At 65.2% G+C, this 108,514-nt stretch carries 125 protein-coding genes, 4 tRNA genes and 7 pseudogenes (1 of these 136 cut by a window edge); 62 read left to right on the plus strand and 74 right to left on the minus strand.

Features of this window, described 5'->3' with window-relative positions; all coding sequences use genetic code 11:
• Window positions 1–206 carry the 3' portion of an alkylphosphonate utilization protein gene (locus Sa4125_RS12390; protein WP_224007776.1) on the plus strand. The gene continues 13 nt to the left of window position 1, outside the view, so only the last 206 of its 219 coding nucleotides appear in the window; its start codon lies off the left edge, out of view; it ends in the stop codon at window positions 204–206.
• Between the two features lie 67 nt (window positions 207–273).
• Here the strand turns inward: Sa4125_RS12390 and Sa4125_RS12395 are convergent, their stop codons facing one another.
• Both Sa4125_RS12395 and Sa4125_RS24310 read right to left on the minus strand, forming a co-directional pair.
• The gene (locus Sa4125_RS12395) at window positions 274–498 is read right to left on the minus strand and encodes a hypothetical protein (RefSeq protein ID WP_224008201.1); all 225 of its coding nucleotides are present in this window, start codon (window positions 496–498) and stop codon (window positions 274–276) included.
• A gap of 21 nt (window positions 499–519) precedes the next feature.
• A pseudogene (locus Sa4125_RS24310) lies at window positions 520–1,224 on the minus strand (DUF2934 domain-containing protein); the annotation flags it as partial.
• Here Sa4125_RS24310 and Sa4125_RS12405 point away from each other — a divergent pair.
• Together Sa4125_RS12405 and Sa4125_RS12410 are read left to right on the plus strand one after the other, a co-directional pair.
• Entirely contained in the window at window positions 1,118–1,531 is a 414-nt protein-coding gene (locus Sa4125_RS12405; RefSeq protein WP_223998378.1) for a hypothetical protein, read from the plus strand. The pseudogene Sa4125_RS24310 and the gene Sa4125_RS12405 sit on opposite strands and share 107 nt — an antisense overlap.
• Window positions 1,532–1,884: 353 nt before the next feature.
• Complete coding sequence (locus tag Sa4125_RS12410; RefSeq protein WP_223998379.1) at window positions 1,885–2,184, plus strand: hypothetical protein; 300 nt, start codon at window positions 1,885–1,887, stop codon at window positions 2,182–2,184.
• A gap of 268 nt (window positions 2,185–2,452) precedes the next feature.
• Here Sa4125_RS12410 and Sa4125_RS12415 read toward each other — a convergent pair whose 3' ends face one another.
• Complete coding sequence (locus tag Sa4125_RS12415; RefSeq protein ID WP_223998380.1) at window positions 2,453–2,797, minus strand: hypothetical protein; 345 nt, start codon at window positions 2,795–2,797, stop codon at window positions 2,453–2,455.
• Window positions 2,798–3,239: 442 nt separating this feature from the next.
• Window positions 3,240–3,336 (minus strand) — tRNA-Arg (locus Sa4125_RS12420).
• Window positions 3,337–3,782: 446 nt separating this feature from the next.
• Between Sa4125_RS12420 and Sa4125_RS12425 the strand changes: the two genes are divergently transcribed.
• Window positions 3,783–4,313, plus strand: coding sequence for a hypothetical protein (locus tag Sa4125_RS12425; protein ID WP_223998381.1), 531 nt, complete (start codon window positions 3,783–3,785; stop codon window positions 4,311–4,313).
• A gap of 59 nt (window positions 4,314–4,372) precedes the next feature.
• Here the strand turns inward: Sa4125_RS12425 and Sa4125_RS12430 are convergent, their stop codons facing one another.
• Genes Sa4125_RS12430 through Sa4125_RS12450 form a run of 5 tightly spaced genes read right to left on the minus strand, consistent with a single transcriptional unit; the run spans window position 4,373 to window position 6,462 of the window.
• Window positions 4,373–4,672, minus strand: a complete 300-nt coding sequence (locus Sa4125_RS12430; protein ID WP_223998382.1) for a hypothetical protein — start codon at window positions 4,670–4,672, stop codon at window positions 4,373–4,375.
• Complete coding sequence (locus Sa4125_RS12435) at window positions 4,657–5,163, minus strand: hypothetical protein (protein WP_223998383.1); 507 nt, start codon at window positions 5,161–5,163, stop codon at window positions 4,657–4,659. The genes Sa4125_RS12430 and Sa4125_RS12435 overlap by 16 nt, the downstream gene beginning before the upstream one ends.
• A 2-nt stretch (window positions 5,164–5,165) precedes the next feature.
• The gene (locus Sa4125_RS12440; RefSeq protein ID WP_223998384.1) at window positions 5,166–5,360 is read right to left on the minus strand and encodes a hypothetical protein; all 195 of its coding nucleotides are present in this window, start codon (window positions 5,358–5,360) and stop codon (window positions 5,166–5,168) included.
• A gap of 1 nt (window position 5,361) precedes the next feature.
• The gene (locus Sa4125_RS12445) at window positions 5,362–5,685 is read right to left on the minus strand and encodes a hypothetical protein (RefSeq protein ID WP_223998385.1); all 324 of its coding nucleotides are present in this window, start codon (window positions 5,683–5,685) and stop codon (window positions 5,362–5,364) included.
• Between the two features lie 45 nt (window positions 5,686–5,730).
• A complete protein-coding gene (locus Sa4125_RS12450; RefSeq protein WP_223998386.1) occupies window positions 5,731–6,462 on the minus strand; it encodes an N-acetylmuramoyl-L-alanine amidase in 732 nt (243 codons plus the stop codon).
• 353 nt (window positions 6,463–6,815) lie between these two features.
• Here Sa4125_RS12450 and Sa4125_RS12455 point away from each other — a divergent pair, with 353 nt between their 5' ends.
• The 3 genes and pseudogenes from Sa4125_RS12455 to Sa4125_RS12465 all read left to right on the plus strand — a co-directional run.
• Window positions 6,816–7,001 (plus strand): LysM domain-containing protein, encoded by a 186-nt coding sequence (locus tag Sa4125_RS12455; RefSeq protein WP_223998387.1) that lies wholly within the window; start codon window positions 6,816–6,818, stop codon window positions 6,999–7,001.
• A 189-nt stretch (window positions 7,002–7,190) separates the two neighbouring features.
• Window positions 7,191–8,243 (plus strand): acyltransferase, encoded by a 1,053-nt coding sequence (locus tag Sa4125_RS12460; RefSeq protein ID WP_223998388.1) that lies wholly within the window; start codon window positions 7,191–7,193, stop codon window positions 8,241–8,243.
• Between the two features lie 200 nt (window positions 8,244–8,443).
• Window positions 8,444–9,325: pseudogene (locus Sa4125_RS12465) on the plus strand (IS256 family transposase); the annotation flags it as partial.
• A gap of 40 nt (window positions 9,326–9,365) precedes the next feature.
• Here the strand turns inward: Sa4125_RS12465 and Sa4125_RS12470 are convergent.
• Entirely contained in the window at window positions 9,366–10,649 is a 1,284-nt protein-coding gene (locus Sa4125_RS12470) for an IS66 family transposase (RefSeq protein WP_223998294.1), read from the minus strand.
• Window positions 10,650–10,705: 56 nt separating this feature from the next.
• Here Sa4125_RS12470 and Sa4125_RS12475 point away from each other — a divergent pair.
• Window positions 10,706–11,026 (plus strand): annotated as a pseudogene (locus Sa4125_RS12475) (transposase); the annotation flags it as partial.
• Between the two features lie 240 nt (window positions 11,027–11,266).
• Here Sa4125_RS12475 and Sa4125_RS12480 read toward each other — a convergent pair.
• The 32 genes from Sa4125_RS12480 to Sa4125_RS12635 form a co-directional block, all read right to left on the minus strand.
• Entirely contained in the window at window positions 11,267–13,324 is a 2,058-nt protein-coding gene (locus tag Sa4125_RS12480; RefSeq protein WP_223998389.1) for a hypothetical protein, read from the minus strand.
• Between the two features lie 97 nt (window positions 13,325–13,421).
• Complete coding sequence (locus Sa4125_RS12485) at window positions 13,422–13,706, minus strand: hypothetical protein (protein ID WP_223998390.1); 285 nt, start codon at window positions 13,704–13,706, stop codon at window positions 13,422–13,424.
• Between the two features lie 46 nt (window positions 13,707–13,752).
• On the minus strand, window positions 13,753–14,442 hold the full coding sequence (locus Sa4125_RS12490) for a hypothetical protein (RefSeq protein WP_223998391.1): 690 nt from the start codon (window positions 14,440–14,442) through the stop codon (window positions 13,753–13,755).
• A gap of 14 nt (window positions 14,443–14,456) precedes the next feature.
• Window positions 14,457–16,052 carry a DUF2793 domain-containing protein gene (locus Sa4125_RS12495; RefSeq protein ID WP_223998392.1) on the minus strand — a complete coding sequence of 532 codons (1,596 nt, stop codon included), beginning with the start codon at window positions 16,050–16,052 and terminating at the stop codon, window positions 14,457–14,459.
• Between the two features lie 30 nt (window positions 16,053–16,082).
• Window positions 16,083–16,406, minus strand: coding sequence for a hypothetical protein (locus tag Sa4125_RS12500; RefSeq protein ID WP_223998393.1), 324 nt, complete (start codon window positions 16,404–16,406; stop codon window positions 16,083–16,085).
• 57 nt (window positions 16,407–16,463) lie between these two features.
• Window positions 16,464–17,672, minus strand: coding sequence for an IS256 family transposase (locus Sa4125_RS12505; protein WP_223998301.1), 1,209 nt, complete (start codon window positions 17,670–17,672; stop codon window positions 16,464–16,466).
• Between the two features lie 109 nt (window positions 17,673–17,781).
• Window positions 17,782–18,180: a YmfQ family protein gene (locus Sa4125_RS12510; protein ID WP_223998394.1), complete on the minus strand. Its 399-nt coding sequence runs from the start codon at window positions 18,178–18,180 to the stop codon at window positions 17,782–17,784.
• An 11-nt stretch (window positions 18,181–18,191) separates the two neighbouring features.
• Window positions 18,192–19,274, minus strand: coding sequence for a baseplate J/gp47 family protein (locus Sa4125_RS12515; RefSeq protein ID WP_223998395.1), 1,083 nt, complete (start codon window positions 19,272–19,274; stop codon window positions 18,192–18,194).
• Entirely contained in the window at window positions 19,275–19,796 is a 522-nt protein-coding gene (locus Sa4125_RS12520; RefSeq protein WP_223998396.1) for a phage GP46 family protein, read from the minus strand. It abuts the gene before it with no gap.
• Complete coding sequence (locus tag Sa4125_RS12525) at window positions 19,793–20,284, minus strand: phage baseplate assembly protein (RefSeq protein WP_223998397.1); 492 nt, start codon at window positions 20,282–20,284, stop codon at window positions 19,793–19,795. The genes Sa4125_RS12520 and Sa4125_RS12525 overlap by 4 nt, the downstream gene beginning before the upstream one ends.
• A 12-nt stretch (window positions 20,285–20,296) precedes the next feature.
• Entirely contained in the window at window positions 20,297–21,352 is a 1,056-nt protein-coding gene (locus Sa4125_RS12530; RefSeq protein WP_223998398.1) for a hypothetical protein, read from the minus strand.
• 1 nt (window position 21,353) lies between these two features.
• A complete protein-coding gene (locus Sa4125_RS12535; RefSeq protein WP_223998399.1) occupies window positions 21,354–21,935 on the minus strand; it encodes a hypothetical protein in 582 nt (193 codons plus the stop codon).
• A complete protein-coding gene (locus Sa4125_RS12540) occupies window positions 21,935–22,396 on the minus strand; it encodes a DNA circularization N-terminal domain-containing protein (protein WP_223998400.1) in 462 nt (153 codons plus the stop codon). Before Sa4125_RS12540 ends, Sa4125_RS12535 begins: the two co-directional genes overlap by 1 nt.
• A gap of 3 nt (window positions 22,397–22,399) precedes the next feature.
• Window positions 22,400–25,120 carry a phage tail tape measure protein gene (locus Sa4125_RS12545; protein ID WP_223998401.1) on the minus strand — a complete coding sequence of 907 codons (2,721 nt, stop codon included), beginning with the start codon at window positions 25,118–25,120 and terminating at the stop codon, window positions 22,400–22,402.
• 116 nt (window positions 25,121–25,236) lie between these two features.
• A complete protein-coding gene (locus Sa4125_RS12550; protein WP_223998402.1) occupies window positions 25,237–25,584 on the minus strand; it encodes a hypothetical protein in 348 nt (115 codons plus the stop codon).
• Complete coding sequence (locus Sa4125_RS12555; RefSeq protein ID WP_223998403.1) at window positions 25,584–25,955, minus strand: hypothetical protein; 372 nt, start codon at window positions 25,953–25,955, stop codon at window positions 25,584–25,586. Before Sa4125_RS12555 ends, Sa4125_RS12550 begins: the two co-directional genes overlap by 1 nt.
• Window positions 25,956–25,967: 12 nt before the next feature.
• Window positions 25,968–27,482, minus strand: coding sequence for a phage tail sheath subtilisin-like domain-containing protein (locus Sa4125_RS12560; protein ID WP_223998404.1), 1,515 nt, complete (start codon window positions 27,480–27,482; stop codon window positions 25,968–25,970).
• Window positions 27,483–27,758: a hypothetical protein gene (locus tag Sa4125_RS12565; protein ID WP_223998405.1), complete on the minus strand. Its 276-nt coding sequence runs from the start codon at window positions 27,756–27,758 to the stop codon at window positions 27,483–27,485. It lies immediately after the preceding gene.
• 26 nt (window positions 27,759–27,784) lie between these two features.
• Window positions 27,785–28,501, minus strand: coding sequence for a hypothetical protein (locus Sa4125_RS12570; protein ID WP_223998406.1), 717 nt, complete (start codon window positions 28,499–28,501; stop codon window positions 27,785–27,787).
• A 12-nt stretch (window positions 28,502–28,513) separates the two neighbouring features.
• A complete protein-coding gene (locus tag Sa4125_RS12575; protein WP_223998407.1) occupies window positions 28,514–28,912 on the minus strand; it encodes a hypothetical protein in 399 nt (132 codons plus the stop codon).
• 13 nt (window positions 28,913–28,925) lie between these two features.
• The gene (locus Sa4125_RS12580; RefSeq protein WP_223998408.1) at window positions 28,926–29,090 is read right to left on the minus strand and encodes a hypothetical protein; all 165 of its coding nucleotides are present in this window, start codon (window positions 29,088–29,090) and stop codon (window positions 28,926–28,928) included.
• Window position 29,091: 1 nt separating this feature from the next.
• Entirely contained in the window at window positions 29,092–30,117 is a 1,026-nt protein-coding gene (locus tag Sa4125_RS12585; protein WP_223998409.1) for a major capsid protein, read from the minus strand.
• A 14-nt stretch (window positions 30,118–30,131) separates the two neighbouring features.
• Window positions 30,132–30,758 carry a head decoration protein gene (locus Sa4125_RS12590; protein WP_223998410.1) on the minus strand — a complete coding sequence of 209 codons (627 nt, stop codon included), beginning with the start codon at window positions 30,756–30,758 and terminating at the stop codon, window positions 30,132–30,134.
• Between the two features lie 13 nt (window positions 30,759–30,771).
• On the minus strand, window positions 30,772–31,818 hold the full coding sequence (locus Sa4125_RS12595; RefSeq protein ID WP_223998411.1) for a head maturation protease, ClpP-related: 1,047 nt from the start codon (window positions 31,816–31,818) through the stop codon (window positions 30,772–30,774).
• 10 nt (window positions 31,819–31,828) lie between these two features.
• On the minus strand, window positions 31,829–32,128 hold the full coding sequence (locus tag Sa4125_RS12600; RefSeq protein WP_223998412.1) for a hypothetical protein: 300 nt from the start codon (window positions 32,126–32,128) through the stop codon (window positions 31,829–31,831).
• Window positions 32,125–33,774 (minus strand): phage portal protein, encoded by a 1,650-nt coding sequence (locus Sa4125_RS12605; RefSeq protein WP_223998413.1) that lies wholly within the window; start codon window positions 33,772–33,774, stop codon window positions 32,125–32,127. Before Sa4125_RS12605 ends, Sa4125_RS12600 begins: the two co-directional genes overlap by 4 nt.
• A 9-nt stretch (window positions 33,775–33,783) precedes the next feature.
• Window positions 33,784–35,802, minus strand: coding sequence for a terminase gpA endonuclease subunit (locus Sa4125_RS12610; RefSeq protein ID WP_223998414.1), 2,019 nt, complete (start codon window positions 35,800–35,802; stop codon window positions 33,784–33,786).
• Window positions 35,799–36,392 (minus strand): hypothetical protein, encoded by a 594-nt coding sequence (locus Sa4125_RS12615; protein ID WP_223998415.1) that lies wholly within the window; start codon window positions 36,390–36,392, stop codon window positions 35,799–35,801. The genes Sa4125_RS12610 and Sa4125_RS12615 overlap by 4 nt, the downstream gene beginning before the upstream one ends.
• Before the next feature lie 229 nt (window positions 36,393–36,621).
• The gene (locus Sa4125_RS12620; RefSeq protein WP_223998416.1) at window positions 36,622–37,155 is read right to left on the minus strand and encodes a hypothetical protein; all 534 of its coding nucleotides are present in this window, start codon (window positions 37,153–37,155) and stop codon (window positions 36,622–36,624) included.
• A gap of 335 nt (window positions 37,156–37,490) precedes the next feature.
• Complete coding sequence (locus Sa4125_RS12625) at window positions 37,491–38,399, minus strand: hypothetical protein (RefSeq protein WP_223998417.1); 909 nt, start codon at window positions 38,397–38,399, stop codon at window positions 37,491–37,493.
• Between the two features lie 297 nt (window positions 38,400–38,696).
• Window positions 38,697–40,490 carry a DNA primase family protein gene (locus tag Sa4125_RS12630; RefSeq protein ID WP_223998418.1) on the minus strand — a complete coding sequence of 598 codons (1,794 nt, stop codon included), beginning with the start codon at window positions 40,488–40,490 and terminating at the stop codon, window positions 38,697–38,699.
• Window positions 40,491–40,493: 3 nt separating this feature from the next.
• Window positions 40,494–41,753, minus strand: coding sequence for a hypothetical protein (locus Sa4125_RS12635; RefSeq protein ID WP_223998419.1), 1,260 nt, complete (start codon window positions 41,751–41,753; stop codon window positions 40,494–40,496).
• A gap of 59 nt (window positions 41,754–41,812) precedes the next feature.
• Here Sa4125_RS12635 and Sa4125_RS12640 point away from each other — a divergent pair, with 59 nt between their 5' ends.
• Both Sa4125_RS12640 and Sa4125_RS12645 read left to right on the plus strand, forming a co-directional pair.
• Entirely contained in the window at window positions 41,813–42,472 is a 660-nt protein-coding gene (locus Sa4125_RS12640; RefSeq protein WP_223998420.1) for a hypothetical protein, read from the plus strand.
• Between the two features lie 47 nt (window positions 42,473–42,519).
• Entirely contained in the window at window positions 42,520–43,803 is a 1,284-nt protein-coding gene (locus Sa4125_RS12645) for an IS66 family transposase (RefSeq protein ID WP_223998294.1), read from the plus strand.
• Window positions 43,804–44,730: 927 nt separating this feature from the next.
• Here Sa4125_RS12645 and Sa4125_RS24210 read toward each other — a convergent pair.
• From Sa4125_RS24210 to Sa4125_RS12665, 4 genes and pseudogenes are all read right to left on the minus strand, one after another.
• Window positions 44,731–44,991: pseudogene (locus Sa4125_RS24210) on the minus strand (helix-turn-helix domain-containing protein); the annotation flags it as partial.
• Entirely contained in the window at window positions 44,988–45,581 is a 594-nt protein-coding gene (locus tag Sa4125_RS12655; RefSeq protein ID WP_223998421.1) for an MT-A70 family methyltransferase, read from the minus strand. The gene Sa4125_RS12655 and the pseudogene Sa4125_RS24210, both read right to left, overlap by 4 nt.
• Window positions 45,578–45,787, minus strand: coding sequence for a hypothetical protein (locus Sa4125_RS12660; protein WP_223998422.1), 210 nt, complete (start codon window positions 45,785–45,787; stop codon window positions 45,578–45,580). The genes Sa4125_RS12655 and Sa4125_RS12660 overlap by 4 nt, the downstream gene beginning before the upstream one ends.
• Window positions 45,788–45,824: 37 nt before the next feature.
• A complete protein-coding gene (locus Sa4125_RS12665) occupies window positions 45,825–46,286 on the minus strand; it encodes a hypothetical protein (protein ID WP_223998423.1) in 462 nt (153 codons plus the stop codon).
• A 242-nt stretch (window positions 46,287–46,528) separates the two neighbouring features.
• Between Sa4125_RS12665 and Sa4125_RS12670 the strand changes: the two genes are divergently transcribed.
• Genes Sa4125_RS12670 through Sa4125_RS12680 form a run of 3 tightly spaced genes read left to right on the plus strand, consistent with a single transcriptional unit; the run spans window position 46,529 to window position 48,826 of the window.
• A complete protein-coding gene (locus Sa4125_RS12670; protein ID WP_223998424.1) occupies window positions 46,529–46,849 on the plus strand; it encodes a hypothetical protein in 321 nt (106 codons plus the stop codon).
• A gap of 47 nt (window positions 46,850–46,896) precedes the next feature.
• The gene (locus Sa4125_RS12675; RefSeq protein ID WP_223998301.1) at window positions 46,897–48,105 is read left to right on the plus strand and encodes an IS256 family transposase; all 1,209 of its coding nucleotides are present in this window, start codon (window positions 46,897–46,899) and stop codon (window positions 48,103–48,105) included.
• A 37-nt stretch (window positions 48,106–48,142) separates the two neighbouring features.
• The gene (locus Sa4125_RS12680; protein WP_223998425.1) at window positions 48,143–48,826 is read left to right on the plus strand and encodes a WYL domain-containing protein; all 684 of its coding nucleotides are present in this window, start codon (window positions 48,143–48,145) and stop codon (window positions 48,824–48,826) included.
• A 29-nt stretch (window positions 48,827–48,855) separates the two neighbouring features.
• Here Sa4125_RS12680 and Sa4125_RS12685 read toward each other — a convergent pair whose 3' ends face one another.
• Window positions 48,856–49,053: a YdaS family helix-turn-helix protein gene (locus Sa4125_RS12685; RefSeq protein WP_223998426.1), complete on the minus strand. Its 198-nt coding sequence runs from the start codon at window positions 49,051–49,053 to the stop codon at window positions 48,856–48,858.
• A 100-nt stretch (window positions 49,054–49,153) separates the two neighbouring features.
• On the opposite strand from Sa4125_RS12685, the gene Sa4125_RS12690 reads away from it, so the two are divergent.
• From Sa4125_RS12690 to Sa4125_RS12780, 19 genes and pseudogenes are all read left to right on the plus strand, one after another.
• Entirely contained in the window at window positions 49,154–49,834 is a 681-nt protein-coding gene (locus Sa4125_RS12690) for a helix-turn-helix transcriptional regulator (protein ID WP_223998427.1), read from the plus strand.
• A 424-nt stretch (window positions 49,835–50,258) separates the two neighbouring features.
• Window positions 50,259–50,615 carry a hypothetical protein gene (locus tag Sa4125_RS12695; protein ID WP_223998428.1) on the plus strand — a complete coding sequence of 119 codons (357 nt, stop codon included), beginning with the start codon at window positions 50,259–50,261 and terminating at the stop codon, window positions 50,613–50,615.
• Window positions 50,612–51,268 carry a hypothetical protein gene (locus Sa4125_RS12700; RefSeq protein WP_223998429.1) on the plus strand — a complete coding sequence of 219 codons (657 nt, stop codon included), beginning with the start codon at window positions 50,612–50,614 and terminating at the stop codon, window positions 51,266–51,268. Before Sa4125_RS12695 ends, Sa4125_RS12700 begins: the two co-directional genes overlap by 4 nt.
• Window positions 51,265–51,483: a hypothetical protein gene (locus Sa4125_RS12705; RefSeq protein WP_223998430.1), complete on the plus strand. Its 219-nt coding sequence runs from the start codon at window positions 51,265–51,267 to the stop codon at window positions 51,481–51,483. The genes Sa4125_RS12700 and Sa4125_RS12705 overlap by 4 nt, the downstream gene beginning before the upstream one ends.
• Window positions 51,480–51,731 (plus strand): hypothetical protein, encoded by a 252-nt coding sequence (locus tag Sa4125_RS12710; protein ID WP_223998431.1) that lies wholly within the window; start codon window positions 51,480–51,482, stop codon window positions 51,729–51,731. Before Sa4125_RS12705 ends, Sa4125_RS12710 begins: the two co-directional genes overlap by 4 nt.
• Complete coding sequence (locus Sa4125_RS12715) at window positions 51,731–52,288, plus strand: hypothetical protein (RefSeq protein ID WP_223998432.1); 558 nt, start codon at window positions 51,731–51,733, stop codon at window positions 52,286–52,288. Before Sa4125_RS12710 ends, Sa4125_RS12715 begins: the two co-directional genes overlap by 1 nt.
• Window positions 52,288–52,908, plus strand: coding sequence for a hypothetical protein (locus Sa4125_RS12720; RefSeq protein WP_223998433.1), 621 nt, complete (start codon window positions 52,288–52,290; stop codon window positions 52,906–52,908). Before Sa4125_RS12715 ends, Sa4125_RS12720 begins: the two co-directional genes overlap by 1 nt.
• On the plus strand, window positions 52,905–53,573 hold the full coding sequence (locus Sa4125_RS12725) for a hypothetical protein (protein ID WP_223998434.1): 669 nt from the start codon (window positions 52,905–52,907) through the stop codon (window positions 53,571–53,573). The genes Sa4125_RS12720 and Sa4125_RS12725 overlap by 4 nt, the downstream gene beginning before the upstream one ends.
• A 26-nt stretch (window positions 53,574–53,599) precedes the next feature.
• The gene (locus Sa4125_RS12730; RefSeq protein ID WP_223998435.1) at window positions 53,600–54,481 is read left to right on the plus strand and encodes a ParB N-terminal domain-containing protein; all 882 of its coding nucleotides are present in this window, start codon (window positions 53,600–53,602) and stop codon (window positions 54,479–54,481) included.
• A pseudogene (locus tag Sa4125_RS12735) lies at window positions 54,481–54,723 on the plus strand (DUF2312 domain-containing protein); the annotation flags it as partial. The gene Sa4125_RS12730 and the pseudogene Sa4125_RS12735, both read left to right, overlap by 1 nt.
• Window positions 54,724–55,061: 338 nt before the next feature.
• Entirely contained in the window at window positions 55,062–55,361 is a 300-nt protein-coding gene (locus Sa4125_RS12740) for a hypothetical protein (RefSeq protein WP_223998436.1), read from the plus strand.
• On the plus strand, window positions 55,358–56,497 hold the full coding sequence (gene dnaN / locus Sa4125_RS12745; RefSeq protein WP_223998437.1) for a DNA polymerase III subunit beta: 1,140 nt from the start codon (window positions 55,358–55,360) through the stop codon (window positions 56,495–56,497). Before Sa4125_RS12740 ends, dnaN begins: the two co-directional genes overlap by 4 nt.
• Window positions 56,498–56,499: 2 nt before the next feature.
• Window positions 56,500–56,679, plus strand: a complete 180-nt coding sequence (locus tag Sa4125_RS12750; protein WP_223998438.1) for a hypothetical protein — start codon at window positions 56,500–56,502, stop codon at window positions 56,677–56,679.
• Window positions 56,676–56,978 carry a hypothetical protein gene (locus tag Sa4125_RS12755; RefSeq protein ID WP_223998439.1) on the plus strand — a complete coding sequence of 101 codons (303 nt, stop codon included), beginning with the start codon at window positions 56,676–56,678 and terminating at the stop codon, window positions 56,976–56,978. Before Sa4125_RS12750 ends, Sa4125_RS12755 begins: the two co-directional genes overlap by 4 nt.
• Window positions 56,975–57,346, plus strand: coding sequence for a DUF4326 domain-containing protein (locus tag Sa4125_RS12760; RefSeq protein ID WP_223998440.1), 372 nt, complete (start codon window positions 56,975–56,977; stop codon window positions 57,344–57,346). The genes Sa4125_RS12755 and Sa4125_RS12760 overlap by 4 nt, the downstream gene beginning before the upstream one ends.
• A complete protein-coding gene (locus Sa4125_RS12765; RefSeq protein WP_223998441.1) occupies window positions 57,339–58,301 on the plus strand; it encodes a phage Gp37/Gp68 family protein in 963 nt (320 codons plus the stop codon). Before Sa4125_RS12760 ends, Sa4125_RS12765 begins: the two co-directional genes overlap by 8 nt.
• Window positions 58,298–58,780 carry a hypothetical protein gene (locus Sa4125_RS12770; RefSeq protein ID WP_223998442.1) on the plus strand — a complete coding sequence of 161 codons (483 nt, stop codon included), beginning with the start codon at window positions 58,298–58,300 and terminating at the stop codon, window positions 58,778–58,780. Before Sa4125_RS12765 ends, Sa4125_RS12770 begins: the two co-directional genes overlap by 4 nt.
• A complete protein-coding gene (locus Sa4125_RS12775) occupies window positions 58,773–59,060 on the plus strand; it encodes a hypothetical protein (RefSeq protein ID WP_223998443.1) in 288 nt (95 codons plus the stop codon). The genes Sa4125_RS12770 and Sa4125_RS12775 overlap by 8 nt, the downstream gene beginning before the upstream one ends.
• Window positions 59,061–59,336: 276 nt before the next feature.
• On the plus strand, window positions 59,337–60,491 hold the full coding sequence (locus Sa4125_RS12780) for a hypothetical protein (RefSeq protein WP_223998444.1): 1,155 nt from the start codon (window positions 59,337–59,339) through the stop codon (window positions 60,489–60,491).
• On the opposite strand, the gene Sa4125_RS12785 is transcribed toward Sa4125_RS12780, so the two are convergent.
• Both Sa4125_RS12785 and Sa4125_RS12790 read right to left on the minus strand, forming a co-directional pair.
• Window positions 60,488–60,820 (minus strand): hypothetical protein, encoded by a 333-nt coding sequence (locus tag Sa4125_RS12785; protein ID WP_223998445.1) that lies wholly within the window; start codon window positions 60,818–60,820, stop codon window positions 60,488–60,490. The genes Sa4125_RS12780 and Sa4125_RS12785 overlap by 4 nt on opposite strands.
• A gap of 90 nt (window positions 60,821–60,910) precedes the next feature.
• On the minus strand, window positions 60,911–61,852 hold the full coding sequence (locus Sa4125_RS12790; protein WP_223998446.1) for an IS5 family transposase: 942 nt from the start codon (window positions 61,850–61,852) through the stop codon (window positions 60,911–60,913).
• A gap of 69 nt (window positions 61,853–61,921) precedes the next feature.
• Between Sa4125_RS12790 and Sa4125_RS12795 the strand changes: the two are divergent.
• Window positions 61,922–62,026: pseudogene (locus tag Sa4125_RS12795) on the plus strand (IS5/IS1182 family transposase); the annotation flags it as partial.
• Between the two features lie 39 nt (window positions 62,027–62,065).
• Here the strand turns inward: Sa4125_RS12795 and Sa4125_RS12800 are convergent.
• Window positions 62,066–63,157, minus strand: coding sequence for a calcium-binding protein (locus Sa4125_RS12800; RefSeq protein WP_267461328.1), 1,092 nt, complete (start codon window positions 63,155–63,157; stop codon window positions 62,066–62,068).
• Window positions 63,158–63,572: 415 nt separating this feature from the next.
• Between Sa4125_RS12800 and Sa4125_RS12805 the strand changes: the two genes are divergently transcribed.
• A complete protein-coding gene (locus Sa4125_RS12805) occupies window positions 63,573–64,514 on the plus strand; it encodes an IS5 family transposase (protein WP_223998448.1) in 942 nt (313 codons plus the stop codon).
• Between the two features lie 180 nt (window positions 64,515–64,694).
• Here the strand turns inward: Sa4125_RS12805 and Sa4125_RS12810 are convergent.
• The 5 genes and pseudogenes from Sa4125_RS12810 to Sa4125_RS12830 all read right to left on the minus strand — a co-directional run bounded on the left by Sa4125_RS12810 (window position 64,695) and on the right by Sa4125_RS12830 (window position 67,078).
• A pseudogene (locus Sa4125_RS12810) lies at window positions 64,695–65,738 on the minus strand (IS630 family transposase).
• A gap of 31 nt (window positions 65,739–65,769) precedes the next feature.
• Window positions 65,770–66,321 carry a hypothetical protein gene (locus Sa4125_RS12815; RefSeq protein ID WP_223998449.1) on the minus strand — a complete coding sequence of 184 codons (552 nt, stop codon included), beginning with the start codon at window positions 66,319–66,321 and terminating at the stop codon, window positions 65,770–65,772.
• 135 nt (window positions 66,322–66,456) lie between these two features.
• Window positions 66,457–66,532 (minus strand) — tRNA-Arg (locus Sa4125_RS12820).
• Between the two features lie 116 nt (window positions 66,533–66,648).
• Window positions 66,649–66,954: an ETC complex I subunit gene (locus Sa4125_RS12825; protein ID WP_223998450.1), complete on the minus strand. Its 306-nt coding sequence runs from the start codon at window positions 66,952–66,954 to the stop codon at window positions 66,649–66,651.
• A 47-nt stretch (window positions 66,955–67,001) separates the two neighbouring features.
• Window positions 67,002–67,078: transfer RNA gene (locus tag Sa4125_RS12830), tRNA-Pro, on the minus strand.
• Between the two features lie 257 nt (window positions 67,079–67,335).
• Here Sa4125_RS12830 and msrA point away from each other — a divergent pair.
• The 3 genes from msrA to Sa4125_RS12845 all read left to right on the plus strand — a co-directional run bounded on the left by msrA (window position 67,336) and on the right by Sa4125_RS12845 (window position 68,831).
• Window positions 67,336–67,845, plus strand: a complete 510-nt coding sequence (gene msrA, locus Sa4125_RS12835; RefSeq protein WP_223998451.1) for a peptide-methionine (S)-S-oxide reductase MsrA — start codon at window positions 67,336–67,338, stop codon at window positions 67,843–67,845.
• Window positions 67,846–67,971: 126 nt separating this feature from the next.
• Window positions 67,972–68,151 (plus strand): hypothetical protein, encoded by a 180-nt coding sequence (locus tag Sa4125_RS12840; RefSeq protein ID WP_223998452.1) that lies wholly within the window; start codon window positions 67,972–67,974, stop codon window positions 68,149–68,151.
• A 425-nt stretch (window positions 68,152–68,576) separates the two neighbouring features.
• Window positions 68,577–68,831, plus strand: a complete 255-nt coding sequence (locus Sa4125_RS12845; RefSeq protein WP_223998453.1) for a hypothetical protein — start codon at window positions 68,577–68,579, stop codon at window positions 68,829–68,831.
• Between the two features lie 75 nt (window positions 68,832–68,906).
• Here Sa4125_RS12845 and Sa4125_RS12850 read toward each other — a convergent pair whose 3' ends face one another.
• Together Sa4125_RS12850 and Sa4125_RS12855 are read right to left on the minus strand one after the other, a co-directional pair.
• Window positions 68,907–69,386 carry a DUF192 domain-containing protein gene (locus Sa4125_RS12850; RefSeq protein WP_224007779.1) on the minus strand — a complete coding sequence of 160 codons (480 nt, stop codon included), beginning with the start codon at window positions 69,384–69,386 and terminating at the stop codon, window positions 68,907–68,909.
• The gene (locus Sa4125_RS12855) at window positions 69,386–69,946 is read right to left on the minus strand and encodes a cold-shock protein (RefSeq protein WP_223998454.1); all 561 of its coding nucleotides are present in this window, start codon (window positions 69,944–69,946) and stop codon (window positions 69,386–69,388) included. The genes Sa4125_RS12850 and Sa4125_RS12855 overlap by 1 nt, the downstream gene beginning before the upstream one ends.
• 502 nt (window positions 69,947–70,448) lie before the next feature.
• On the opposite strand from Sa4125_RS12855, the gene Sa4125_RS12860 reads away from it, so the two are divergent.
• The 4 genes from Sa4125_RS12860 to Sa4125_RS12875 all read left to right on the plus strand — a co-directional run bounded on the left by Sa4125_RS12860 (window position 70,449) and on the right by Sa4125_RS12875 (window position 73,715).
• Window positions 70,449–70,889, plus strand: coding sequence for a VOC family protein (locus Sa4125_RS12860; RefSeq protein WP_223998455.1), 441 nt, complete (start codon window positions 70,449–70,451; stop codon window positions 70,887–70,889).
• A 402-nt stretch (window positions 70,890–71,291) separates the two neighbouring features.
• Window positions 71,292–72,212: a D-Ala-D-Ala carboxypeptidase family metallohydrolase gene (locus Sa4125_RS12865; RefSeq protein WP_223998456.1), complete on the plus strand. Its 921-nt coding sequence runs from the start codon at window positions 71,292–71,294 to the stop codon at window positions 72,210–72,212.
• Window positions 72,213–72,546: 334 nt separating this feature from the next.
• Window positions 72,547–72,621 (plus strand) — tRNA-Glu (locus Sa4125_RS12870).
• A gap of 242 nt (window positions 72,622–72,863) precedes the next feature.
• Window positions 72,864–73,715 (plus strand): hypothetical protein, encoded by an 852-nt coding sequence (locus Sa4125_RS12875; RefSeq protein WP_223998457.1) that lies wholly within the window; start codon window positions 72,864–72,866, stop codon window positions 73,713–73,715.
• A 109-nt stretch (window positions 73,716–73,824) separates the two neighbouring features.
• On the opposite strand, the gene greA is transcribed toward Sa4125_RS12875, so the two are convergent.
• The 6 genes from greA to Sa4125_RS12905 all read right to left on the minus strand — a co-directional run bounded on the left by greA (window position 73,825) and on the right by Sa4125_RS12905 (window position 80,659).
• The gene (gene greA / locus Sa4125_RS12880; RefSeq protein ID WP_223998458.1) at window positions 73,825–74,301 is read right to left on the minus strand and encodes a transcription elongation factor GreA; all 477 of its coding nucleotides are present in this window, start codon (window positions 74,299–74,301) and stop codon (window positions 73,825–73,827) included.
• Window positions 74,302–74,422: 121 nt separating this feature from the next.
• A complete protein-coding gene (gene recJ / locus Sa4125_RS12885; RefSeq protein ID WP_223998459.1) occupies window positions 74,423–76,213 on the minus strand; it encodes a single-stranded-DNA-specific exonuclease RecJ in 1,791 nt (596 codons plus the stop codon).
• An 85-nt stretch (window positions 76,214–76,298) separates the two neighbouring features.
• On the minus strand, window positions 76,299–77,288 hold the full coding sequence (gene glpX / locus Sa4125_RS12890) for a class II fructose-bisphosphatase (protein ID WP_223998460.1): 990 nt from the start codon (window positions 77,286–77,288) through the stop codon (window positions 76,299–76,301).
• A gap of 205 nt (window positions 77,289–77,493) precedes the next feature.
• Complete coding sequence (locus Sa4125_RS12895; protein WP_223998461.1) at window positions 77,494–78,798, minus strand: homoserine dehydrogenase; 1,305 nt, start codon at window positions 78,796–78,798, stop codon at window positions 77,494–77,496.
• Between the two features lie 125 nt (window positions 78,799–78,923).
• A complete protein-coding gene (locus Sa4125_RS12900) occupies window positions 78,924–80,144 on the minus strand; it encodes an LL-diaminopimelate aminotransferase (RefSeq protein WP_223998462.1) in 1,221 nt (406 codons plus the stop codon).
• A 116-nt stretch (window positions 80,145–80,260) separates the two neighbouring features.
• Window positions 80,261–80,659 (minus strand): hypothetical protein, encoded by a 399-nt coding sequence (locus tag Sa4125_RS12905; protein WP_223998463.1) that lies wholly within the window; start codon window positions 80,657–80,659, stop codon window positions 80,261–80,263.
• A gap of 181 nt (window positions 80,660–80,840) precedes the next feature.
• On the opposite strand from Sa4125_RS12905, the gene phaC reads away from it, so the two are divergent.
• The 3 genes from phaC to radC all read left to right on the plus strand — a co-directional run bounded on the left by phaC (window position 80,841) and on the right by radC (window position 84,535).
• Window positions 80,841–82,709 carry a class I poly(R)-hydroxyalkanoic acid synthase gene (gene phaC / locus Sa4125_RS12910; protein ID WP_223998464.1) on the plus strand — a complete coding sequence of 623 codons (1,869 nt, stop codon included), beginning with the start codon at window positions 80,841–80,843 and terminating at the stop codon, window positions 82,707–82,709.
• A 169-nt stretch (window positions 82,710–82,878) separates the two neighbouring features.
• Entirely contained in the window at window positions 82,879–83,730 is an 852-nt protein-coding gene (map, locus tag Sa4125_RS12915; RefSeq protein WP_223998465.1) for a type I methionyl aminopeptidase, read from the plus strand.
• A gap of 4 nt (window positions 83,731–83,734) precedes the next feature.
• Window positions 83,735–84,535, plus strand: coding sequence for a DNA repair protein RadC (radC, locus tag Sa4125_RS12920; protein WP_345944271.1), 801 nt, complete (start codon window positions 83,735–83,737; stop codon window positions 84,533–84,535).
• A 76-nt stretch (window positions 84,536–84,611) separates the two neighbouring features.
• On the opposite strand, the gene Sa4125_RS12925 is transcribed toward radC, so the two are convergent.
• Both Sa4125_RS12925 and Sa4125_RS12930 read right to left on the minus strand, forming a co-directional pair.
• Complete coding sequence (locus Sa4125_RS12925; RefSeq protein WP_223998466.1) at window positions 84,612–84,893, minus strand: usg protein; 282 nt, start codon at window positions 84,891–84,893, stop codon at window positions 84,612–84,614.
• 215 nt (window positions 84,894–85,108) lie between these two features.
• The gene (locus Sa4125_RS12930) at window positions 85,109–85,828 is read right to left on the minus strand and encodes an SDR family oxidoreductase (protein WP_223998467.1); all 720 of its coding nucleotides are present in this window, start codon (window positions 85,826–85,828) and stop codon (window positions 85,109–85,111) included.
• Between the two features lie 237 nt (window positions 85,829–86,065).
• Here Sa4125_RS12930 and Sa4125_RS12935 point away from each other — a divergent pair, with 237 nt between their 5' ends.
• Window positions 86,066–87,004 (plus strand): bifunctional helix-turn-helix transcriptional regulator/GNAT family N-acetyltransferase, encoded by a 939-nt coding sequence (locus Sa4125_RS12935; protein ID WP_223998468.1) that lies wholly within the window; start codon window positions 86,066–86,068, stop codon window positions 87,002–87,004.
• A 52-nt stretch (window positions 87,005–87,056) separates the two neighbouring features.
• On the opposite strand, the gene Sa4125_RS12940 is transcribed toward Sa4125_RS12935, so the two are convergent.
• From Sa4125_RS12940 to Sa4125_RS12965, 6 genes are all read right to left on the minus strand, one after another.
• Entirely contained in the window at window positions 87,057–88,691 is a 1,635-nt protein-coding gene (locus Sa4125_RS12940; protein ID WP_223998469.1) for a molybdopterin-binding/glycosyltransferase family 2 protein, read from the minus strand.
• Window positions 88,688–89,386: an XdhC family protein gene (locus Sa4125_RS12945; protein WP_223998470.1), complete on the minus strand. Its 699-nt coding sequence runs from the start codon at window positions 89,384–89,386 to the stop codon at window positions 88,688–88,690. Before Sa4125_RS12945 ends, Sa4125_RS12940 begins: the two co-directional genes overlap by 4 nt.
• On the minus strand, window positions 89,386–89,730 hold the full coding sequence (locus Sa4125_RS12950) for an XdhC family protein (protein WP_223998471.1): 345 nt from the start codon (window positions 89,728–89,730) through the stop codon (window positions 89,386–89,388). The genes Sa4125_RS12945 and Sa4125_RS12950 overlap by 1 nt, the downstream gene beginning before the upstream one ends.
• 94 nt (window positions 89,731–89,824) lie before the next feature.
• Complete coding sequence (locus Sa4125_RS12955; protein ID WP_223998472.1) at window positions 89,825–91,075, minus strand: VWA domain-containing protein; 1,251 nt, start codon at window positions 91,073–91,075, stop codon at window positions 89,825–89,827.
• Window positions 91,072–92,007 (minus strand): MoxR family ATPase, encoded by a 936-nt coding sequence (locus tag Sa4125_RS12960; protein WP_223998473.1) that lies wholly within the window; start codon window positions 92,005–92,007, stop codon window positions 91,072–91,074. The genes Sa4125_RS12955 and Sa4125_RS12960 overlap by 4 nt, the downstream gene beginning before the upstream one ends.
• 92 nt (window positions 92,008–92,099) lie before the next feature.
• Window positions 92,100–92,588 carry a flavin reductase family protein gene (locus tag Sa4125_RS12965; RefSeq protein ID WP_224007785.1) on the minus strand — a complete coding sequence of 163 codons (489 nt, stop codon included), beginning with the start codon at window positions 92,586–92,588 and terminating at the stop codon, window positions 92,100–92,102.
• Window positions 92,589–92,826: 238 nt separating this feature from the next.
• Between Sa4125_RS12965 and Sa4125_RS12970 the strand changes: the two genes are divergently transcribed.
• From Sa4125_RS12970 to purB, 4 genes are all read left to right on the plus strand, one after another.
• Entirely contained in the window at window positions 92,827–93,918 is a 1,092-nt protein-coding gene (locus Sa4125_RS12970) for an ABC transporter substrate-binding protein (RefSeq protein ID WP_223998474.1), read from the plus strand.
• A 4-nt stretch (window positions 93,919–93,922) separates the two neighbouring features.
• Window positions 93,923–94,924, plus strand: a complete 1,002-nt coding sequence (locus Sa4125_RS12975) for a P1 family peptidase (RefSeq protein ID WP_223998475.1) — start codon at window positions 93,923–93,925, stop codon at window positions 94,922–94,924.
• 56 nt (window positions 94,925–94,980) lie between these two features.
• On the plus strand, window positions 94,981–95,709 hold the full coding sequence (locus Sa4125_RS12980) for a DUF2259 domain-containing protein (RefSeq protein WP_223998476.1): 729 nt from the start codon (window positions 94,981–94,983) through the stop codon (window positions 95,707–95,709).
• 110 nt (window positions 95,710–95,819) lie between these two features.
• Window positions 95,820–97,127, plus strand: a complete 1,308-nt coding sequence (gene purB, locus Sa4125_RS12985) for an adenylosuccinate lyase (RefSeq protein ID WP_223998477.1) — start codon at window positions 95,820–95,822, stop codon at window positions 97,125–97,127.
• A 96-nt stretch (window positions 97,128–97,223) separates the two neighbouring features.
• Here the strand turns inward: purB and Sa4125_RS12990 are convergent, their stop codons facing one another.
• Window positions 97,224–98,003 (minus strand): endonuclease/exonuclease/phosphatase family protein, encoded by a 780-nt coding sequence (locus Sa4125_RS12990; protein ID WP_223998478.1) that lies wholly within the window; start codon window positions 98,001–98,003, stop codon window positions 97,224–97,226.
• A gap of 57 nt (window positions 98,004–98,060) precedes the next feature.
• Here Sa4125_RS12990 and Sa4125_RS12995 point away from each other — a divergent pair, with 57 nt between their 5' ends.
• From Sa4125_RS12995 to Sa4125_RS13005, 3 genes are read left to right on the plus strand one after another with little or no spacing between them, the layout of a single operon-like run.
• On the plus strand, window positions 98,061–98,282 hold the full coding sequence (locus Sa4125_RS12995) for a hypothetical protein (protein WP_223998479.1): 222 nt from the start codon (window positions 98,061–98,063) through the stop codon (window positions 98,280–98,282).
• A complete protein-coding gene (gene cls, locus Sa4125_RS13000; RefSeq protein ID WP_223998480.1) occupies window positions 98,273–99,709 on the plus strand; it encodes a cardiolipin synthase in 1,437 nt (478 codons plus the stop codon). The genes Sa4125_RS12995 and cls overlap by 10 nt, the downstream gene beginning before the upstream one ends.
• Window positions 99,710–99,759: 50 nt before the next feature.
• Window positions 99,760–100,320 carry an alpha/beta hydrolase gene (locus tag Sa4125_RS13005; protein ID WP_223998481.1) on the plus strand — a complete coding sequence of 187 codons (561 nt, stop codon included), beginning with the start codon at window positions 99,760–99,762 and terminating at the stop codon, window positions 100,318–100,320.
• Window positions 100,321–100,429: 109 nt separating this feature from the next.
• Here the strand turns inward: Sa4125_RS13005 and Sa4125_RS13010 are convergent, their stop codons facing one another.
• Both Sa4125_RS13010 and Sa4125_RS13015 read right to left on the minus strand, forming a co-directional pair.
• Entirely contained in the window at window positions 100,430–101,200 is a 771-nt protein-coding gene (locus tag Sa4125_RS13010; RefSeq protein ID WP_223998482.1) for an aldolase/citrate lyase family protein, read from the minus strand.
• 45 nt (window positions 101,201–101,245) lie between these two features.
• Window positions 101,246–101,563 carry a DUF1476 domain-containing protein gene (locus Sa4125_RS13015; RefSeq protein ID WP_223998483.1) on the minus strand — a complete coding sequence of 106 codons (318 nt, stop codon included), beginning with the start codon at window positions 101,561–101,563 and terminating at the stop codon, window positions 101,246–101,248.
• Window positions 101,564–101,837: 274 nt separating this feature from the next.
• On the opposite strand from Sa4125_RS13015, the gene purC reads away from it, so the two are divergent.
• From purC to grxD, 10 genes are all read left to right on the plus strand, one after another.
• Window positions 101,838–102,602: a phosphoribosylaminoimidazolesuccinocarboxamide synthase gene (gene purC / locus Sa4125_RS13020; protein ID WP_188850602.1), complete on the plus strand. Its 765-nt coding sequence runs from the start codon at window positions 101,838–101,840 to the stop codon at window positions 102,600–102,602.
• Between the two features lie 127 nt (window positions 102,603–102,729).
• A complete protein-coding gene (gene purS / locus Sa4125_RS13025) occupies window positions 102,730–102,972 on the plus strand; it encodes a phosphoribosylformylglycinamidine synthase subunit PurS (RefSeq protein WP_223998484.1) in 243 nt (80 codons plus the stop codon).
• A gap of 19 nt (window positions 102,973–102,991) precedes the next feature.
• Window positions 102,992–103,249: a hypothetical protein gene (locus Sa4125_RS13030; RefSeq protein ID WP_223998485.1), complete on the plus strand. Its 258-nt coding sequence runs from the start codon at window positions 102,992–102,994 to the stop codon at window positions 103,247–103,249.
• 111 nt (window positions 103,250–103,360) lie between these two features.
• Entirely contained in the window at window positions 103,361–104,041 is a 681-nt protein-coding gene (purQ, locus tag Sa4125_RS13035; protein WP_223998486.1) for a phosphoribosylformylglycinamidine synthase subunit PurQ, read from the plus strand.
• Window positions 104,038–104,460 carry a hypothetical protein gene (locus Sa4125_RS13040; protein ID WP_223998487.1) on the plus strand — a complete coding sequence of 141 codons (423 nt, stop codon included), beginning with the start codon at window positions 104,038–104,040 and terminating at the stop codon, window positions 104,458–104,460. Before purQ ends, Sa4125_RS13040 begins: the two co-directional genes overlap by 4 nt.
• Window positions 104,453–104,890: a hypothetical protein gene (locus tag Sa4125_RS13045; RefSeq protein WP_223998488.1), complete on the plus strand. Its 438-nt coding sequence runs from the start codon at window positions 104,453–104,455 to the stop codon at window positions 104,888–104,890. The genes Sa4125_RS13040 and Sa4125_RS13045 overlap by 8 nt, the downstream gene beginning before the upstream one ends.
• 96 nt (window positions 104,891–104,986) lie before the next feature.
• Window positions 104,987–107,209: a phosphoribosylformylglycinamidine synthase subunit PurL gene (purL, locus tag Sa4125_RS13050; RefSeq protein ID WP_223998489.1), complete on the plus strand. Its 2,223-nt coding sequence runs from the start codon at window positions 104,987–104,989 to the stop codon at window positions 107,207–107,209.
• Between the two features lie 152 nt (window positions 107,210–107,361).
• The gene (locus Sa4125_RS13055; protein WP_223998490.1) at window positions 107,362–107,595 is read left to right on the plus strand and encodes a BolA family transcriptional regulator; all 234 of its coding nucleotides are present in this window, start codon (window positions 107,362–107,364) and stop codon (window positions 107,593–107,595) included.
• Between the two features lie 32 nt (window positions 107,596–107,627).
• On the plus strand, window positions 107,628–107,975 hold the full coding sequence (locus tag Sa4125_RS13060; protein ID WP_223998491.1) for a hypothetical protein: 348 nt from the start codon (window positions 107,628–107,630) through the stop codon (window positions 107,973–107,975).
• Window positions 107,976–108,066: 91 nt separating this feature from the next.
• The gene (gene grxD, locus Sa4125_RS13065) at window positions 108,067–108,414 is read left to right on the plus strand and encodes a Grx4 family monothiol glutaredoxin (RefSeq protein ID WP_223998492.1); all 348 of its coding nucleotides are present in this window, start codon (window positions 108,067–108,069) and stop codon (window positions 108,412–108,414) included.
• Window positions 108,415–108,514 lie beyond the last annotated feature (100 nt).

Consider the following 108,514-nt stretch of genomic DNA (forward strand, 5'->3'; position numbering starts at 1 on the left):
GGGATTCCAACGGCACCATCCTCAACGACGGCGATCAGGTCACCGTCATCAAGGATCTGAAAGTAAAGGGCACTTCGCTGACGCTGAAACGTGGCACGCTGATCAAGAATATTCGGCTTACCGGTGATGCCGAAACGATCGAGTGCAACGCCGACAAGGTAAAAGGGCTGGTGTTGCGCACCGAGTTTCTGAAAAAGGCCGGATGAGCGAAGGCCGGCTGACGCGGACATCAGTCGGCCTCGATCTCGTCGGGCCTCTGCCTCAGCGATGCTTTCAGACCGAGGACCGCGGGACGGCGGCGGCGTTCGGCGGGGGAAGTGGCTCCATCAAGCTGCCCCGACGCGAGCGATCGAAGGATGAACGTGCCTTCAGGTCCGCGGCTTCCTGCCCGAAAAGCTCGATCGAGAATTCCGAGGGCTCGTAAAGCGCCCGGCGAAGGCGATCGATCTCGGTGTCCCGTGGTGTTTGCGACGGACCGTAAACGCTAACGGTCTGCATGGCGCACTCCGCGGCCAGTTCGCGCGCCGCCTCCGCCCAATGCTCATGCTCGCGACCATGTGGCCGCCCCTCCCGCTCCCAGATCTGATGAGCGCGAACCCGCATCATTTCTGCATCGTCAATTTTTGGCACTGCACCCTCCTGTCGAACCCCACATTCCATCTGACCTCGTCGCCCCGTGAGACGGCCAACACGCTGGTGCGGCGGCTCCCGGGTTCGGTTTTCGGCAAGCAGACGGAACATCTCCCGGGAGCAACTCGGCAGCGACAACTCGGTTGCGGGGTCGCCAGCCATGACCGGAAAAAGGGTCCGGGAATCAGGTAGATGGAGGACGACTGCGAGGGCAGTCCGGTTTCCGTCGACGAACTTTCCAACAGGACTTCCGCGCGCAATCTCCGCGCCAGCGTCGCATCCTATGCTGGGGGCTCGAATGATAGGGCCGGGCCGCCCGACATGGCATGTGGGTCCACCCGGCTGAGGAGAACGGCATGATCTCTTGTCTTGTGAGAAAGCGCTGGCAGTCCGGCACTCTGGCAGAGCGTTCGTGGTCTCGCCTGTTCCGTGCCACGGCCAAAAGCCTTGATGAAACAGGCGCGCCCTTTCCGGCGAGGGAGCGGTGATGAGGCGGCTGATCCTCACGCTGGTCTGCACCCTCTTGCCGGCGTCCGCATGGGCCATGATGCCGGCATGCCATCCCTTCGACCGGGCGCCCTGGGTCACCTGCATTTACGACGGGACCAGCGGATGGGAAGCCGGAGTGCCATGGCGCCTGGCCGACTTCGAGCCACCGCATTTCAAAGCGGCGGAAGCCGGCTGTCGCGCCGAGCAGATCCAGGGCGTGCGGGCGCGCGACGGGCTGCGTGCTCTCATGTCGCGCGGCTACACCATCATCGACACGGCGCGCCGCGACAAGGCACAGGTACGGCTTGTCCGCCTCAGGCTGCTCGATGGCCGCGATGCCGGTATCGAACTGCTCAGCCAGGGACTGGTGCAGGCTCTGCCGAACACGGGCAATCGCTGGTGCGGCAAATAGGGTGAGCCCGGCCGTCGTCCGGTAATAGGACCGGGCCCCCTGATCGGATTCCCGCCCCGATACCGGAGTGGCGGCCATCGTCAAACGACCTTCGACCGCAATCAATGCTTCCACGCGGCCACGGGACACCTCCAGTACCCTCAGACGAGATCGGCCACCTGAAGTCCTGCTCCGGCCCGCCCTCAGTCGCCACGCCGTTCTTCGGCCGGCACAGGCAGTGGACGACGGTCCATCGCGAAGCGTACAGGCTTGCCACACACCCGTCGGCGGCGCCGAGCGCCTCGTCGGCACAAAACCTAATGCATCCCTGGAGGCCCCTGGCGGACCTCGGGAGCGCACAGCGGAGATTTGCGATGTCATCGAACGAGACCGCTCTGAAATTCATGGCCGGCGCCATCATGAAACTGCAGGCGCAGGCCGAAGCGCAGGACATGCTGCTGCAGGCTCTCTATGCCGAGCGCGCCCTGCAGCGCGGCACGTTTCCGGCAGAGGCCGAGGAGGAAGTGCTCGCTCTGGCAACCTCGATCGAGCGCGCGCCCCGCAGCGGCTACGAAGGCGAGGAACGCCATCTCGCCGACGTCCAGGGTGCCATCCGCCGCTTTGCCGACAGCCTGCGCGTCCGCCTGGAGGAAGAGCGCATGCCCTCGGCGTGAGGTGACGCGGAGGCTGACGGGCGTTGCGCAGCCACCAAACCAGTTGCCCCCGATGCCCGCGCGATCGCTCTGATGGCCCGGGGGCGATCAACGAGAAACTCTGCGCCCGAACCTGGACGTCACCACCCATCGACAGTCACTGGTGACGTGACGACCCAGGAGCGCCACCAGACCTTTCGGACGGCCCCATCTGGGTCACCCCTAAAATGAACGGCAGGTCACCTGAGGTGACCTGCCGGACACCCAGTTACGCGTTGGCGAAATCTACTTAGAACTCGATCTCAAGCCCATTTTCACAGAAATCGAACTTGGCAGGTTCCGATTCGCTGCCGTCTGCATAGGCTGCCTTCACCCACTGAGCGCAGCTCTCGCTGTTTGTGCTTTGATCCCATACGAGATTTACAGTTGATCCCGGCTTGATTCCGCTACCGATATCAAAATAGCCCCATTCTCTCTTGTTTTCAGAAACGAATACCTCGGTGATAGCCGATGAGGTTGTGTTGGTTGCTGTGAAAGAAAACTCTGCGGCCTGGGCGGCTGTGACGATCATCCCGCTCGCCGCCATACCGAAACAAACTGCAAAAAACCGCGTGCAGACTTTCATGAAATTCATCTTACTGGCTCCGGAGAATGGGATTTCGACGGAAAACTTTCTTGCATTGTCGGTAGGGAAAGTCGACGGGAATCTTTCGCTCAAGTGATTTAAGCATGAATGGCAGATTGGGCCATAGTTAACGCGCGCCTGCACACGCAATATCTACTCGGCGTATCGGAAGCCCTCCGGGAGCGATCGAGTCTGGCGTTTCAAACGGCTTCCCGAGACCGCCCGCAGCGTTGGGTCTCGGATTGCCGCGCCGAATACTGCGAAAAGCCGGATTCCGACATTTCGCCGAGCTCTCTGGCCGACATGACGACCATTGGCCCAAACGATCTCATCCCGCCTGCCGACGACAGAACGGGAAGGGATCAGGGCGGGCGCTCACACCCCCGCACCGGGTACAGGGTGCGGCGGAGAACCCGAAGTCCCCTGCCAGTCCAGTGTTTCATGTTGGTATTGGTGACCCCGGCTGGATTCGAACCAGCGACCATCGGCTTAGAAGGCCGTCCGGAACTGCAGCGATAGCAGTGGCCGATCCAACTTTCAGCAGCGCCCCAGGCCCGTCATAGAGCACCAAAGTTGGAACGGCCCGCGATAGACGCCCCTGCCCTTCCGTGGCACCAGTTTGCAATGCCCTTCGATCCCGCCACCGGCTACCGAACCATAAGCACCCTCGGCGATCTTCAAGACGTCGGGGACAACCTCTCGTTCTGGTGCATGCGCTGCGGGCGCGACTTGGATCTCGACCTCGCCAGAGCGGTCGAGCTATGGGGCCGGGATCGGTGCTACATCGACCAGAAGTGGAATGTGAAATGCAGCCGGTGCAACAGCCGCGACATCGGCCTGATCGTCAGGCCTGGCGCATACAGGACCAAAAGTGGGCATAGCTTCCTGCGATCTGCCAGCCCATCTTGCAGAGCATCACGCGGCCGCCACGGTTCCGCCTCATTGACGCAATGGCGGCTTATTGCTTGATAAGACCCACATGAGGGGGACCACCATGAAGTACATCGCCGCCGTAGTTTTCTGCATTTCCGCTTTATCCGGATGCCAGTCCGTCCAGCATCAGACCGCCAGCGGACGCCCTGAGGCATCCATTGCCGCTCCCGCCGACCAGGTGAAGACCGCTTTCGTGGGATCGATGACGAATTATGGCTACCAACTGACGCGCGACAGCCAGTTCCAGATTGTCATGGAGCGTCAGTCGGACAACGCAATGGCAAACGTTCTGCTGGGTAGCAACTACGATCCCACTGTGGAGGCTCGGGTCACTGCGACTTTCCTCGATATGGGCGCACAGACACGTGTAACAGCCGACATGGGCATTGTGAGAAACGGGGGTTCCGCTTTTGAAGCAGTGACACCGATGAACAATAACGTCGACTCCCTTGGAGTACAGAATCTCCTGGATGAGATTAAGACCGGATTGGAAAGCCGCAAGTCGGTCGGTCAAGTTGTCTCGGAAGCGTCGACTCGCACGATCGGTGCCCGAGCCCAGGCTGTCAAAGCCACCCAATCGCCCCAGAGCTGAAACGCAAAAAGCCGCCGCCACCCGGTGAAGGGCGACGGCGGCTGGATGGCGGCAGGTATCTACCGCCGCATTAGAAGGTCGATGCGATCGTGGACGAGCTGCAGCTGAGCGTCGATCTGATCGACCTTGCGCCCGATGCCGGTGATCAGCGCCATCTCCTCGTCGGCAAGATGAACCTTAGCGGCGACGAGCAGCGGATGCTCCGGAATATCGCGGGCGTCATAGGCGATCGGTCCCGGCGGCGGGGATGAGCGCATGAACACCTGGGCGAGGAAGGCTAGGAGCGGCGTGAAAAACACCGTACCGAGTGCGGTGATCGCAAGGGGATTGTTCAGCAAAGCAATCAACCATTCCGGCACGGCGTCTCTCGCTTGCGGAGGATGTCGATGCTCGATCGAACGACACCCGCCGATTCGAGCACGACCCAGAAAAAGTAGCCGAGCGCGAGCAGCTTCAGCCCCATTTGAGCGAAGATCAGACAATGCAGGGTCTGGTAGGCGATCCCGCAGACGCCGGCAGACCAGCGCAGCCGGGGGCTCCTTTGCCATTTGCCGTTGATGACGGTCCCCGCGATCCGCGCGGCGCCTATCGCGACCGCCACAAGTCCCCAGAGGAGCGGATGGTCCGACATCGGGAAGGTCGCGTAATAGACCGCGTCCATGCCCTCGGCGAAGATGATCGTCAGGCCGCGAACGACCACCCATGTACCGATGACGATCTCCACCAGCCGCCACCCGTCGCCATAGAGATACTGCTCCCAGAGGGCGACGAGCGATGCCTTGATCGTGTGGTGGCGGGTCCGCACGTCGGGATAGACGGGAGACGCCCGGCGGTCCGTCACGGCCGACACCGTCAGGATGCCGTGTTGCGTGGGGCGAAGTAGACCGTGGCGAACCCGATCGCGGCATAGATCGCATTCGCCGCCAGGATGCCCCACCATGGCATGGAGGAGACCTGTTCGGGGGTCATGACCAGCGCGCCGCCCGTGCCCGTCACCATGCCGGCAACAGCGCCGGCGATGCCTTTGGAAATGCTCTTGACGTCCATGTCAGATCTCCTCTTTCGCGTCGGCATAGGCCGCACTGATGATTTCAAAGGCGCCGACGATCGTGCCCAGCGCCGCCGCGGTGTCCGTGATGGGGCGATCGGAGCAGATGCCGACGATGACGGCATGAGCCGTTGCCTCGGCCTTGCGGATCTCGGCCGAGACCTCGAGCTGGCGAGCGGCGACGAGAAAGGCGACGTGGGTCGCCGGCTCGATGCTGCAGATCCTGTCGATCCGGTCAGCAGCGCCCGCCACGGCGGTGTCTGTCTGGCAACCGGCAAGCGCCAGCAGCCCGGCGGCCGAAAGGGCCGCAAGCATGGTTTTCATGGGATGTGCTCCTGGAGGGTTCCGGCGTTCCCGGCCGGTTCGGGATCAGGTCAGCGAGACGTACCGGGCACTCACCCAGCCGAGATGGCCGCCGGGCGTGCGCGCGCGATACCAGCCGTCGTCGCTGTCGACGATGGCGATGGCCGTGCCGCGCGGCAGGCCGCCGATGATCTCGCCATCGGGCGCCCGCCGGAAGTTGAGCCATCCGGCCGTCGTCGCGCCGCGCAGCTCCATATCGCCAGGCGCGCCGGTCTCCGCCGCCGCGGGCTCCTCAATGGCCCGCACCGCGCCGCCGGCCATCGCGATCCCCACCGCCATGCGTAGCCTGTCGCCGATTGTGCAGGCGCCGACGATGTCGGGGTCGAAGGCGAGCCGCGTGAAATCCCACTTGCCGCGCTGCCTGTTCCCGAGATTGGCCTGCACTTCGGCATGGCTCAGCACCGTCGTCGGCGTGGGCTCGATGCCGTAGCGCCGGCAGAGATCGGCGACGACCTCAATCAGCGTCTCCCACTGTGTCGCCGTCATCGGGGCGACACCGGCCCGGAAGGGGTTCTCGATGGCGCCGACCATGCAGGCCAGCGCCACGCCGATAGACCCGGTGTTGGTCCCCAGCGTGTGCGCCGCGTAGTTGCCCCGGATCGGCGCCTCGTTCGCTTTGATCGACAGATCCCCGCGGACGAGATTGCCGTCGTCCTCGATGATCAGGTGGTAGTGCTGGCGGTCGACGCTTGATGCCTCGTGCCGCCCGGCCGACCAATGGCAGATGACGCGCGCCATCTTCGCCGCCGGCATCCATGATGCGGGGATCGTCATGCCTTTTCTCCTATGGCTCAAGAAAAAGGCCCGCCGGGTTAAGGGCAAGCCGCTGTCATGGTTAAGGTTTTGGATAATGTTCAGTGACAAGTATTGATCACCAGCACGACATCCTCTCGTGCTGAAGCAGGTGCGCATGCGAGCGGCGCTACTCCCCCGAGCAGCGCCGCCTTTGCCTGTGGCGCGGATGCGGGAGGCCCCACAAACTCCCCCTCAAGGCAGGCGGGGCTTCGGTAGGAAGGCCGCGGGAGCGATACTAGAAACGCGTGAGCTTGACTGCTAACGCACGGAAAGCAGCTCTCTTCCGAAGGACCCGGATGCGCAGCTACACCGTCAGCGGCGAAGAATCACTCGCTGAAATCGCAAAGCGCGAGCTCGGCCATGAAAGCTATTGGCTTCGCCTGTACGCGTGGAATGCAGCGGCAGTGCCCAAGAATATTGCGTCGAAAGATCGCGTAGCAGCAGGAGTCGTTCTTATGCTGCCGAACACGCCCTTTGCTTGATCGATTAGGGATGGGTGGATCGCCCCACCCGCGCATAGGGTGGGGATACAGGCTGGGGCAGGACCGCAGGCAGGGCGTGTCCGCCAAAGCTGACATTTACCAAGACGCGGACGGCCTCAATTCCCCCTTTACTTTTCGGAATGCTTCAGGCTGTTAAGGGCAGTCATTTTGCCGGAGGCAGAAGTGCAAGTGAGAGAATTTACAGTTAACAACGATCAGACAGATCTCGTCGCCCTCTACTCGCAAAGGCTAGCCGCCGCGCGCCTCATCCTCATTATCATGGTCGTCTACGTTCATGTCCCTTTAATTCTACCTGCTTTGACGGACGCTTGGAGTCCTTCGATCTTGGAGCCGGCATTCATCGCCAATAAAACGGCACTCCGATTTGCGGTCTCAGTACTAACTATTATGTCGGGTTTTATTTTATTTGCAAAATATTCGGATAGGCATCCGATCTCTACGCTTAAGAAGAAAATAAAGACGCTCGCCGTCCCATTTTTTCTGTGGAATATTCCATTAGTTGTCGCACTTTATGTTGCTCAGGCTATGCAGTTAACTAGCGGTCGGCGGCTTGATCTAGTAAATGCCGATCTGATAGGGTGGCTGGATGCAACAATAGCACTTTCCACTAGGCCGGTTAATTATCCTCTTTACTTTTTGCGGGATCTTTTTGTTATCAATTGTCTAGCAATTATTCTATCAAAATTCATTCGGAAATTCACTGTTGTTGCCCTTATCGGATCATTTGTCATCGCAGAATATGATTTTGACGGTATTTTAGTTCTGCGGTCGTCTATGCTTCCTGCCTTTGTCATCGGTGCCGCCCTGGCAATTTGGCGAATTGATCTCCGTTCGACTGATAAGTTGCTGCCTGTGATCGCACCGCTTTTCCTGCTTTCATGCCTCCTACAATACTATTACCCGTCATCCGGTGGCAGCATTTACGTGGCCGCTCTTGGAGCCATGACGATTTGGCAGACCACCGGCTTCTTAGAAAGGACGGGAAGAATTACCGGGATCGCCAATGCAGCGAAGTTCGCCTTCCCGATCTATCTAATGCACGGGGTGATCCTTGTCGTCGCCTTGTCTCTAGGAGTTTCGGTTACGCCGACTGTCTACGGACTGCTGCTTTGGCTACTTTTGCCCGCCGCAATTGCAGTCACATGCTGTCTAGTATTCGTCGTCATGAGACAATTGGTACCATCCGCTGTCCAGATTGCTACAGGCGGCCGCGGCGCATAATCCTCGGCAGGCGCGTACCGTTATTCAACGTACCGTGGGAACCGCTTCCATGTATCGCTTATTGAATGCTCTTTTGCAGCGTCAGCGGTAGTGTCCGCGCTGGTGGTGGAAACTCGGATCTCAGATGGTGCGACGGAGGTGGCCACCGGATTGGCCGGCTAAGGTGGAGTTGCGAGACTTCAACCTGACCGGAGCACCCGATGACCGAGGACAGATTACCGCTTGCCGAGCTTCTGGCAAAAGCCGGAGACGGCGATTTCCTGAGGACGATAGCCGAGAGCGTGATGCAGCTTCTCATGGAGGCCGACGTGGAGGGCATGATCGGCGCCGGGCGCCATGAACGCACCCTGGAACGGGCGACCTATCGCAACGGCTACCGGGACCGCTCGTTCGATACCCGGCTTGGCTCCTTGCAGCTTCGCATCCCCAAGCTTCGACAAGGCAGCTACTTTCCGCCGTTCCTGGAACCGAGAAAGCTCTCGGAGAAGGCGCTTGTCGCGGTCATCCAGGAGGCCTGGATCAGCGGCGTGTCCACGCGTCGCGTCGACGATCTGGTGCAGGCCATGGGACTGTCGGGGATCGGCAAGAGCACGGTGTCGAAGCTGTGCAAAGATATCGACGACCGCGTCGGCGGCTTTCTCGATCGCCCGCTCACCGGCGACTGGCCCTATCTCTGGCTCGACGCGACCTACCTGAAGCAGCGCGAAGGCGGCCGTATCGTCTCGGTGGCGGCAATAATCGCTGTCGCCGTCAACACCGACGGCAAGCGCGAGATCGTCGGCCTTCACATCGGGCCCTCGGAAGCGGAGACCTTCTGGTCGACCTTCCTCAAGAGCCTCGTGCGCCGCGGCCTTTCCGGCGTGAAGCTCGTGATATCGGATGCCCATGAAGGGCTGAAGGCCGCCATCCGCCGGGTGTTCAGCGCCTCCTGGCAGCGCTGCCGCGTCCACTGGATGCGCAACGCCCTGTCCTATGTCCCGAAGGCGCAGCAAAGCATGGCGGCTGCGGCCCTGCGCCAGGCCTTCATCCAACCCGATCGCGCCGGCGCGGCCCAGGCGCTGCGCCACGTCGCCGACCAGCTCCGGGGAAAGGTAATTACCCACCCCCGCATTCCGTAGAATGTCAGGCGCCTACCGTCTCGAGAATTGTGTTGAAGACGTTGCCCCCTTGGCGCAGCCGGGCGGTATCGACGACGGTTCGGATGTCAGCTTCGCCTTCGGCGGCCCACATGGATCGATAGCCGTTGGTGACCTTGCGCTGGATCACGGCCGGTCGCAGGGCGCGCTCGCAGCCGTTGTTGGTGGCCTCGACCATCCCGGTCCAGAGAGTGAAGGTCAGGAGCTGGTCGCGCGCTCGCCTGAACTTGTGCTGGACCACTCGAGCGAAAGGGCAGGAGGTCGGTGCGGCGAGGATCTCGGAAAGACTTCGCTCCAGTGCACGGCGCTTGGCGACGATGGTCGATGCGGCGAAGGTCGTGATGCCGCTGGCCAAAGCGAAAGCCTTGGACAGCCAGATCCGCAGCCGCGACGGCAGCAGATCCTCGCCCGCCTGTTCGGCGTAGGCGACGTCGCGGGCCAGATGAGCCAGACAGGTCTGATGGGCGTCGGCATGTCCCTGCTGGGCAGAGTAGCGATCGGAACACCAGACCTTTGGCCGGTGCCCGTCCATCAGGGTCCTGACCACGATGGCACCACGGGTCGGAGCGGCACGATGGACGACTGCGTCATCGCAGCGAAACACCCATTGGAAGGCGTTGCTGCCTTCGATGCGAACGCCGGTCTCGTCCGAGGCCACCACCTTGGAGCGGCGCAGGGCGGCAATGGCGAGATCGCGGTCGGCGACGAAGGTGCCCTGCGCCCGGCGCAGCATGTTCATCAGCCCGCCCTGGCTGATCTGCAAGCCGAAGAGATCGGCCAGAGCTTTCTGAAGCCGTTCATAGGACAGGGCCTGGAAGGTCTTAAGATAGGTCGCCACCGCATGCAGCCGCGGCCCGAACGGCGTCCCCCTTGCCGCATCGGGCAATCCCGCTGAGACAAGCGTGCCGCAGGAAGGACAACAAACCGAAAGCCGGCGATGACGCGTCACGAACGGCTTGATCTCCGGCAGATCGACCGTCTCGTACGTGCCGCCGATCTCCGCGGGAAGGCTATCGGCCAGGGCTGCCTGGCAGCAGGAGCATTGCTCGGGACGGTGATCGACGAGCCGATCGAAATCCTCACCCATCGCTCGGCTGTGGCCTTCGTGACCGGGCTTGGCGCCGCCAGGTCTTGCCTGCTCACGGCGCTCCTTGCGGTCACTAGACGGAGGCTTCGAGGATGTGCGTGACGTCTTCTCCGGACGCTGAATCTTCAGCACCAGATCGATCAACTCTTCCTTCGTCAGACGCTGCAAATCACCGCGATCCATCCGTCCATGGATTCAGGGAATTCGGCCCGTGACAAGGGGGTGGGTAATTACGGGGAAAGTGTCCCAAGCTCGGCAGCTTCATCGACGACAGCGAGACCGACGTGCTGGCGCATCTGGACTTTCCCGGTCAGCATCGGACCCGGATCCATTCGACCAATTCCCTGGAGCGCCTGAACAAGGAGGTGAAGCGGCGCGCCGATGTCGTCGGCATCTTCCCGAACGAGGGCTCCATCATCCGCCTCATCGGCGCCGTCCTCCTCGAGGCCAACGACGAATGGCAGACGCAAAACCGCTACATGCAGACCGAACCCATGGCCGAACTCATGTCCAACAGCACCAAGCCCGAAACCGTACGTATTTCCACCGCAGCCGCCTGAAACCGAGCCGCTTCAGTTACACCCCAATTTCCACCACGTTGACGGACACGACCAGCGTCAGCGGCCCGAAGATGAAACTCATTGGCACAAGTGGTCGGCGCTGCTCCCGGTGACCTTGCGCGATGGAACGCTCTACACGGGCAGCTCATGCAACGGTCAGCTTTGGCGGCGGCGAACGGAGACGGGATATGAGTATTCTGCCGATGAGGGCTCTTTCGACGAATGGGCTGACACGCAGATTTAGGCCGCCTGCGCTGCCAGCCGTGCAATCAGAGCGTCGCGCTGTACCGTCGTGACGACGCTGCCCGTGATGAGGTTCCACGTCTTGCGTCGCCCGATGAAGCCGTTGCCAGTCGCCGCCATCCGAAGGCCTGTCGCGGTCCACGAGGGCTTGGAATACGACACGTTGACTGTCGCAATGCCGTCGCGATAGAGCGTCAGGGTCGTCCCGTTGTAGTAGAGGACATAGGCGTGAGGCACGTTGAGCGCCGCGTCCGTTGGCTCCGTCCCGATGACGCTTGCCCCGACGAGCTGCACTCGCGAGGTGCCGGAGGCGAACCGTGCTTGCAGGCCGCCAGTGCCGAGGAACTGCCAGAGGATCTTCAGCGACGCCGAAGTGGACGCCTGGAACGGCGTGTCGATCCAGGCGATGATAAACGGCGCCGAGGCGGTGTTGAGCGCCCCGTACAGCGCCGCATCTGCCGCCTCCAGATAGGTCACCCCAGAGAAGCGGAGACCGCGCTGTCCCTGCGCTTCGCCGAGCACGAACTGCGGCTGTTTGGCGGGAAGTGCCGTGCCCCCCGTGGCGTTGACCATGTGATAAGCGTTGGCGCTTTTGTCCTTGGCCTTGTGGACGATCTCGAAGTCCTTGGCGGGGATCGTGCCCGCGTCGTCGGAGAACAAGGTGTCCATGTCATCGAAGTCGAAGGCCGCAACGATCCCGGTCATTGTCGATGGCGAGGTCTGCCCTGCCTTTTCGACATCGGCCGCGCCAATCGCATCAATGCGAGCCTTGAGTGCCGCACGAGCAGCGACGGCCCCGGCGTCCACGGTATCCGGCAGCGACGCGACGCCCAGATAAAGGCGGTTCTTCTGGGCCGCAGACACGAACGGCTCGGCTGCGGCAATCTTCCGCTGGGCGTAGTGATCCGGCTTCACGCCGGTATGGATCGCGTTATAGGCATCAAGCAGGGCGATACGGTAGAGTTCGCCGCCTAGCGTTGCCGGGTGAACACCATCCTGCGGTGTCATTCCGCCGGTAAGCTGCTTCCAGAAATCCCACGACAGGAGAGATGGCCCGTATCCATCGAAGGCCGGTGCATCAAGGACCGTGTTCCAGCCTCGCCCAGACAGTTTGTTGCTCGGGTTGAATGCGCCCATGTTGAATGGTCGCATCCCGTTGGCCTGATTGGCGATCGAGACCGAAGGCCCGTCGACCACGTGCTCCTGCAAAATGCCAGTCGCGCCGCCGGCATCGTAGTTGAGGTTGCTCACAAAGGTCGGGCCGACGTAAATCATCTGCCGCGAATTGGCAGCGGCCCATGCGTCGACCGCGGCGACATCGGCAATGATGGCGTCCCGCTGCCCCTGCGTCCGCGCCACCCATGTCTGCGTCCCGCCGAGGAAGTAGTTCGGGCCGTGATCCATGATGACGCGGGCGATGTAGGGGCGCGGCTGAACGAGCTTCACAAGCTGTTCCGTCAGCATGTTTGCCGTCAGCGCACCGGAGCGAGCCATGGCGACGAAGATCGGATCGCGCGTCGGATAGCGGGCCTGTGCGTCCGTGCGAAGCTGGCCTGCCTGGGTGTTGCTGATCGTGATAGACATGCCGACCACGGCGTGAATGTCGTTTCGCAGCGGGTCGGTCTGAAGCTGGTTGATCTGGAAGCCGAAGAAGTGCGTGGCCGTCGTCGCGTAGCGCAGACGGTACTTCGCCGCCGCCGAAGCGGGGATGTCGATAAGCTGATCGATGTTGTCGGCCGACTGCGTCTGCATCGGCACGAAGGAGATCGGCGCATACGTGCCGCCTCCGTCCGTGCTCTTGTCCATGGTGAGCGTGCGGGCCGTCGCGGCGCCCGACGTCGTGGTCAGATAGAGGACCGCGCCAGGGGCGACGATCTCCGGCAGGTCCAAAATGAACTCGCCCGTCCCATTCGCGGCGACGCTGAAGGTCGGCAGAACATTCGCCGCGTTCGCGCCCATCAGGGCGGCCAGATTGTTCGCATCGCTCGTCGTGCCCGTTACGGTCGCGAAAGTGGGTTGAACCCGCCAGTCAGTGACAGGCATCACGTCCGGCACGGCCCCACCCTGTCCAAGAGCGAGTGTGAACGGCCCGAGGGATAGCCCTGCATTCCCCGGTCCTATCCGCAGGCCGCCCATAACGATCCCCATGCCCTCAGCCCTTGGTCACGGCGAGGACGGCGTCGCCCGGATTTGCCAGTACGCGGGCATAGACTTTCTCGGTGGTGATGTCCGTCAGCGCCATGGAGTCGCGCCCGGCCCCGGACTGCAGCACGTGACCGGATTCGAATGAGTTTGTCGGAACGGTCGCAGCAAGGGCGATCCGCACTCCTGCGACGCTGAGAAGCTGCAACGTGATGTTTGCCGCCCCTTCAGCGACCAGTGTCCAGCCAACGGCGGCTCCAGGGATCAGAACGTTTGGTTGCGTGACATAAGCCATCAGTAATGTCTCCATAAGCGTACTCGTGCTGGCCGACTTGACGACCCTATGCCGGCCAGCCCTCGTCGGTACCGATGGCCGCCACGGCCTCCTCGTTCTCGGCTGCGTCGAGCTGATCCTTGAGGCTCCAAGCATAAGCGATCACCTGGGAGCGCCAGATGCCCATCGCGACCATTGCCGAGGCGACGACGCTCGCCGATGCGGTGAAGGTCTCGTCTGCAGCGTCGCGGATGCCGATCGGATCGGCGCCTTGGCCAGAGGTGATCATGGCATCTGCGACGCCCTTCAGACCCAGCCAGTTGATCGCGTCTTCTGCCCCGCGTTGATCCAGCGTGCGTATGCCCGCCGTGGACCCGAAGTTGTGCCGATAGCCGCCAGCGATGATCGTGTCACGCCGGGCGTTTATCGCTTCCCGCTTGTCAGCTTTCGCGCGATCGAGCGGTGCCAGGCACAACCATGTGCCGTTGGCAGCGCGGACCAGCGGGTCGTGCCAGCCGCATTCAACTGGCTGGCGCCCATCTCCTGGCGATGCGTGCCGGAACCCCGACGAGTCGACATGAATCGTTTCGAGGGTCTCGACGTCGATTACGGCCCCTTCAACGACTCGGGCACGCGCGAGGATCTCTTCGGCAGACATCCCATGAGCCCAGTCTGGAGCGGGGACCGAGATATCGACATGGGCATCCGCGTCGAGAAGTGCTGCGACAACTGTCTCGTCCTGAATGACAAGGCGCATCAATCTGATCTCCTTCAAATGTGGCAGCCGACGCGGAATGTCGGATTGGTTGTCAGTCGCGAGAAATTGCCGACATAGACGTTGATCCCATACCTGTTCACGTCAGTGCTGAAGACGCGGAGGTCACTGGCACCCGCTGCCCCATAGGTGGACTGCACGCCTTCGGGGATGGCGTAGGCATAAGGTGTCATCGCCAGATTGAGCGGCAACGTCGCTGAACCGGAAAAGGAGTCGGGCCCGCCGGTGACAGGAACGGTGAGAACCGTGTTGAAGTTGATGACGCCGCGGTTCACGAGACGGGTCAGAGTGACCGCACCGCCACCACTCACAACCACCCGAGCGGCGAGCATGTTGTCGTGGTTTCCATCGAGAGCGGCGTTATCTTCCGGAAAAAGGCTCGGGTTGTAGGTGGTGTCCGCCACGTTGCGCGCCATCCACCGGCCCAAAGGCCAAGTGCCCGCAGGAGCGTTTGCAGAGCCTGGCGGATACCACCGGATATGGTGGGTGAAGCCAGACGCGACAGTGAAGGTCAGGGCTCCGGCACCGTGGAGGTTGAGGTATTCCTGAAGGTTGAACTTCAAGAGGCCGCGCCAGGTGAACTCAACTGTTGGAAGTATGGTGACCGTATTCGCCCCTGTTGCGAAGTCGAAAACACCGTCGATCCGATTGACGTGCGGAAACAGCAACGAAAACGACGCTCGCTGCTGAAATGCAGCCTTTAGAGATCGATCGTCAATGAGCTCGACCCATGGGCTGTGGGCGCCAGCATTATCGGTCGTCGCAAACAAAAGAGGTTTGCCGGAAGCAACAGCTGCTGGCAGCGCGAGGCGGAAAAACGCGTTTGGTGAACCTTGATCCTGCGCGTTGTGCACGAAGAACTCGGAGCCGTCGCCGGTAACCTGTGCAGGCGCGTTGCTCCCCAGACCAGTCAACCGCCGCGGCGCATACCCTGGCCTGACGTTGGCTAAGTCGCCCCAATTGTTGGCGGTGGCTATCCCCTGCGGCCCGCGCAGAGGCTTGATGACGCGCCCGAGGTGCAGGGGCACGACAGGGCGACTTGCGCTGGTCAGAGCATCGACATCGGACCCCGCCGCCAGGATGACGAAACCGTAGTTGCTTTCAGACGCGAAGGCCTGCTGCCAGGCGCCAGCAACTTTTCGATAAGGGATAGACTGATCGTTGGCCCATATGATCGAATTGTCCTGCGCACCCTGAAATATCCACCCGGCTGCCGTGTATTCAGCGATCTGCCCTGCCTTCCCCGCCCAGGCGCCGGTCGCGCCGTTCGCAACGACGTACATCGCCCCTGCGGACGGGGTTGCCGGTGGGGTTGCCACCTGAAACGACTCTACGACAGTATTGGGAATGCGCGTCAGGCCGACGATCGTGCGGCCGCGATTGACGAGCATCGAGCGGATCGCCTGCCACACCTGTGTCAGGTCGGCCGCTGATGGCGTCAACCCGGCTTGCGCAATCAGGTATTCGAGTTCGCGCTGTGGGTCCTCGATAGCCGCTGCCGGCACTTTCGAGCCAGCTACCGCTCCAGGCGTATTGCGGTCGACATAGGGCGCGTCCGGGTCGGTGGACCCGAACGGGGCTTGATATTCCATGATGGCTCCTTGGATCAGTCGTCGTCAGAATTAGTCGTCGTTGTAGACGAACTCCGGCCTGGTCCATCCGGGCGCGATGTCGGCAAAGAGGCATTCCAGCCCGTCGGCATCGAAGATTTCAAAGAGCGGATCGGCGCCGCACTCGCTTTCCCCGCAGATGAAGTAGTCGACGCCCAGGTCGTAGACGTGGACGACCCAGAACACTTCCTGCAGCTTGTCGCCGGTGGTGTGCTCGCCGCCGCATTCCGAAAAGCCGCACTCGAAGACAACCGGCTCCTCGATTTCGATCCGGTATCCCGCCTGTCGCGCGAGCCGGACGAAATCCTGCGGCGTGATGGTTGCGACCGACCGCACCTTGGGGTCGTGTCCGTCAACGTGGTGGAAATTGAGTGTAGCTGAAGCGGCTCCGTTTCAGGCGACTTCGGTGGAAATCTGTTCGGGTTTTGCAGTGTTGCCCATGGCCATGAGGTCGGCCATGGGTTCGGTCTGCATGTAGCGGTTCTGGATCTGCCATTCGTCGTTGGCCTCGAGAAGGACGGCGCCGATGAGCCGGATGATGGATCCCTCGTTCGGGAAGATTCCGACGACGTCGGCACGCCGCTTCACCTCCTTGTTCAGGCGCTCCAGGGAATTCGTCGAATGGATCCGGGTCCGGTGCTGACTGGGAAAATCCATGTGCGCCAGCACGTCGGTCTCGCTGTTGTCGATGAAGGCCCCGAGCTTTGGACACTTTCCCCGAAGCTGGTCGGCGACGTGGCGCAGCGCCTGGCTGGCGCTAGCACGATCGGGCTGGGCGAAGGCTTGGCGCAGCGCGGCCGCCGCCATGCTCTGCTGCGCCTTCGGGACATACGACAGGGCGTTGCGCATCCAATGCACCCGGCAGCGCTGCCAGGAGGCGCTGAACACCCGGCGAATGGCGGCTTTCAGCCCTTCGTGAGCATCCGAGATCACGAGCTTCACGCCGGACAGGCCGCGGCGCACGAGGCTCTTGAGGAAGCTCGACCAAAACGTCTCCGCTTCCGAGGGGCCGATGTGAAGGCCGACGATCTCGCGCTTGCCGTCCGTGTTCACGGCCACGGCGATTATGGCGGCGACCGAAACGATGCGTCCACCCTCGCGCTGCTTCAGGTAGGTCGCATCCAGCCAGAGGTAGGGCCAGTCGCCAGTGAGAGGACGGTCGAGGAAGCCGCCGACGCGTTCGTCGATGTCTTTGCACAGCTTCGATACGGTGCTCTTGCCGATCCCCGACAGCCCCATGGCCTGTACCAGATCGTCGACCCGCCGGGTGGAAACGCCGCTGATCCAAGCTTCCTGAATGACGGCAACCAAGGCCTTCTCCGAGAGCTTTCTCGGCTCCAGGAACGGCGGGAAGTAGCTGCCCTGCCGAAGCTTGGGTATCCGAAGCTGCAACGAGCCGAGCCGCGTGTCGAGCGAGCGGTCGCGGTAGCCATTGCGATAAGTCGCCCGTTCCTGCGTCCGTTCGTGGCGCCCGGCGCCGATCATGCCTTCAACGTCGACCTCCATAAGGAGCTGCATCACGCTCTCGGCTATCGTTCTCAGGAAATCGCCGTCCCCGGCTTTCGCAAAAAGCTCGGCAAGCGGTAGTCTGTCCTCGGTCATCGGGTTCTCCGGTCAGGTTGAAGTCTCGCAACTCCACCTTAGCCGCCCTATCCGGTGACCGCCTCAGCCACACCTTTCAATGTCGGAATTTCCACCACGAGCGCGGACACTACCGCACCTTGGTAATAAGCGCGGCCCGCCGCTCGGAAAGACTGTCCCCGAACGCGGAGCAGGCGTCCGGCAGTCCGAAGTCGCGCTCCCAGTCTGTCAAGCTGTCTACCAGCGTCGTCGCCCGCGCCTCGTAGGTCAACGCGAAAAGCCGGGTGTACAGGTTAGTGTAGGGCGAGAGCAGGGTGCGCATGAGCCCGGCCAGCGTCGTGGTCGTGCTGGCAGCAACGCCGTCCGGCGTCCCCCAAGCCGCTCCCCGCGGAAGCATGGCCAGGCCGCCGGGGAGGAGATCCTCGACGCTTGGGTCGGACAGCGCGTCGCCCGGCGCCGGCGGCGTCAGCTCGTCTGGCTCCAGCTCCGGCGCATAGACCGTTCGCGTGTTGAGGCCGGGATCACGCATAGAGCCCCTCCTCAGACATAGGTGACGGTGCCAAGGACCGGGATCTGCCCGCCCGTGAAGGAAACATCCGCCTCCGGCGCGACCAGCGTGTGCCGCTCCTCTCCCGTCGCGGTCGAGATCGCTTCGGAGATCCATGACCGGGAGAGGATGAAGGGGTCGGCCGAGATGCCCGGCCGCGCCCGCGCGAGAAACGTCGCCCGCAGTCCCGCCTCGATCGCTGCCCGCACCGCCGGCGTATCGACGGCCAGCCCGGAGATCGTCACCGGCACCGCCACGGGTGCCGGGGCAATCACCGTCACGCCGTCGGCCCGGATCATCCGCCGAGCGTCGATCGCCGCCTGCACCGCCGCCACGTCGCCCGACGTCGGAATGAGGTTCGTGCGACCGGCAAACAGTACATAGACGGCGATGGTCCCGATGCCGCCGATGAAGGAATAGGCCCACGCCGCCACAACTCCTGGCACTTCCAGCGCAAACCGCTCGTAGTCCGGCAACGCCCCGCCCTGCGGCGGCCGCGCCTTGCGCTCGAGCGTCCGGGCCCGAAGGCTTTCGATGCCCTCGATATCGGCGCCGCCACCGAGCCCGCCCGCAGCCACGAGTGCCTCGTCGTTGAGACGCGGATAGAGCGAAGGATCTGCCAGAATGAGGACGGCCCCGGCATCCCGGTTGGTCACTGCCCCTGTCGCCTCCGCCAGCACGCTCGCCGTGTAGTTCCCGCTGATGTCGACGACAAAGCCCGTGGAGGTCAGGTAGCTGGTCCCGCCGGATAGAAAGCGGATACCGGCGGGATAGGTCCCGCCCGCAGCGCCGGTGCCGGTGATTGCCCCCACGGACGCGGCCGCCGCCTTCTGGTAGATCCGATAGTCCGCCGCGTGCATGCGGATATGACCGATGTCGTCGGCCGTCGCGACAAAGAGCTGCCGGTAGACCCACTCGAACCGCAGTTCGTATTCGCGCGACAGAAGCGCCAGCACCTTGGCAATGACATAGAGGACGTTCTGCCGGATCGAGGCGTCGGTGCCGCGCAGGTATTGCCGGAAGGCGCCGCGGATGGACGTGGAAATTTCGGCGAGGGTCCGGGTCTGATAGGCCATTTACCGCGCTCCGGATTGGTCCCAGAGCACCGCAAACCGGCCCTGGTAAATGGCTGTGCCCGCGCGCCCATAGAGCGCAATGGCGAGGTCGAGCCGGTTCGCCGGACGATCAGCCGTGGCAGTGATGTCGATCCGCACCGCGACGCCTTGGTCGATCAGCGTCTGCAGCGCCTCTCGCGCAAAATCCTCGGCCATGAGCTCGATGCCCTCGCTGAGGGCCGAGCGGCGCAGCTGCCACAGCCTCGATCCTAGCGGCACTTCGCCAGGCTGCAGGTCAAAGCCGTCGCCGGGCCACCCCTTGTTGGTGTCGCCGTCGCGCAGCTCGGTCGCCTCGACGCGAATGTCGGTTTGCAGGCAGATGATCACGGCGGTGGCGATGGCGGCCCGAGAGACGAGCCCGCCTGGATTGACCGGATCACTGAGCGGCGAGATCGCGATGTCGCCGGTCTGCGACAGCGTATCCCAGATGAGGTCGGGCGAAAGCAGTGGCTCGCCGGTTTCGCCAAGAGGGACAATCCTCATAGCATCAGCACCTTGGTAGCGAGGTTTCCGACCTCGGCATGCCCCGCCGTGTCCAGCGTTCCCTGTGCCGACGCCGGACGAGACGCGGCGTCGCCGCCAAGCTTGACCAGGCCGTCGAGGACGATCAGCGGCGCCTGCAGACGGATCTCGGTGGCGTGGACGATCCGAAGCTTTGCCGCTACGACCGAGACGATGTTGCCGAGGTGGTCGTAGATCGCCGTCCCGCCCGCCGTCAGGTAATCACCCTTTGGCCGCAGCCCCGGGTTCTCGCCGCCGAGCACATAGGCCGCGTCGCGGTTTGCTCTGGACTGCATCAGGACGCCGATGCCACCCTTCACCGGATGCGAGGCAAAGCCGTGCGGCTCCGGCCGATGGACCTCGGCAAAGCCATCGGCGCCATAGCCCTTCCCGTCTACGAACTGCTGCCCCTTCCTATGCGCGACTGTGCCGTCGAGCTCGAACCGCGTCAGGCCGCTATCGGATGCCATGCTGTTCTCCGGTCAAAGCGTGTCGCGGAAGGTCGGGGTCGGCACCGCCGGGGCGCCCCAGCCTTTGGCGCTTTTGCCACGGGGATTCTCGCCGCCGAGCGCGCGAGGGTCCTTGCAGGTCAGCACCGCCTCGGTGCCGCCCTCGGAGTCCTGTCGAAGCGTCACGCTCGCGATGATCATGTCCTGCTCGATGCCGAGCCAGTCGTCGCGGACCTCAATGAGGAAGTTCGGGGCGAACAGCTTTCCGCCCGCATCTCGCCAGCCCGGCACCGTAACTGAGCATTCCTTGGCCGCTCCGGCGGAGCGTTTGGCCTCCCATGCCGCCCGCTTCTTCATCCGGTCGGACGTCGCCTCGCCCTCATGGATCCGGATCAGCGGTCGCTTGCGCGTCGCCGTGCCCTTGGCCTCGGCTTCGGGCCTGAGGACGGCCGACGTCGTGCCATCCGAGGACTGGCCACGGACCTTGACCTCGGAGAAGTTCCCGCGGCCCGATAGCGTCCCACTCGCCGACTTGATGTTCAGCCCCCGCACCAACGCACCGGCATGTCGGCCCTCGGGCTTGTCTGTGAGCTTCAGCTTTCCCTTCGGCGTGTCGTAGATGAGCACGCCCTGCGCCCGTGCGTCGGTTTCCAACGTCTCGAAGAGCGTCTCGCCAGGCCGGACCTTGTGGAGCCGCTTCTTAAGGGTCTTCGCATCGCATTCGATCCCGATGCCCACCGTGTCGAACTCCTCGGCGATCTCCTTGAGGTCGCAGTCCTTCTTGAGACCCGTCGGGTGGTCGATTGAAGCCTCGGTAGCGTCGATCGTCCTCGACACGACCGTGACGGTGTAGGAACGGGTCTCCTCGTCGTGGCTGCCCTTCACGTCGCGGCTGTAACCGGTCAGCGTGACCTCCCCCGAGACCGTGACAATGGCATCCTCGTCTTCCTCGCAAGGCACGCCGGGACCGTTGTAGGCCACGTCGAAGCTTGCCTCTCGAACGGCATCGGTCGCCTGCATCGTCAGCGTGCAGGAGACGTGCGAGAGCACCCTCCCCCCGACGGTCAGCACCACGGTTTCCAGCGCCATGTCAGCTGGCCAGCGCTTCGAGCACGATCGGCATCACCATGGACGTGCCCGTGCGATTGCGCTGCACGAGCTCCCGCCCCCGGTCTGGATCGCCGTAGAGATCCCAGGCCAGGAGCGACGAGGGCAGCGAGACGCCCGTCTCGACCCGCACCAGCGGCGACCGTGTCGCAGCGATGGCCGAGATCTCCGTCGCTGCCTGGCCGACAAGGCGAACGACGAAGGCCAGAACGTCCGGGCCCGCCTCTGTCCCGGCCGCGCCATACACGGGCTCCGCCGCAGCTGAGAGCGCAGCGCGCCCGGCCTGTGCATCCTGACGGGAGGGATAGTCCACCCGCACGGCCGCAAAGCACCGGGCGACCAGGGCGCCAATCGCCTCGGTGGCCGTCAGTCCGGACAGCCCGTCGAGCGCCAGGATCAATCCTTCCGGATCGTCCGCCGCCTCGCCGAGCACCCGGCACGCCGTCAGGCAGGACATCGCCGCCTCTGCACCCGTCAGACCGACACCCACCGCCAGGCCACGCGCCGAAGCGAGATCGTCCGCGTCGAGTACGAAGCGGTCGACGAGATTGACCAGCCAGATCATCAGAACGCTCCGGCAAGGGCGGCGCCGACGGCGCCAAGTGCATTAGCCATGGTCCCGCGCATTGCGCCCAGCGCCGACGCGGCTGCGCCACCGGGACCGCCGGCTGTGACGAAGGCGAGGTCGTAGGTGATCACGCCGTTCTTGTTCTTTCGCCGATTGCGCCGGCACCCCTCGCAGTAGACGAGCTGCGACGGGTCCATCGGTAGCCGCAGCACCGCCGGACCGTCGGTTGCGCAGGCTCGCTCGAGCGCCAGTCCCTCGATGTCGGCAAGATCGCTAGCGACATAGGCCGAGACCGTGAAGCGCGTGGCGCGCCGGCCCATGTCCTCGACGACAGGCACGTTGCCGCCTGAGATCTCGTGCACAGCCACCCTGCGGCCGACTTCCGGACCGTCCTCGTCGACCCAGAAGCGCACGCCACGAAAGGAGGCTCGCCGGAAGGCCGAAGACCAGTCGCGCATCGCTTACCCCCCTGCCTTGCCTGCGTCCGGCATAGTCGTCGCCGGCGCGCGGTTGGCCGCCGGTAGTGCCGCCGGCATGCGCGGTGCCGCCGGGACTTTCACATTGGCGTTGAACGCCTGCGCCATGGCCGCGCCTGCAGCGGCCGCATGGCTCGTCAACCCCGCGCCGGCTGCCGCTGCGAGGGCTTGGCCCGCCTGTTGTCCCTGTGTCGGCAGCTGCGCCCCGCTCTGGTCGATCGCCGCCTGCGCATCCCGTCCGCCCTGGGCGACCGTCTCGCCGCTCTGCGCGATCGACTGCGCCCCGGCCTCCATCGCCTGGCGCAATGCGTCCGGGTCGACCTCGTCGGTGACGTCCTGTCCGGTGGTGCCAGGCTGGAAGGACTGCCCCTCGGAATTGAGCAATCCGCCGTACTGCTGGCGCATTGCCGCCATTGACGCCATGTCCGCCTCGCGGGCGCTAACGACCGGAGCGGTCAGTCCCCAATTCGGCGCGATCGGGCTCGGTGCGGGCATCAGTTCAGCGATGTTGTCGACGAGAACCGGCATCGGACTCGGCATTCCCGCAGTGACAGGCTCGGGGAAAGGCTGCACTGTCGCAACCGGCGTGTCGGAATAGGCGCCGGTGCCGAAGTCGGCGGGGCGATCACTTGATTTGAGGGTCGGAAGCGGCGCGGGCTCTTGCACCCGCAACACCATTGTGTCCGGCAGTGGCGCGGGCGTGACCACTTGCTGCGGAGGCAGCAAAGCGACTTTCGCTGCGCGGGGTTTCTCCTGGCTCTGGGAAAACACTTCCGGATCCGACCCGCGCAGCGCCCGAAGCGCATGAAGCGATGCAGCTTCCGCTTCCCGCGCCCCTATTACGGGTGCCGTCACCGGGGTCCGAGCCAATGGCGTGGCAACAGGCGCGGCGCGCGGCTCGACGAGTGTAGTCGGCATGAGTGCGTCGACGTTGTCGACAATGACCGGCACCGGGCCGGTCAACTCGGATCGAAGCGCCGAAGCACCGTCCTCGGGTGCCCGCGACGGAGCATCGGGCTCCGGGCGCCAGTGGGGTGTTGGAATTGCCTCTGTCTTGTGGCCGAGGTCGCCCTCCGGCTGCGCGAACGTTGGCACGACGGGATTGTAGCGGATGGGCGGGTAGACGATCCGGCCCGGCATCTGATCCGGGCTGTCTGTCGCCCCCGCGAGAAACTTTGTCAGGCCGGGGAAAAGCCCGCCATCCATCGCGCCTTTGTTCAGTCGGCCCGTCTCCGGATTAACGGTGGCTCCAATGACATCGGCAGCGGCCTGCTTGTTGCCGGACATGACCTTGAACAGATCGCTGTTCTCGACTTTGTTGACGCCGGCGGCAACATCGTTCACCGCGCCGGCAAGATCGTGAAAGAAGACGAAAATCGCCGAGTCACCGGTGTTCATGCCAAGCAGCTCGGTGATCTTTGACCCGAGGTCGGAGACCGCCTCCTGCGCCTTATCAATCTCCTCCCAATCGAGGTCGCCTTTGAACGCCTTCAGCCCCTTGTTGATCTCGCCGACGGTGTACTTGACACCCTCCATGGTGGCCTTCAGAGCCGGCATTCCCATGTCGCCTATGTCAATCGCGGTCGTGGAGATCGTGTTCTTCATCAGCTGCCACTGCGACCAGAAATCATCAAGTTTCAGGCTGTAGGACTTGTCGAGCGATCCGAACCATTCCGCTTCGTTGCCGGCCAGCTTCAGGTTTCGGTGGTACTCGTCGGCGCCTTTGGCCAGCCGCAGAACCTCGTCCGAAAATCCAGCCCCCAGCAGCCCATTGAGGTTCTCGACAGCGTTGAATTTGTCCATTTCGCCGACTTTGTCGAGAAACAGCATCAAGGCTTCGTTCGGGTCATCCTTCAACAGCTTCTGAAATTTCGTCGTGTCCTTGACGATGTTTCTCAGCGACTGCTCCGCCTTATCGGAGCCTGGAGCCAGCAGCTTGCCGCTCAGGGTGTTCATGGCGCGGGAGGCGACTTCAGCCGGCATTTTCAGATTGAGCAAGGTTGCGCCGAGGGCCGCAACTTGTTGCTGGGATTGCCCGAAGAGCTTCAAGGAAGCGCCGGACCGATCAATGAAGTCGACGATGTCCTTCTCGTCGCTGATGCCGCTGTCAGCCAGCGAGTTGATCAGGTCGAACAGCTTCGACACCTCGGCCGTGTCGATCTTGAACGCGGTCTTGAACCCGGCAGCGGCGTTGCCGACGTCTTCCGACGACATCTCGAAAGCGTCGGCCGCCTTGGCGGAAAGGGTGGCAAAATCCTTCAGCTGGTCGATCGGGAGACCAGCCGCCGCACCCCGCTCATAGGCCCCCATGATGTCCTCGATGGACACAGCTAAACTGCCGGATGTCGCCAGAGTCTTGATCTCATTGCCGAGACCGGCCATCTGCTCGCTGGTCAGTCCCGCCTTTTTCTGGATGCCTGTCAGTCGGGACTCAAAGTCGGCGGCCTGCGTCACGATCTCCTTGGCCGCTGCACCCGTGGCCAGTGCGCCAACGACGCGGCCGTAGCCGAGCATTGCCGTCTCGGCCCGATGCGTGCTGGCCGCGACCCGATCAAAGCGACTCGCTTGGGCTGCCGCCTCCTGCGCCCGGCTGACCTGCCTCGCCTTCTTGTTGATCTTGTCCAGGCTGCCGCTGACCTGGTTGAACGCTTTGAGAGTCTGGTTCTCGGCCTTCAGCCGGAGAAGTGCCTCGATTGTCTTTGCCATGATGGAAATACTCGCCTTCCCGATCGGCGAAGAGGCGCGCCGCTATTGCTTCCTCTTCGGCTGCCGCCTGTGCCACCCGATGGCCCGGTCGTACCACCAGCCGATCCCGTCGAAGGTCAGCTCTTCGACCCGTCCCGCGTCCCATCCAAGCCGGAAGACGAGCTCGTCGGCCTGGTAAAGAGCGGACTCGCGGCCGTAAAAAAACCCTTCACCGCGATTTCGATTGCGTCGGCGTCAGCGAGGTCGAGGAGGTCCAGCGCGCCGGGTGCCGTAGGCTTGCTCTGCAACCGCGTCACATAGGCCCAGAGCGCCGTGTCGTCCCAGATGACAAGCCCGCGCTGGACCTCATAGAGGGGACCGACGTCTCGCCGGTCCTTCAGCTTCGGCTCGCGCAGCACGACCGCGTCGAAGGGTTCGGTGCCGTGGTCGTAGCTGCGCGAGAGCTTGATGAGGATGTCGGCCATCACGCTGTCCTGACATACTTCTCGGCGTCGACCATCAGGCCGGTGACCTCGCCGTTGGTTCGGTCCTGGGAGACGTCGCCGGTGATCATCGCGGCGCCGAACATGTGGCTGACGCCGGTGAAGTCTTCGACGATGTAGATGTCCTGCCGCGGCGCCCGCAGAAGCGTGTCGAAGTTCTCGCCGGTGTCCTCGATCGTAAGTTCCGCCCGGCGTGAACGCAGGGTCGCAACGCGCGAGACGCTGCCGTTCTGGTTGGTCACCACCTCGGTCGAGAGACCCGCGGTGTTGAGCTTGACGGCCGCCCGGAGAACCAGCGCCGTGCCATCGGCGAGACGCATCCGCATCTCGCCGCCGAAGTCGTTTCCGGCCATGTGTCAGTCTCCTTAGGCAGCGGCCGAGAAGGCGCGATACTGGCTGTAGATCGTCGCATTGGCGGCGATCACGTCCAGCGGGTTGATCATGTCGAGCGGCGCGTAGATGTCGACGCGGTTCGGATTGTCGGCATTGCGCCGCAGATCGAGCCGCTGCGCGAACTCGCCGATGTTCTCGAGCACACCGGCCATCTCCGCCGCGGTGGCGATCATCGTCGCCTTGATATCCTGCGCCGTGGTAATCGCCAGGAGATCGCCGGGATTGCTGTCGGCGATCGCCTTTTGCCCGTGCTCCGCCTGCAGCCGCGCACGGAAGCGCCGCAGCGCATACATCAGCTGGCCGATCTTCTGGAGATCGCGGAAGGTCGTGTCGACATTGCCGGCGCCATCGGTGCGCTGCATCGTCACGAGTTTGTCGATCGCGACCTGACCATCGGAGCGCACGGTGAGCGTCGAGAGGCCCGACCCGATGAACGAGTCGCGGCTGGCATAGTCGTTCACCCACTTCGTGCGATCGCGCGGCGCGACGACGCCTTCGACCACGAGGCCGGTCTGGTTGCGCGAGACGTTGCCGAGCGCGCCGTCGGACAGCCAGGGTGTCACCCGGGCCGCCACGGCAGCGACATAGGCCCAGGGCGTGGCACCGTCCGTGCCGCCCGTCAGCCGCGGCAGCACCGTGATGTGCCGCGTGTCAAAGGACAGGCCGAAGGTCGTCAGCACCGCGGTGGTGCCGGAGCGCTGGGTATAGACATGCCCGTAGGACTGCCGGTTCCACGCCCAGCGCCCGCTGACATCCGAGAGAACGCTCCGATAGCGATCCATGTTCGCGTCGTCGCCGAAGGGCGAGACGATCCAGTCGAACGGGTCATCGCCCATCGCCGCGAGCGCCGCCGATGTATCCGGCTCGCCCGTGCCGGCGGTCGTAGTCGCCAGGGTCAGGACGCTGGTGAAGGCATTTCCGGTGGTCAGCGTCGGAATGAAGACATCGATGTCGTTGGCGATCGCGCCGGCATGGCGGGCCGTCAACGTCACCACGTTCGTCGCGGAGGTCGCGGTGAACGGCAGCGCCGACCTGGTCAGGGCGTTCTGGTACCCGTTGATGGCAGCGGCAAGGGCGGTGGCAACGGCGGCGGCGGTGTCGCCCGCGCCCATGGTCAGCGCGATCGGCTCGCCGGCGACGGTCAACATGCCGGTACCGCCTGCAGCGGGGAGCGTACCGACCGTGATGGTGCGCACTTCCGCGACGCCGACGGCCGGTGTGGAGAGCAGCCAGATGTCCTGCGCCGGTGCGTTGCGGCGGGCGGCGATCATCATCTCGGCGAGCATCGAGCCCTTGCCGGCGATGGCGATGGCCTCGACGTCGCTGTTGCAGCGGGCCGGCACGCTGTCGACGAGGTCCGCGTCGGTGTTCTTGTGACCGATCAGGAGCAGTCGCGAGACACTCTCGAACTGCCCCCCGGAGTTGACCTCGAAGGCGATGATGGGCGCCCGGATGTTGCCGGGGATGGAGTTGAAGCCGATCGGCATTTACCTGCCTCCTTCGCTCTTGGGAGTGGCGGCGGATGCCGCGGACTTCGGCCCCTCGGCCGTGGGAGAAGAGACGGCGTGCTTGCCAGCCTCGGCCTCGGGGTCGGGGTCCGGCTTGATCAGCTTGACGCTGCCGTCCGCGATCAGCCGGGCGTGGTAGGGGTTCAGCGAATCGAGGGCCTCGCCCTCCGTCTCGCCCGAGAAGAAGACGCCCGGGCCGCGCTCGGGCATGGGAATGCGGTCGCCCTTGCGGGCGAGCCGGTATCTGTCGGTCATGTCGAAATCTCCGGGGTGTCGGGAAGTCAGAGAGCCGAGCCTTCCGGCCCGTCGATGGCGGGATTGCCGCGAGTCGAGAAGACGATGGCATCGAGCGCATCGCGATCGGTCGCGAGGAAGGCCGCGTGCAGCGCCAGAAGCTTGGCCTTGGCGTAGGAGCCCGCCGGCAGCGCCTGCATCAGCCGCTGGATCGGTTGCGGCAGCCCGGCCGCATCGGTGAATTCGTCGTCGGCGATCGTGCAGGAGAATCGCATCGTGTTGCGCATCCACCGCAGACCCATGTCCGGCAGGGCGAAGGAATCGATCCTGACCTCGTCGACACTCTTCACGATGCGACGGAAGGCGGCGGACGTTGGCCCACGAACAAGCGTTTGCTTCACCTGGCTGCACAGCGCGCCGAGAACGAGGCGCGCCACCGGATCGGTAGTAGCCATCGCATCGGCATAGGGATCGCCCTCGCCGGTGATGCCCACCGAGAGATCGCAGACCACCGTCAGCGTCGCCGAGGCGAAACCGATCGTCGATGTCGCGCCATCGCCGCGCCGGACGCTCCGGCTGTCGTCGGTGTAGACTGCGATCGACGGCGTGAAGTCAACGCCGTCGATCAGATCCTCGTAGCGGATCGCCTGGCTGTCGAAGACCTTGTCCCGCGCCATGGTCGGGAACGGGCCTCCGGCAAGGATCGCCGCCGTCGGCGACAGCGCCTCGACGGAAGCCAGTCGCATCGCCTCTGCTGCCAGCATGGATCGCCCCGCTTATCGGCCCCGATTGACCCAGAACACTTTTCGCCCGGTGCCGTCTTCGGCGACGAGCGCCACTGTGTAGGCGACGCCGTCCTTTTCTCGCACGAGCCGGTCGCCGGGCCGCGGCATCCACGGCCAGTCCACCGTCGATGCCGAGATGCAGACCTGCGTCACATGCCGCGGCGCGACGTCGTCGGGCGACCACCGGGACGATTGCCCCATGGCATTGATCGCCTCGCCGAAGTCGATCGACCCCTTGAACGGGAAGGCCGCATTCGCGCCCTCGGCCACCGGCGGTGCATTGACCGACCGACCCGACGGACGATGAAAGTCCGTCGCGGTGAAAGCCTCCGTGTCGAAGAAGGCGGCGGTCGTCCGGTCGACCTGCGCCAGCATGTCGTCCCAGGACATGGCCGCCGCCCCCTCAGCTCTTCTTGGACACGGGCTCGGCCTTGGCCTTCTCCGCCTTCGGCTTGTCGCCCTCGTTGACGGTGACGCCCGTCTGAACCGCCTCGACCTCGGGCTTGGCGAACTGCCCGGCCTTCAGGAACTTGCCGTTGTAGAATCCGGCTTCGGTCACGATGCCCATGTTACACTGCCTTTCCACGGAGGAGCATCTCCGGGCGCGTCGCGATGAACAGCGGGTAGCTGTAGATCTCGACCCGGTCCCAGGCTTCACGGCCGGACGTATCGGCGAGGATGAGGCCGTAATATTCGCGCGCCCGCTGGTTGAGATACGGCTTGAACTCGTTCGCCGGCGAGAAGCCGACCTTGAACGCACCGCGCATGCCCACGGGGAAGAACCGGGCCTTGTCCGTGGCGATCGCGATGGTCGAGCCGTCGTCGGTGCCGCGGTAGTTGATGAAGGTGATGCCTTCGAAGTCGATCGCCGAGAACCCTTCGATCCCTTCCAGGGTCGATGCCCTCTCGGTGCCGAGACGGGTCTCCTTGTAAACCGGATGATTCACCAGCATGTCGAAAAAGGTGTCGCCGACCAGCGCCGCGATACGGGCGCCAGGGTTCCACGCGCCCTTGGCCGCAAGCTGCATGGCGCGCTTCACGTCGCGACATTTCTTGCGAATGTCCGTGGTGGGGACGTCGAGTTCGAAGTCGATCTCGGCGGGTTCGGAGATCCCCCATTCCGCATACCAGTCGATCAGGGTCGACCCGTTGGCGTCGAGAACCTTGCCCTGCACGGCACCGAAGCGCATGTGCTCCCAGGTCAGCTCGAGGTCGCCCATGATCTGAGCGGTCCGGTCGGTGACCTCCTGCGTCACGTCACGCGTCTGGACATCGAACGGAAGCGCGGCGACGCCAGCGAGTTCCGCCGAGTAGATCGTGCTGCCCTTGGCCAGACGAGAGGTGTTGAAGGGCCGCACTTTCGCGCCCTCGGGAATCAGTTCCTCCGGCGGGGCGCCCAGTTCCGATGTCGGGATCAGCGTCAGTGTCCGGTCGCGATCGGCGATGACGATGGTGCGCGAGCGGGAATAGATCGGCTCGAAGATCCCCATCGCGCCGAGCATCTGCGGCTGGAAATCGACCCGCTCGACGACATCCTCCTGGAAGTCGACGAGACCCCAGGCATTGCCGGTGAAAACGTCTGTGACAAGTGCCATGAACTCAGCCCTCCTTAGCGGCCGATGATGCCGGCGGCGGCCAGGGAGGCGAGTGCGGCGGTCTTCTGGGGGTCGGTCGCGTCATCCGCGAAGCCGAGAACGTCGGCATGGACTTCGGCATCGCGCACGGTGGCGGTGCGGCGGACATCGGCGCTCGTCGCGTCGCAGCCCTCAAAGAGGATGGCCGATGCTGGCCTCGTGGCGTCATAGGGCACGTATTCGCCCGAACCCGCCGCCACGGTAACCGAAAAGGAATCGCCCGCGACCATCGGCGTGCCGCCGGCGGTGATCGTAAAGCCGAGGTCGTCGGCATAGGCGACTCCGGTCGTGCCCGATTTCAGCTTGAACCCGTCCGGGTCGACGACGTCGAACTTCGTCGCAGCAGTAAACTCGACACGGTACGTGCCGGTCTTGACGCCCGTCCCGGTGGTCACCGCCGACATCGTGGCGTTGCCGGTATTGCCGCCGGTAGCCGTCGCAGTGGCTGCCCCGGAGGAAAGCTTGGAGAGCACGCGGCCCGCCTTCAGCACGCCGGAGCCGCTGGCGATGACGATCTGCTCGCGCGAGCGATACATGCCGTGCGCTTCGGAAACGAGGTAGTGCCCCGCCCCGGAGAACCGGTCTTCGGTCAGAATGGCCATGGGAAATCCCTCCTCAGCGGCGCTTGTTGGTGCGGGCGACCGCGGCGGTGAGGATCGACTTGTCGCCCTTCGCCGTGGCCTTGCCGCCGTTGACGTTCAGCCCTTCGCCGTTGAGGCGTCGGTTCTGATGATCGAGAGCCGGGTCCGGCTCGGCCGACGCGGCCGCCTTGGGCGATGCCGCCAGCGTGGCCTTGGCGTCATCGACGCTTTCGCCCTTGGCGTAGAGGTGCTCCGCGAGTGCCGTGCGGCCATCGGCCTCCGGCAGCGCCATGATGGCGGCGCGCCGCTCGCGGTCAGCCTTGACGGCATCGAGCGAGGCAGTCGACAGATTGGCCTTCAAGGTGGCGTTCTCGGCGGCCAACTGGTCCGCCCGATCTTTATCCGTCATGGATGGCTCCTGTGTTTGACGGGGTTGCACGGCGGACTTTGCCGCTGCCATGGCATCGGTCAGACGCCAATTCTTCTTCGCCGCAAGGGCGGTGAGCCGCTTGGGCGCGTGCGCGTAGACGCGATAGTCGAACGCCGCCACGGCCTGCGATCTGCCGACGGCGACCTTATCGGCGAATCCAGCCGCCAACGCCTCCTCGGGCGAATACCAGCTCTCCGCTTTCATGATCTCCCGGCACTCGTCGGCGTCCTTGCCGGACTTGGTCGCATAGACGCGCGAGTACGAGACGGCCATCGCCTCGAGGCCTTCGATCGTCTTCGCATGATCCGACGAAGTGCCCATCGTGAAAGCCGACGGATCATGGATCATGAGAATCGATCCGCCGGACATCTCGACGGTGTCGCCGGCCATCGTGATCAGCGACGCGGCCGATGCGGCGATGCCGTCCACGACGATATCGGTCTTCCCAGCCCGCCTGGACAGCAGGGCATGGATGGCCGCGCCCTCGGTGGCGAACCCGCCGCCGCTGTTTAGATAGACCGTCAGGTCGGCATCTTCTTCGACCTGCGCGAGAGCGAGAAGCACGTCGCCTGCAGTGAATCCGTCGCCAAAATAGTCGTCGCCGACGAAGCCGGTCAGCGTCAGCTTCCCGCCGTCAAGAATTGCAGCCATGTCCTGAACCTCAGTAGGGGCGCGAGCGCGCCGCGATGGCGAACCGGGTCCGCCGTTTGACCCCGCCGTTCGTCAGCGCCTCGCATTCGGCCTTGGCCTCGTCGAGCAGATCGTCGAGATCAGCGGGCTTTGACCCGGCGGAGAACTTGGTCCGGCGCGTCGTCAACGGGGACCGTATCTCGATCTCCTCGACCGCGCCGCCGGTGGCGAGACGCATCCGGTAGGCATAGAGCGCCAGGTACCGGGCACAGGGATCGCTGACGTCGACCGGCTGCCCGCCGATGACGACGATGTTCGGCGTTTCGCTCATGCTGCCACCGGCGTCCGGTTGCCTTCGGCCGCGGCGCCTTGCGGCCCTGCCCCGCCTCCGGTCTTTCGGCCGAACGGGATCGGCATGTCCGCGACCTTGAACGCCGCAATCTCCGCGGCGATCTGCGTCTGGACTTCCTGCGGATTCTTGCCGAGCGCCATGCACTCGTCGGCAACGGAAGAGAGCATCAGCTCCAGCCGCTTTTCCGCCGCGAGCATGTCCTTGTACGGATCGGCGCTGGGCTTCTCCGGCCCCTGGAACTCTGCCTGGAACACACTCTCCTTGTCGCGAAGGAACGCCTGCGGCCCGCCCTTGAACGGAATGCGCCGCTCGACGATCTCCTCCTCCAGCCAGCGCTCGTAGATCGGCTGGGCGAAGGGCGCGACGATCCGCGACCGCCGCCGCATCACCACCGGCCAGATGCAGGCCATCGACATCCGGACGCTCGAATAGTTCGCGTTCGAATGGTCGCCGGTGAAGCTCTCGAAGGTGATGCCGAGGCAACGCGCCATCTCGCGCTGAAGGTTCTGGGAGAATGGCAGGTAGTTCCCGCCCGGCGTCTCTGCCGTATGGAACTTGAGCTCCTCGCCAGGTCCCGTGTGCGCAATCCGCGCTGTCTCGGAGAGATTGATTCCGCCGGTCTTTAGTGCGTCGATCCGCTGGCCCCAGACGTCGATCAGGTCCTGGGCAAGCTCGCTGACACCTTCGAGCCCGGCAAAATCGCCAGTGGTGTCCGCCAGCGTCTGGATGGCTTCGAAGGCTTGGGCGCTGGGTTCCGGGCTGTTGATCGTCGCCGCGAAGATCGTTTGCAGCAGCGCCGTCGCCAGCGTCGCGTCGGCCAGCTGGTCGGACTGCGCGGCAACCTTCAGCGCCGGCGTCATCGGCGAGATGCCGCGCGGGGCGTTCAGGTTCTCGCCGCGATCCATGACATGGATGACATCGACCGCAGGCACGTCCTTGTCGCGCTCGATTCCGTCGGAAGCCTCACGGAAGCGGAAGTACCGCGGACGCCCGTAGCCGTCCTTGATGACGCCCTGATCGATGCCGTCGAAGGTGCTCGTCGTCCGACGGCATCGATGCGGCGCGACCAGCGAGACCTTGATTCCCGTCGTGACGCCGAGCTGCCGGCGCTGCCCCGCCGTGAAAAAGTCGAGAACCCCGAAAGCCTCGCCATAGGCGAGATAGGACCGCAGGACCCCGTCGAGGATCTCGGAGACCGTCGACACTCCGGCGAGATCGCACTCCTTCGGGTTCCAAGCCCAGCGCCGCCAGGCCGCCTCGACGTTCCGGCACCAGGCGCTCGCCTCGTCTTCAGAGTACCCGAACTTCGACAGTTGCGCTCGGCAGTTCAGCTTGAGCTCCTCGCCGATCGTGTCGCACAGAATCTGCACCGCGGCGCCTGCCAGCCAGCCAGAATTGTGCATGAAGTCGATCGCCAGAGCGGAAGCACGCTCCGCCGCCTCGTACACGTCGTATTTGGCATCCCGCGTCACTGCCCGGCGCATCGCCAGTATGCCGGTGCGGTCCCCGCGCAGATACCGGGCCGTCGCCTTCACGGGCGTCAGCGCCGCCGACGAACGCGCATCCGCCGACGGAAACGCAACGCCCCCCGCCTTCACGCGGACACGCGGCTTCGTCTCGATCATGTCGATTTCCTATCGCTTGTAAGCCGCCCAGCTGGACCGCCGTTTTCCGGGCGGCGTCGGCCTCTGACCGGTTTCGACCGGCATTCCCGCGAGATCTTCGGGAGGTGGCACAGCCACCGTGTCGACCAGCTTGGCGCTTTCCGTCGACAAAAGATCGAGCGCCGCCGCCGGCTGGATTCGCGCCCGGAGGCGGGCCCATCCATCGGCCGTCAGCTTAGAGAGTCCCAGCTGCTCGGCCATCGCCATCGCGTAGATGCGGCAGTCGAGATAGTGATTGTCCTTGCGTAGCCGCTTCCATTCCTCGACCAGGCGCCCCTTGACGAGCTTCTGGTCGAAATACTCGGCCGTGATCTGCTTGAAGAAATCCTCTTCCAGCCAGGTGCCGAAATGGCAGTAGCCGGGCGGGTCCTTGGCTTCGCCGGCGACCAGTCCCTTGCGGTGCAGGTTGCCGTAGAATTCCGACTTCAGTCCCCATGTGCCGACCGGCCAGACCGTTCCGCTGCCGTATTTCTTCAGCTTGCCGCGGCGATCGAACGTCACCCGCTGCGCGCCGCCGATCGCGGGAATGCCGCGTCCGTGCCGGCCTTTGATCGCGTAGGCCCGCACGCGCTGCCGGCACCACTCGTAGACCTGCGTCGTGCGTCCGCCATCGCCGGAGTCGACGGCCATGGCCTCGATCTCACGGTCGCCGCCGAAGGCATCCTTGAACGTCCGTGCCCGGAATTCCTCGAGCAGCGCCCACGCGCCTTCGTTCGGATTGTCCGTCGTCCCCGGCAGGAACTCCGCTTCGACGGTCCATGTCTGACGGTCCCAGCCAAAGGCAACCGCCTCGACGAAGATGCCGCCATGCTGGATGTCGGCGCCGGCGACGAAGATCAGTCCGTCCGCCGGAACGACGCCCCGCGGATAATTCTCTCGACGCTCCATCAGGCGCTGATGGTCCGGTGCGTTGCCGCGCATGGCATAGGGCAGCGCCAACACCAGGTTGGCGAAGTTCTTCGCCCCCGCCTCTCCCTTCGCATCGGCCGCCAGGGCGTCCTCGGCGATCGCCTCGTAGGACATCATCAGCGAAATGAAGGCGTCGACGTGAAAGCCGGGATGCCTGTCCGGCTCGACCAGGGTCGGGATGAACCGCCCCTGCCGTACCAGGGCGACCCGCTCCGCCTCGTCGATCCAGTGCCCGCAGCTGGGACAGACGTAGACGCTCCTGTGCGGATGCTGACGGTCGATCTGGAAGCCGTCCATGGACTGGACGATTTCCGTCTCGCAGGCCGAGCAGCGGATATGAAAGAACCGCTGGTCCGACCGCCGGAACGAACGATCGACCCGGCAATGCCCGGGCCCCTCGCCGAGCTCGTCGCCGCTGTCGAGCTCTGGCGTCGATATCTCGAGGATCTTGTAGCTCTTCTGCCGCCTGAACGCCGTGAACCGGCCGAAGAACAGCGCCTCCGGATCGTCGCCACTGGTCGTTTCCGACCACTTCGACACCTCGTCCTTCACCCCGTAGCGGCTCGTCTTCATGGAAAGGTCCATGACCGAGTTCGCATTGGCGAGGTTGATCGAGCCGCCGGCAAAGCGCTTCTCGTAGGTGGTCGACCCGGTGCCCGACCGGCTGGTCACCGGCACGATGATCCGTTTCTTCGTCCGCTCCTGCCAGGCGTCGATCAGCGGCTGCAACTTCTGCCCATTGATGTCCTGCAGGGCGTCGATGCCGGGCACGGCGTAGAGGATGTTGTCCGGGCAGACCTCGGCGATGTAGAGCGTCCAGGCCAGCGCCAGGATCGAGGCGCCGGACTGCTGGCACTTGCGCACCGTGACGAGATTGGCCGGATGCTCCTGGCTAAGACAGTCCGCGATTTCCCGGAGATAGGGGGCATCGGCGGCCGACCAGAGATCTCCCTTTTTCGGCCCGTCGACGAGGACGACGTTGTCGCCGAGCCATCGGCTAAAAGGGACCGGCGGCTGCGGACGGATCGCATCGGCAAGCGTCGCGGCGACCCCGCGCAGCGCACCGGCATAAGCGTTCATGCCTCATCCTCGGTCAGGGCCTCGTCCTGCGCGGGGGCCCCGCTGGCGATTAACGCGAGCCGCGCCGCGATGTCAGTGCTGAGGTCGAAGGCGATCTGCCGCAGCAGCACCCGGAGCCCATGCGCGCCCTCGCGCGACACCGCGACGGCCAGATCGTCGGCCCGGTTCGGGAGCTTGCCGATCAGGCTCTGGATCTCGCGGCCAGCCATTGTCAGCGCCTCGACCGTTCGATCGGCCCGGAACAGCCTGCCCCTCTCCTCGGCCTGTCGGATCCGCTCGCGCTCGACCTTCAGCCACTCGCCGAGCCGCCGCGCCTCTTCGAAGCTGTCCTTCTGGTCCGGGATCACCGCCTTGCCGGCGGCGTCCGGCCTCGGCACAGGCGCCTTGGCCGGATTGGAATAGCGGGACCGGTGATGATCCCAGTGCGCCAGCGAGACTTTCGATATCCGGCCTCGCCCGTCTCTCTCGACCGGGATTGCGTGGTCATCGACCAGGCCGATCACCACCTTCGAAACCGCCTGTCGCGAAATCCCGTCCCGCTCGGCGATTTGCGAGATCGCCCACATCACCCGCGGCGCATCATCCTCCATCGCGTCGCCTCGCATTCTCCTGACAACCCGCTGTCACCCCTGACAACCCTGTCAACCCAACCCAAACCACTGAATTACTGACAAGAACCCGCGCTCCGCCGGGACCGCAGGGCATGGGTTTGGGGGGTACGGTCCCTGAACCGGGGGGTGGGGTGTAGCGTCGGCGACACGGTTTCGAGGGTCGAAGGGACGCCCGGGTGCAGGAATGTCACGGTTTGAACGGCGGCGGTCAGCCGAGGCGGGCGAGCATGAAGGCGACGCCACGGGCGATCTCGGTGAGGAAGACGCCCTCGGCTATCTCGCCCAGCATGTCCTCGTAGACGGGTGGGTTGCGCTCCACCTCACCGGCGGGGTTCGGGCCGAAAAGCTGCTTGATGGGCAGGCGGGGTGCCTGCGGGTTCTTGTCGGCGCCTCGACGGCGCATGACCTTTCCCTTGGCTATGAACGCTGCGCGGTATGAGCCGCGCAGGGTGACGGCAACGCCACGCGTCGTCGTCCTTGCGCCCAACTCTTTCAGCGGGATCTGCGCCGAGCGGACGATCATCTCCATCGTATCGTCGGTAATCCGCGTGCGCATCCGCGCCTTGATGTGCTTCTGCGCCACGTCGATGCGGGCGGAAGCCAGCTGGGCATAGGTGCGCTCGACCACCGAACGGGACCGGCCCATCGCGCGGCCGACAACCTGCTCGCGCATCTTTGCTGGCAGTTGGGCGAAGGCGTCGGACAGGCGGGCGAAGTCCGTGCTGTCGACCGTGACGGTCATTTCCGCCTATCCGGTGAGACCTGAAGGGCGACCGAGCGGATTACGGATGGCAAGACCTTCACCATCCCCACGATCCCGGCGCTCGCCTTCGCCTTGGCGATCATGCGGCGCCGCGCCTCGCAGTGACCACAGGCCATGGCGCACACTCCTGAAACGAAAACGCCCGCGACAAGACGCGGGCGACAAGCGATGCAGCCATTACAGCCGCGCGGTCATGGCAGCCTCCATTGGTTGGAAGCGCGAGCGAAGGCGCGAAAAAACCCGGTGGCGTTTCCGCCCCGGGTTCGTCTCGCCTTTTTCAGCCTCCAAGCTGTATGTCAAGTTTCTGCCGCACGTCAAGCCACCGCGTGGCCCTTGGGCGCGAATGATGGCGATTTTCTCGCGAGAAGCACCCGCCGCTCCCGTGGAGCCTCCTGCCCTTCCCAGGGCCAGAGCGGCAACCGGGTCTCGGTGACGTCGATCGTCGAGAGCTGGCCCGTCAGGTCCTCGACGAGAAGACCGAGCATCAGGACGAAGGCCTGGTATTCGATGCGGTCCGCGACCAGCAGGGCGGGATCGGGTGTCAGCACGGCACGGCGCCACGCGCCGGGATAGGGCCGATGGGAGGTGTGATCGTAACCGTCGATCTCGATGGCAATTTCCGGACGGTTTTCACCGGCGCTGCGCATCACAGTCCGGCGCCACACAGCCCTGCCGCGTGCCCCCACTTCGAAGCCGCGCACCACCGGGCCATGGTCCGCCCACGTCGGCGCGCCGCCGAGGATGGCGCGGCGCATCATCAGCATGGCGCAGTCGCCGATCCTGTCGGCGGCGAGGACGAAGCCACGGGCGTTGCACTCTTCCCGCTCCAGGTCGGTGAGGCCGGCGACATCCTCGATGACGTCGTCGCCGGGCTCGTCAGTCTCGACGTCCTTCAGGCCGAGAACGGCCTCGCCGATCAGCACGGCGTCGAGATGCGGCGCGATCGATGCCGAGAGATCGGGCACGCAGCCGTAGCGGTTGCGGTCGATTACCGTCAGCAGCTCGTAATAGCTCGCATCCGAGGACGAGGTCGCCATCGACGGCCCCGCCGCCATCACCTGCCGCAGCTTCGGCAGCTCGAACACGTAGGCCCAGCGTAGCGCCTCCTCCACCGTCATCAGGCGCTTGCGGCCCGCTTTGCCGGCCACCGCCATGCCATCCACCGGCTTGCGAGGGTTTGCGATAGTCGAGAGAGGGTTGTGCGAGGGTTTAGGGTTGTTCATTTGATGTTACTTCTCAATAACTTATGATGATTTTGCGAGGGTTGCGATAGTTTGGCCTCGTATAGACATCTGAACTTTCCTCCCGAAGCCCCTTTCGATATTCCCTACGCGTGCGCGAACCCTCGCAAACCCTCGCAAAGCCTTGCGGCGCAGGCCCCCGAACCCCCTTTGTGAACCCTCGCAAAGGCTCGCCAACCCTCGCAACCCTCGCATGTCGCCAGCGCGCGAGCGTTTGCGCTCCCCGAAAGGAAAACCAAGCGGGTTCACGGGTTTGCGGGCAATGGATAGGACGGTGCATCATCCGCCATATCCTTCGGGATAGTCGCGCGACGTGGAGGAGGAAGGAAGATCGACAAGGCGGATATCGAGATAGCGGCGGACGCGACCGTCCTCGCGATGAAACTTCTTGGCCATGATCTTGCCGAATCGTGTTTCCGATATCGCCTTGGCTGCGGACTCTAGGCACCAATCGAGATAGGCTTTGTACAGATCGCGGGCGTTCACATCGAAGCCGCCCTCGACGACGATGCAGCGGGCCACGAACCCTGCCGTCGGGTCCATCTCGTCGCGATACTTCTGTGTCTCGACCTCGACGTCTTCCGGGATCACCAAGCCCTCGCGCAGGAAGATCAGCGCGCCCTCGATCAGCCAGTTGAGTATGCCCGTCCGCTCGGCATAGAGCTCGGAGACCACCTCCTCGAACTCGCGCCGCTCATGCAGCGGGATCGACACCGGCCATTTGACCACCGCCATGCGGCGCCAGATGCCCTCGTCGGTACCCGTGATGCGGGGATAGCCGTTGCCGCTCATGTGGCCGGTGAAGATCGGGCGGAAGTCGAAATAGCCTTGGAAGAGATCCCGCACCGGGATGGCCTCGCCGCCGGTCAGGCGCTTCACCAGGTCCTCGCGCAAATCCTCGCCCTCCGGCAGCTCCTGCACGCGCAGGAAGCGGCGCCCGTACAGCCGGGCGACATCCGGGGTCGCTCCGCCGCTCTGCCCCGAGCCGCCGGTAAAACTCTCCGCCGGCAGCGTCACAGCGATGTCGCCAAAAATTCGGCACAGCACCTCCATGAAGACGCTCTTGCCGTTGGCGCCCGATCCATAGTGGAAGAACAGGCGCTGCACGGTGATCCCCAGCAGACCGAGCCCCGCCGCCACCTGCACCAGCCGCCGCACCTCGGGCTTCGGCTGAAACCGATCCATGAACTGGACGAAGCGCGGGCATGCCGCCGCCGGGTCGTAGTCGACGGGAATGATCTCGGTGATGAGGTCGGAACGCCGGTGTCCCTTGCGCGCGGTGACGCGGGGTTCCGCCACGTCGATGAACTCGGGAATGTCCTCGCGCGAGTCGTCCGGGTCGTCGAAAGCGGGGTTGCGGGTTTTTCGGATGTCGCGCCGGAAGGTCAGGGTATGGCCGCGCACGGCGACGCGCAGCGGATCGGCGTTGAAGTCGTCGGGATCGCGCATGATGTGCGGCGCGACGCAGTCGAGCATGGCTGAGAGCCGGGCCCGGTTCTTCGACGTGATGGCGAAGTCGCGCCGCGCCTTCTTGCGCTTGGACAGCGCTCCTTTCACCGCCTCGGCCGCGGCCAGCGAGGCGACATCGGCCTCGGTCCGCTCGTTCTCCGGCTTCTTGGCGACATTCTTGGCCTTGTCGACCGCCGCCTTCTCCCAGTCCTTCAGCGCCAGCACCGGGATCTCGTCGATGATACGATCACCGAGCCGCTGCGCCGTCGCCAGCGCGCGTGGGTTGCCGGTGGCGGTGTCCCAGTGCGTGCCGGCCCAGACGACGAAGAGGTTGCCCCGCGCCTTCTCCTGCGCCAGCACGAGGATGTCGGCGCCGAAATGCGCGATCAGCCGGTGGGCGTTGTCGGTGTCGGACTGGTCAAGATTGGCGCACCAGGCGAGAACGTCGGGATCGACGGTCTCGGGATCGCTTGCCCGCGGTGGTTTCGCACCGGAGTCCGACGCGGCCTCGATCTGGGGTTCCGGGCTTTCTTCGCCGACGCCCATCCCGGCCGCCTGCGCGTTGGCGGCGGCAAGAATGGCGCGGACGGCTTCGAGGCCTGTATTGCCCTGCTGTTTTGCCATGCGCTATGCCGCTTTCCGTTCGATACCACCGGCGACCATGTCGGCGAAGTCGGCGCCTTCGGGAGGCCAGGCGATGGCGATACGGCGGTCGGACGCTGCGAGGCGCGACAGGGCCCGCGCCATGGCAGCGGCCGTGGCGAAACGTTCGCTGTCGCCGTCGGCGACGAGCATGATCTCCCGCACCCAGCCCGGAACCTGCATGGCCTCGTCAGCGCCCTGCCCCTCGCGTGGCACGGGCCCGGAAACGCGCAACGGGGCCTTGCCGCCTTTGTTCTTGAGCACTGGATGCGAGAAGGCGGACGATGGATCCGCGGGGCCTGCGAGGTTGCCGAGGTCGCCGGCAGGTGCATAGAGCGTGTCGGCGCGAAATCCTTCGGCGAGGGCGACGGCGATCGTGTTCTCGATCCCCTCGCCCGCCACCAGTCTGTGGCGGCGGGCGTCGGGGAGGATCAGGCCGCCGTTGTCGATGAAGCCGACGAGCGGAATCAGCCCGCCCTTCTTCGAGCCTCGCATCTTCTTCGTCGGCAGCGGCTCGCCTTCCTCGTCGATGAGGCTTGGCCGGCGTTTCCGCCCCGCCATGTCGATCCAGGTGATGTGGCAGCCGATCACCGCGCCGGCGGGATCGATGAAGGGCAAGATCATTGCCGGCCCGGCAAAGATCTCGATCGGGTTCTGCCGCTCGTCCTGTCCATGCCAATATGGCTCGCTGCCAAGCGATCGCAGGAAGGGTAGCTGCGGCAGGTCGGCCAGGCTGCAGCCGAGTCGCGCGGCGAGATAATCGAGCCCGATGCCCCCGGGGCGTGCGCGCTGCCATTTGCCGCGCGCCTTCGCCCGCTCGCCTTCACGAAAGCCCGCCTGTGCCGCGGCGTCAGCCTCTGCGCGTTCGGCGTTCTGCCGTCGCCTTTCCTCCAGCCGCCGGGCGCGCTCGTCGGCAGCCTCGGCGCTTTCGGGCGTTCCCTCCGGTACGGGCCGGCCTAGCACCTCGGCGCAAGCGAGGAGGAACTCCTCGCGCCGATCGAGATCGAGGCCGCGCACATGGCGGGCTAGCCCGATGCCATCCTTGCCGCCGCGGTCGCCGCGGCAATTCCATGCGCCCTTGCCGGGATTGACAGAAAACCGATCCGTCCCGCCACAGGCCGGACACGGCCCCACCCATTCCGCCGTGCTTCGTTTCAGCCCGGCGAGCACGCCCAGCCGCTCGGCCGCCTCTCCAACGGAAACGGCGCGAGCTTCTTCGACGAAGAGATCGGTGGCGGCGGTCATAGCGCCGCAGACCAAGCGAACGTACGATACGCCATCGCTTGTCCCGCATGAGGTATTTTATGGCGTTCTTTCGAACAACCGTAGCCGGATTTCTTGGTGGGTCGCTGGCGTTGGCAGTATTTGCTGCCATCGCCACGGGAAGCGTATGTGCGCCGACCGATGGTTTCATTTCGTGCAGCCGGGAGTGGATTGGTGCACTCAGCGGATATTTCGCAGCTGCCGGCGCAGGTCTCGCTGCTTGGTACACTATCGGCCCACTGCGCAATCAGGTCCGCGAGGCGAAACGACAAAGTGATTTCATCGTTGGTGATCACCCCCCAACACTGGATGCGGTCCGACACTTCGAAGAGCCCGACTCTATAGTACTTACGGTTATAAACTGGAACAGACGCGGTCTTATTATATATGCAGCCGAAATCGCCGGATACGAAAATGAAACATACATCTGGACTTCCAAAATCAACGGGATCGATCAAAATCATTTCCGCATAACAGCAAAGTCGCCAGCGTACCTTAAGGGCTGGATCTGCCGCAACGAGTCTCCACCATTGATGAAGCTGCGGCTGTCCGCACGAGATAAAAAAGGTCGCAATATTGAGCGTTGGGACGCCGATCAGCAGGTTCGAATTACGCTTCGCCTCATCGGAGAAGATCATATGGGGAAGATGTACCAGCCAACTAAATTCACCAAAGCTGTAGTATTCTCCAAGGGAGCGTAATTACCCACCCCCTTGTCACGGGCCGAATTCCCTGAATCCATGGACGGATGGATCGCGGTGATTTGCAGCGTCTGACGAAGGAAGAGTTGATCGATCTGGTGCTGAAGATTCAGCGTCCGGAGAAGACGTCACGCACATCCTCGAAGCCTCCGTCTAGTGACCGCAAGGAGCGCCGTGAGCAGGCAAGACCTGGCGGCGCCAAGCCCGGTCACGAAGGCCACAGCCGAGCGATGGGTGAGGATTTCGATCGGCTCGTCGATCACCGTCCCGAGCAATGCTCCTGCTGCCAGGCAGCCCTGGCCGATAGCCTTCCCGCGGAGATCGGCGGCACGTACGAGACGGTCGATCTGCCGGAGATCAAGCCGTTCGTGACGCGTCATCGCCGGCTTTCGGTTTGTTGTCCTTCCTGCGGCACGCTTGTCTCAGCGGGATTGCCCGATGCGGCAAGGGGGACGCCGTTCGGGCCGCGGCTGCATGCGGTGGCGACCTATCTTAAGACCTTCCAGGCCCTGTCCTATGAACGGCTTCAGAAAGCTCTGGCCGATCTCTTCGGCTTGCAGATCAGCCAGGGCGGGCTGATGAACATGCTGCGCCGGGCGCAGGGCACCTTCGTCGCCGACCGCGATCTCGCCATTGCCGCCCTGCGCCGCTCCAAGGTGGTGGCCTCGGACGAGACCGGCGTTCGCATCGAAGGCAGCAACGCCTTCCAATGGGTGTTTCGCTGCGATGACGCAGTCGTCCATCGTGCCGCTCCGACCCGTGGTGCCATCGTGGTCAGGACCCTGATGGACGGGCACCGGCCAAAGGTCTGGTGTTCCGATCGCTACTCTGCCCAGCAGGGACATGCCGACGCCCATCAGACCTGTCTGGCTCATCTGGCCCGCGACGTCGCCTACGCCGAACAGGCGGGCGAGGATCTGCTGCCGTCGCGGCTGCGGATCTGGCTGTCCAAGGCTTTCGCTTTGGCCAGCGGCATCACGACCTTCGCCGCATCGACCATCGTCGCCAAGCGCCGTGCACTGGAGCGAAGTCTTTCCGAGATCCTCGCCGCACCGACCTCCTGCCCTTTCGCTCGAGTGGTCCAGCACAAGTTCAGGCGAGCGCGCGACCAGCTCCTGACCTTCACTCTCTGGACCGGGATGGTCGAGGCCACCAACAACGGCTGCGAGCGCGCCCTGCGACCGGCCGTGATCCAGCGCAAGGTCACCAACGGCTATCGATCCATGTGGGCCGCCGAAGGCGAAGCTGACATCCGAACCGTCGTCGATACCGCCCGGCTGCGCCAAGGGGGCAACGTCTTCAACACAATTCTCGAGACGGTAGGCGCCTGACATTCTACGGAATGCGGGGGTGGGTAATTACAAGGGAGCTGCGGATTAGAACGCATGATCCTAGAAATTGAGCACTACGAAAGTGAGAGTCTTCTTCCCTGCTACCAGCAGAATTGCCGTTAATCGACGACTTCACCGCCCCGCCCCCGCCCGCAATGCGATTCCCGGCTGGACGTCGCCCTGCCATTTCGTCCCGCCCGCAAGGCGCTTCAGCTCGAAGCCGAAGTTGCTGCGCTCGAGCGCGTCGAGGCGATGCTCGCGGCAGAAGGCGAGGTAGGCGGAGAAAGCGGCCCGTTTGTCGAGCCTGGCCGCCGCGTCAAGGACGAGGCAGCTTTCCGCGAAGCGGCGAAAGCCGGGCTCCGAGCTTGGCAGTGGCGCGTCGCTCCCGACGGCGCGGGGCGCCTCGCCCTCTGCGGCATAGCGCCGGCAGATTGCGTCCTCGCGCGGCAGGTCGTGAGGCAGAGGGCTGAGGCGCAGGAGCGCATCGGTGCGCGCCGCCGAGAGGCCGAGGCGGCGCCCAACTTCCGCCCGCGAGCGCGAATCCTCAGCACCTGCTTTCTCGATCGCAAGCGCCAGCCCCTCCGCCTGCATGGCAGGAGGCAGCGCCTCGAAGTCGGCGAGCGTCATCTGGAAATCGCCGAAGTCAGATCCCGTCCAGATTGGTTCGGGCACGAAGCGTTGAAGATCGAGCATGGGTGTCTCCGTCGGCAGGGAGGAAGGCAGCGGCATGGTGGGCGGCGCGAGGTCGCCGGGCGAAGGCGTTGCTGGCGCCCGGGCAGTCACTGCCGGCGAGGCAGTCCCATCGATGTCGCGGCAGCACCCGGTGGACTGCGGTGGCATCCCGAGATGACGGGCGATCTCGGCCGCGCGCCCGGCTGGATCGGCGGTGGCGGCATCGAGCCCGAGCTGATCGCACCAGGCGCGATAGCGCCGGACAGCGTTGAGCACCGTCGTGTGGTCGCGGCCGCCGAACTGTCGGCCGATCTCCGGCAGCGACCACGGCGATCCGCCACGCCGAGGCCCCGAACAGGAGAGAATGCCCATCGCCACAAACCGCGCCGGCACCACGGATCGCCACCGACGCGGGCCGCGCACCTGCCCGGGCTCGACGCCAAAGACCGCGGCGACGCGGCTGACAACGAAAGGAACCTGTGTGGCGAAAGGCGTGTTGTCGGGTGCGGTGGTCATTGCGCGGCCTCAATGGCGGCGAATTTGTCGGCTTCGTTGCCGAAACTGTCCCAGCCCACACGACGCTGACGCGCGAAAATGTCCGCCCGGCGCCCATCTGGCACCAGCGTTTCAATCAGCTGGTAGAATTCTTCGGGCTTGCGCGAATGCTCTCGCGCCAGCCCGTCGACAGCGGCGTCGACCAGCGTCTCTAAGAGGTTCGGCACCTTGCCTCTGGCGATGGCGGCGCCTTCGAGGCGACCGACGAGGAATGGCTCGCAGACGGACCGCAGCACGTAGCCCGTGCCCCAGCGCAATTTGCCGTTGACGGTGCGCTTCGCCCAGACGCCGCCGGTGACCGGCGCGACGCCCCAGCCGCGCATGATGGCGCACTGTCGTTCGATCAGCGGCCAGGTCGCCCACATCACCAGCACGCCCGAGGGCGCCAGCAGGTCGCCGACGCGCAGGGCCGCGATATCGTCGAGGCTCATCGTCGCGTACTGCGCCTCAGGGCTCTTCTCCAGCCCCTTGTCGGAATAGGTGGCCCACGGCCAGGGCGGATCGACCATCACAACATCAAATGCGAAGAGCGGGAGCCCGAAGTCGATCAACGGCCCCTCCCATGCATGTCGTAGAGCGACCTCACCGAAAACACGTTCCAGAGCCGCTGCGCCCGGGCACCCGCGCGTTCCACCCGCGCCTGCGCGACGTCGCAGGCGACGGCCGCCCGCTTGAATTCCCGGCCTGCGAAATGGAACTGGATGAAAAGCGCGATGGCGGTCGTCGACCGCCACCAGCGCCGAAGCGCACGTGTCATGAAGCCTCCGGGCGAGGTTGCGGCGGGCGTGTGCCCGTCAGGTTTGGCCGCGCACGGCGTCGAGCCGTGCCTGGATCTTGTCGAGTTCGGCGGCGAGCGCGCTGGCCTCCGTCATCCGCTGTGAGGCATCAAGCCAAGCCGGGGCGCGCTTCATCACGGCGCCTAGAAAATCCGGCCCGTAGATGGCGATGAGGACGAGCATGGCGACGCCGTTCGGCGCGCTCTCGCGCTCCAGCCATTTGGCGATCGTGCCACTGTTCAGCCCGGTGTCGGCGGCGACGTTATCGGCCGTGCGCGCGGGGTAGAGCCTGCGCAGATAAGCAGCGACGCGGGCGCCCGCGTCCGACAATTGTCGGGATTGTTCGGAAACCTGTCGATTTCTTCCGGTCGTTTGGGGCACGGCTCTCTCCGATGATCTGGTCATCGGAGCGGGGATGGTCCCCGCCGCAGTCATCGGAGCCATCGGAGATCGAAAAGAAGCGTGGTCGACGAGCGTCATGTGCGGATGACCTCGTCAGTGCAGACGTCAGGAAAGACAGGCCGGCAGCCCGTGCGGGGCGCTCCGGCGAGATCGGAAAACAGCCATGAACGACAACCAAAAAAAGCCCGGCGGAGCGCGAAGGTCGGTGACACTCCGCCGGCAATTTCAGGGAGGAAAAGCCCATGACGGGCAGGTGACGCGGTGCCCGGTCGACTTTCGGCCAGTTCTGCGAAAGAGTTCCCGCTATCCGAGCAACGGGGATGCGGCAGATGGTTTGGGCAGTGTTGGCGCTGGTCGGCATTCCGTCGTTCATACTGTGGGTTGTGATGCCCATGATGAGACGGGCCACAGCCACAGAGCTTGAAAACTCGGCCATGGTTCAGGCGCAGAGAGACCTGGACGAAGCGAAAGAGCGTCGACGGGCACTCCGTGCTGTGATCAACGCCGGGACGATCGTGCCCGAGACCGAGGCCCGGAAAACTGCCACATGGATTCCTCCGAAGACGCAGACATCGGTAGTGTCCGCGCTCGTGGTGGAAATTCCGACATTGAAAGGTGTGGCTGAGGCGGTCACCGGATAGGGCGGCTAAGGTGGAGTTGCGAGACTTCAACCTGACCGGAGAACCCGATGACCGAGGACAGACTACCGCTTGCCGAGCTTTTTGCGAAAGCCGGGGACGGCGATTTCCTGAGAACGATAGCCGAGAGCGTGATGCAGCTCCTTATGGAGGTCGACGTTGAAGGCATGATCGGCGCCGGGCGCCACGAACGGACGCAGGAACGGGCGACTTATCGCAATGGCTACCGCGACCGCTCGCTCGACACGCGGCTCGGCTCGTTGCAGCTTCGGATACCCAAGCTTCGGCAGGGCAGCTACTTCCCGCCGTTCCTGGAGCCGAGAAAGCTCTCGGAGAAGGCCTTGGTTGCCGTCATTCAGGAAGCTTGGATCAGCGGCGTTTCCACCCGGCGGGTCGACGATCTGGTACAGGCCATGGGGCTGTCGGGGATCGGCAAGAGCACCGTATCGAAGCTGTGCAAAGACATCGACGAACGCGTCGGCGGCTTCCTCGACCGTCCTCTCACTGGCGACTGGCCCTACCTCTGGCTGGATGCGACCTACCTGAAGCAGCGCGAGGGTGGACGCATCGTTTCGGTCGCCGCCATAATCGCCGTGGCCGTGAACACGGACGGCAAGCGCGAGATCGTCGGCCTTCACATCGGCCCCTCGGAAGCGGAGACGTTTTGGTCGAGCTTCCTCAAGAGCCTCGTGCGCCGCGGCCTGTCCGGCGTGAAGCTCGTGATCTCGGATGCTCACGAAGGGCTGAAAGCCGCCATTCGCCGGGTGTTCAGCGCCTCCTGGCAGCGCTGCCGGGTGCATTGGATGCGCAACGCCCTGTCGTATGTCCCGAAGGCGCAGCAGAGCATGGCGGCGGCCGCGCTGCGCCAAGCCTTCGCCCAGCCCGATCGTGCTAGCGCCAGCCAGGCGCTGCGCCACGTCGCCGACCAGCTTCGGGGAAAGTGTCCAAAGCTCGGGGCCTTCATCGACAACAGCGAGACCGACGTGCTGGCGCACATGGATTTTCCCAGTCAGCACCGGACCCGGATCCATTCGACGAATTCCCTGGAGCGCCTGAACAAGGAGGTGAAGCGGCGTGCCGACGTCGTCGGAATCTTCCCGAACGAGGGATCCATCATCCGGCTCATCGGCGCCGTCCTTCTCGAGGCCAACGACGAATGGCAGATCCAGAACCGCTACATGCAGACCGAACCCATGGCCGACCTCATGGCCATGGGCAACACTGCAAAACCCGAACAGATTTCCACCGAAGTCGCCTGAAACGGAGCCGCTTCAGCTACACTCAATTTCCACCACGTTGACGGACACGACCCAGACATCCATGGCGCAAGTGGCGCCTCAGGCGCTTCGCATCACGCCGTCGGGCGCACGTAACGCGCTGCTGATGGAATATGCCGACGCCTACGGCGAGATTAGCGAACGCGAGATCCACGCGCCGAAAATCAGCCGGTATGGCGACACGGTCTATATCGACGCGTGGTGCACCCTGCGAGGCGCCGAGAGGCAGTTTCGGGCCGATCGCATACTGCGCTTGTGGGACGCGGGCGGAACGCCGATCGCCGACGTGAATGCCTATTTTGAAGGGCGCGGCGACATGTGGGGTCGCCTGTTTCCGATACCGGACGAGCACCGCCGGGCCATGGCGCGGGTGCGGCCTGGAACGCTTGCCCTCGTCTGGATCGCCAGAACAGACAGCGATGTCGACGCGGCCGAAATGGCCGTCATCCTCGATTTCATGGACGCCCGGCTTCGCATCGGCGGACGTGAAGCGCCCGAGTTCGACCGGCATCTCGCCCGCATCACGATCGACGAGGCTGCGCCCATCAAGGCGCATGCCGTCAAAGCCGTGACGGAGATGAAGAAGGGGAGCGCCCAGGCGCTGCTTCTCGCCGACTATTCCGCCCGCCTTGTCGCCAGCGCGGGAGAGAGCGACCCGAAGAAGGCGGGACGGCGCCGCCAGTTGATGGCGCTGCTGGAGTAGAGAACTCGGCGAGATCAAAGCACGATAGCTCATGCTGCAGCCTCGGAGGGATAGATATCCGGGCGAAGCTCGTGGCGTGACACTCCGGAAAATGCCTCAACCTCAAGAACACGAATTGTTGGGCAGACTGTCCACTGGCTGACGGCCTGCGGCTTGATCGCGATCGATCGCGCGACTGCGCTGGGCCCGCCAGCTTTCTGAATTGCCCGATAAAGGGCGTCCGCCATGGCTTCTCGTGTGCTCATGGACAGATAAAAGCACAGCTTTCATTTTCATACAAGCTACTCTTTCATAGACGCTTGCATGCTGTCCCGGCGAAAAGTCGATATGGTTGAAACAGTCGGCTCCGTCATCCGTACTGCCCGCAAAAGTAGAGGCTTCGTGCAGCGCCAGCTAGCCGACGTTGCCGATGTAAGCATTGCCGCTGTCGGTCAGTGGGAACGCGGCGCCAATGACATCACCATGGAAAACCTTCGGAAGGTTGCTGTGCTGCTGGGCATCGACGCCGAAGCCGCCAACCGCGGCGAGTTGCGATACGTGGACGCGCCTGTGCTCCTCAATGAAGTCGAGAGGGTGACAGACAGCGGGTTTCCCACATTGGGTCCGATGGACATTCCCGTCAGCGGGGTAAGCGTTGGCGGGGATGACGCTGATTTTACATTCAACGGTCAGATCGTTGACCACGTCCGTCGACCTCCCGGCCTTATAAATCTGAAGAATGTCTTCGCTTTGCACGTCCTCGGTGACAGCATGGCTCCGAGGTTTGAGCCCGCAGACCTTGTCTACTGTGGCGGTCGCCCCGCCGTGCCCGGCGACGACGTCGTTATCGAGATGTTTCCGTCGGCGGATTCGCCGGCAGGCAAGGGCTACATCAAACGCCTAATCAGCCGATCGGCCAGCGTAATCGTTGTCAGGCAATTCAACCCGCCTCGCGAGATTGAATTCGACCCATACGAGATGAAGGCGATGCATCGCGTAATTCCTTGGCGCGAAGTTCTCGGCTTTTGATTGCTTCCGCCTCAACAGCCAGGCGGCTTCTCTCATGCACGAAATGCCCCTGGACTGACACTGCAGTGCCCGGCAGGCCGTCTGCCTGACAGGCAGAGCACCGGAGAGCGGCTGCGAAGGCGGAGATGGCGGTCTCATCAGTACAGCCGAGCCGTAGCAGCTGCGAACGCCTGAGCCACCGGGTCTTCCCGCAATGCCCGCACTCGACGTGCAAGGAGATCAGCTCGCCAATTTTTGCCTCTACGCGCCCTAGCATCGCTGATCCTGTTCCTCTTCCGTTCTTATAAAGCCGACATGCGAGGACTGAGTCGAGTCCTTTTCGAGCGCCCCCACCGCCGCTATATGAAAGTATCGCTTGCATCCGAATGAAAGCAATGCTTTTATTGTCTCCATCGAACTCGGCCGCACCCGATGGAGAACCCCGATGCACCTTCCGGCAACGCTGCCTCTGGCGGCCACAGGTCAGCACGCGCTGACGCTTCCCACCAACAATTCGCCATTCAGATCGGCCGCACTCCCTCCCAGGCGCGCTGCGCCGGAGCGCGCCGGCAAGGCCGGACGCGTCCTCCTCCCCGCGTCCGGCCAGCGCTTTCTGGCGAGCGCCCACCGCGAGACACGCGCCCTCGGCCGCGATCTCGTCGAGGCCGGGCGGATCGTCGCCTGGATTGCCCCGAAGATCCTCGTCGGCGTGGTCGGGGCTGCCGGCCTTGCCGGCTCCCTGACCTTCGGCGTCGGCCTTTCCACCGCCTTCTGCGCCCTCATCCATGTTGTGCTCCAGTGAGCGTCCCCTTCGGCGGTATCGCCCGTCGCGAAGGCGTGGCGCCATATCTGGCGCGCATCGAAACCATCCGGCGGCGGCGCGATACCTCAGGAGTCGTCGCCATGGATGCGGCGCTGACCGAGCTTCTCTTCGATCGCCCGGTTCCGGCGCTGGGCGGACTGAGCCCTTCCCTCTTCGCCTCCGAAGTCCGTTTCTGGCGCCCGACCACCGCGCGCTGGAGCAATGGCGAGTGGATGGGCGGAGAGAGGGAGCCTGACCTTCCCTATGTCGGCGGCATGATCCGCATCGACGACGAGGCAGTTTCCGCTTTTCGGGATCGCTGGGAAGCCACCAGCCGGGTGCCGCCCTACCCGATCCTAGTCAGCGATGATGCCTCCGTATGGCGCCGGTTCTTGGCCGTGCCCCTCACCCCCGACGACAGCTTGCGCCTTCCCGATGATTTCGACGACGAGATCACCGCCGCCGCGGCGCAGGCCGGCGAGGAACGCCGCCGGGCGATCGACTGGGGCGACATTCCCAACTGGCGCGACGCGCCCGACGAAGGTGACGGCCCCGGCAGGAAGATCGCGCTCGGGATCGTCGCAGGCCTCGGCGCCGTCGGCCTGCTTTGGCTGGCCATACAGCTTCTCGGCCGCGCCTGGGTCGCCGCGTGATGCCCGCCTTCCATGTCCACGTCGAGGATCCTGCCGGGCGTCACACCATCCGCATCGACGCCGGCAGCCCGACGGATGCGCGCCTTCGCGCCAGGGCCCCGGACCGGATTGTCCTCAAGGTCAAGATCGCTCGCGCCGATGAGACACCGCGCGGCGCCCGCCTCACCCGCAAGGCGCTGCTGCGCCAGACATCCCCCCAGGAGATTTCACGATGATCGAGACCCGCTCCCTCACAGCTTCCGAGCGCGCCGCCCGCGACAACGCTAGCCCCGCCATCTCGGCCGAGCCGCCAAGCACCGCCGAACGGATGGCCGCGCACATGCTCGACATCGCTGCCGGCAACGGCGAGGCCTGTCTCGACAGCGACCTGCTGTTGCGGGGCTTCACCCCCGGCGAGCTTCGCCATCACGGCGTCGAGGCAAACCGCATCGCGCGTCTCCGGAGCGGCGGAGGGTTGTGCTGATGGCCGACCTTCTCGACGCCACACCCGCCGCGCCGCCGGCGCTGTTCGAGGGGCCTGTTATGTGGGTTCCCGAGTTTCTCGTCGATGAGGTGTCACCACCACCGCGCGAAAGCCCGGATGCATGGACCGTCCGCAACATTCAACACGAGACGACCATCATCGTCGGTGAGAGCGCCGACGAGACCCACAGTGATGAGCCCTCGACCCGGTCCTTCGAGCCCGGCGACATCGTCTCGTTCTGCAGCTTCCAGGACTTTGGCCCGATCACGGTCAGGATCCACGACGACGGCTCTGTCGACACCCTGACCCCCGTGCATCCGCGCGCGTCCCTGTTCTGGGCGGAAGGCGATCCGGACACGCTTTCCTTCTCGCTGGAGGAGTTCGCCCGCAACTGGGCCGCCAACACGCCGCAGCGCCAGCCCGACGAGCCCGAGACGGGCGTCGTCGAGCACTACACCTGGAGCCAACCGCAGCCGTTCGTCCTGACGACGACAAGCGATGGCCCGAACTTCCTCCGGGCGGACGCGGACGCCGTGCCCGCGACGGGAGCGGCGTGATGGAGACGACCGTCACCCGCGAGCGCCTGATCGCGACCACCACCTATCAGGAGGCGATGGCCTTCATCGAGGACGGCATCAAGCGCCGCGCCAAACACGCTGCTGGCGAAGACGATCGCAATGCATCCGACTGGTGCGGAGATCGACGCCGGGGCCAGGCCATATTTCACGATCGAGTTCGCGCGCAGGGACAAGGCCGGCGGTTTCCATGGCGAGCCGGCACCCGACCCTACCGCCGACCCGGCGCCCGACGCCTTCAGCGCGGGGACCGAGCTATGATCCGCGTGACCTTCGATCTCCTGCCCGGCGGCGACGCATCGCGCGCGCGCACCATCGGCCTGATGGAGATCGCCAACATCGCCACGCGCCCGGACAACACCGCCGACTACTCGGTGATCCTGAAGAAGTGCCCGCCCTTCGCCGGCGCCTTGCGGGCTGCCTGGAAGAAGGGCCGCCTGACGATCGCCACCGATGGCCGGATCGACGGGGTGATGACCGGCGAGGACGAGGAGCTGATTGCCGCCCTCGTCACCGGTCACCACCGGCAGCGACGCGGTGTCTACGACCTTTTCTTCCGCGCGCTTGCGGCCTGCGGCATCGACGGAAGGAACCCGGCATGAACGCCTGGTCGCAGACCGCCACGGGGCGGATCTTCTCTTTTGCCGATCCAGTGATCGAGCCGGCGCACCTCTTCAGCGAAGTTGCGCACGGCCTGGCCCTCGTCAACCGGTTCGCCGGACAGACAGAGGTGCCGATCTCGGTTGCGCAACACAGCGTGCTGATGGCCGAGGAGGTGCTGGCCGAGACGGGTGATGCCGAGCTCGCCGCCTTCTGCCTGCTGCACGACGGACATGAATTCGCGCTCGGCGACTGGACGAGCCCGGGCGCCTTCGCCGTGCAGGAGCAGATGGTTGCCACCGCCCGCGCCGCCGGCGTGCCGGACCTTGTCGCCGAGGCGCAGGCCCTTCGGTTCAAGACGGCACTGCGCACCGTCAAGCGGCGGATCGACAAGGCGATCGTCAACGCCGCAGGGCTCGACTTCCAGCGGTTCCTCGACCGCGCCGACGAGATCCACGCCTACGACATGCAGGCGCTTCTGACCGAGCGGCGCGACACCATGGCGAGGCCCCCGAAGCTCTGGGACGGCGACCGCGATGCCGCCGTGCGGCAGCCGCGACGCCGCAGGCTCACCTGCTGGGCATGGCCAAAGGCCGAGCAGCGCTTCGCCGAGTCCCTCATCCAACTCTGCCCCACCGCCGCCCGCGCCGCAGGCCGCGCCGCCTGAGGGCACGTCCCACGAAAGGACCTCGCATGCGCAAGATCGACGTCTCTCCGGAGGACCGGCCGAAACACATCGACCCCGGCGCAGCACCAATGCTGCAGTGGGTACCGATCGAGCAGCTGGTGATCGACGAGGCCTACCAGCGCGACCTTAAGCGGGAGAACTGGGCGGCCATTCGCAGAATCGCAGCGCGGTTCAAGTGGTCGCGATTTTCGCCCGTCTTCGTCGCGCCAATCGAGGGCGGCCGTTATGCCGTTATCGACGGCCAGCACCGCACCCACTCCGCCGCCATGTGCGGCTTCACGGAGGTGCCGTGCCAGATCGTCCAGATGTCGCGTGAGGAACAGGCGGCGAGCTTCGCCGTCGTCAATGGCGCGGTGACGAAGGTCACCATCTTGCAGATCTACAAGGCAGCCCAGGCGGCGGGCGAGGAATGGGCGGGGCAGATCGCAACCGTCTGCAGTGATGCGGGCATGCGGATGCTGACCTATGCGCCCTCGGTCAAGTCCGCCAAGGCCGGCGACCTCGTCTGCGTCGCCTTCATCCGCGATTTCATCGCGCGGCGGGGGCCGGAGGCCGCGACGGCGGCCCTGACGATCTTTCGAAGGGCCGAGGGGGTGGGCGACACGCCCGAATTCTACGCCCTGAAGATCTTCAAAGCGATCCTCGAGGCGCTCGCCTCGCGCCCGCATTGTCTCGCCCGCCACGACGAGGCCGCTCAGTTTCTGACCAGAACAGACCTCTGGAAGCTCGTCGAGGAGGCTGAAGCCTTTGTTGCGCAGCGCCGCCGCGCCGGCCTCCCGAGCGTCGCCGCCCGCGACCTCCTGGAAAGCCTCGTCGGGGATGCTTTGGACAAGGCCCTACCCCAGCGAATGGCCTTGCCCGCGCCGACAAGCTCAGAGGCCGCGTGATGAGCGACGATCAGACTAACGTCGCCGCCGACGAGCTGCGCTCTTTCATCGAGCGCATCGAGCGCCTGGAGGAGGACAAGAAGGAGATCGGCGCCGACATCAAGGACGTCTACGGTGAAGCGAAAAGCCGTGGATACGATACCAAGGTAATGCGCAAGCTGGTCGCTATCCGCAAACAGGATCAGAACGAGCGCCAGGAGCAGGACGCCATCCTCGAGCTCTACATGATGGCCCTCGGCATGGGCATCCAGGAGCGGCTGCCGCTCGCCGATGAGGACCTGCGCACCCGCCGCCCGGCGCGTAAGTCGATGGAGGACCGCGCAGCCGCAAGGCTGACAGAGGCCATGGCCGACACCAAGGACCTTTCGGCCGAAATGCTCGCCGACGGCTTGATCACACCGGAAGCGCACGCGGAAAATGTCGCGCTCTCCGATGCTGTTGCCGCGCGTGCCCACGGCCGGAAGTCCGCGAGAAAGGCCCGCAGCGCTGGCAAAGATAGGCCCTTGCACGCGGATGACGCGGAGGACGAGCGGCTGCGAAACGAACGGGCGAAGGGCCCGGTGTTCGCATGAGCCGCGGGTTGGCCACCACCGTCTCGAAGACGTTCGACGTCCTCGTCGACGTCGACCTTTCTCTCGAAGACTTCGACGAAGATGATCTAGTCGAAGAGGTCAATCGGCGCGGTTTGGCAGCGACTATGGAATCCTTCGTGATTCATTTCGGCGAGCAGCGAGACATCGACTTCCTTGCCGACATGATCGCCGAATGTCGGACGCGCGACGCACTCGACCAGCTGCGCCGGCTCTGCCCGTCCGCGCCGCACGCGAATGCCGTCCTCACCTTCGCCGCCGTCCGCAAAGCTTCGGGAGCAACCTCTTGACCCTCGCCTTCTCCTGCCCGCTCGCCCCCCTTCGCCGCGCCGTCGAGCGTGCCGGCACGACGAAGGTGGTCGAGCGCCGCAACACGGTCCCGATCCTCGGCAATGTCGCCCTCGCAGTCGAGGCCGATGGCAGCCTGACGGTGACCGGTACGGATCTCGACATCTGGGCGACCGCGAGCGAGCCGGCGGGGACGGCCGAGGTGAAGAGCCCCGGCGCGACCACCATGCCCGCAGGCCTCCTCCTCGACATCCTGAAGAAGGCTAGCGGCGACATCGCCATCGAGGACAAGGGCGTCGGCCGCGCCATCCTGAAGACCGGCCGCTCGCGCTTCACGCTGAACACTCTGCCCGTCGAGGACCTGCCGGCAGCTCCGGTGGACGAGGCGGGCGCCGCCCGCTTCGACGTCTCGCCGGCAATCCTGAAGCGCATCGACGACGCCGTCGCCTTCGCGATCTCGACGGAGGAGACGCGCTACTACCTGAACGGCATCTACCTGCACATCGCCAGCGCCGGCCCTACGCCCGTCCTGACGGCAGTCGCCACCGACGGCCACCGCCTGTCCCGCCTCGCCCTTCCCAGTATCGCCGTCGAGGGCGACATGCCCGGCATCATCATCCCAAGAAAGACCGTCGGCCTCTTCACCCTCATCGGCGCCGCCGCCGAGGCGGCGATCGCCGTCACCGTCACCGCGCGCCGCATCACCTTCGAAGCCTCAGGCCTGCGCATCGTCTCGAAACTCATCGACGGCACCTTCCCGGATTATCTCAGGGTCATCCCGCAGAACAATTCTGATATCGCAGAGACCGCGCGCGAGGCGCTGGCGAAGGCGATCGACCGCGTCTCGGCGATCTCATCGGAGCGCGGCCGGGCCATCCGCTGCGTCTTCGGCGAGAACGACGAGCTGACGCTCGCCGTCACTTCGCCCGACGCCGGCTCCGCGGAGGACGCGGTCGCGGCCACCGGCAGCTTCGACCCGATCGCCATCGGCTTCAACGCTCGCTACCTCGCCGACATCCTCGCCACCTTCCCCGGCGACTCCATCCGCTTCGCCCTCGCCGACCCCGGATCCCCCACGGTCATCACCGACCCCGCCGACGAGGACCGGCTCGTCGTGCTCATGCCGATGAGGGTTTGACGATGAGCGACGAGCAAAAGACCAACACACCCGTCTTCACCTTCCACGCCACGCGCGACCCGGACGCCTGCAAGCATCAGTGGGGCGGATGGCGTGACTTCGAGGACGGCAATGGTGGCGAACAGTTCTGCAAGCTCTGCGGCATGGGTGCGATGACCTACTCGCTGAGGACAGGACCATGATCCCAAACATCACCGACCCACTGGGGCGGTACTGGAACCAGCCGAAAGACATCCGCGAGGCGCCGATGGACGAGACTCACGTCCTTCTCACGCCGCACCAGTTTCGCGAGCTCGCCGAATACAGCACGACCATGCCCAGCGGCGTCTATCCCGGAAAATGTTGGAAGCGCGAGCAGTTGGAGGTCACGCCGAAAGGCTGGCGGCCAACCGGCATTTGGGCTCTCGGCTGGTATGGCGAAAGCGAAAAAGGGCCGGGTTGGTGTTCCAATAACTGGCGCCGGATTGAGGTCGTCGAATGACCCGTCCCGTCCGCATCCGTCTCTCCCGCGCCAGGGGCTTCGACCTGCAGGCGCACTCGCGCGAGAGCAATGGCCTGTCCGCTATCTCGGTCGCCCGCCCCGGCCCGTTCGGCAATCCCTTCGTCATCGGCCGCGATGGCGATCGCGAGCACTGCGTCTCGCTGCACCGCGCCGCGATGGACGGCTTGCTCACCATCACCACGTCGGTGCCGGCGGCGGAAGTGCGCGCCGTGCGCAGCGTCTTCATCGGTCGCTGGCGCGACCTCGCCGGCCACAACCTCGCCTGCTGGTGCCGCCTGGACGGCAAGCCCTGCCACGCTGACACGCTGCTCGAGGCGGTCGCGATAATGGAGAAGAACCATGGCTGACCAGACCAACATCGAATGGGCAGACTCGACCTTCAACCCGTGGATCGGCTGCACGAAGGTCTCGCCGGCCTGCGACCACTGCTATGCCGAGACGTTGATGGACAAGCGCCATGGCCGCGTTCAGTGGGGCCCACACGGTGAGCGCGTCCGCACCGCCGAGAGCAACTGGCAGAACCCGCGCCGCTGGCAGCGCCAGGCCGCCGCGTTCTTCGCCGAGCACGGCCGCCGGCGCCGCGTCTTCTGCGCCAGCCTCGCCGACGTGTTCGACAACAAGGCTCCCGCCGGCGCTCGGGACGATCTCTGGACGTTGATCCGCGAGACGCCGGATCTCGATTGGCTGCTGCTGACGAAGCGGCCGCAGAACATCTCGAAGATGCTGCCGGCGTTCTGGGGCGAGATCGCCGGGCATGTCTGGCTCGGGACGTCGACGGAGAACCAGGAGGAGGCCGAGCGCCGACTGCCTCACCTGCTCGCGGTGACGCCGCGCCCAGCCGTGTTCTTCGCCAGCGCCGAGCCGCTGCTGGGGAGGGTCGATTTCACGACCATCAAGCGCGCGTCTCCGCTCGGCAGCATGTCTGCTCTGCCGGCAGAACCCGGTGGCGTCTACCTCGACTGGATTATTGCAGGCGGCGAGAGCGGCCCAGGCGCCCGGCCGACGCACCCGGACTGGATTCGCTCTATCCGCGACCAGTGCACCGAGGCCAGCGTCGCATTCCTGTTCAAACAGTGGGGCGAGTGGAAAGCGGCGATCGACCGCGAGCGCGACGATCCTGATTGGCGCGCACCCTATGGCAGAGAGCTTCGCGACGAAGGCAAGACGCGCTGGCTCAACCTCGCTGGTGGGTGCGGGTTTCATGGCGATCGCTTTCATGTCATGCGACGAGTCGGCAAGAAGATCGCCGGGCGCCTCCTCGATGACGTGTCGCACGACGGATTCCCGGAGCCCAGCCCATGATCACCGGGCGCCAGCGCACCGAGCAGCTGCTCATCATCGAAATGCTCGTCTCCGTCACCATCGACGGCGCCGACCCCTTGCGCGCCGAGACCAAGGCAGCGGCCGCATGCCTCTCCGCCGCCGTCACCGAGACGATCGCCGGTCTTCCTTTCGATGCAGCGACGAAACTCTACGGCCGCCGTGATCGCCTGTTCGCGCGTTTCGTGCGTCCGCACCAGCGCCCAGGCATGCGGGTCGCCACATTCGGCCTTGCCGTCTTTCATCTGCTCAAAGGGCTGACCGAGAGCGGCACCCTCTCCGTCGTCGACGGCAGCGCCGTCTCGGCCGCGCTCGACCTTATCCTGCCTGGATTAGAGCCGGCGGCCTCCGATCCCGTCACCTTTGCCCGCGCACGAAAGATCGCCTTCGAGATCCTCGATGCCCTGCAGGGCGAAGGTCTGTTCCCCGGCGCCACGATTAGGAGCCCCGACGATGCCTAATGCCATCCCGAGGTTCGCTACCGCCACTGAGACCAAGCCGCAGCTGACGATGACGCCAAAGCTCCGCGCCGATCTGCGCGTTCTGAACGAGATGCGCCCCATCGGCATGACGCGGATCAGGGGCGAATGGTCCGCCCAGGGCCGCTTCCTCGCCAAGGGCCGCTGCGTCCAGCTGATCGCACTCGGCTACGCCCGCATCGACTATTCCGGCCGCCATCCCCGCATCAAGATCACTCGCGCAGGGCGCCATGCCATCGGCGCGATCGGCAAGGAGGACTGACGATGTCGCAGAGTCTGCGCTACAGCGTCGAGCCGCGCGACGTCTCCCCGGAGAAGGCTGCCCGGCGGCTGGGCATCAGTCTCGACCAGTTCCGCGAACTCCTGCCACGACTTCTGTCGCGGGGGTTCCCTGCCCCCGATCTCGATACCGGCAACTTCGACCTGGACGAGATCGACCTCTGGCGCGCCTCACGCCACCGCCGCCGGGGCTTGCCTTCCGGCGACGCACCCGATCACTCTCTGGCTGAGGCGAGGCGAAGACTGGCGGCGATGCGACATGGCACGGGTGAAGATCCCCTATTACGTGATCAAGAGGGGCCAGGGCTATTGGCAGCCGACGAAGGCGATGCGGGCTGCCGGCTTTGCCTCGATCCCCTGCGGACCGCACGGCCCGAAGGCTTGGGAGATCGCGGCGGAGTGGAACCTGCGCTGGCAGCGTCACAAGAGCGGCGTCGAGGAACCGGCGCGGCAAAAATGGCCACCCCGCTCCATCGGCGACGCCTTCGAGCGCTACCAGGCGACGACCATCTGGGCCAACAAGAAGCCAAGGACGCGGGAGGAGTGGGAGCGCGGGTTCGCTCGCATCTCGCCCGTGTTCGGGGACATGCGCCCTGTCGATGCCGGCATTTCGCTGGAGACGCTCTCGGTTTTCCGCGACAGGATCCTCGCCAGCGTCTCACCTCGCGAGGCCTGGCGCACGATCAAGATCTGGCGTGCCATTTGGACTGTCTGTCAGGCGATGGGTTACACGGAGGGCAGGTCTGATCCTTCGAAGGGAATTCAAAACTCTCAGCCCGCCGGCAAAAGCACAAGCTGGGCCTATGCCGAGGTTGTTGCGCTAGTGAAGGCCGCATGGCGGATGAAGCACTACGGCCTAGCCGCCGTCATTGCCGTCTCGTGGGACACTATGCTGTCCCCCGCCGACATCCGGGCGCTCACTGTCGACAAGCTGGTCCAGGACAACGCGGGGGCCTACTTCACGACGGGCCGGGCCAAGACCGGCCGCGCCGCGATCGGCACCCTTTCGCGGCGGACGGAGAAGGTTCTGCGCGCCTATCTGGCGATTCGCCCTCTCAGCGTCGGTGTCATCTTCCGCAACCGATCCGGCTCGCCCTATTCCCGTTTTACGCTGCCGGACGATTTCAAGGAGGTCCGCGAAGCGGCCTTCCCGACCGACACCCGCACGCTCTCGGATATGCGCCGCTCCGGCGCCATGGAAGCCCGCGCCGGCGGCGCCGATCCGGCGACCCTCTCAGCGAAGATGGCGAACAACATTTCGGTCTCGAACGCTCTGCACAAGGCCTACCAGCCGGTCGACCTGACATCGGTACGTCAGGCGGATCTGGCGCGGGGCGCAGGACGTAAAAAAATGATTGCTGAGGCTGAGGCCAAGCGTGAGACGCGCAACAAAGAAGGAATTTCCTCGAGCTAGACGTCGATCCTAGTGAGATGTATCTCCACTGGCTCGAAACCTTGTGACGTCAGCTCGGATATGACCGTGATATCCGCACGCACTACATCCCGGTTCCAAATATCCGATGCAGAGACAGGCTCCATAAGCCTCATCTTGAGGCGTTTCTCCGAGACGCCGCGAGGAATAGCTGCCCAGCCAATCGCATTCCGATCACGGTCCTGAGCGTGGATTTCCAGTTCAACTCCGCCATAGCTGTTGAAGCGCTCGAACGGCTGGTCATCCTTGATCTCATGAGACCTGTGCGCGGGGACTTGGATTTCAGGTTTCAGCGTCGGGGAGTTCGCCATTCCGCCGCGGCTGGAATTTCCGTTTGCGACGAGCAGTTTCGAGGCACTTTTGGCCTCTATTGGCCGATGGCGGACGCACGTGTCCCGTCCTCATGCCACTCGCTCGCGCAGGATGTTTCGCGTTCGCGTGAGATTGAAGGCGATTGCCGTCAGCCGTACCTGAAGTCCGGCCTTGGCGAGGCCGATCCAGCGCATGCGCCGCAGACCGTAGCTGCGCTTCCAGGTACCGAAGACCTTCTCGATCCGGCGGCGGACATGCCCGACCTCGCGGTTCCAGCCTTCGAGTTTTGCGAGAGCCTCGGGTCCGCCCCAAACCGATCGACCGGGTAAACGAGAGGAGCCGCCAGCATCCCTGATCAAGGTCTCGTTGCGCACGCTTGCATAGGCCAGATCGGCGTGGACGTTGCCGGGCTCGGGCGGCAGTACGGCACCGAGCATGCGCCCGTCGTTGACGTTGGCCGGCGTCATCTCGATACACCGGACAATTCCACCATCGGCGTCGGTCGCCACATGCGCCTTGTAGCCGTGCACGGCCGCCTTGCGGCGATGGCCGACCCAGCGGGCTTCCCCGTCCTTGGTGATGCTGGCGGAGGCGATGATGGTCGCATCCACCAGCGTGCCGGTCTTCACCATGACGTTCTTCTCGTCGAGCTGGCGCGTCACCGCTTCGAAGAGGATTGTGTCGAGGCTATGCCTCACGAGCTCCCTGCGGAACCGGACAAAGGCGGTGCGCTCCGGGGTCGGCTCGCTCGCGGCAAAGCCGCAGAACCGGCGGAACGAGGCCCGGTCGTCGAGGGCCTCGGCCAGCTTCACATCCGACAGGTCGTACCAGACCGATAACAGGAGTGCCTTCAGCATCACCAGTGGCGGCCAGGCCTTCTCACCCGTCGCGGAACGGTAAATCGGTGACAGATCCTGGTCGATCTTGGACCAGTTGATCAACCCGGCGATGTCGTCCAGGGCACCAAGGCTCCGCTTTGCCCCCGCGTCTCGAAGTCGAAGAGCTTCCTGACCAATGGGATGCCGCGCCATGACCCAATCCTCCGTCCGAAGAACCTCAGTGAATCAACGATACAGGCTGCCGGCAAGCCCCCGCGCACAGGTCTCATTAAGGACTGGCGACGCGTCGCCACACGTTATGACCGATGCCCAACCGTCTTCTTCTCCGCCATTGCGCTCGCGGCCACCGTCATCTTCTGGCTATGACCAATGAGTCCTGACCCTAAATTCGGAACCCTTCGGCATTTACACGAACAAAAAGTCATTGGCGGCAAAGTCTGTAGCCGTAAGACTGTCCATAAAGTCCATAATTTCGACGCTGAATTTTACTCCTGCTGATGTGGTTACATTCAGCATTACGTCGCCGTCTGAATCATTCACGGCGAAAACAGTACCATTGCCTCCGCCTGCCTGATATTTTGTGACGCCTAAATTCTCGAGAACGATCCGATCGACTCCGTCTTCAAAGTCAAAGACCTGGTCTCCACCGTCAAGTGCTCCGTAACCTTTGAAGACAAACCGGTCAGCGCCCGCACCACCCCAAAGATCATCCCAACCGAGTTCACCAATGAGGGTGTCAGCGTCAAGCCCACCCTTAATCGTGTCGGACCCGTTTCCGCCGTAAAACAAATCCATGCCGGCGCCGCCCTCCAGCAGGTCGTTCCCGTCTTCACCGCTGATGCTATCGTTGCCGCCGTCACCGTAAACAGTATCCGCGCCACCGCCGACTTCGATACGGTCGTTGCCTGACCCTCCATAGGCTAGGTCGCTGCCGGTCTCGCTGTCGATGATGTCGTTGCCGTCCCCTCCAACCAGGTGGTTGTTTCCGTCGCCCCCGTCAACGCGGTCATCTCCAATGCCGCCATCAACGTAGTCATCTCCGGATTGCCCCTTTAGCTTGTCGTTGCCGCCTTCGCCGTAAATCCTGTCATTCCCGGCGCCGCCGCCAACGGCCTGTGACGTACGTTTACCGGAAGCCGGATCGATCTCATTCAAGAAACCATCATCACCGTCGCCGGCATAGATGAGATCGTTGCCAAATCCGCCGTCAATGTACTCTCGACCCGCGCCACCATAGATCGTGTCGTCTCCCGAATCGCCCAAGATATGGTCATGCCCATCACCTCCGTCGATCAGGTCGTTTCCGTCTTCACCTTCGAATACGTCGTTACCAAGCCCGCCGTACATGCGGTCATGACCAGGGCCTCCATCAAACGAGTCGTTACCGTTCCCTCCGTATAGGAGATCGTTTCCCGCTCCGGGTTTGAGGAAGTCGTTACCCTCTTCGCCGTACATGATGTCGTCGAAAATAGTGCCCGTGAGGTAGTCAGACCTCATTGTTCCTTTAAACGTAGCCATACTCACCCTTTCCCAGGATTCTGTGTTGCAGGACGTGACGACGCAGCGAGCGGTACGCGTATGATGCAACGAAGCAGTCTACGCCAAGAGGATAACGTATATCTTTCAATGGGCTCGCGCTGTGCTCCTGGCGATAGGCCTAACGCCTAAAATGAAAATGTCCAGCCCTCTTCCGCATTCAGGAGGCATGGAAGGACGGCCCAAGTTAAACGTATCGTTGCAAGATCGTGCTCTAGCGCCCAGGCGCCTCGTGCACGATCACCTGGATCGCTGGCAGCGGATTAACCAGCCGAACCCAAATCTCGCGCAATCCAATTATGAGACCTGTGCGCGGGGGCTTGCCGGCAGCCTGTATCGTTGATTCACTGAGGTTCTTCGGACGGAGGATTGGGTCATGGCGCGGCGTCCCATTGGTCAGGAAGCTCTTCGACTTCGAGACGCGGGGGCAAAGCGGAGCCTTGGTGCCCTGGACGACATCGCCGGGTTGATCAACTGGTCCAAGATCGACCAGGATCTGTCACCGATTTACCGTTCCGCGACGGGTGAGAAGGCCTGGCCGCCACTGGTGATGCTGAAGGCACTCCTGTTATCGGTCTGGTACGACCTGTCGGATGTGAAGCTGGCCGAGGCCCTCGACGACCGGGCCTCGTTCCGCCGGTTCTGCGGCTTTGCCGCGAGCGAGCCGACCCCGGAGCGCACCGCCTTTGTCCGGTTCCGCAGGGAGCTCGTGAGGCATAGCCTCGACACAATCCTCTTCGAAGCGGTGACGCGCCAGCTCGACGAGAAGAACGTCATGGTGAAGACCGGCACGCTGGTGGATGCGACCATCATCGCCTCCGCCAGCATCACCAAGGACGGGGAAGCCCGCTGGGTCGGCCATCGCCGCAAGGCGGCCGTGCACGGCTACAAGGCGCATGTGGCGACCGACGCCGATGGTGGAATTGTCCGGTGTATCGAGATGACGCCGGCCAACGTCAACGACGGGCGCATGCTCGGTGCCGTACTGCCGCCCGAGCCCGGCAACGTCCACGCCGATCTGGCCTATGCAAGCGTGCGCAACGAGACCTTGATCAGGGATGCTGGCGGCTCCTCTCGTTTACCCGGTCGATCGGTTTGGGGCGGACCCGAGGCTCTCGCAAAACTCGAAGGCTGGAACCGCGAGGTCGGGCATGTCCGCCGCCGGATCGAGAAGGTCTTCGGTACCTGGAAGCGCAGCTACGGTCTGCGGCGCATGCGCTGGATCGGCCTCGCCAAGGCCGGACTTCAGGTACGGCTGACGGCAATCGCCTTCAATCTCACGCGAACGCGAAACATCCTGCGCGAGCGAGTGGCATGAGGACGGGACACGTGCGTCCGCCATCGGCCAATAGAGGCCAAAAGTGCCTCGAAACTGCTCGTCGCAAACGGAAATTCCAGCCGCGGCGGAATGGCGAACTCCCCGACGCTGAAACCTGAAATCCAAGTCCCCGCGCACAGGTCTCATTATACTAACGAGCGCTGATCAGAACCGATGCGCCTAATCTCGCATGCCGATGGAGATGATTTTCCAGGGCTGGTCGACGAGCTTGTTCCAGGCGGCGCAACAGTGGGCGACGATGTCGTTGTAGTCGATGAAGATGCGGTTTGAGAGCCAGTTGACGCGCATGAACTGCCAGACGTTCTCGACCGGGTTCAACTCAGGCGCGCGAGGCGGCAGGAAGAGCAGCGTGATGTTTTCGGCACGACGAGCTTGGGCGTCATGTGCCAGCCGGCGCGATCGAGGATCAGCACGGCATGGGCGCCAGGATCGACGGCGCGTGAGATCTCCGCCAGATGCTGGTTCATCGCGCCGGTGTCGCAGTAGGGCAGGACGAGGCCGGCACCCTTGCCCTTCTGCGGGCAGACGGCGCCGAAGATATAGGCCCACATGGTGCGTTGGTCGTGCGGCGCGGACGGTCTTGTGCCGCGCCGGGCCCAACGGCGGGTGATCTTGTTCTTTTGCCCTATGCGGGCTTCGTCAGCCCACCAGAGCTCGATTTCGGTGCCCCTCGGGAGCTTGGCATGGATGGCCGCCAACTCGGTTGGGAAGCTTTTTTGAAACGTCCACCTCGAACTCGTTCTGGGCATAGTGGCGCGGACGCGCCGAGAGCTTGGCAAAGCCGAGCGCCTTCAGTTCGCGCCCGACCGTGGTCTCGTCCAACGAGATGGCGAATTCCTCATAGATCCACTGCGCCAGATCCTTGCGCCGCCAGCGCACGACGCCGTGGACGGCCGGGATCGGGCCGCTCTCCACAATCTTCGCCAAGGCATGGCGCTGCTTGTCATTCAGCTTGGAGGAACTGCCCGGCGCCTTGACGTTGATGAGCCCTGCCGGACCATGCGCGTTAAACCGCAGCACCCAGTCGCGCGCGATCTGGAGCGTCACGCTGCCGATCCGGGCCGCGCCGGTGCGCGAGCCGCTCTCGTAGATCGCAGCCAGCGCCAGAAGACGCCGCGCCTGGTTGGCGTCCTTGGTCTCCCGCGCCAGACGACGCAGGCCAGGACCATCGAAATCGGTGCGAAGTGGAATGGGCGTTGCCATGGCAAACCTCCGTTTGCCACCATGATTCAGATCAGAACCAGTTTGGGAATCCCCTACGAGTCAGACCCGATGCTCGCTGGTATGCGGAGAGCTGTGCGACAATCGCCTCGAACTGCTGCTTTATTGGCCCGTCCAGGATGGCATGGGTCGCAGCATCCTTCGCGAAGGCCAGACAATAAAACACAACGGCGACCACGACGACCGTAAGGACCGTATCGTAAGACTCCGGGATGTTTACGTTGACAAGCCCTTCGAGCATCGGGGGGATCTCTGTCTCCAAATCCTTCTGAAAGGCCACGATCAGAGCTACCAAGAAGAGCTCTCGAAGCGGACTTTCTTGTGTCAGCGATCGAACATTGATCCTGGCCTCCTCAATGTGAAGGCCCACCAGAAAGCTTGGAAGAAGAGCTATAGCCTCACGGATTACGACATCAGCCGACTGCAGGGCCGTGATGACGTCCGCAATCGGTGTCACACCCTCAGTTTGATATGATATCGACAGGGGAAGACTAAGACGCGCCATGTGAGCAGTAAGCACGATAACCCAGAGCTGTGGAGTCTGGACGTCGGCGATTACGACCAAATTTCAGCCACCCGACGTTCGGCGTCGGCACGTCACAGGTGTCACATGAGAACAGTTCTGCAACAAAAGTTGGAACACGTTCCAACTTTCCCGCTCCGACGCCCCTCGAAGGGTGGTGCTAAGTGACTGAAATTGTGGTGACCCCGGCTGGATTCGAACCAGCGACCATCGGCTTAGAAGGCCGGTGCTCTATCCTCTGAGCTACGGGGCCGAAATTGGCCGATATGGCCGTCTGATGCCATCGGGACGGGAAGAGCGGCCGTGCTGTCCATTCTCCATCGACCCGGCGATGCCATCAAGACCGACGAAGGACCGACAGCGCTGGCCTCAATGGGTCCAGGGCTGGCGACGATCGTAGCGGAAGTTTTCGGAATAGGACATCTTGCGGCGCGTCGGGTCCTGCGGCTCCTCGACCCGGTACGGGATCTGGTTGCGCTCGGCGTAGTCGACCGCCAGTTCCCGGGTCTCGAAACTCAGCCGGATCTGGGAGTTCATGTCGCTGGAAGAGGTATAGCCCATCAGCGGCTCGACACGCTTGGCGCTTTCCGGCTCGTAGGACAGGAGCCACTCGCGGGTCTGCGCCTTGCCCGACTGCATGGCGGTCCGGGCGGGACGATAAATGCGCGCTACCATCGGCCTCACTCCATCGCGTCGCCGCGCGGCGGCGTCTCTGCAAGGTCTGGTCGGAGCGGCAGGATTCGAACCTGCGACCCTCTGGTCCCAAACCAGATGCGCTACCAGGCTGCGCTACGCTCCGACTGACCGCAGCCCTAGAGACTAAGCCCCGCGGAAGCAAGCCTCCCGCACCGAACTTTGCCGAAATCGGCGTATTTCGCGTCAAAGGGGCGGACGGGCGCCCGACTGGCGAGAAGACGGGCCCGGCTGGCGCGCGGGGATCCCCCGTCCTGCGAAGCCGTGGTGCCGGCAAACCCGGCCACCGCACGCGGCAACGCTGGAACGGCGACGGAGACTCACTATCTAGTCCTCGATCCACTCACCCGAAGGGAGACTCTAATGACCACCGAGCGCGCCGTTCTGGCAGGAGGCTGTTTCTGGGGCATGCAGGATCTCATCCGCAAGATGCCGGGCGTCGTCTCGACGCGCGTCGGCTACAGCGGCGGCGAGGTTCCGAATGCCACCTATCGCAATCATGGTCGCCACGCCGAAGCGATCGAGATCATGTTCGATCCCGACGTGATGTCCTATCGCCGGCTGCTCGAATTCTTCTTCCAGATCCATGATCCGTCGACGGAGGACCGGCAGGGCAACGATCGCGGCCCCGGCTACCGCTCCGCCATCTTCTACGCCGACGATGCGCAGAGGGCGGTCGCGGTGGATACCATCGCCGATGTCGACGCGTCGGGGATCTGGCCCGGCAAGGTGGTCACCGAAGTCTCCCCTCTCGGCGACTTCTGGGAGGCCGAGCCCGAGCATCAGGATTATCTGGAGCGGATCCCCAATGGCTACACCTGCCATTTCGTCCGTCCAGGCTGGGTCCTGCCGCGCCGGGCCGACGCAGCTTAAAAAAACGCCGGTTCGCGCCGGACACCCTCGGCGCGTCCCGCAACGCGGCGAGCTGAGCTGAGCTGAGAAGCCCTCGTGCGACTGACTGTACCTGCAATGGGCGAAAGCTCTGACCGGAGAGAGATGATGGACGACAAGCAGAAGCCCCCCGCGGATCCGACGCCAAGGCCGTCCGGAAAGGGCGACAAGCCCATGCCGGCGGCAGGCCCGCACGCCCGTCCGGAACTGACCAATCCCGACGCGACGCCCGGAGCCGGATCGCTTCCCGATCCCGACGACGGCGACATGGACGGCGCTTCAAGCTGACAATCGGGCCGAGACCGGTCGCGGGACGGCGCTGGCTCGAGCGCTGTCCCGCACATTCCTGCCCCCCACGGCGCGCTACCGGAACCGCCGGCTTGCCCAGGCCCCGCAGCAACGGCCCGAAGATCGGGATCGATGATCGGAAAGTCAGATGGGCGACATCAAAGAGTCCGAGCGCATCTGTCCGAACAGACGCACGCGCCCGGCCTGGCGTTTCGGGCAATTTTCGGGGATCGCGCGAAACGCTGGCTTTCAGGTTGTCGTCCCGGATACAGCGAAAAACCGGTTCCCACTTTTTTGCCCGACGCTTTAGCGTAGAGAGCCGAAATAGCCCGCCATAATTTATATGTTTTTTCACCGCTTGGCCTGGCCCCGCGCTGAGCCTAACTGCATCTCGCAATTGAATGCGGAGCAGAAGAATGGGCAGGATGGACAAGGTTGATGACGAGCTTCGCGCCCTGATCGAGGATGTGATCGCGGCTGGCCTCCTCGCTGACAACCCACGCGGCCTCGCCGTGGCACAGCGCGTTGCCGCCCACGGCTTCAGCGCTCTGCAAAGCGATGAACGGGGGTTCTGGGAGCAGGACGTCCTGCCGGTGCTCAGCAAGCCTCTGCAGGAGCAGATCGCCATCGCTTCCATCCTGCGCAGTGGCGGCTACGTCCCGCGCAAGATCAACTACTGACGGCGGGCAAGGAGCGCTCGTCGCGCTGCATTCGAAGGACGGGTGCGCCTGGAGAAAGGTCGAACAGCGATGGCGCTATGGCGCCGACGGAATCGACGGATGCTCCAGATGGTCGCCGACCTTGACGCCGTATTGTGCGGCCGCTCCGCCATTCAGTTCGACGACATAGCGCACGGGGCCCTGGGAAGAGATCAGCGCCAGCGACAGCGGTTGCGCGTGGGCAGCGACATGGGTCACCTTCCCCGCTTCGTCCAGAAACAGCATGTCGAGCGACAGATAGGTGTTCTTCATCCACATGGTGACCGGACGGGTCTCCTTGAAATCGAACAGCATACCGGTGTCCGCAGCCATCGACGGCCGGTCCATGAGCCCGATCTCGCGCGTTTCCGGCGTATTGGCGACCTCCAGCGTCAATCTGTGCTGACCGGTCGCGGTGACGAGGGTCCCCGATGAGGACGCGCCGACGGACAACATCGTCATTGCGACGAGCGCCAGGGCACTGGCCAAGAGCACCGCTGGCCAGAAGCGTGACAGGCGCTGAAGCTTCGCGGTCATCAATGGGCGCCCACATGCAGGATGTCGCCGGCGTGCACCTCGGCGGCCATCAGACCCTTGGAGCCGACGCCGAAGCGCACCAGCACCGTCTGCCCAGGCTTCAACTCGCTGAGGCCGAAGCGCCGAAGGGTTTCCATGTGCACGAAGATGTCCTCGGTGCCCTCGCCCCGCGACAGGAAGCCGTAGCCCTTGGTGCGGTTGAACCATTTGACCACGACCGTCTCCAGCCCGCTCGTGGCGACGATGTCGACGTTGGTCCGCGACGGCATTTGTGACGGGCGGACGGCCTTCGAGGCGTCCAGCGACAAGACGCGCGACGCCTGGACCCCACGGTCGCCGCGCGTGACCTCACAGACGATACGCGAGCCCTCGAGCACCGTCGTGAAGCCACTGCGCCGAACGCAGGTCACATGCAGAAGAATGTCGTCGCCCGGCTCGTCCGGGATGATGAAGCCGAAACCCTTCGAGACATCGAACCACTTGACGGTCCCGGCGACCACGTCCGGGATGATGCCGTCGGCGGCGTCGCCATCGATCGGCTGCGTGCCAAATGAGAACATGTCCGGCATACGGGGGTCCCGCTCTTGACGCCCGATCGAATCGTCAGATGTTGAGGATAGCAGCTAATGACGGTTTGTCAGCCTTCCCGAACGATTCTGCCGCGCCTTTCCGCCCGGCGTAGGCCTGGTCGAGGTTGTGGCGCCCGGCGCGGCAACCGTCTCACGCCGAAACTGGCAGCGCGTCGTATCGCAAGGCGCAGGTCACCTTTGCGCGAAACGCAGCGGACGTCGGGGAGGAGCACCGCGAACGCGGCTCGGGCAGGACCCCCGCCGTGGCGCACCTTGGCAACGCTCGGGCCGCTCTGGATTCGAGCGACGAGGCGGCCTGCGTCAAAGCGCTCGGAAAGGCGAAGGACACGATGTCGTCCAGCACCACGTCAGGACGCCATGTTATCGACAGCAAACAAGAGAGGGCCCGATCGGGCCCTCTCTTGTTGTCGGGGGTGTTGGCGAACCAGTGTCGCGCGCTAGCTCCGTCGTCACACAGGAAAAAGGAGACACCATGCGCTATCTGCACACCATGGCCCGCGTAACCGACATCGATGCATCGCTGGACTTCTACTGCAACAAGCTCGGCATGGTCGAAGTCCGCCGCATCGAGAACGAGGGCGGCCGTTTCACCCTGATCTTCCTTGCCGCCTCCGAGGATGTGGCCGCCGGCCACGAGCACAAGGCACCGCTGCTGGAACTGACCTATAACTGGGATCCGGAATCCTACGGCGAGGGACGCAATTTCGGCCATCTCGCTTACGAGGTCGACGACATCTACGCCACCTGCCAGTCGCTGATGGATGCCGGCGTCACCATCAATCGTCCGCCACGCGATGGAAACATGGCCTTCATCCGCTCTCCCGACAACATTTCGATCGAGCTTTTGCAGAAAGGTCCGGCGAAGGCCGCAGCGGAACCCTGGGCTACCATGCAGAATACCGGCAAGTGGTAAACGCGACATTCTAAGGCCGCAATCTAGCCATAGTGCGAAAACGGCGTTAACGAACTGGCGTCACCGGGAGAAATACCGGAGCGTTCGGGGTGGGGATCCCGACGTGCTTTGACGTCGACGTCAGGGGGACCTTCCGGTCCGAAATGATATGACGGTATGACCGTCACAGCAGACGGTGCACGCCGTCGAGAGGGTGGACTGAGCTTGGCGATTTCTTCGATCAGCTTGTGGGCACAGCACGCCCGTCGCAACACGGTGCTTGCTGCCGTCGTGTCCCTCGCGCCGCTGCTCGGAGGCTGTGTCTCCGCTGTCGATGAATCCACCGCCTTCGGCTTCAACGGCACTCCCCCCGCGGGTACGGAAATAGCGGACGCCTCTTCTGACGCTGCGGCCGATGCGGTCGTGAGCGAAACCCCCGAAACCGCAAAGTCTGCGGATGCCGAAGCCAGTGTGGCCGGCACCGAGGAGGGGACGAAAGAGGTGGCGACCGCGGCCCCGGCGACACCTCCGGCTGAAGAAGCGGCTCCCGCCGATGCTTCTCAGAAGCTTGCCGAAGGCGAGACCTCGCCGCTGATCGCCTCTGGCCGAACACCCATTGCGGCCTATGCCGGCGCCAGCGTCGGGGCGGCCTCCGCCATCGATGCCAGCGCCCCAACTGCCGCGCCGAAAGCCAGTTCGACCCTTTTCGCCTCGCTCTTTGCGCAGTCCGAGACCAAGACCCCCGTGCGCAACGCCGACAGCGGCAAGAGCCGACGCGTCATCCTCAAGCCCGAGGGGCCGCCGACCTCGGCACCCGGTGACAGCTTGACCACCCTCGCCTCTCTCCCCGGCGTCAAGACGCGTGCGTCGCTGTTCGAGATCGGCCAACGCGCCTCGGCCGACTACGATGCCGACATTCTGGATGAGGTCAACGGTGAAGAAGGCTCTTATCAGGTCGCCTCTCTGGGCGGCATGGCGCGGTTGGCGCCAAACGGGCTGATGGTCCAGCGGCCCGACGTGCAGACCAACTGTTTCGAACCGAAGCTCGTTGCCGTGCTGCGCGCCGTCGAGGCCCGCTTCGGCACCAAGGTCGTCGTGACCTCCGGCTATCGCAGCCCATCGCACAACCGCAAGGTCCGCGGCGCCAAGCAGTCGATGCACATGTCCTGCAAGGCAGCCGACATCCTCGTTCCCGGAGCCGACAAGATTCAGGTCGCCAACTTCGTCCGCTCGCTCCCGGGACGTGGCGGCGTCGGCACCTATTGCCATACCCTCGCCGTCCACATCGACGTCGGCCGCGAGCGCGACTGGAACTGGTCCTGCACGCGCCGCCGCAGGGCGTAGGATCCGGCCCCCTTTTCGCCGTCAAACGCGGACGCACCGAATCGAGCCGCCGGCCCTGTACTCGGCTTCGGCACGGTGGCGTGAGTCGCCAGACTCCCAAGCCCCCTGACAATGCCCGCGTCGCGAGTACAGGCCGGTAGATGGTCGAATCGCCCGACAGCTATTCGGTCACGGTTGCGCCAAACAGCCTGGCCTCGGAGCCGCTACCGGAATCCTGCCGATCTCACCAACCATCTGATGGACAAAGGCTTTATGCCATTGGCCGAGTTTTATCCCCATCGCGGCCCACTTGGCCTTGCGATCCCCGCAGAAGCCCCCTATACAGCGCTTCGCTGCGCCCATCGTCTATCGGTTAGGACGCCACCCTTTCACGGTGGAGAGAGGGGTTCGACTCCCCTTGGGCGTACCAAGAATTGCAGCGGTCACATGCAAGACGCCTGCCCCTCACCGGGCGGGCGTTTTGCATTCGGCGCCCTTGGAAGTCACGGGGGCCATGGGGCGCCCGATGGTGCCGGCGGGGTTGGCATTCCTCGCGTGATTTCCCCGCATCGCTGTGAAGCAGGTGGGGCATCGCCGCGACGACGCCATGACCGAATCTTAACCCCGATTCGAGAACATGCGGGCATCGTCGTCAGAATCCGGGACAAGCCCTTGGCTCGCAAGACCACCGCCAGAAAACCCGCGCCCCGGCGTCGCGCACCGGCCAAGGGGAAGACAAATCGCTCCTTCGTCCCCCTGGGATGGCTTGCCGCGGCAGCGCTTGGAATGGGCTGGATGATCTCCGACGGTAGACCCCTTGCCTATGCCGCCTCATGGCTGCCCCAGGCGACATCCGGCACCCGGATCGCGGAACGATCGGCGCGTCCCGCGATTCAACGCGCCGAACCGCGCAAGGAGGTCGCCCGGGCATCCCCTGCCGCCACGCCCGTAAAGCGTCCCGTAGAGACGGATCGCGTTCACACCGCGTCGTTGCAGCCGGTTGTGGCGACCCCGCGTCCCGCCCCCCGCCTCGCCCCGATGAAGATGCCGCGCGATCCCGCGTCGTCCCTCGTTCGCGCAGAAGGGGCGTCGGCACCCCTATCCCTTGCAGCGCTCGCATCCACCGAGCCGCCAGTTCGTCCGGTGGCACAGGCCGCCGCGCCCACCGGCAGCCGACACCACGCTACCCGCAAGCTGGAGATGCACGCGGCGCCCGATGCCGCCGCACGTGTCATCGCCAACATCGAAAGCGCTACGGAAGTCATGGTCCTTCGCGCCGAGGGCCCATGGCGCTATGTCTCCAGTGCCGGAGGAAGACGAAAGGGCTGGGTCGACGGGACCTATCTGGCCGGCGAGGCCGGAGCGCCGTCCGCCATAGCCGTCGCGCGCGCGCCCGCGTCTTCGCGGAACAGGGAGGCGGCGGTGCTGCCTGCCTTCTCTCCCACCGACGACCGCCAGTTGGCTGCGGCTCGCGCTTCCGGCCCGCGTACGCGCCTCCCGCCCGCCGCCATCAGCACCGAGTAGATCAGTTCGGCATCCAGCGGGACGCCGCATCGTTTCTACAAAAAACGGGCGAGGGAAACTCCCTCGCCCGTCGGCATCGCTCGCAAATGTCGAAAGCCGCCAGCGGCAGCTATTCGGCCGCTTCGATCGCCACGATCTCGGCCTCGCCGTGCCCGGCCACGACGACATCGCCGACACGCTTGCGCACCAGGCTTTTCGCCAGCGGCGACACGTAGGACAACAGGCCTTCCGTCGGATCGGCCTCGTCCTGACCGACGATCTGAAAGACCTGGCGGCGTCCGTCGTCGCGCTCGATGGTCACGCGGCTGCCGAAGTGCACCTCATCGGCGCCGGGCATCGTCGCGATGACCTCGGCGGACGCGCGGCGCGCGTTCCAGTAGCGCAGGTCGCGATTGAGGGTTGCGACCGCCATCTTGTCGTCGGCCGCCTGGGCCTCGCCGAGCGCCGTGTTCAGTCCTTCGATCTCCGACTCGATCAGACGAAGACCGCGCGCCGTCACGAAGTTCGGCTCGGCGCTGACCTCGCGGTCGGGCAAGGTCTCGACTGCTTGCGTGTCGTTGGGTTCGCGGACAAAGGCGACGCTCATGGGTGAATAATCCTGTTGAATTGATGCACTTAGATAGGGATTGTCGGCGCGTTTTCAATCGGAGACCGGCCGGAGCATCGCCCCGAGGCTTCGCACGCCCTTCGGCAGCAGCGGTCTTGCGTCAGCCAAAAGCCTCGGCGACATCGGTGATCCTGAATCCGACGGTCTCGCGACCCCGGTACCGATCGAGCGTCACGCAGCCTGCGACATGCACGGGGCGGTCGTTGCGCGACAGCAGCCGACGGCCGATATCGGTTTCCTCCGCGCGAAAGGCGATGGCCGAGACGCTCGATCCGTCCGCGGCCTTCAGGGTCACGCGAACATGGCCATTGCCGACAATTCCTGCCGACTCGATGCGATGCCGCGGCAGCGCCAGCAGCGGCTGGGGATGGCCGGCACCATACGGCCCGGCGCTCTCCAGCCGCTCGACCAGCGCCGGGGTCAGGCCCATGGCGCTGACCGCTCCGTCGAGCCGCAGCGTGTCGGCCTGCCGCAGTTCGTCGACGACCGATCCGGCATGGGTCTCGGCAAAGGCGCGGAAATCCCCGAGGCGGTCGCGTGAGATGGTGATGCCTGCCGCCATGGCATGACCACCACCCTTGACGATGATGCCCTCCTCGAGGGCCGCGCGCACCAGCCGGCCGAGGTCGAAGCCCGCGATCGACCGGCCTGAACCCGTGCCCTTGCCGTCGCCGGTAAAAGCGATGGCGAAGGCCGGCCGCCGGTGGCGTTCCTTCAACCGCGCGGCGATCAGCCCGACGATGCCGGGATGCCAGCTGTCGCGTGCGCTGACGAGGATCGGCGGCCCCTCGCCGAGGCCGATCTCGGCGGCGATCTCCTCCTCCGCCTGCTGCAGCATGACCCGCTCCATCGCCTGCCGCTCCTCGTTCAGGAGGTGCAATTGCTCGGCAAGGAGCGTCGCCTCGTTCTCGTCCGCGATGGTCAGAAGCTTCACGCCGAGATGCGCCTCGCCGATCCGGCCGCCCGCATTGATGCGCGGCCCGAGGATGAAGCCGAGGTGATAGGTGTCGACCGGCCCCGAAATCCGCGCGACCCGGGCGAGCGCGCTGAGCCCGACATTCTTCTGCTGACGCAGCATCGCCAGCCCCTTGACCACCAGCGCGCGGTTGAAGCCTTTGAGCGGCACCACGTCGCAGACGGTGGCGAGCGCGGCGAGATCGAGGAGAGCGAGGACATCCGGAAGGTCCGCACCGCTGCGTCCGCGCCGCCGCAACTCGCGCGACACCGCGACGAGCGTCAGGAAGACGACGCCGACGGCGGCAAGATGCCCCTGCCCCGACAGATCGTCCTGGCGGTTCGGATTGACGATGGCGAGCGCAGGCGGAAGCGCGGGCCCGGTCTGGTGATGGTCGAGGACGACGACGTCGCAGCCGGCAATCCGCGCGACATCCAGTGCCTCGTGGCTGGTCGTGCCGCAGTCCACGGTGACGATGAGGGTCGCGCCCGAGGCGATCAGCGCGGAAATCGCCTGTGGGTTCGGCCCGTAACCCTCGGTGATCCGGTCGGGGATGTGGACGTCGGCCTCGATGCCGAACTGCCTGAGATAGCGCACCAGCAGCGCCGCCGAGCAGGCGCCGTCGACATCGTAGTCGCCGAACACCGCCACGCGCTCGCGCCGATCCAGCGCATCGGCGATGCGGCTCGCAGCTGTCTCCATGTCGGTGAGCGAGGACGGGTCGGGCATCAGCTCGCGGATCGTCGGCGCGAGAAAACCGGGAGCAGCGTCCGAGGCGACGCCCCGCGCGGCGAGAACACGGCCGACGATCTCGGGAAGGCCGTGGTCCTGCGCGATCCGCAGTGCCACCGCTTCGGCCCGCGGATCCAGCGCATGCACCCAGTGCCGCCCGCCGATCGAGTGCTCGACCCCGAGGAAGGTGCGGTGGGGAATCACGGCGCGACGCCCGGACGTGGCCGCGGCGCGGCGCCGAGGATGGGGGTTAGCCGGCCGCACCTCGTTGAACGCGTCCCTCGTCCGCTCACAGGCCGAGCTTGCTCCGGTCGTAGTGCTTGGCGCGGATCTCGCGGACGGTGCGCGAGACCGAGCGCATGACGACGGTGTGTGTCTCGATCCGGTCGCGGTAGAAGCGCACACCATCGAGCATGTTGCCGTCGGTCACGCCCGTGGCGGCGAAGATCACGTCGCCGCGCGCCATGTCGTCGAGGGTGTAGATCCGCGTCGGATCGGTGATGCCCATCTTCTCGGCCCGAGCCCGCTTCTCGTGCGTGTTCAGCTGCAGGCGGCCCTGCATCTGGCCGCCGGTGCACAGGAGCGCTGCTGCCGCCAGCACGCCCTCGGGCGCGCCGCCGGTACCGATGTAGAGGTCGATCCCGGTCTCTTCCGGATCGGTCACGTGGATCACGCCGGCGACGTCACCGTCGCCGATGAGCCGGATCGCCGCGCCCGTCGCGCGCACCTCCTCGATCAGCCGGGCGTGGCGCGGCCGGTCGAGGATGCAGACGGTGATTTCGCCGACGGGAACGCCCTTGGCCCTGGCGAGCGCGTCGACATTGGCCTCCGCCGGACGGCCGAGCTCGACCGTGCCCTCGGGATAGCCGGGGCCGATGGCGATTTTCTCCATGTAGACGTCAGGTGCGTTGAGGAGGCTGCCCCGCGCGGCCACCGCGATGACCGACAGCGAATTGGGCAGGTTCTTGGCGCAGATCGTCGTCCCCTCGAGCGGGTCGAGCGCGATGTCCACCTTCACGCCGCGGCGGGTGCCGACTTCCTCGCCGATGAACAGCATGGGCGCAGCGTCACGCTCGCCCTCGCCGATGACGATCCGCCCGTCGATGTCGAGGCAGTTCAGCTCCGAGCGCATGGCATCGACGGCCGCCTGGTCGGCCGCCTTCTCGTCGCCGCGACCGCGCAGCATCGCGGCGGCGACAGCGGCGCGCTCCGTCACCCGCGCGATCTCGATGGTCAGAACCCGGTCGAGACCGTCGAGGCGGATCGTCGTGTCGTTCATGGATGCTCTCCCTCCCGCTGGAGGCGGATATGCCGATGTGTCATGCCGACACTACATGAAGCTGCTGTGTCACGTTCGCCGATTTAGAGCGCCGGGCGAAAAAGTGGGACCCGGCTTTTCGCAATATCCGGCGCGGCTCAGCGAAACCGGGCGTTTCTGGCGATTTCGCCAAATCGCCAGAAACGCCAGACGAGGCGGCAAAGCCTCAATCGAGAGTCTCGATGCGGATCATGCGCGGCTCGCTGGCAAGATGCCCGTCGCGCGAGACCGCGTCGAGCGCCTTGCGCACGGCGGCCTCGGTCGTTTCGTGAGTGATGAGAACCACCGGCGTCGTCTCGCCGTCGGTCTGCCCGGTGCGCCGCCGCTGCACGATGGAGTCGAGCGAAATGGAGCTCTCCGCCATGCGCCGGGCGATCGAGGCGAAGGCGCCGACGCGGTCGAAGACGGTCAGGCGGATGTAGTAGCCGCCCTCATGCGCCCGCATGCGCGCACGCTTGTAGGGCTGGAGGCTGGCCGGCGCGACGCCGAGGGTCGGTATCGAGGCCCCCGCGGCGATGTCGAGGATGTCGGCGAGGACCGCCGAGGCCGTCGCCTTGCCGCCGGCGCCGGGTCCCGCCAGTAGCATCGAGCCGAGAAGATCGCTGTCGACGGCCACCGCGTTCGTGACGCCGTCAATCTGCGCCAGGGCGGAGGCGATCGGGATCATCGCGGGGTGGACGCGCTGCTCGATGCCGCTGTCGGTGCGCTGGGCGACGGCCAAGAGCTTGATCCGATAGCCGAGTTCGGCGGCCGCGGCGATGTCGTCGTTCGAGATGGCGGAAATGCCCTCGATGAAGACCGATTCCAGATCGATCTCGCAGCCGAAGGCGAGCGAGGTGAGGATCGCCAGCTTGTGCGCAGCGTCGAAGCCGCCGATGTCGAAGGTCGGATCGGCCTCGGCATAACCGAGGCGCTGGGCATCCTTCAGACAGTCGTCGAAGGCGATTCCCTCCTTCTCCATGCGCGTCAGCATGTAGTTGCAGGTGCCGTTGAGGATTCCGTAGACGCGGCTGACGACGTTGCCGCGCAATGCCTCGCGCAGCGTCTTGATGATCGGGATGCCGCCGGCGACGGCGGCCTCGAAGAGGATCGTCGTGTTCTTGCGCTGGGCGAGTTTTGCCAGCGACACGCCGTGATAGGCCAGGAGGGCCTTGTTGGCGGTGACGACGGGAAGTCCGCGATTGAGGGCTGCCTTCACGGCGTCGAGGGCCGGCCCCTCAGCGCCGCCGACGAGCTCGACGAAGACGTCGATCTCGGCTTTGGCGGCAAGCTCGACCGGATCGTCGAACCAGACGAAGCTGCCGAGGTCGACGCCGCGGTCCTTCGTGCGATCACGGGCCGAGACGGCCGAGATCTCGATCGCCCGTCCGGCGCGCATGGCGTAGATGTCGGTTCTGTCGGCGATCAGTCGCGCCAGCGACGCGCCGACCGTGCCGAGCCCGGCGATGCCGAGCCTCAACGGGCGAGTCATGGTGATCCTTGCTCTGGTCTTCGCAGGCCCCGGCCCACGCGACGCGCCGGCAACGAGACCCAATCTTGTTCTATGGGGCATTCGGCAGCGACAACCCGTCGCCGCCGGGGGGGCCGACCTTCACCTCAGGCCGTAGCGCCGAGGGGAACGCCGTTCTGCACGGCTTCGGGTGCCGGGGCAAGGAAGCGCTTGATGTTTCGCGCCGCCTGGCGGATGCGGTGCTCGTTCTCGACGAGGGCGATGCGCACGAAATCGTCTCCATGCTCGCCGAAGCCAATGCCGGGCGCGACCGCGACATCCGCCTTCTCGATCAGGAGCTTGGAGAATTCGAGCGAGCCGAGCGACTTGTAGGCGTCCGGGATCGGCGCCCAGGCGAACATGGTCGAGGACGGTGCGGGAATCGGGAAGCCCGCTCGGCCGAAGGAATCGACGAGAACGTCGCGGCGGTGCTTGTAGATCGCCCGGACGTCCTGCACGGCCGCGTCCCCGGCATTCAGCGCCGCCGTCGCCGCCACCTGGATCGGCGTGAAGGCTCCATAGTCGAGATAGGATTTCACCCGCGCCAGCGCCGCGATCAGGCGTTCGTTGCCGACGGCAAAGCCGATGCGCCAGCCCGGCATCGAGAAGGTCTTCGACATCGAGGTGAACTCCACCGCAACGTCCATCGCACCCGGCACCTGCAGGATCGACGGCGGCGGCGCCCCGTCGAAATAGATCTCGGCATAGGCCAGATCCGACAGGACGATGATCTCGTGTTTCCGGGCGAAGGCGACGACCTCCGCATAGAAGTCGAGGTCCGCTTCGTAGGCCGTCGGGTTGGACGGATAGTTCAAAATGATCGCGAGCGGCTTTGGAATGGAATGGCGGACCGCGCGGTCGATCGCGGCGAGCTGCTCGTGGTCGGGCTTGGCCGGGATCGAACGAATTGTTCCGCCTGCCATCAGGAAGCCGAAGGCGTGGATCGGATAGGTCGGATTGGGGCACAGCACCACGTCGCCGGGCGCGGTGATGGCCTGCGCCATGTTGGCGAAACCCTCCTTCGAGCCCAGCGTCGCCACGATCTGCGTGTTCGGGTTCAGCGTCACGCCGAAACGGCGCTGGTAATAGGCGGCCTGCGCCTTGCGAAGCCCCGCGATTCCCTTGGAAGCGGAATAGCGATGGGTGCGCGGATCGCGGATCGCCTCGCACAGCTTGTCGACCACGAAGGACGGCGTCGGCAGATCGGGATTGCCCATGCCGAGATCGACGATGTCAGCGCCCCTGGCGCGGGCACCGGCCTTCAGCCGGTTCACTTCCTCGAACACATAGGGCGGCAGCCTGCGGATCTTGTGAAACTCTTCCGTCATGTCCTGTCCTGGCCAAATCGCCGGCGTCGCTGACGACCGGAGGATGCGAATGGATCAATGCCGCGCCAATGCGCGGTGAAATCTTGCGCCGGAGGCCGATGGCTCGGGCGGCGCCGCTAGTTCGTGCCGGTGGAGCCGTCGGGTCCGACTTCCGCGATGGCAGCGTCGACATCTTGGACGGTCTTCAGCCGAAGCGCCCTGGCCTCGGCCAGCGAGCGCTCGTAGTCGGCGGCGGCCGTCGCGCCTTCCGTCCCCTGGCCGACCTTTGCGCCCTGCAATCCGCCGCGCTCGGCATTGACGGTCGCATCGGGAAGCTGGGCGGCTGCCGAGCTCGGAAAAGCGCCGAGCAACGGATAGCCGTCCGGTCCGCGTCGCTGCGTCGACGGTCCCGAGTCGATCGGCGCCCGCTGCGCAACCTTCGACGGTCCCTCCGGGCGAAAGAACGTTTCGCAGCCGCCGAGCGGCACGAGGGCGACAATCGCCAGGAGGCGCGCCCCGCGCAAAACGTTGTTCATGGTCTTCCCGTCGTCATGTTATGTCCGATCTTCGTCATAGCTGAAAGCGCGGGCTGCGCAAAGACGCCCGCCGGCGTCATCCGCATGGCCGAAAAGACGGTCGTGCGGAGCGAAGATCCCCCTGCGATGGCTGACCGGAGCTTCGGCTTGTGCTTTCTTGTGCCGGCGGAGGAACATAACGATGGCGACCAACCAGCCGAACGGCCCCGATTGCTCCAGCTCCCCGTCGGACGACGCCTACGTGGTCAAGGACCCCGAGGCCTTCGCGCGCAACATGGCGCGCGTCGTCGAGCATCTCGGCAAGGCAGCATCCGCCTGGGTCGAGCCGCGCGAGAAGGGCGAGATCGTCGACGAGGGCCCCGTCGGCATGACCGACATGATCGCCACCCTCTCCAAAGTGACGCAGTTCTGGCTCGGCGACCCGGCACGGACGCTGGAGGCCCAGACGCAGCTCTTCGCCGGCTATTTCGGCATCTGGGGCGGCATCATGAGCCGAATGGCGAGCGCTGCCGGATCTCCCCTCGCGCCGGCCGAGGCGGCGCCGGCTGCGGCGTCGTCTCCGGCCGCCGGCAACGACAAGCGCTTTCGCGACGAGGAATGGACGCGCAATCTCTTCTTCGACCTGCTGCGCCAGGTCTATCTCTCGACCTCGCAATGGGCCGAAGGTCTCGTCGCCCGCACCGAGGGTCTCGACCCCCATACCCGCGACAAGGCGGCGTTCTACGTCACGCAGCTCTCCAATGCCCTGTCGCCGTCGAATTTCATCCTGACCAATCCGGAGGTCTACCGCGAGACCGTGCGCACGAACGGCGCCAACCTCGTGCGGGGCATGCAGATGTTTGCCGAGGACATGGCCGCGGGCCATGGCGACCTGAAACTGCGGCAGGCCGATCCGACGCGCTTCCAGATCGGGCGCGACATGGCGGTGACGCCGGGCAAGGTCGTGGCGCAGAATGGCATCTGCCAGATCCTGCAATACGCGCCCTCGACCGAGACGGTGCTGAAGCGGCCGCTCCTGATCGTCCCGCCCTGGATCAACAAGTTCTACATTCTCGACCTCAATCCGGAAAAATCCTTCATCAAATGGGCGGTGGCGGCCGGCCACACCGTGTTCGTCATCTCCTGGGTCAACCCGGACGAGACGCACGCCGCCAAGGACTGGCAGGACTATATCCACGACGGCATCCTGTTCGGGCTCTCGACGATCGAGAAGGCGACGGGGGAGACCGACGTCAACGCGGTCGGCTACTGCGTCGGGGGAACGCTCCTCGCGGCCGCCCTCGCCTTCCTCAAGGGCTCGGGCGACGAGCGCATCCGCTCGGCGACGTTTCTGACGACGCAGGTCGATTTCACCCATGCCGGCGATCTCAAGATCTTCGTCGACGAGGAGCAGCTGGCATCGCTGGCGACGAGCATGGCGACGAAGGGCTACCTCGAGGGATCGCGGATGGCGACGGCCTTCAACATGCTGCGCTCGGGCGAACTGATCTGGCCCTATTTCGTCGACAACTATCTCAAGGGCAAGGATCCCCTGCCCTTCGACCTTCTGTACTGGAACGCCGATTCCACGCGAATGCCGCGCGCCAACCACTTGTTCTACCTTCGTAACTGCTATCTGGAGAACCGACTGTCGAGGGGCCGAATGGAAATCGGCGGCAAGCTTCTCGATCTCTCCGTCATCGACATCCCGATCTACAATCTGGCGACCCGGGAGGACCACATCGCCCCGGCGCTCAGCGTCTATGTCGGCAGCCGCCATCTCGGCCCGAACGTCACCTTCGTCCTCACCGGCTCCGGCCATATCTCCGGCGTCGTCAATCCGCCGGACCGGCAGAAGTACCAGTTCTGGACGGGACCGGTCCCGGCGAAGGACATGTCCTACGAGCAATGGCTCTCGGCCGCGGAAGAGACGAAGGGCTCGTGGTGGCCGCACTGGCAGGCCTGGATCGCGCCGCTTTCGGGTGGGCAGGTCAAGGCGCGCAAGCCCGGTGGAAAGAAGCTGAAGCCGATCGAGGACGCGCCCGGCTCCTATGTCCGGGTGAAGGCCTGATCGGTCTGGCGCTGCCACGATGCACCCGCATTCGGCGGGTGCAGCAAGCCCTGCCGACGGGCACGGCCCGATCCGCGCGACGCACGCGGCTTGAAGATGGCCCGTTTCGATGCGACATCAGGGAAACACGAAACGCGGGCTCGCACCTGACAGGACCGGCCAAGACCTCATGACCAGCTATCTCGAAGCCGAACTCCTGCCTTCGCGCAACACCGGTGCGATCCGCCTCTACGACGCCGAAGCATTCGAGGGCATGCGCCGCGCCTGCCAGTTGACGGCACGCTGCCTCGACGAACTTGCAGCCCTGGTGGTTCCAGGCACGACGACGGAGGAGATCGACGCCTACGTCTTCCGCTTCGCGATGGAGGCCGGCGCGCTGCCGGCGACGCTGAACTATCGCGGCTACATGAAGAGCGTCTGCACCTCGATCAACCATGTCGTCTGTCACGGCATTCCGAACGACAAGCCGCTGCGCGAAGGCGATATCGTCAACATCGACGTCACGCTGATCGTCGACGGCTATCATGGCGACGCCTCGCGCATGTATCCGGTCGGCCGGCTGAAGCGCGCCGCCGAGCGCCTGTGCGAAGTGACCTACCGCTCGCTGCTGCTCGCCATCGACGAGGTGAAGCCCGGCAACCACATGGGCGATATCGGCGCGGCGATCCAGGCCTATGCAGAGGCGGAGCGGTGCTCGGTAGTCCGCGATTTCTGCGGCCATGGCGTCGGCCGCCTCTTCCACGATGCCCCGAACGTTCTGCACTACGGCCGCCGCGGCGAAGGCGCCGAGATCCGGCCGGGCATGATCTTCACCATCGAGCCGATGATCAACCTGGGCAAGCCGCATGTGAAGGTGCTGCCGGACGGCTGGACGGCCGTCACCCGCGACCGGACGCTGTCGGCCCAGTACGAGCACACTGTCGGCGTCACCGAGACCGGCTGCGATGTCTTCACGCGCTCGCCGGGTGGCCTCGAGGCGCCGGGCCTCGACATGTCGAACATCCTCACGCCGATCGCCTGAGCCGATGGCGGGCGGCGGAGCCGACGAGGACGGCATCCCGGGTCTCATTCCCGGTCTCGGCGAGACCAAGTCGCCGCTTTCCGCCTCCGTCGACACAGGATCTGCTGCCGTGCGGCCCGGTCCCGGCAGGCCGGCCATGCACTACGACGGCCATCGCGACAGGCTGCGCGAGCGCTTTTCCGACGCCGGCGCGGCCGCGCTCGCGGACTACGAGCTCCTCGAGCTCGTCCTCTTCCGCACCATTCCGCGCCGTGACGTCAAGCCGCTCGCCAAGGCGCTGATCGCTCGCTTCGGGACGCTTTCCGAAGTACTCAACGCGCCTCTTCTCCGACTCGGCGAGGTCCCGGGCATCGGGCCTTCGACCGCCCTCGACCTGAAGATCGTGGCCGCCGTCAATGAACGCGCGATGCGCTCGGAACTGAAGGCGAAGGAAATCCTGTCATCCTGGGCGCAGGTGCTCGCCTACTGCAAGGCCGCGATGGCCTACGAGACGCGCGAGCAGTTCCGCATCCTCTTCCTCGACAAGAAGAACGCCCTCATTGCCGACGAGGTGCAGCAGACCGGCACGGTCGACCACACGCCCGTCTATCCGCGCGAGGTGGTGCGCCGCGCGCTCGAACTGTCGGCGACGGCGATCATCCTCGTCCACAACCATCCCTCGGGCGATCCGACGCCGTCACGCGCCGACATCGAGATGACGCGGACGATCGTCGATACCGCCAAGCCTCTCGGCATTGCCGTCCACGACCACATCATCGTCGGCCGCTCGGGTCACGCCAGCCTCAAGGGGCTGAAGCTGATGTGAGGCGCCCGCCGCTTGGTTGGACAGCGTTTCCCGACAAAGGCTTGCGAGGAAAAGCGGAATCAGAAGGTGCGCGTCATCAGTGCAGATGGCCGATGTCGCGCACCATCCGCACTTCACGCGGCGCGATCAGACCGGCATGCATGACGCGCACCGAATGGATCACCGCCTCGATCTCGCGTTCCCAGTGGTCGAGAAACCGTTTCAGGCGGGGATAGTCGGGCGCCAGATCGGCAAACTGCCAGTGGAAGCTCTGCAGGAAGGCCGGATGGTCCGGCATCCGGTAGAGGACCTCGGCGGTGGTGATCCCGTAGCCGCTCAGCATCCGCTGGAAGTCAGGGTCTGCGACACGCTTGTGCATCGACATTCTCCTTTGCGGCACCGGCAGAAAGCCGGCGCAACAAAAGGCTGCGCCCGTTTGGTTAACGAAACCGTAACGCTGCCACCCGATTAGGCAAGCGCCGAGAGCGCCTTCTTTACCGCCAGCTCGCCGGTGAGCCGCTGCCCGTCGTGGCGTGCAATAGCGCCCTCCGGCAAGGACGGATCACGCGTAGGCTCCCTTGCCGGCGGAAGTCCTCAGCCCTTGACCCGCAGGGTGGAACGCCCGCCATCGATGCCGATCACCTGACCCGAAATCCAGCCGCCCTCCGGCGAGAGCAGCAGCGCCGCCATCGCGGCCATGTCCTGCGGCCTGCCGAGCCTCGGGATCGGATGCATCTTCGCCACCGCCTCGGCCATCCGCTCCGACCCGGCGACCTTGGCGCCAAGCGGCGTGTCGGTCAGCGACGGCGCGATGGCGTTGACACGGATGGCCGGGGCGAGTTCCGCCGCAAGCGACCTGACGAGCCCGACGACCGCACCCTTCGCCATCGCGATCGAGGCATGGGCGGCAAATCCCTGGTCGACGGCGATGGACGAGAACAGGACGACGCTGGCGCCGTCGGCCGCCGCCTTCAAAGCGGGTAGGCACGCTTGAATCACTTTGGCGGCACCCAGCGCGTTCACCCGGAAATCGTGGAGGAAATCCTCGTCGGTCAGCCGGTCGAAAGGCTTCAGCGTGATCGTGCCGACGGCGTAGACGAGGCCGTCGAGGAAAGGTCCGGCTTGCCCGGCCATTTGGGATGCGTCCTCAAGCGCGTCGCCGACGATGGCATCGGCGCCGAGTTCGCCGGCCAAAGCCTCGATCTCGGCGGCATCGCGCCCGGTCAGGACGAGGTCGTGGCCGTCGCCGGCGAGTCGCCGCGCCAGAGCTTCGCCGATTCCACCATGTGCGCCGACGATCAGATATCTTGCCATGCTTTATCCCCTCTGCTGGGTGTTTCTCATGCACCGAAAGCCGCCGCGATCAAGCGTGACAAACCGCGCGTCAGTCCGGCGAAGAGGGAAGGATGCGGGCAAGAGCGATCGGGATCGACGACGGGACTCCTTCCGACGACGACAGGAGCAGCGGAACAACCTGCACGGCACAGAGATAATTGACATTGTCAACCAATAACGCGACGATCTCTTCTGCATTCAGACGGGACGGTAGCCATGGCCAGTAACGAACACATTGCCGTCATCCGTGCCTTCAACCGCTTCTACACGCGTCAGATCGGGCTCCTCGAGGATCGCCTTCTTCACTCGCCCTTCACGCTCGTCCAGGCGCGCCTGATCTACGAGATCGCGACGCGGAGGGGTCTGGCGGCCAGCGATCTCGCGGCGGATCTTGGCATGGATCCGGGTCTCCTCAGTCGGATGCTGAAAACGCTGGTGGCCGACGGGATCGTGGCGCGCCTCGTCTCCGACACCGACCAGCGCCGCGCCGAACTGCGCCTGACCGAAACTGGGAGCGCCGCCTTCGACCATCTGGATGCCGCGTCCGCGCAGGCGATCGGCGCCTGGCTGTCGACGCGGTCGGACGAAGAGTGCAGCCGCATGGTCGCCGCCATGACGGAGATACGCCGGCTCGTCGAGCACCAGCCGGCGGCGGTCGTCCTGTGCGAGCCCGCCGTCGGCGACCTCGCTCTCGTCACGCACCGTCAGGCATTGCTCTACGCCGAGGAATACGGCTTCGACGCGCGCTACGAGGCGCTCGTCGCCCGCATCGTCTCGGATTTCGTCCAGAGCTTTGTCCCCGGCCGTGAGCGTTGCTGGATCGCCGACCGCGCCGGCACCCTGGCGGGCTCCGTCTTCGTCGTCTGCCAAAGTGAGACGGTCGCCAAGCTCCGGCTGCTCTATGTCGAGCCAGCCGCCCGCGGCGAGGGGCTCGGGGCCCGCCTCGTGGACGAGGCCGTCTGCTTTGCCGCGGCCTGCGGTTACAAGACGATGACGCTGTGGACCAATTCCGTTCTGGTCTCGGCACGGCGACTGTACGAGGCGGCCGGGTTCTCCCTCGTCGCCGAGGAGCCCCATCACAGTTTTGGCCAGGATCTGATTGGCCAGACCTGGGAGAAATCGTTGGTCGCCACCCCGTCGCCGGCAGCGACCTGACAAGGCGACCCCGTCGCTTGCCAAGGAGGATTTCGTCAACAAGACAGCATGGCTAGCCGGCCAGAAGCCCACCCGCTCCCTGCAGGGCCTCCGGGGTATCGACGTCGACGCCGGCGGCGGGACCGAGATCGACACTGCGGATCTCAGCCTCGTGGGCCTCCAGAAGCGCGCGCGCGCCGACGTCGCCACCCAGTTCTTCGATCTCCCGGGCAAAGCCGGCAGCCAGGATCACCGGATTGCGGCGTTTGCCGGCATCGGTCGCCACGACGATCGATCCTTCGCCCTGCGGAGCAAAAGCAGCGATCAGCCTGTCGAGGTGAGCGGCGCACAGAAGCGGCTGGTCGGCGAGCATCACCATGACGCCGTCCGCCGGAAGAGCAGCGGCAAAGGCGGCCTTTGCTCCGGCCCTGACCGAGGTTGCGAGCCCCTCGGCATAGGCAGGGTTCTCGACGATCTCGACGTCGAGACCGATGAGCGCCGCGGCGATCGCCTCACGCCGGTGGCCGACCACCACGCGCACGCGCCGCGCGCCGCTCGCGAGCGCCACCTCGGCCGAGCGCCGGATAAGCGGAACGCCGTCAAAGGTCGCCAGCAGCTTGTTCGGCCCCCCCATCCGGCTCGACCGGCCGGCCGCCAGGAGCGCGATGTCGATGATCGGCCTTTGCATCGGAGGCGGCTTCGGGATCGGTGCCGCACGCTCGCGCGGCAGGGGGCGCGTGGCGATCTCCATCAACAGGCCGCCGACCCCCATGCGTCGGATATCCTCCGGCGTCACCTGAACATCGGCCAGCAAGCGATTCAGGATCCAATCGAAACCGTTCTCCTTCGGGCTGCGGGCGCAGCCCGGCGCGCCGATCAGCGGGCGGCCGGCCACCTCTCCGAGAAGGAGCAGATTGCCGGGGTCGACCGGCATGCCGAGATGGCGCACTTTGCCGCCGGCCGCGACCACGGCGGCGGGAATGACGTCGGCGCTGTCGATCACGGCCGAGGCTCCGAAGACGATGACGAGATCGGCATCTGTCACGGTGCCGATCGCCGCGGCCAGCGCGAGGGTCTCGTGCGCGCAGCGCTGCTCTCCGGCAAGGCTTGCACCGGCGCGTGCGAGCCGCGCCGCCAGCACTTTGGCTGTCTTGTCGAGCGCGCTCTTCTTCAGCGCCGGAAGTTCCGTCTGGATCAACGCCACCCGCTGCGGCCGATAGGGCGCGACGCGAAAGGCAGGCCCGCCGGCAACGACGTCCGCAGCGTTTTCCACCGCACTGCCGGCAACCGCGAGCGGGATGATCTTCACCGTCGCCACCATGCGCCCGGCTTCGACAGGCGCGTATTCCCCGAGCGTCGCCAGCGTGATGCCGGGATCGACCGCGTTCACACGGTCGACGAGACCGCGGTCCGGCACGAAGAGCCCATCGGCCGTGGCAAAGAAATTGACCCGCCCGGTGCCGGCCGTCCCGACCGAGACATGCGCGCCGGCGACGACCCCGCCGAGCCGGGCTGCCGCCTCGTCCTCCGTCAGGTCGCCGGGCGCAAGCTGCGCGACCACGACCTCGGTCGCGCCGACGGCACCGAGCGCCGCGATGTCGGCGGCGGAGAGGCGCGTGCCCTTGGCGAGCCGTCCTTCCGCAAGCTTCTGGCCATGCGCGAGGATCGTGCCCTCGGCCGCGTCGACGGGTAGCGGGCCGAACTTCACGCCGCCCTCGCGCTTTCGCTCGTCATTCCGCGTCGGCGCAGGGCGCGGATGATCGAGCCGAGCACCGCGACGGAGATCTCTGCCGGCGTCGCCGCGCCGATGTCGAGGCCGATCGGCGCCTCGATCGCCGCGCCGTCTATGCCGGCCTCGGTGAGGCGCGAAAGCCGCGCGGCATGCGTCTTGCGGCTGCCGAGCGCGCCGACATAGAAGCATCCGGCAGACAAGGCCGCGCGCAGCGGCAGGTCGTCGATCTTGGGATCGTGGGTGACGGCGACGAGCGCGGTATAGGCGTCGAGCGGCCGCGCCTTCAGGACATCCTCCGGCCACTCGGCCGTCAGGACGACGTCGGGAAAGCGCTCGGGCGTGGCAAAGGCCGTGCGCGGATCGACGATCTCGACGTCGAAGCCGGCCAGCCGCGCCATCGGCGCCAGCGCCTGGCTGATATGTACCGCGCCAATGACCACTATCCGCGCCGGCGGCACGTGGACGTTGAGGAAAACCTCGCCGCCTTCCGCCTTGATCATCCCGGATCTGCCCGACCGGAACGCGGCAGCGAGAGGCTCGGCCAGGAGGTCCCCGGCAGCTTCGCTCTCACGCACCAGTCGCTGCGTTCCGGTCGCGATTTCCGTCACCAGGATGGCGGCACGCCGCGCGGCGCGCTCGGCGTTGAGGTCCTGCAGAAGCGAAAGGCGCATCAGAGCATCGTCCCGGCCGTGATCGGCTCGACCATCACGCGAATGCGCCCGCCGCAGGAGAGGCCGACCCGCCAGGCGGTCTCGTCGGCGACGCCGAATTCCAGAAGCCGCGGCGTGCCGCTCTCGATCACCTCGACCGCCTCGGTGACGACGGCGCCCTCGACGCAGCCGCCCGAGACCGACCCCTCGAAATTGCCCTCGGCATCGATGACGAGATGGCTGCCGGTCGGGCGTGGCGCCGAACCCCATGTCTCGACCACGGTGGCCAGCGCCAGCCGCCGGCCTTCGCCGGCCCAGGCCTCCGCCGTCTTCAGGACATCGAGATCGACGAGATGATCGGCCATGGCACGTTCTCCCTTGGGGACGGGCCGCATCGACGGCCACGGATCGGAGCCGCGCTGGCGGCAAAGCTATAGATAGGTGCGGCCATCGCCAAGATCAGGCGGCCATGGCCGCATCGGCCGCCGCAAGCCACGCTCGCGGATCGGTTTCCGCGCCCCCCGTGCCCGACAAGGCCGCGCAGAGCTCGGCCATGGCATCCAGCGAATGCACCGAGCGGAACTCGTCGACATGCGGCAGCATCGCCCTCACCCCGCGCGCCCGCGCCGAGAATCCGTCGAAGCGCAAAAGCGGGTTCAGCCAGATCAGCCGCCTGCAGGACTTGTGCAGCCGCTCCATCTCCGCCTCCAGCGCCTCGATCGAGTCACGCTCCAGCCCGTCGGTGATGATCAGCCCGACAGCGCCCTGCGTCAGCACCCGGCGCGACCAGACATGGTTGAACGCATGGAGCGCCTCGGCGATGCGCGTGCCGCCGGACCAGTCCTTCACGGCGCCGGCACAGTCGGCCAGCGCCGCATCGGGATCGCGGTGGCGCATCTGGCGCGTCACGTTCGTCAGCCGGGTGCCGAACAGGAAGGTGTGGACGTTGCGCCGGTTCTCCGTCAGCGCATGCAGGAAATGCAGGAAGATGCGGGTGTACTGGCTCATCGAGCCTGAGATGTCGGCGATGACGACGAGCGGCGGATGCACCTCGCGGCGCGACCGGAATTTCGGCAGGATCAGCTCGCCGCCCGTGCGCATCGAGGCCTGCATCATCCGGCGCGGATCGATGCGCTCGCCGCGCGGGTCGCTGCGATAACGCCGCGTCTTGCGGTAGTCGGCCGGCAGGCGCAGCGCGGCGATCGCCACCTTCGCCGCCTCCATCTCGGCAACCGACATCTGCGCGAAGTCCTTCGCCCGCAGCACCTCGTTGCCGGAGACGGTCAGCCGCGCGTCGATCTCGATCTCCGGCGCGTCGCGCGTCTTCTCGTTGCGCTTGGCACCCTCGAACAGCGCATCGGCCACCCGGCTCTCGCCGGCGCGTTTCTTCTCGGCCTTTGCCTCGCGCGGCGGTGCCACCGGCGAGAACATCGCGATCATCTTTTCCAGGAGCTCGCGCGAGCGCCAGAACAGCCGGAACGCCTCGTCGAAGACGGCGTCGTCCTCGCGCCGCGTCACCAGCACGCAATGGAGCGTCCAGTAGAAGTCCTCGCGCGTCGAAAGCCCCGCCGCCGTCACCGCGGCGATGGCGTCGAGCGTTGCCGCCGGCCCGATCTTCAGCCCGGCCTTGCGCAGGGTCCTGGCGAAATAGGCGATGTTGTCCGCAAGCTTGCCGTCGGCGACGGCAACGTCGGACCCAATCGCCGTCATGGCGCGGCGGCTCCCGCCGCTGACAGACTGCGCTTGACCTCGGTGAGGATCGCGCGGCCCTCGCCCTTTTCGATGCGGGCGATGTCGTCCTGATACTTCAGCAGCACGCCGAGCGTGTCGGAGACATGGGCCGGGTCGAGCGCGACGGCGTCGAGCTCGGTCAGCGCATTGGCCCAGTCGATGGTCTCGGCGACCCCCGGCGCCTTGAACAGGTCCATCCCGCGAAGCCTCTGCACGAAGGCGACGAGCTCGGCGGCGAGCGCGGCATTGGCGCCGGGCGCCTTGCGCCGGACGATCTCGAGCTCGCGCTCGGCCGCGGGGTAGTCGACCCAGTGGTAGAAGCAGCGGCGCTTCAGCGCGTCGTGGATCTCGCGGGTGCGATTGGTGGTGATGATGACGATCGGTGGCTCGGCGGCGCGGATGGTGCCGAGCTCTGGAATGGTCACCTGGTTGTCCGACAGGATTTCGAGGAGGAAGGCCTCGAAGGCCTCGTCTGTCCGGTCGAGCTCGTCGATCAAAAGCACCGGCGCGCGGCCCGGCTCGCCCTCCAGCGCTTGCAGGATCGGCCGCCGGATCAGGAAGCGTTCGGAAAAAATCTCCGAGCGCATGGCATCGCGCGAGACGTCGCCGGAAGCCTCGCGCATGCGGATCTCGATCATCTGCGCGGCGTAGTTCCACTCGTAGAGCGCCGAGGCGACATCCAGCCCCTCATAGCACTGCAGGCGGATCAGCGGCCGGTCGAGAGCCGTCGCTATCACCTTCGCGACCTCGGTCTTGCCGACGCCGGCCTCGCCCTCAAGGAAGAGCGGGCGTCCCATCTTCAGGGATAGGAACAGGACGGTTGAGAGCGCCCGGTCGGCAACGTAGTTCTGGCCGTCGAGGAGCGACTGCGTCGCGTCGATCGAGGCCGGGATCTTGTGGTGGTCGGTCACGATCGGCTTCCCCCTGCACTGTCCGTCCACAGATAGGCCCTGCCCCGACCGCTCCGCAAGCGGCAGACAAAGTCCCGAGGGATCCGGCAGGGTCAGACCCGGTGGTAGGCCCGACCATGGTAGACGAGGCAGGGCCTCTCCGCGCCGAGGTGGATGGACCGCACCTCGCCGATCATCACGCGGTGGGTCGCGACGATCCGCGAATCGATCAGCCGGCAGTCGAAGGAAGCGAGCGCGTCTTCAAGGATGGGAGCGCCCGTCGCGCGAAGACCCCATTCCCCCTCGGCAAAGCGCGCCTCCGGCGACAGTGCGCCTTCGCCGGCAAAAACCCGCGCCAGACCTTCGGACTCGTCGGCAAGAAGATTCACGGCAAAGCAGCCATTGGCCTCGAAGCGCTGATTGGCTTCATTCGAGGTGTTGAGGCAGACGAGCAGCGTCGCCGGGGCGTCGGAGACCGATGCGACCGAGGTCGCGGTCACGCCGCGGCGGCCGGCGGCACCGTCCGTCGTCACGATATGAACGGCCGCCGCGAACCGGCTCATCGCCGCGCGGAACAGGCCGGCCTCGATCATCGAATCCATCAGCAAGAAACGGCCCTTGTCACTGTTGGTGTCACTGTTGATGTCACTGTCGGCGTCCTTGCGTTCGTGGGCGTTCGGGACCCTCGCACCGCGCCGGCCTCAACATAGTGTTGCCTTCCGGCTTTCGCACGCTCATGCCCTCCCTTGCATGTCCTGCGCCCAGCGAAAAGGGCAACCCGCCGCGGGGACGCGGCCCGGCCATCTCGATCTCGCCCGCAAAGCCCGCTAGAATGGCGCCATGAACGCACGCTCCCGTCTCCTTGCCGCCGCCGTCCTCGCCGCGTCGTTGTCAGCCGCTCCTGACAGGGTTGATGCCCAGGAAGCTCCGGCGGTCGGCGGTGTGCGCATCGGCGTCGCCGCCCCGCTTTCGGGATCGTCAGCGCTTCTCGGCGCCCAGGTACGGACAGGCGCGGCAGCCGCTGTCGCGCCCGACGCCGTCACCCTCGAGGTCGACACGGAGTGCGCTGCCGATGCCGCCGCCCGTGCGGCCCGCACGCTAGTAGCGGAAAAGGTCGATGCGGTCGTCGGCTTTCTCTGCACCGAGGCGCTGGAGGCGGCGCTGCCGATCCTCAGCGCGGCGGAAATTCCGGTGATCGTCGTCGGCGTGCGCGCCAACCGGTTCACCGACCAGCGCGCCAAGACGAAGGCGCTGGTCTGGCGCGTCGCGCCGCGCGCAGAGGCCGAAGCCGCGGCCGTCGCGCGGGATCTCGCCCAACGCTGGCGCGACGTTCCCTTCGGTCTCGTCGACGATGGCTCGATCCATGGCCGCGGACTGTCCGACGCGGTGCGCAGTCAGGTCGAGGCTGCGGGCCTCAGGCCGGCGACGATCGACAACTACCGGCCGGCCGAAGAGAAGCAATTTGGCCTCGTCCGTCGCATCCAGGCATCCGGCGTTACGCATCTCTTCATCGCCGGCGACCGACCCGACATCGCCATCATCGCCCGCGACGCAGCCTCGCTGGATCTGGGCCTCGACATTATCGGCGGCGAGACCCTCCTCGACGAGCCGACACCCGACGTGTCGCTGCCACGTGGCATCCACGCCCTTGCCCCGCGAAACCGCTTCGAGCCGGACGACTTCGGCACCACTGCCGCGTCGGCAGTACGCGACGGCTATTTCGGCCTGGCCCATGTCGCGATGGAAATCGCGGCTGCCGCCGTGCAAAAGGCGCGAGCCGAGGCGCGACCTGTCGCCGACGTGCTGAACGGCGAGACCTTCGCCACCGCCCTCGGGCCCGTCAGCTTCGACGATCGCGGCGACTCCAGCCTCGATCTCTTCCAGGTTTTCCGCTTCGACGGGACGGACTTCGTCCCCCTGGCCGGGGGATGAGCCCTTGGGCACCTGGAAGCGGGGACCGCGCAACCTCCTGACCGACGTCGCCGGCCTTGCCGTCGGCAACGCCCATGACGAGGCATTGCAGAGCGGCGTCACCGCCATCGTCTGCGCCGCGCCGACGGTCGCCGCCGTGCACGTCCAGGGCGGCGCGCCCGGGACCCGCGAGACCGACCTGCTCGCGCCGGAAAACACCGTTGCCGCCGTCGACGCGCTGGTTCTGTCGGGCGGCTCGGCCTTCGGGCTCGATGCCGCCTCCGGGGTCCAGGCTTTCCTGCGCGAAAAGGGCCGCGGCTTTGCCGTCGGCGAGCACAGGGTGCCGATCGTCCCGGCCGCGATCCTCTTTGATCTCGGTGCCGCCGGCGAAACGCGCTGGGGACGCTATCCACCCTATCGTGAACTCGGCCACGCAGCTGCCGCCGCGAGCGGCCCGGACTTCGCCCTCGGCAGCGAAGGCGCCGGAACGGGCGCGATCACCCCGCGCTTCAAGGGCGGGCTCGGCTCGGCCTCCGCCGTCCTCGCCAATGGCGTGACGGTCGCCGCGCTCGTCGCGGTGAACGCGCTGGGGTCGCCGACGATCGGCAGCGGACGGCATTTCTGGGCGGCGCCCTTCGAGATCGGCGACGAGTTCGGCGGTCTCGGCTTTCCCTCTCCATGGCCGGCTGATGCGGCCGATCCCGTGACGAAGATCTCCCCCGTTCCCGGCGCCAACACGACGATCGGCGTCGTCGCCACCGACGCCGTTCTCGACAAGCCCCGCGCCAAGCGCCTCGCCGTCGCCGCCCATGACGGCCTCGCCCGCGCGATCTGGCCGGCCCATACCGACTATGACGGCGACCTCGTCTTCGCCCTCGCGACAGGCGGGAGCGGTGTCACGCCTTCCCCCGCTGAGACGATCGAGCTTGCGGCCGCCGCTGCCGCGGTCATGGCCCGCGCCATCGCCCGGGCGATTTATTCCGCCACGCCAAGGGCCGGAGACCGCAAGCCGGCGTGGTGCTCATAGGCGGGGTTTGACCCGCTGGACTCTTGCCAAGCCAACCCCGTGCGAAAGGAGTGAACATGCGCAGACGCAGTGCCTTCCTCGCCACCTGCCTCGCCCTTGCAGGCACACCGGCAGCCCTTGCCGGCGACATCGCGACACTGGAGCCGATCGGCTTTTCGGCCGACGGCAGGATCTACGCCTTCGAGCAGTACGGCATCCATGACGGCTCGGGCTTTCCCTATGCCGAGATCATCGGCCTCGACCTCGCCACCGACACCTTCGTCAAGCCGACCCCCGTCGCGATCGAGGGCGACGACGACCAAGAGGATCTCGCCGTCATCCGCAAGAAGGCGCGCACCGCAGCGGCGCCCCTGTTGCAGAAGCTCGGCGCCAAGCCGAAGGCCGGCTATGTCGCCGCCGACAATCCCGTGACCGAACTCTCTGCGAACCCCGCGCGCCTTACTTTCCTGCCGCGCCCGATCGAGCCCACACCGGACCAGCCGATCGAACTCCGGCTGCAGCGCATCCCCTTCCCCACCGCGCCCGGCTGTGCCGGCGTGACGGGCGAGGATCTCGCCGGCTTCAGGCTGACCCGCATCGGGCCGGGCAAGACGACGAAGGTCCTGCACGAGGACAAGGCGATCCCGAAAAGCCGTGGCTGCGCGCTCGACTACCGGCTGTCGCGGGTGGTCGTCTTTCCCGGCGAGGGAGTCGCACAGCGCGCGGTTCTGCTCATCGCGGTGAAGAGCATCGGCTTCGAGGGCCCGAACATCGACTTCCTCGCCTATCCCGTGCCCCTCGACTGAACAGCGTTGCGACATGCCGACCGTCTTAGCGCGGCCGAAATCATTGAGACGCTGGGCCGGCTCTGTTATGTCGCGGCGATCCCCATTTCCGCGACCCGAAGGACCGTCTCATGATCCCCCGTTATTCCCGCCCCGACATGGTGGCGATCTGGTCGCAGGAGACGAAGTACCGTATCTGGTTCGAGATCGAGGCGCATGCCTGCGACGCACTGGCCGACCTCGGCGTGATCCCGAAGAGCGCCGCCGCCACCATCTGGGAAAAGGGCGGCTCGGCCAGCTTCGACGTCGCGCGCATCGACGAGATCGAGGCCGAGACCCGGCATGACGTGATCGCCTTCCTGACGCATCTGTCGGAGATCGTCGGGCCCGACGCTCGCTTCGTGCATCAGGGCATGACCTCGTCCGACGTTCTCGACACCTGCTTCAACGTCCAGCTCGCGCGCGCCTCCGACATCCTCCTCGCCGATCTCGACGCTCTGTTGGCCGCCCTGAAACGCCGCGCCTTCGAGCACAAGGACACGGTGACCATCGGCCGGTCGCACGGCATCCATGCCGAGCCGGTGACCTTCGGCCTGAAGCTCGCCGAAGCCTATGCCGAATTCAGCCGCGCCAAAGCCCGCCTCATCGCCGCGCGCGAGGAGATCGCCACCTGCGCCATCTCGGGCGCCGTCGGCACTTTCGCCAACATCGATCCGCGGGTCGAGGCGCACGTCGCCAAGGCCATGGGCCTGAGGGCCGAGCCGGTATCGACGCAGGTCATTCCGCGCGATCGCCATGCCATGTACTTCGCCACCCTTGCCGTCATCGCCTCGTCAATCGAGCGCCTGTCGATCGAGGTCCGCCACCTGCAGCGCACCGAGGTGCTGGAGGCGGAAGAGTATTTCGCGCCGGGCCAGAAGGGCTCCTCGGCCATGCCGCACAAGCGCAACCCGGTCCTGTCGGAAAACCTCACCGGCCTGTCGCGCATGGTGCGCTCCTTCGCCCTGCCGGCGATGGAGAATGTCGCGCTCTGGCACGAGCGCGACATCTCGCACTCATCGGTCGAGCGCTATATCGGCCCGGACGCGACGATCACCCTCGACTTCGCCCTCGCTCGCCTCACCGGCCTCATCGACAAGCTCCTCGTCTATCCCGAGCGGATGATGAAGAACCTCAACCAGTTCAAGGGCCTCGTCCATTCGCAGCGGGTGCTGCTGGCGCTGACCCAGGCCGGCGTCAACCGCGAGGATTCCTACCGCCTCGTCCAGCGCAACGCGATGCGGGTCTGGGAAGAGGGCAAGGATTTCCTGACCGAGCTCCTCGCCGATCCCGAGGTGATGGCCGCCATTCCCGAGGCCGAGCTGCGCGAAAAATTCGATCTCGGCTACCACACCAAGCATGTCGACACGATTTTCGCGCGGGTCTTCGGCGAGAGCTGACTACGCACGGGCGAAAGGGGAAGCGCCCCTGCCCCTCACCGCTCAAAACGTCCGCCCGGCCCGTCATGCCGGGCGGACGGGCGGTCAGCCCCGCCCTCAGCCGTTGGCCGCCAGCTTGGCGACGCCGTCCAGCGCGATGTCGATCTTGAACATCTGGTGGTCGGAAAACGGCTGGTCGATGATCTCGATCGAACAGCACTGTTCCAGCCCCTGCGAGATCAGGCAGGTGTCCAGCGTGGCCTGATAGGGTCCGAAACGGAATGTCGGCCCCGACAGGCGGTTGGCGTGAAACAGCTTCTCGCTTTTCATCAGCGGCGCCAGCTCCCGTTCGCCCGAGAACATGTTGAAGTCGCCGATCAACACCGTCGGCGCGTCGCGCTCCTCGATCCAGCCCGCGATCTGCGAGAACTGCTGCGCCCGCACGCTGCGCACCAGCGAGCAGTGCACGACGAGGACACGCAGACCCGAGATGTCGATATCGTAGACGAGACGCTTCTTGCCATGGTCGAGATAGCGCTTGGTGAACTCCACCGGCTGCGTCGCCATGAACGCGTTCGACTTGCCGCGGGAGATCGGCGAGCGCCGGAATTTCGCCTTGCCGCTGTATTTGTTGTCGATCGTCGCGAACGCGTGGTGATCCTCGCGCAGCACCGGGAACTGGTCGAAGTAGCCGTTGGTGATCGAGCCCTGGTCGATCTCCACGAAGCAGCTGAGATCGGGCTTCAGGCGCCGCATGGTGTCGCGTACGAATTCCAGGCTTCGCATCTGCGCGGCGCGAGGCGTGTAGACGTGATGGTGGAGCCGGGAGAGGTGATGGGCGAGCGAACCGTTGATGTCCCGGCTGTAGCCGAGATTGGCATAGACGATCCGCAGCATCAGGCAGCCATGCCCGCTTCCCGTTCGCGTTTTCCGCGCTTCGTGCTACGCGGCGTCATGGCTGTCATCGAACTCATCCTTCATGCGGTAGTCATCGCCGCACCCTATCAGAAACGCACCGACAGGACGCAAGTTGCCGTGCGCAGGAGCGGTGCCCAAAGTCCCGCGCGGCGCGTCATGGTGCAACTAACGCCGCCCTTCGCCGGCGACAACCCCTCGTGGCAGCATGCGGGAATGGTTCGGGCAGCACTGACGGTCAACGGCACGGCATGGAAATGAACATTCAGTTCAGTCTCTGGTCCACAACCCTCTTCGTGGCGAACTGGGCGATCATCATCGGCGCCCTGATCGTGATTCCCTTCCGCCGCTCGCCGGCGGCCGCGCAGGGCTGGCTGCTCCTCTTCTTCTTTCAGCCTTTCGCAGCCGCCGCGCTGTATTTCTTCATCGGCGACGCGCGCCACCCCAAATGGCGGCGGGAGCGCATCAAGGACGTGCCATCCGTCGTCTTCAACGCGATCCAGGACATTCCCTCGATCGCCGAGGCGGGGCTGACGCTCGGCCCCCGCAGCCGGACGGCCGCCCATCTCGTCCAGACGCTCGGGAAATTGCCCTGCCTTGCCGGCAACAGCATCGACCTCGACCCGAATTACAACCGCGTCGTCGACCGCATCACCGCCGACATCGACGCGGCTGTGCATCATGCCCATGCCATGTTCTACATCCTCCACGACGACGAAGCCGGCAACAAGGTCCTGAGCGCCCTGGAACGCGCCGCGCGCCGCGGCGTCAAGTGTCGGCTCCTGATCGACGCCGTCGGATCGTCGCATGACCGAAACGCCATTGCGCGAAGGCTCGACGGCAGCGGCGTCGAGATCCGGCTGATCCTGCCATTGCGTTTCTGGCGCCGCGCGACGCGGGCCGACCTTCGCAACCACCGCAAGATCGTCGTCGTCGACGGGCGCATCGGCTGGGTCGGATCGCAGAACATGCACCAGATCGAGTACGAGCCGAATACCTTCTACCGCGAGGTGATGGCCCGCGTGTCGGGACCTGTCGTCCTGGAACTGCAGGCGATTTTCATCGGCGATTGGTTCCTCGAGACTGACGAGGACATTTCGTCCCCGGAATTGATGCCCATGCCCGCGGCGACCGACGGTGGCGTCGTCGCACAGGTCATGCCGAGCGGCCCGGACCATCCGGCCGGACGGCTCGACACGCTGTTCACCGATCTCGTTCATTCGGCCCGCGAGCGCATTGTCCTCACCACACCCTACTTCATTCCGAATGAACCGCTGTCCCTGGCGCTGCAGACGGCCGTCCAGAAGGGCGTGAAGGTGACGCTCTTTGTCACCGCGACGACCAACAGCTTCCTGATCGACCACGCCCAGCGCTCTTACTACGACGAACTCCTGGAATCGGGCGTCGAGGTGATGCTGTACCGGGAGCGTTTCCTGCACGCCAAGCATCTCTCGATCGACGACGACATCGCCGTGATCGGCTCGGCCAACATGGATCGCCGCTCCTTCGAGCTGAATTCGGAAGTGACGCTGATCGTCTACGATGCGGGCGTCGTGGCGCAGATGCGCCTGATCGAGAACGACTACCGCGCCAAGAGCGCGCGGCTGATGCCGGACGACTGGAACCAGCGCGGTGTCGTCACGAAGCTGGTCGAGAACGCGACGCGCCTGATCAGCCCCTTGCTCTGACAGGGAGGCCCGCGCTTGACTTCCCGGTCCGATGTTCGCATCTGCGAGCCATGCGCATCACCGAAGCCGACATCCTCGTCATCCCGGGCTACCGCGGGTCAGAGCCCACCCATTGGCAGAGCCGCTGGGAGGGCCGCATGTCGACCGCCCGGCGCGTCCATCAGCGCGAATGGACCAAGCCCGTGCGCGAAGACTGGGTGCGGGCCATCGCCGACGCCGTCAACGAAAGCGACAAACCGGTCGTTCTCGTCGCCCATTCCCTTGGCGTCGCCGCTGCCGTCCAGGCCGTGCCGCTGTTCGAAAAGCCTGTCGCCGGGGCCTTCTTCGTCGCGCCCCCGGATGTCGCCAATCCGCTGCTGCGACCAAAGCACCTGATGACGTTCGGGCCGTATCCACGCGAGCCCCTGCCCTTCCCCTCGGTCGTCGTCGCCAGCCGCAACGATCCGTTCTCGAGCTTCGAGGCGGCCGAGGACGCCGCGGGCGCCTGGGGCTCGCTGTTCATCGACGCCGGCGAGTCGGGCCATCTGAACCACGAGAGCGGCCATGGCCCCTGGCCGGAAGGCCTGCTGACCTTCGGCAAGTTCATTTCGGGATTGAAGCTGCCGGAGTAGCGGCGGTCACGCGGATCGGCTCCCTCGACAGATCATGCCGCGTGGGAGGAGTGGCGGCGAAGGCGCGGCCCGAGGGCCGCGACGCCTGGCAACGCCCACCCGGAAACCGTCAGGCCTTTGCGCTTTCGGCAAGCGCCGTCGCCGCCGCCTTGAAGATCCCGATGTCGGAGGCGACGCAGGCATAGCCGTAGCCGTAACCGCGGTAGCGCCGGGCGTCCTCGGCGGTCGCGGCATAGATCCCGGCAAATTTGTCCGCCGCCGCCGCGAGCGAGGCGATCTTCCGGATGGCGGCCTCGGCAACATCGCCCTGCGGGTCCCAGGCATTGGTGTCCGACAGCGCGATGGAGAGATCCGAGGGGCCGACGAAAACGCCATCGAGTCCGTCGATCGCCAGGATCGCCTCGAGGTTCTGCATTGCGGTGGCGGTCTCGATCATCGCGAAGGCGAGCGTCTCGGCATTGGCCTCCGCGGTATAGGCCGAAGGTCCGGCATAGCCATGCAGTTCAACCGCCCGGGTCGGCCCGAAGGAACGCGCGCCGAGCGGGGCATACTTGACCGCGGCGACGAACGCCCTGGCATCTGCGACGCCCTCGATCATCGGCATGATGACGCCGGAGGCACCGAGATCCAGCACCCGCGCGGCGCCGGCGCGGTCCTCGATCGGCAACCGCACCATCGCCGGCTTGCCGAGAAGCACCGCCCGCGCAATGCCGGCCTCGATCGAGCGCAGGTCGTGCAGGCCATGCTGCTGGTCGAAGGTCAAAGCGTCGAACGGCGCCCGCAGCAGGGCTTCGTGAATGTGGGGATCCGTCAGGCTCGACCAGGCAGACAGCACAAACTTGCCGTCGGCCAGACGTTGCCGCAGTCCGGGAAGAGCCATGAAGGCGCCTTTCGTCAGAGAACCAGGAGGGGCGGACCGAAGGCCCTACTCCGTGCGGACCTGCTTTTCGGCCTCCAGCAGGAGCTCTGCCATGGTCCGGCGGATCTGGTGGTCAGACTGGGCGACGCTGGCCGCATCGAAGTCGCGACGAACCTTCTCGAACACGTCCTCTTCCCCGGCCTTCTCGAAATCGGAGGCGACGACTTCCTTGGCGTAGAGCGTTGCGTCCTCGCCGGACTTGCCGAGCTTTTCTGCTGCCCAGAGACCTAGAAGCCTGTTGCGGCGGGCCTCGATTCGGAACCGCAGCTCCTGATCGTGGGCGTAGCGAGCCTCGAAATCCTTTTCGCGGTCCATCATCGACATCCGTATATGCTCCACAGGGAATTTAAGGCGCGGTCAGCACCCACCGCTTCACCGACATACGGCCTACATGACGCTTTTTGAAGGGCAAAGGCGTCGAGGCACGCCAAAATGCATCTTGTTTCTGCCGGCGGCACCCCCAACATTGCGACTGTACAATCCGCTTGACAAAGCCGAGCATTGTTTAGAGGGCCGGTTTGGTCTATTCACGCCCTCGGACATGACAGCTTCGCGTCCCGACGCCAGGGCGCGCCCTCATTCACGATAGAGTACCTACATGACACGTCGCCGCCGTATCTACGAAGGCAAGGGCAAGATCCTTTACGAGGGTCCTGAGCCGGGAACGCTGGTCCAGTTCTTCAAGGACGACGCAACCGCCTTCAACAAGAAAAAGCACGAGATCGTCGACGGCAAGGGCGTCCTGAACAACCGGATCTCCGAATACATTTTCACCCATCTGAACAAGATGGGCATCCCGACGCACTTCATTAAGCGGCTCAACATGCGCGAGCAGCTGATCAAGGAGGTCGAGATCATTCCGCTCGAGGTCGTGGTGCGCAACATCGCGGCCGGCTCGCTGGCCAAGCGCCTCGGCATCGAGGAAGGCACCGTCCTGCCGCGCTCGATCATCGAGTTCTACTACAAGGCCGACGCGCTCGACGACCCGATGGTCTCGGAAGAGCACATCACCGCCTTCGGCTGGGCAAGCCCGCAGGAAATCGACGACATCATGGCGCTCGCCATCCGCGTCAACGACTTCCTCTCCGGCCTCTTCCTCGGTGTCGGCATCCAGCTCGTCGACTTCAAGATCGAGACCGGACGCCTGTACGAGGGCGACATGATGCGCATCATCGTGGCCGACGAGATCTCGCCCGACTCCTGCCGTCTCTGGGACGTCCAGACGCAGGAGAAGATGGACAAGGACCGTTTTCGCCGCGACATGGGCGGCCTCGTCGAGGCCTATCAGGAAGTCGCCCGGCGTCTCGGCATCATGAACGAGAACGAGCCGCCCCGCCCCTCCGGGCCGGTGCTGGTAAAGTAAGGCGGCGGCGCGGACAACCCGCGTCGCAGCCGGCATCGGCGCTCAAACTCGTCTATTCCCGGGACAGGCTGATACAGTGACTGGATCACTGGCAGCGGCCCGGTCACTCAACGGACAGGCAGATACCGTGATCAAGGCCCGCATCGTCGTCACCCTCAAGAACGGCGTCCTCGACCCGCAAGGCAAGGCGATCGAGGGCGCGCTCGGCACTCTCGGCTATTCCGGCGTCGGATCCGTCCGCCAGGGCAAGGTCTTCGACGTCGAGGTCGACGCCGCGGACCAGGCCACCGCCGAGGCTCAGCTCAAGGACATGTGCGCCAAACTGTTGGCCAATACGGTGATCGAGAACTATACTGTGGAGATCGCGTAAGGCTGTACCGGAGGGTGTGATGGCCGAGGTCACGAACGAGCTCATGTTCGAATTGATGAAGCGCATGCATCAGGAGATCGGCGGACTTCGTCTCGATATTCGCGAGGTGAAGCCGGAGCTGAGTTCAATGCGCGGGACCATTGTCTCGATGCAGAACGACATTCACAACATCTACGGTGTCCTCGGTCGCCAGGACGATCGCCTAGACCGGATTGAGCGACGACTGGACCTTCGCGAACTGGCCGAACCACTCTCAGCTTACAACCCGCATCCCTAACGCAGACATGCGTTTCGACTTTCAGCGGCACCATCTTCACCCGAGATGATGTCGCTGTTTCCATTTCTGGGCTGTGCGCCCCACCTGCCTCTCCAACGGTTGCCGTAGCCCATGAAAACCGCCGTCGTTCTTCTCCCCGGCCTCAACCGCGACCGCGACATGATCGCCGCGCTGACGTCCATCTCCGGCACGCCGCCGCTGACGGTCTGGCAGACCGACACCGAGATCCCCGACGTCGACCTCATCGTCGTGCCCGGCGGCTTTTCCTTCGGCGACTATCTGCGCTGCGGCGCCATCGCCGCGCGTTCGCCGGTGATGCGGGCCGTTGCCGAGAAGGCAGCCCGGGGCGTGTCGGTGCTCGGCGTCTGCAACGGCTTCCAGATCCTGTGCGAGGCCGGTCTCCTGCCCGGCGCGCTGATGCGCAACACGACGCTGCGCTTTGTCTGCCGCGAGGTGAAGCTCGAAGTGGTGAATGCTTCCACACGCTTCACCACCGCCTATGCCCAAGGCCAGATCATCCGCTGCCCGGTCGCCCATCACGACGGCAACTATTTTGCCGACGAAGATACGATCGAGCGTCTGCATGGCGAGAACCGCGTCGTCTTCCGTTATGCCGAGGGCACCAATCCGAACGGCGCCACGCGCGACATCGCCGGCATCGTCAACGAAGCCGGGAACGTGCTCGGCCTGATGCCGCACCCGGAGAACCTCGTCGAGCCCGAGCATGGCGGCACCGATGGCCGCGGTCTGTTCGAAAGTGCCCTCGGCCTTGTCGGACGTGTGGCGGCATGACTGTGGCGAGCGGTATTCGCGCCACGCTGATCTCGGTCGCTGCCGCCGGCATCGTCGCCCTGTCGGCCTGCAGCACCCCGGCACCCACGGTACCTCGCGCCGCAACGACCAAGGCCGAGTCGGGCCTCGACCGCATGGAGCGGGTGACGCTGGCCGCCAACCGCTGCTGGTTCAAGTCGAACGATCCAGCGTTCGCCCGCTATAGCCTGGCGCCGGAACTCTCCTCCTTTTCCGGCAAACCGCGCTTTCTCTTGGTGCCGAAGGGGCGAGCCGAGGCGAAGCCGCTGCTCGTGGTCGAGGCGCAACCCGGCTCGCGGGCGCTGTCCACCTACGGCCCCGTCATGGGCCTGCCGCTCGGCGCCCGCGTCGACAGCGACATCCGGCGCTGGAACGCCGGGGGCAGTACCTGCAGTGCGTAAGCGCCGGGTTGCGGCTGGCGCCATCAGCCGGGCAGGCCTTCTCGCTGCCGCCGGCACGGTCCTTTCCGGCTGCCTCTACGCCAATGCTGGCGTCACGACGTTTTCCGTCGAAACGGTCGCGATGACCGAACCGGCCCCGGCACAACGGAGTTTCGACCTGCGGCCGAGCGGAGCGGAGATCCAGTACGCCCGCGAAACCCTCCGCTCGGTGTTCCGACGCCGCGACGGCGAGCGCAGCCAGTCCTTTCTCGCCGGTTACCCCGACGGTTACGCCTTGTGCATCCGGTCGGCCGGAAAATATGCGCTGATCGTCTTCCAGAGACGGATCTACGAGAGCCAGATCTCACAGGCCGCCGACGATACGGTGATCCTGCACCGCCCGAACGAGACAGAAGCCTGCCGCCCCGTCGACGATTGGACGAAAGCCTGAGAAGGCGGGGCCGTCGATCGATCCCGACCTCCCGCCAGTCTGCCCGTCCAGGCGGCATTGACATCAGACCCTGACGCCCCGGCGCACGGAGACCCCATGACCGAGATCACCATCACGCCCGAGATCGTCGCCGCCCACGGGCTGAAGCCGGACGAGTACCAGCGCATCCTCGACCTGATCGGCCGCGTGCCGCTCATCACCGAGCTCGGCATCTTCTCGGCGATGTGGAACGAGCACTGCTCCTACAAGTCGTCGAAGCGCTGGCTGAAGACGCTGCCGACCAAGGGCGTGCGTGTCCTCCAGGGTCCGGGCGAGAATGCCGGGGTCGTCGATATCGGCGATGGAGACTGCGTCGTCTTCAAGATGGAGAGCCACAACCATCCCTCCTTCATCGAGCCCTACCAGGGCGCGGCGACGGGCGTCGGCGGCATCCTGCGCGACGTCTTCACCATGGGCGCCCGGCCGATCGCGGCGATGAACGCCCTGCGCTTCGGCGCGCCGGATCATCCCAAGACCCGCCATCTCGTCGCCGGCGTCGTTGCCGGCGTCGGCGGCTACGGCAATTCCTTCGGCGTTCCGACCGTCGGCGGCGAGGTCAATTTCCACCCGCGCTACAACGGCAATTGCCTCGTCAACGCCTTTGCGGCGGGCCTCGCCAAGTCCGACGCGATCTTCCTGTCGGAAGCCAAGGGCGTCGGCCTGCCCGTCGTCTATCTCGGCGCCAAGACCGGGCGCGACGGCGTCGGCGGGGCGACCATGGCCTCGGCCGAGTTCGACGAGAACATCGAGGAGAAGCGCCCGACCGTGCAGGTCGGCGACCCCTTCACCGAGAAATGCCTGCTGGAGGCCTGCCTCGAACTCATGCAGACCGGCGCCGTCATCGCCATCCAGGACATGGGCGCCGCCGGCCTCACCTGCTCGGCCGTCGAGATGGGCGCCAAGGGCGGCCTCGGCATCGAGCTCGACCTCGACAAGGTGCCCGTGCGCGAGACCCATATGAGCGCCTACGAGATGATGCTGTCGGAAAGCCAGGAGCGCATGCTGATGGTGCTGGAGCCCTCGCGCCAGACCGTCGCCGAAGCCATCTTCGTCAAATGGGGCCTCGATTTTGCCGTCGTCGGCAAGACCACCGACGACCTGCGCTTCCGCGTGCTGTTCCAGGGTCACGAGGTTGCGAACCTGCCGATCCGCGAACTCGGCGACGAGGCGCCCGAATACGACCGGCCGTGGATCGAGCCCAAGCCCGCCAAGCTCGTCCACGCGGATGACGTCGCCGAGCCCGCCGATCTCGGCGCCAGCTTGCTGACGATCCTCGGCTCGCCCGACATCGCCTCCCGCCGCTGGGTCTTCGAGCAGTATGACACGCTGATCCAGGGCAATTCGCTGCAGCGCCCCGGCGGCGATGCCGGCGTCGTGCGCGTCGACGGCCATCCCACCAAGGCGCTGGCCTTCACCAGCGACGTGACGCCGCGCTACTGCGAGGCGGATCCGTTCCAGGGAGGAATGCAGGCCGTCGCAGAATGCTGGCGCAATCTCACCGCCGTCGGCGCCGAGCCGATCGCGGCGACCGATAACCTCAATTTCGGCAATCCTGAAAAGCCTGAGATCATGGGCCAGTTGGTCAAGGCGATCGAGGGCATCGGCGCCGCCTGCACCGCGCTCGCCTTCCCCATCGTTTCCGGCAACGTCTCGCTCTACAACGAGACGCACGGCCAGGGCATCCTGCCGACGCCCACCATCGGCGGCGTCGGCCTGATCGAAGACCGCGGGAAGACCGCCCGCGTCGGCGACATGGTCGACGGCGACGTGCTCTTTGTCGTCGGGCGCGACGGAAGCCATCTGGGCGCGACGATCTACCTGCGCGAGATCACCGGCAGCGAAGATGGCGCACCGCCGCCGGTCGATCTTGCCGAGGAGAAGCGCAACGGCGACTTTGTCCGCGGCCTCATCCGCTCGGGGCGGGTTGTCGCCTGCCACGATCTCTCCGATGGCGGCCTCGCCGTCGCGCTCGCCGAGATGTGCATCGCTTCGGGCCGGGGCGCAGCCGTCGATGCCGGAGACGGTCTTGGGCATGCGCTGCTGTTCGGCGAGGACCAGGCGCGCTACGTCGTCGCCCTCAAGGCCGCGGCAGCCGACGCCCTTGCCACCGAGGCGACCGCCGCCGGCGTCACGTTGCGGCGGCTCGGCGCCGTCGGTGGTGACCGTCTCGAGATCGAGAGACGTCTGTCTGTGCCGGTGATGGACCTCACCGTGGCGCATGAAAGCTGGTTCCCGGCCTACATGGCGGGCGAAGTCGTCCAGCCGGCCGCCGCCGCCTGATCGTCCAGCGTCGGCTGACAGACCACCGTTACGGGTGCTGGTCGAAAACAGCCGGCACCGCAAACGGGATTTCCGCGATCGATTGCGGTGGCGGGCCCGGAGGCTTATCTTTCCGGCGATAAGCCTTCGATCGACTCGGGAGACTGCCGATCATGCCCATGAACGCCCATGACATCCAAAAGATGATCAAGGACAGCATTCCGGATGCCGAGGTCACGATCCGGGACCTAGCCGGCGATGGCGACCACTATGCCGCCGAAGTCGTCGCCGAGAGCTTTCGTGGCAAGTCGCGGGTGCAGCAGCACCAAATGGTCTACCAGGCACTGCAGGGAAACATGGGCGGCGTGCTCCACGCTCTGGCCCTTCAAACCAGCGCACCGAAGTAGCCAGAGGTCAAAGCGGAGCACGGGAGGCAGCGATGGCGGATACGGAAATTCCTTCCCCGGCCAACAACCATACCCTTGCCTACCCCCGCCGGCTTGAACAGCGGCACGAGCAACTGCTGCAGATTCTGATCCGCCAGCAGGAACTCGTCGGACGGCTTGACCGCAACATGAGCGAGGGATTTGCGTCGCTCGAACGGGAATTGCGCGACGGACTCTTCCGAACAGACCGCGACCTTCGCGAGGTCAAGACTGATCTCGTTCTTGCAGAAAATAACATCCTGAACCGCATCGGCGAACACTCCGAGACATCCATTCGCATCAACGACCATGAAGACCGAATCTGCTCCCTGGAGGCGGAACGGGCTGGCCCAGCGCCCTGACCCCTTTTGGTCGAGACTACGCGCGGAACTGGAAAAGACGGGCGAGAGATCGTATCTCTGGCCCAAGCCATCAAATCGAAGGACACCTGACATGACCGGCATCAACGACTGGATCGACAACGAGGTGAAGACCAACGACATCGTGGTCTTCATGAAAGGCACCCCCGCCTTCCCGCAGTGCGGCTTCTCCGGCCAGGTGGTCCAGATCCTCGACTACCTCGGCGTCGGCTACAAGGGCGTCAATGTCCTGGCGTCGGACGAGCTGCGCCAGGGCATCAAGACCTATGGCGGCTGGCCGACCATTCCGCAGATCTACGTCAAGGGCGAGTTCGTCGGCGGGTCGGACATCCTGCGCGAGATGTTCCAGGCAGGCGAGCTGAAGGACTTCTTCGAGGAAAAGGGCATCTCCACCGCCGCACCCGTCGCTGCCGAGGGCTGATCGACAGATACCTGAACGATCGATGAAAGGGCCCGCTTCCGAAAGGAGGCGGGCCTCAACGTTTCAGAAGGTCGAGCCGATTCCTTTGGCGGTGCCAGCC

Source organism: Aureimonas sp. SA4125 (assembly GCF_019973775.1).
Classification (GTDB): domain Bacteria; phylum Pseudomonadota; class Alphaproteobacteria; order Rhizobiales; family Rhizobiaceae; genus Plantimonas.

Coding starts and splice junctions, on each gene's coding strand:
- Sa4125_RS12395 (WP_224008201.1), bottom strand. CDS start 498: ATGCAGACCGTTAGCGTTTACGGTCCGTCGCAAACACCACGGGACACC.
- Sa4125_RS12405 (WP_223998378.1), top strand. CDS start 1,118: ATGAGGCGGCTGATCCTCACGCTGGTCTGCACCCTCTTGCCGGCGTCC.
- Sa4125_RS12410 (WP_223998379.1), top strand. CDS start 1,885: ATGTCATCGAACGAGACCGCTCTGAAATTCATGGCCGGCGCCATCATG.
- Sa4125_RS12415 (WP_223998380.1), bottom strand. CDS start 2,797: ATGAATTTCATGAAAGTCTGCACGCGGTTTTTTGCAGTTTGTTTCGGT.
- Sa4125_RS12425 (WP_223998381.1), top strand. CDS start 3,783: ATGAAGTACATCGCCGCCGTAGTTTTCTGCATTTCCGCTTTATCCGGA.
- Sa4125_RS12440 (WP_223998384.1), bottom strand. CDS start 5,360: ATGGACGTCAAGAGCATTTCCAAAGGCATCGCCGGCGCTGTTGCCGGC.
- Sa4125_RS12445 (WP_223998385.1), bottom strand. CDS start 5,685: ATGAAAACCATGCTTGCGGCCCTTTCGGCCGCCGGGCTGCTGGCGCTT.
- Sa4125_RS12450 (WP_223998386.1), bottom strand. CDS start 6,462: ATGGCGCGCGTCATCTGCCATTGGTCGGCCGGGCGGCACGAGGCATCA.
- Sa4125_RS12455 (WP_223998387.1), top strand. CDS start 6,816: ATGCGCAGCTACACCGTCAGCGGCGAAGAATCACTCGCTGAAATCGCA.
- Sa4125_RS12470 (WP_223998294.1), bottom strand. CDS start 10,649: ATGGATCGCGGTGATTTGCAGCGTCTGACGAAGGAAGAGTTGATCGAT.
- Sa4125_RS12485 (WP_223998390.1), bottom strand. CDS start 13,706: ATGGCTTATGTCACGCAACCAAACGTTCTGATCCCTGGAGCCGCCGTT.
- Sa4125_RS12490 (WP_223998391.1), bottom strand. CDS start 14,442: ATGCGCCTTGTCATTCAGGACGAGACAGTTGTCGCAGCACTTCTCGAC.
- Sa4125_RS12495 (WP_223998392.1), bottom strand. CDS start 16,052: ATGGAATATCAAGCCCCGTTCGGGTCCACCGACCCGGACGCGCCCTAT.
- Sa4125_RS12505 (WP_223998301.1), bottom strand. CDS start 17,672: ATGACCGAGGACAGACTACCGCTTGCCGAGCTTTTTGCGAAAGCCGGG.
- Sa4125_RS12510 (WP_223998394.1), bottom strand. CDS start 18,180: ATGCGTGATCCCGGCCTCAACACGCGAACGGTCTATGCGCCGGAGCTG.
- Sa4125_RS12515 (WP_223998395.1), bottom strand. CDS start 19,274: ATGGCCTATCAGACCCGGACCCTCGCCGAAATTTCCACGTCCATCCGC.
- Sa4125_RS12520 (WP_223998396.1), bottom strand. CDS start 19,796: ATGAGGATTGTCCCTCTTGGCGAAACCGGCGAGCCACTGCTTTCGCCC.
- Sa4125_RS12525 (WP_223998397.1), bottom strand. CDS start 20,284: ATGGCATCCGATAGCGGCCTGACGCGGTTCGAGCTCGACGGCACAGTC.
- Sa4125_RS12530 (WP_223998398.1), bottom strand. CDS start 21,352: ATGGCGCTGGAAACCGTGGTGCTGACCGTCGGGGGGAGGGTGCTCTCG.
- Sa4125_RS12535 (WP_223998399.1), bottom strand. CDS start 21,935: ATGATCTGGCTGGTCAATCTCGTCGACCGCTTCGTACTCGACGCGGAC.
- Sa4125_RS12540 (WP_223998400.1), bottom strand. CDS start 22,396: ATGCGCGACTGGTCTTCGGCCTTCCGGCGAGCCTCCTTTCGTGGCGTG.
- Sa4125_RS12545 (WP_223998401.1), bottom strand. CDS start 25,120: ATGGCAAAGACAATCGAGGCACTTCTCCGGCTGAAGGCCGAGAACCAG.
- Sa4125_RS12550 (WP_223998402.1), bottom strand. CDS start 25,584: ATGGCCGACATCCTCATCAAGCTCTCGCGCAGCTACGACCACGGCACC.
- Sa4125_RS12555 (WP_223998403.1), bottom strand. CDS start 25,955: ATGGCCGGAAACGACTTCGGCGGCGAGATGCGGATGCGTCTCGCCGAT.
- Sa4125_RS12560 (WP_223998404.1), bottom strand. CDS start 27,482: ATGCCGATCGGCTTCAACTCCATCCCCGGCAACATCCGGGCGCCCATC.
- Sa4125_RS12565 (WP_223998405.1), bottom strand. CDS start 27,758: ATGACCGACAGATACCGGCTCGCCCGCAAGGGCGACCGCATTCCCATG.
- Sa4125_RS12570 (WP_223998406.1), bottom strand. CDS start 28,501: ATGCTGGCAGCAGAGGCGATGCGACTGGCTTCCGTCGAGGCGCTGTCG.
- Sa4125_RS12575 (WP_223998407.1), bottom strand. CDS start 28,912: ATGTCCTGGGACGACATGCTGGCGCAGGTCGACCGGACGACCGCCGCC.
- Sa4125_RS12580 (WP_223998408.1), bottom strand. CDS start 29,090: ATGGGCATCGTGACCGAAGCCGGATTCTACAACGGCAAGTTCCTGAAG.
- Sa4125_RS12585 (WP_223998409.1), bottom strand. CDS start 30,117: ATGGCACTTGTCACAGACGTTTTCACCGGCAATGCCTGGGGTCTCGTC.
- Sa4125_RS12590 (WP_223998410.1), bottom strand. CDS start 30,758: ATGGCCATTCTGACCGAAGACCGGTTCTCCGGGGCGGGGCACTACCTC.
- Sa4125_RS12595 (WP_223998411.1), bottom strand. CDS start 31,818: ATGGCTGCAATTCTTGACGGCGGGAAGCTGACGCTGACCGGCTTCGTC.
- Sa4125_RS12600 (WP_223998412.1), bottom strand. CDS start 32,128: ATGAGCGAAACGCCGAACATCGTCGTCATCGGCGGGCAGCCGGTCGAC.
- Sa4125_RS12605 (WP_223998413.1), bottom strand. CDS start 33,774: ATGATCGAGACGAAGCCGCGTGTCCGCGTGAAGGCGGGGGGCGTTGCG.
- Sa4125_RS12610 (WP_223998414.1), bottom strand. CDS start 35,802: ATGAACGCTTATGCCGGTGCGCTGCGCGGGGTCGCCGCGACGCTTGCC.
- Sa4125_RS12615 (WP_223998415.1), bottom strand. CDS start 36,392: ATGGAGGATGATGCGCCGCGGGTGATGTGGGCGATCTCGCAAATCGCC.
- Sa4125_RS12620 (WP_223998416.1), bottom strand. CDS start 37,155: ATGACCGTCACGGTCGACAGCACGGACTTCGCCCGCCTGTCCGACGCC.
- Sa4125_RS12625 (WP_223998417.1), bottom strand. CDS start 38,399: ATGAACAACCCTAAACCCTCGCACAACCCTCTCTCGACTATCGCAAAC.
- Sa4125_RS12630 (WP_223998418.1), bottom strand. CDS start 40,490: ATGGCAAAACAGCAGGGCAATACAGGCCTCGAAGCCGTCCGCGCCATT.
- Sa4125_RS12635 (WP_223998419.1), bottom strand. CDS start 41,753: ATGACCGCCGCCACCGATCTCTTCGTCGAAGAAGCTCGCGCCGTTTCC.
- Sa4125_RS12640 (WP_223998420.1), top strand. CDS start 41,813: ATGGCGTTCTTTCGAACAACCGTAGCCGGATTTCTTGGTGGGTCGCTG.
- Sa4125_RS12645 (WP_223998294.1), top strand. CDS start 42,520: ATGGATCGCGGTGATTTGCAGCGTCTGACGAAGGAAGAGTTGATCGAT.
- Sa4125_RS12660 (WP_223998422.1), bottom strand. CDS start 45,787: ATGACACGTGCGCTTCGGCGCTGGTGGCGGTCGACGACCGCCATCGCG.
- Sa4125_RS12665 (WP_223998423.1), bottom strand. CDS start 46,286: ATGACGCTCGTCGACCACGCTTCTTTTCGATCTCCGATGGCTCCGATG.
- Sa4125_RS12670 (WP_223998424.1), top strand. CDS start 46,529: ATGCGGCAGATGGTTTGGGCAGTGTTGGCGCTGGTCGGCATTCCGTCG.
- Sa4125_RS12675 (WP_223998301.1), top strand. CDS start 46,897: ATGACCGAGGACAGACTACCGCTTGCCGAGCTTTTTGCGAAAGCCGGG.
- Sa4125_RS12685 (WP_223998426.1), bottom strand. CDS start 49,053: ATGGCGGACGCCCTTTATCGGGCAATTCAGAAAGCTGGCGGGCCCAGC.
- Sa4125_RS12690 (WP_223998427.1), top strand. CDS start 49,154: ATGGTTGAAACAGTCGGCTCCGTCATCCGTACTGCCCGCAAAAGTAGA.
- Sa4125_RS12695 (WP_223998428.1), top strand. CDS start 50,259: ATGCACCTTCCGGCAACGCTGCCTCTGGCGGCCACAGGTCAGCACGCG.
- Sa4125_RS12710 (WP_223998431.1), top strand. CDS start 51,480: ATGATCGAGACCCGCTCCCTCACAGCTTCCGAGCGCGCCGCCCGCGAC.
- Sa4125_RS12715 (WP_223998432.1), top strand. CDS start 51,731: ATGGCCGACCTTCTCGACGCCACACCCGCCGCGCCGCCGGCGCTGTTC.
- Sa4125_RS12720 (WP_223998433.1), top strand. CDS start 52,288: ATGGAGACGACCGTCACCCGCGAGCGCCTGATCGCGACCACCACCTAT.
- Sa4125_RS12725 (WP_223998434.1), top strand. CDS start 52,905: ATGAACGCCTGGTCGCAGACCGCCACGGGGCGGATCTTCTCTTTTGCC.
- Sa4125_RS12730 (WP_223998435.1), top strand. CDS start 53,600: ATGCGCAAGATCGACGTCTCTCCGGAGGACCGGCCGAAACACATCGAC.
- Sa4125_RS12750 (WP_223998438.1), top strand. CDS start 56,500: ATGAGCGACGAGCAAAAGACCAACACACCCGTCTTCACCTTCCACGCC.
- Sa4125_RS12755 (WP_223998439.1), top strand. CDS start 56,676: ATGATCCCAAACATCACCGACCCACTGGGGCGGTACTGGAACCAGCCG.
- Sa4125_RS12760 (WP_223998440.1), top strand. CDS start 56,975: ATGACCCGTCCCGTCCGCATCCGTCTCTCCCGCGCCAGGGGCTTCGAC.
- Sa4125_RS12765 (WP_223998441.1), top strand. CDS start 57,339: ATGGCTGACCAGACCAACATCGAATGGGCAGACTCGACCTTCAACCCG.
- Sa4125_RS12770 (WP_223998442.1), top strand. CDS start 58,298: ATGATCACCGGGCGCCAGCGCACCGAGCAGCTGCTCATCATCGAAATG.
- Sa4125_RS12775 (WP_223998443.1), top strand. CDS start 58,773: ATGCCTAATGCCATCCCGAGGTTCGCTACCGCCACTGAGACCAAGCCG.
- Sa4125_RS12780 (WP_223998444.1), top strand. CDS start 59,337: ATGGCACGGGTGAAGATCCCCTATTACGTGATCAAGAGGGGCCAGGGC.
- Sa4125_RS12785 (WP_223998445.1), bottom strand. CDS start 60,820: ATGGCGAACTCCCCGACGCTGAAACCTGAAATCCAAGTCCCCGCGCAC.
- Sa4125_RS12790 (WP_223998446.1), bottom strand. CDS start 61,852: ATGGCGCGGCATCCCATTGGTCAGGAAGCTCTTCGACTTCGAGACGCG.
- Sa4125_RS12800 (WP_267461328.1), bottom strand. CDS start 63,157: ATGAGGTCTGACTACCTCACGGGCACTATTTTCGACGACATCATGTAC.
- Sa4125_RS12805 (WP_223998448.1), top strand. CDS start 63,573: ATGGCGCGGCGTCCCATTGGTCAGGAAGCTCTTCGACTTCGAGACGCG.
- Sa4125_RS12825 (WP_223998450.1), bottom strand. CDS start 66,954: ATGGTAGCGCGCATTTATCGTCCCGCCCGGACCGCCATGCAGTCGGGC.
- msrA (WP_223998451.1), top strand. CDS start 67,336: ATGACCACCGAGCGCGCCGTTCTGGCAGGAGGCTGTTTCTGGGGCATG.
- Sa4125_RS12840 (WP_223998452.1), top strand. CDS start 67,972: ATGGACGACAAGCAGAAGCCCCCCGCGGATCCGACGCCAAGGCCGTCC.
- Sa4125_RS12845 (WP_223998453.1), top strand. CDS start 68,577: ATGGACAAGGTTGATGACGAGCTTCGCGCCCTGATCGAGGATGTGATC.
- Sa4125_RS12850 (WP_224007779.1), bottom strand. CDS start 69,386: ATGACCGCGAAGCTTCAGCGCCTGTCACGCTTCTGGCCAGCGGTGCTC.
- Sa4125_RS12855 (WP_223998454.1), bottom strand. CDS start 69,946: ATGTTCTCATTTGGCACGCAGCCGATCGATGGCGACGCCGCCGACGGC.
- Sa4125_RS12860 (WP_223998455.1), top strand. CDS start 70,449: ATGCGCTATCTGCACACCATGGCCCGCGTAACCGACATCGATGCATCG.
- greA (WP_223998458.1), bottom strand. CDS start 74,301: ATGAGCGTCGCCTTTGTCCGCGAACCCAACGACACGCAAGCAGTCGAG.
- glpX (WP_223998460.1), bottom strand. CDS start 77,288: ATGAACGACACGACGATCCGCCTCGACGGTCTCGACCGGGTTCTGACC.
- Sa4125_RS12895 (WP_223998461.1), bottom strand. CDS start 78,798: ATGACTCGCCCGTTGAGGCTCGGCATCGCCGGGCTCGGCACGGTCGGC.
- Sa4125_RS12900 (WP_223998462.1), bottom strand. CDS start 80,144: ATGACGGAAGAGTTTCACAAGATCCGCAGGCTGCCGCCCTATGTGTTC.
- Sa4125_RS12905 (WP_223998463.1), bottom strand. CDS start 80,659: ATGAACAACGTTTTGCGCGGGGCGCGCCTCCTGGCGATTGTCGCCCTC.
- phaC (WP_223998464.1), top strand. CDS start 80,841: ATGGCGACCAACCAGCCGAACGGCCCCGATTGCTCCAGCTCCCCGTCG.
- map (WP_223998465.1), top strand. CDS start 82,879: ATGACCAGCTATCTCGAAGCCGAACTCCTGCCTTCGCGCAACACCGGT.
- radC (WP_345944271.1), top strand. CDS start 83,735: ATGGCGGGCGGCGGAGCCGACGAGGACGGCATCCCGGGTCTCATTCCC.
- Sa4125_RS12925 (WP_223998466.1), bottom strand. CDS start 84,893: ATGCACAAGCGTGTCGCAGACCCTGACTTCCAGCGGATGCTGAGCGGC.
- Sa4125_RS12930 (WP_223998467.1), bottom strand. CDS start 85,828: ATGGCAAGATATCTGATCGTCGGCGCACATGGTGGAATCGGCGAAGCT.
- Sa4125_RS12935 (WP_223998468.1), top strand. CDS start 86,066: ATGGCCAGTAACGAACACATTGCCGTCATCCGTGCCTTCAACCGCTTC.
- Sa4125_RS12945 (WP_223998470.1), bottom strand. CDS start 89,386: ATGCGCCTTTCGCTTCTGCAGGACCTCAACGCCGAGCGCGCCGCGCGG.
- Sa4125_RS12950 (WP_223998471.1), bottom strand. CDS start 89,730: ATGGCCGATCATCTCGTCGATCTCGATGTCCTGAAGACGGCGGAGGCC.
- Sa4125_RS12955 (WP_223998472.1), bottom strand. CDS start 91,075: ATGACGGCGATTGGGTCCGACGTTGCCGTCGCCGACGGCAAGCTTGCG.
- Sa4125_RS12965 (WP_224007785.1), bottom strand. CDS start 92,588: ATGGATTCGATGATCGAGGCCGGCCTGTTCCGCGCGGCGATGAGCCGG.
- Sa4125_RS12970 (WP_223998474.1), top strand. CDS start 92,827: ATGAACGCACGCTCCCGTCTCCTTGCCGCCGCCGTCCTCGCCGCGTCG.
- Sa4125_RS12980 (WP_223998476.1), top strand. CDS start 94,981: ATGCGCAGACGCAGTGCCTTCCTCGCCACCTGCCTCGCCCTTGCAGGC.
- purB (WP_223998477.1), top strand. CDS start 95,820: ATGATCCCCCGTTATTCCCGCCCCGACATGGTGGCGATCTGGTCGCAG.
- Sa4125_RS12990 (WP_223998478.1), bottom strand. CDS start 98,003: ATGCTGCGGATCGTCTATGCCAATCTCGGCTACAGCCGGGACATCAAC.
- Sa4125_RS12995 (WP_223998479.1), top strand. CDS start 98,061: ATGGCTGTCATCGAACTCATCCTTCATGCGGTAGTCATCGCCGCACCC.
- cls (WP_223998480.1), top strand. CDS start 98,273: ATGGAAATGAACATTCAGTTCAGTCTCTGGTCCACAACCCTCTTCGTG.
- Sa4125_RS13005 (WP_223998481.1), top strand. CDS start 99,760: ATGCGCATCACCGAAGCCGACATCCTCGTCATCCCGGGCTACCGCGGG.
- Sa4125_RS13010 (WP_223998482.1), bottom strand. CDS start 101,200: ATGGCTCTTCCCGGACTGCGGCAACGTCTGGCCGACGGCAAGTTTGTG.
- Sa4125_RS13015 (WP_223998483.1), bottom strand. CDS start 101,563: ATGTCGATGATGGACCGCGAAAAGGATTTCGAGGCTCGCTACGCCCAC.
- purC (WP_188850602.1), top strand. CDS start 101,838: ATGACACGTCGCCGCCGTATCTACGAAGGCAAGGGCAAGATCCTTTAC.
- Sa4125_RS13030 (WP_223998485.1), top strand. CDS start 102,992: ATGGCCGAGGTCACGAACGAGCTCATGTTCGAATTGATGAAGCGCATG.
- purQ (WP_223998486.1), top strand. CDS start 103,361: ATGAAAACCGCCGTCGTTCTTCTCCCCGGCCTCAACCGCGACCGCGAC.
- Sa4125_RS13040 (WP_223998487.1), top strand. CDS start 104,038: ATGACTGTGGCGAGCGGTATTCGCGCCACGCTGATCTCGGTCGCTGCC.
- purL (WP_223998489.1), top strand. CDS start 104,987: ATGACCGAGATCACCATCACGCCCGAGATCGTCGCCGCCCACGGGCTG.
- Sa4125_RS13055 (WP_223998490.1), top strand. CDS start 107,362: ATGCCCATGAACGCCCATGACATCCAAAAGATGATCAAGGACAGCATT.
- Sa4125_RS13060 (WP_223998491.1), top strand. CDS start 107,628: ATGGCGGATACGGAAATTCCTTCCCCGGCCAACAACCATACCCTTGCC.
- grxD (WP_223998492.1), top strand. CDS start 108,067: ATGACCGGCATCAACGACTGGATCGACAACGAGGTGAAGACCAACGAC.